The following is an 87,915-nucleotide window of genomic DNA, read 5'->3' as shown; positions in this document are numbered from 1 at the left end:
GGCTGATCGCGCAGTTCCCCGCGCCCCTGGGGAGTTGCACTCACCTGCGCCAAGCGGACCGCTCGCCACGACAGTCGGACCAGGCCGCATCAGGAGCTGCCGGGGCGGGACGTCGGGCGGGTGCGGGTCCGATGTGGCTGATCGCGCAGTTCCCCGCGCCCCTGGGGCGCCAGGACGGACCGTTCGCCGCGTACGGCGGGCAGGGGACGGGGTGGGGGGTGTCCGCCCGCAGCGGCCGGCGTCCGGTACCGAGCACAACTGGAGCAGCCGAGCCGCCGGACCGAGGACGGATACCCCCCACCCCGGCCCCGACCCACCCACAACCCGCACGCGCTTGCGCCGCAGGCATCAGGGGCGCGGGGAACTGCGCAGAACGCCCGCCCCCACCGGCCCGCAGACACACGACAACCAAACCCCGCCCAACCGCCGGAGGCACCGGCATCACGTAGCCGTGAGCGGCTTCGCGATGTCCTCCAGCGACCGCCGCTCCGCCCGCACCGCGAGGAACGCCGCCACCAGACCGGCCGCGCACATCAGACCCGCCCCGATCTGGAAGGCCAGCACCGTGTCGCCGACCTTCCCCGTGCTCGTCAGGTCGGCGAACAGCAGCGGTCCGCTGATGCCGCCCGCGGCCGTACCGAGGGCGTAGAAGAAGGCGATCGACATCGCCCGCGTCTCCATCGGGAACACCTCGGACACCGTGAGGTAGGCGCTCGACGCGCCCGCCGACGCGAAGAACAGCACCGCACACCAGCAGGCCGTCATCGTGTTCGCGCTCAACGACCCCCGGTCGAACAGCCACGCCGTCGCGAACAGCAGCAGTCCCGAGAGCAGGTAGGTGGAGGAGATCATCACCCGCCGCCCGACCGTGTCGAACAGCTTCCCCAGCAGCAGCGGCCCGAAGAAGTTACCGACCGCGATGACCGCGAAGTAGTACCCGGTGTTCCCGGTCGGCACATCGAAGAACGTCGTGAGGATCGCGCCGAACCCGAACGTGATCGCGTTGTAGAGGAAGGCCTGGCCTATGAACAACGAGAACCCCAGCACCGAACGGCGCCGGTAGTCCGAGAACACGGTCCGCGCGATCTCCACGAACGTCACGCTGCGCCGCTGACGGATGGTGATCTCACCCTCGGGCCGCGGCAGGGCGGAGCCCCGTTCCGCCTCCACCTGTTCCTCGATCGACGAGACGATCCGCTCGGCCTCCTCGTCCCGCCCGTGGATCAGCAGCCACCGCGGACTCTCCGGCACATGTCGCCGTACGAGAAGGATCACGAAGGCCAGCACGGCGCCCAGCGCGAACGTCAGCCGCCACCCCACGTCCTTCGCGAAGATGTCCGTGTTCAGCGCGACGATCGACAGCAGCGAACCCCCCACCGCCCCCAGCCAGAAGCTTCCGTTGATCATCAGGTCGACCCGGCCCCGGTACTGCGCCGGGATCAGCTCGTCGATCGCGGAGTTGATCGCCGCGTACTCACCACCGATCCCGAACCCGGTCAGGAACCGGAACAGGAAGAACCACCAGGAGTCGAAGGACACCGCCGTCAGCGCCGTGGCCGCCAGATACACCACCAGGGTGATCATGAACAGCTTCTTGCGGCCCCACTTGTCCGTCAGCCGCCCCCAGAACAGCGCCCCCAGACACGCCCCGGCCACATACAGCGCGGCCGCGATACCGGTGACCTGCCCGGAGGAGATGGACAGTCCGCTGCCGGGCTCCGAGAGCCGGCTCGCGATGTTGCCGACGACCGTGACCTCCAGGCCGTCGAGGATCCACACGGTGCCGAGCCCGATGACGATCGTCCAGTGCCAGCGGGACCAGGGAAGCCGGTCGAGTCTGGCGGGGATGTTGGTCGTCACGGTGCGGCCGGTATCGGCCTGGGCGGTGGTCACGGACGGGCTCCCTCCTCGTCGAGCGACTCACTCGAACGAACCCCACCCGGGTGCCCCCGACCAGCCCGGTTACGCCCCACTTACCACCCGCTCACGCCCCGCTCACGCCCCCAGCGCCCGCGACACCGTATAGATCAACAACCCGGCGAGCGATCCCACGACCGTGCCGTTGATCCGGATGAACTGCAGGTCGCGGCCGATGTTCGCCTCGATCTTGCGCGTCGTGTGCTCGGCGTCCCACCCGGCCACCGTGTCCGTGATCAGGGAGGTGATCTCCCGCCGGTAGGTGGTGACCACGTACACCGCGGCCCCTTCCACCCACCCGTCGACCTTCGCCTGCACCTTCGGGTCGACGGCCATCCGCGCCCCCAGCGACAGCAGCGACGCCCGCACCCGCAGCCGCAGCTCACTGCGCTCGTCCTCGGCGGCGGAGACGATCATCGACCGTACGGCGGTCCAGGCGGACGCGATCAGGTCCTGGACCTCGCCGCGCCCCAGCACCTCGCCCTTGAGCCGCTCGACACGCGCGCGCGTGTCCGTGTCGGACTGGAGGTCGGAGGCGAAGTCCGTCAGGAACCGGTCCAGCGCCCCGCGCGCCGGATGGGACGGCATGTCCCGCATCTCGGTCACGAACCGCAGCAGCTCCTTGTAGACCCGCTCGCCGACCTTCTTGTCGACGAACCGCGGGGTCCAGCCGGGCGCGCCCCCCTGCACCGCGTCCATGACCTGCTCGTCATGGAGCACCAGCCAGTCGTGGGCCCGGGCCACCACCAGGTCGACGACCCGCCGGTGGCCGCCGTCGGCGACGACCTTGTCCAGCATCTTCCCGATGCCGGGCGCGATCTCCTGGGCGTCGGCCCGCCGGGTGATCGCCTCGCCGACCACGGCCTGGACGTCGGAGTCCCGCAGGACGGTCAGGGCGCCCCGGAGCGCGGCCGACAGCTCCGCCGTGACCCGGTCGGCGTGCTCGGGGTCGGCCAGCCAGGTCCCGAGCCGGCTGCCGATCCCCACGGCACGCAGCCGCTGTCGTACGACGTCCTCCGAGAGGAAGTTCTCGCCGACGAACTCGCCGAGCGACACCCCCAGCTGGTCCTTCTTGGTGGGGATGATCGCGGTGTGCGGGATGGGCAGGCCGAGCGGATGGCGGAAGAGGGCGGTGACCGCGAACCAGTCGGCGAGCGCGCCGACCATGCCGGCCTCGGCGGCCGCGGCGACATAGCCGGCCCAGGGACCGGCCCCGGAGTTGAGCGCCCACTTGGCGAGCACGTACACCACCGCCACGAACAGCAGCAGCCCGGTCGCGGTGAGCTTCATCTGCCGCACCCCGCGCTGTTTCTCCTGGTCCGCGGCGCTGAAGGTGTTCATCGCGCGTACGGCCGAAGCGGGGACGGCACGGCTCGCGGACGTCACGGCCCCGTCCCCCCGGGCCTGCTGCTCGGCGTCGGACGGTCCGGCGTCGGACGGTCCCGTTTCCTCAGGTTTCGTGCGTTCCATCCGCTCCACCCGTTCGGTGATCCCTCACACATTGTCCCTTCCTGACGGACTCCCGGAGCAGAACAAGAGTTCCCGGTGCCGGTCCGGACGGGGGACCCGGAGGGGGGTCTTGTCTCTTCTCCCCGGGTTCATGCCTCATCATGGGTTCATCAGATCGGAGCCTCGGGCTCCCATCGCCCTAGGAGAACAACACCGCATGACTCGGCGTCATGGTTACGCCCTGCTCGCCGCGATCGTCGCCGCGATCGTGGCCCTGTCCACCGCTATCTACGTCTCAGTGGCGGCCGACAACGGCACCTCGGACCGGACCTCGCTGTCCGGCTCCGGGCCCGCACGCCCCTCCGCCGCGCCCGCCTCCGCCGGCGTCTGGGTCGGCACCTGGTCCGCCTCGCCGGTCGGCGCCGAGCCTGGCACCGAGACCGAGGGCATGACCGGCCGCTCCGTCCGCAACGTCGTCCACACCAGCGTCGGCGGTACGAGTGCCCGTATCACGCTGTCCAATCTCTACGGCCGGACCGCGCTGACCATCACGCACGCGTCCCTCGCCCTCGCCGCCGGCACGGGAACCCCGGCGGCCGAGGTGGGGACCACGCGGCGGCTCACGTTCGCGGGCAGCACCACGGTCGTCATCCCGGCGGGCGCGCAGGTGCTCAGCGACGCCGTCGCCCTGGCCGTCCCCGCGGGCGGCGACGTCCTCGTCACCACCTACTCCCCCACCCTGTCCGGCCCGGTCACCTACCACCCCACGGCCCGCCAGACGTCGTACGCCGGCCCGGGCGACCTCACCGGGGACGAGACCGGGACGGGGTACACGGAGCAGGTCGACCGCTGGCGGTATCTCACCGCGCTGGACGTGCTCAGCGACGAGGCCGACGGCACGGTGGTCGCCTTCGGCGACTCGCTGACCGACGGCAAGAACTCCACCGTGAACGCGAACGCCCGCTGGCCCGACTACCTGAACCGGCGCCTGCGCACCTCGCTCGCCGCCGGCCGGGATCTGCCCCGCTACAGCGTCGTCAACGCGGGGATCGGCGGCAACCGGGTCCTCGCGGACGCCCGGGGCCGCCGGGAGAACCAGGCCGGCGTCCGCCGCTTCCGGCGGGACGTGCTCGACCGCCCCAACGTCAAGATCGTCGTCATCGACCTCGGCATCAACGACATCCTCCGCACCCCGGGTACCGTCGACCCCGGCAAGGTCCTCACCGGCCTGCGCGACCTCGTCGGCCAGGCCCACGCCCGCGGCATCAAGGTCGTCGGCGGCACGCTGATGCCGGTCGCCCACCGCGCCACCTGGACCGAGGCCCGGGAGGGTGTCCGGCAGACCATCAACGCGGCGATCCGGTCGGGCACGGTCTACGACGCGGTGATCGACTTCGACAGGGCGCTGCGGGATCCGTACGCACCGCGCAGGCTCGCCTCGATGTACGACTCAGGGGACCGAATCCACCCCAATGACCGGGGGTACGAGCGGATGGCGGCTTCCTTCGATCTGGAGTACCTGAAGGGTTCCGCGGCGGCACGTCTTTAGCTGCCGGCCGGGCGGGGGCTGGTCGCGCAGTTCCCCGCGCCCCTGGGTGGGTGCAGTGCATGCATGTCTGGCTGCACCCACCTGTCCCGTACCTGCCCCCGGATCGCTCAGTGCCTCCCCCGTCGCAGCTCACGCGCGGCCTCCCGACGGTCCAGCTTCTCCTGCCGCCGCTCCTCACGGATCCGCTGCCGCTCGGCCCTCGTCACCTTGCGTTCGACGCCGACCCCGCCCCAGAACGCGAACCCGGTCACGACCACCCGGGGAGCGCCCGGCTCCCCCGGGACCCCCTCCTCGTTGTGGTCGAACCCGCCCATGATCCCGATCCCGCGCACCACGACCTCGACCCCCGGCGGCACGACCACCTGCATCCCGCCCATGATCGCGACACAGTTGATCTCGACCTCGCCGGCGGCGAAGTTCGCCTCCCGCAGGTCGATCTCCCCACCGCCCCAGAAGGCGAAGCAGTTGAACCGCCGGGGCACGGTCCACCGCCCCTTGCGCTGGAACCCGGACATCACGGCGACGGCCCACGCGGAGGAGCCCTCGCCGCCGACGATCCGGGACGCCCAACTCCCGTCCGCTTCGGGCCGCTTCAGCATGTCGACCTTGGGGGCGGCCACCTGGCCGACCGGCAGGTCCCGGGTGATCGGCGCGAGTTCCCCGTAGGTCCGCGCCTTGTACGTCGCGTCCAGCCGCTCCTCGAACTCCTCCATGTCGAGCCGCCCCTCCGCGAGGGCGTCCCGCAGGACCTCGGCGACTCGCTCACGATCGGCGTCGGATGCCCGGAGTTCCGGGAGTTCGTCGGTCATGCACAGCAGCCTACGAGCAACCCCTCCCCACGGCTACGACACCGCTTTCTCCGCTTCCCCGGCGTACATTTTCGCGATCACGGCCTCGATGTCCGGCTCCCGCACCGACAGATCGACCAGCGGGTACTCCGCCGCGACCCGGGCCACCAGCGCCGCCGCCGACTCGGACGCCGGGAACGCCAGCCACTGGCGCGGCCCTTCCACCTTCACCACGCGCGCGGGCGCCGCCTCGATCGGCGGCACCTCCCGCTCCAGGTCCACCACCAGGGTGCGCTCGCTCTCGCCCACCTCGTGGAGGCCGGCGAGGGCACCGTCGTACATCAGACGCCCGTGGTCGATGACCATCACACGTTTGCAGAGCTGCTCGATGTCCTGGAGGTCGTGGGTGGTCAGCAGGACCGTCGTGCCGCGCTCGGTGTTCAACTCCCGCAGGAAACCACGCACCTTGGCCTTGGAGATGACGTCGAGTCCGATGGTCGGCTCGTCCAGGTACAGCACCTCGGGGTCGTGCAGCAGTGCCGCCGCGATGTCGCCCCGCATCCGCTGGCCCAGGGACAGCTGGCGTACCGGGACGTCCAACAGGTCGGCCAGTTCGAGGAGTTCGACGCAGCGGTCCAGGTTCTCGCGGTAACGGGCGTCCGGGATGCGGTACATGCGGTGCATCAGCTTGTACGAGTCGATCAGCGGGAGGTCCCACCACAGGGTCGTGCGCTGGCCGAAGACCACGCCGATGCGGTGGGCGAGCTTCGTCCTCTCCCGGGACGGGTCGATGCCGGCCACCCGCAGGCGGCCGCCGCTCGGCGTCAGGATGCCCGTCAGCATCTTGATCGTCGTCGACTTGCCGGCGCCGTTCGGGCCGATGTACCCGACCATCTCGCCGCGCGCCACCGTGAAGGAGATCGAGTCGACCGCCCGTACCTGGCGCCGCTCCCGTTTCAGGAAACCGGTCTTCTTGCGCACGTCGAAGACCTTCTCGACGCGGTCGAGTTCGATGAAGGCGTCCATCGCCATGTCCATCGCCATGTCCACCACTAACTCCCCGTACTCCGATACGACCCGAGCCCCGCCCGCCACGCGAGCCCGGCCAGCGCACAGCACACCACCGCCACCAGCGGTGACGTGAAGGCCGCCCACCGCGGCAGATCCAGCGGGTACGGCCTGCCCAACACATAGGAGGCCGGAACCCAGTTGACGAAGGCGAGGGGCAGCATGAACGTCACCCCGCGCACGAAGTCCTTCCCGAACACCGTCGGCGGGTACTGCAGCAGGGTCGTACCGCCGTACGTGAACGCGTTCTGCACCTCACTCGCGTCCTGCGCGAAGATCTGGAAGGCCGCGCCCGCCACGAACACCGCGCAGAAGATCACCGCGCCACTGACCACCATCACCGGCACCAGCAGCACCTTCGCCGCGCTCCAGTCGACGTCCACCGAGGCCAGCGCCCAGACCAGCACCACCGTGCCCTGGGTGATCCGGCCCAGGCGGCGCACCGCGAAACGGTCCGCGCCGATCTGCGCGAGCACCGGCGCCGGCCGCACCAGCAGGATGTCGAAGGAGCCGTCCCGGATCCGCGAACCCAGCACGTCCATCGAGCCGAGCACCAGGTCGGCGATCCCGAACGCGGTCACCGACAGGCCGTAGAGGAAGGCGATCTCGGGCAACCCCCAGCCGCCCAGCGAGTCGACCTGCGAGAACATCAGCAGGATCCCGACGAAGTCCAGGCCGGTCATCACCAGGTTGGCGCACATCGTGACGACGAAGGAGGTGCGGTAGGTCATGGCGGACCGGATCCACATGCCCGCGATCAGCCAGTAGGCCCGCGCACCCTCGCCCAGGCGGGACGTCTCAACCACCCTGCACCACCACCCGCCGCGTCGCCGCCGACTGCAGCAGCCGCCCCGCCGCCAGCAACACCACGGCCCATGTCGCCTGGAAGGCGTACGCCCCGAGCGGGTCGGTCTCCCCCATCAGCACGTCCGCCGGCATCTGGAGCTGCGCCGCCCACGGCAGCGCCCGCACGATGTCGCCCAGCGCGCCGGGGAAGGCGTTGAGCGGGAACACTATGCCCGAGCAGAAGACGCCCGTGATCATCACGCCCTGCATGATGCCCATGCCGTCCATCAGCCAGAACACGCTCAGCGCCGCGAGATAGCGGATCCCGAAGCTGACCACCATCGCGAGCAGCAGCGCCACGAACAGGGCCGCCCAGGACGTGACGTCGGTGGGCAGCGCCATCGGGAAGAACAGCGCGCCGAAGACGAAGGGGATCACCCCGCGTCCGATCAGCTGGAACAGCGAACGCCCCAAGTCGCTCGCCAGCCACCACAGTTGCAGGTCGGCCGGCCGGTACAGATCCACCGCGATCTCACCCGTGCGGATCCGCTCGATCACGTCCTTCTCCGCGCCGCCGCCCTGGATGGCCAGCGTCGAGTAGAGGCACTGCCCCAGCCACACGTAGGTGACCGCCTGCGCCTGGTCGTAGCCCCCCAGATGGGGCTTCTCGTCCCACAGCGCGAGATACGTGTAGACGAGAATCACACCGAAGACGGTGTTGGTGAACACCCCCGCGAACGTGGCCGCGCGATATGTCGCGTATCGTCGGAATCCCCCTGCCGCGACGGCCGCGTACAACCGCCAGGAACCCACATCCACAGCCCTCCTCGGCCCGCCGGCACCAAAGCGCAGGAGCCTAGTGCGCAGGTGACGGGGCGGGCCACCCATTTTCCGGGCGAGACGCGCGCCATATCCGGGAACGGAACGCGGGGTGCGAGAGTCTTCAACAGGGGACGCAGAAGGCGTACGAGGTCGTACGGGAACGTACGACGCGAAACAGGAGTCCGTGCACGAGATGAGCGACCAGCCGCAGCAGCCGACCGAGGGCTGGGCACCGACAGCCCCACAAGCGGCTGAAGAGCCCGACGGGAAGAAGAAGGCCAAGCGGCCCAGGCGCACCGGCTGGCGACGGCTGATCCCGACCTGGCGCATGGTGCTGGGCACCTTCCTCCTCGGACTGATCGCCCTGGCCGGCCTGTTCTTCCTCGGCTACTCCATGGTCAAGATCCCGCCGGCCAACGCGCTCGCCATGAAGCAGTCCAACGTCTTCCTCTACGCCGACGGCAGCCAGCTCGCCCGCGACGGCGAGGTCAACCGCGAGAACGTCTCCCTCGCACAGATCTCCAAGGCCGCCCAGCACGCCGTACTGGCCGCCGAGGACCGCGACTTCTACTCGGAGTCCGCGATCGACCCGAAGGCCATGCTGCGCGCCGGCTGGAACACCGCCACCGGCAAGGGCAAGCAGTCCGGCTCGACGATCACCCAGCAGTACGTGAAGAACTACTACCTGGCCCAGGAGCAGACCGTCACCCGCAAGGCCCGGGAGTTCTTCATCTCGATCAAGCTGGACCGCACCCAGTCCAAGGACCGGATCCTCGAGGGCTACCTCAACACCAGCTACTTCGGCCGCAACGCCTACGGCATCCAGTCCGCCGCCCAGGCCTACTACGGCGTCGACGCCGACGACCTCGACCCGGCCCACGCCGCCTACCTCGCCGCGCTGGTCAACGCGCCCAGCGAGTACGACGTCGTCGCCCACCCCGGGAACAAGGCGGCGGCCGAGGCCCGCTGGAACTACGTCCTGGACGGCATGGTCAAGAAGGGCTGGCTGGCCCAGTCCGAGCGCACCGGCCTGAAGTTCCCGATGCCCAAGGAGCAGACCGTCTCCACCGGCCTGTCCGGGCAGCGCGGCTACATCGTGCAGGCGATCAAGGACTACCTCACCAGCAACAAGATCGTCACCGCGGAGCAGCTGGAGGCGGGCGGCTACCGCATCACGACCACTCTGGACAAGAGCAAGCAGGACGCCTTCGTGAAGGCCGTCAACGACCAGGTGATGAAGAAGCTCGACAAGAAGAACAACAAGGTCGACAACTACGTCCGCGCCGGCGGCGCCTCCGTCGACCCGAAGACCGGCAAGGTCGTCGCGATGTACGGCGGCATCGACTACGTCAAGCAGTACACGAACGGCGCGACCCGCGGCGACTTCCAGGTCGGCTCCATCTTCAAGCCCATCGTGTTCGCCTCGGCCGTCCAGAACGACTCCGAGACGCAGGACGGCCAGACCATCACCCCGAACACCTACTACGACGGCACCAACAAGCGCCCCGTCGTGGGCTGGAGCGGCGGCAGCTACGCCCCCGAGAACGAGGACCAGGGCTCCTACGGCGAGATCACCGTCCGCGAGGCCACCGACAAGTCCGTCAACTCGGTGTACGCGCAGATGGCCGTCGACGTCGGCTCCGACAAGGTCAAGCAGACCGCGATCGACCTCGGCATCCCCTCCGACACCCCGGACCTGACGGCGTCCCCGTCCATCGCGCTCGGCGTGAACACCGCGAGCGTCCTCGACATGGCGGAGGCCTACGCGACGCTCGCCAACCACGGCCGGCACGGCACGTACACGATGATCGACAAGATCACCAAGGACGGCGCGGAGACCGTGCAGCTGCCCGAGCAGAAGTCGAGCCAGGCCATCAGCCGCGAGGCCGCCGACACCACCACCTCCATCCTCCAGAGCGTCGTCGAGAACGGCACCGCCACCGCCGCCCAGGGCGCCGACCGCCCCGCCGCGGGCAAGACCGGCACCGCCGAGGAGGACACCGCGGCCTGGTTCGCCGGCTACACCCCCGACCTCGCCACGGTCGTCTCCGTCATGGGCCAGGACCCGGTGACCGCCGCCCACAAGTCGCTGTACGGCGCGATGGGCCTGGAGCGCGTCAACGGCGGCGGACCGCCCGCCGAGATCTGGGCGCAGTACACCAAGACCGCCCTCAAGGGGAAGCCGGTCAGCGACTTCGACCTCGAACTCCAGCCGGGCGCCGAGACCCGGGCCCCGAGCAGCCAGGCCCCCGTCGACCCGACCACGGGCGGCCAGGACGGCGGCACCACCGGCGACACCACCGGCGGCCAGGACACCGAGGGCCAGACCCAGGGGCAGACCGAGGGCCAGACCCAGGGACAGACTCAGGGCCAGGACAACGGCGGCACCACCACCGGGGGCGACACGACGACCGGCGGAACCACCGGGGACACCTCCACCGGAGGCGGCACGACGACCGGCGGAACCACCGGGGACACCTCCACCGGAGGCGGCACGACCGACGGCGGCACGACGGGCGACACGACCGGGGGAACCACCGGAGACACGCCGAGCGGCGGGGCGACGACGGAGGGCGCGGGCCTGGTGAGCACGTCCCGATGGGACTGACCGTCCCGCGACACGCCGAAAGGGGCCGGTGACGTCGGTCACCGGCCCCTTTCGGACCGCTGTCTACAGGTACAGGCCCGTCGAGTCCTCGGAACCCTCGAACCGGTCCGCCGCCACGGCGTGCAGATCACGCTCACGCATGAGGACGTAACCGGTGCCGCGCACCTCGACCTCCGCCCGGTCCTCCGGGTCGTACAGCACCCGGTCCCCCGGCTCCACGGTCCGTACGTTCTGCCCCACGGCGACGACCTCGGCCCAGGCCAGCCGGCGCCCGACGGCCGCGGTGGCGGGAATGAGGATGCCGCCGCCCGAGCGACGCTCACCCTCACCGTTCTCCTGCCGCACGAGTACGCGGTCGTGCAGCATCCGGATGGGCAGCTTGTCGTGCGGGGTGTCGTTTCTCTTCGCGCTCACGCCACTGAACCTACCTGTCTTCGGCGCCCGTGTACGCGCCCGGGTCAGCCCTTGCGGCGCCGGGTGCCCAGGGCCAGCAGCCCCACGAGTCCCACGGCGACGAGGGCGACGGGCACGACACGCTCCAGACGAGGAGCCCCCTCCTCGTCCACGAACTGGGCCTTCACGTCCGTGACGGCCTTGTTCACGGCGACGTACGCCCGCCCGAGCGTGTGGTCGATGTTGGAGACGACTTTGGCCTTCGCGTCGCCGACGATCGTCTTCGGGTGCACCCGCACCCCGATCTCGTCGAGCGTCTCGGCCAGCACGTCGCGGCGGCGCTTGATGTCCGCCTCGATCTGCGCCGGGGTTCTGATGTCCGACGGGTCCGCCACGGTAGAGCCTCCGGGGTCGCTTCTGCTTGTCCTGGACAGTCTGTCAGTTCCGCCCGCCACCGCACTGTCAGGACCCCCGGTTACGCTGACCCAATGAGCGAGCGACTCCAGCCCGGGGACGTGGCCCCCGCCTTCACCCTGCCCGACGCCGACGGCAACGACGTGTCCCTGTCGGACCACAAGGGCCGCAAGGTCATCGTCTACTTCTACCCGGCCGCCCTGACCCCCGGCTGCACGAAGCAGGCCTGCGACTTCACCGACAACCTGGAGGTGCTGGCCGGCGCGGGCTACGACGTCATCGGCATCTCCCCGGACAGCCCGGAGAAGCTGGCGAAGTTCCGCGAGAAGGAATCCCTGAAGATCACGCTTCTCGCCGATCCGGAGAAGACCGTGACCGAGGCCTACGCGGCCTACGGCGAGAAGAAGAACTACGGCAAGACCTACATGGGCGTCATCCGCTCCACGATCGTCGTGGACGAGGAGGGCAAGGTCGAACGCGCCCTCTACAACGTCCGCGCGACGGGCCACGTAGCGAAGATCATCAAGGACCTGGGCATCTGAACGAGATCCAGCAGTCAGGAGCCAGGTCGGGCCGCTCGGGCACCGGCCTGCGCTCCTCGGCCCAGGCTCCGGGCGCGAGCTCCTCTGCGACCCGCCGCCAGAACCGCACCGCCCTCCCACGCCCCCGGATGCCGCGCCACCACCTCCCGCACGGCCCACACCCCGACCCCGGCACGCCGCACACCCCGCACGACGAAGAAGCTGTTGAGCACGCGGGTGGGCCCGGTGAGTCCGCGCACGAAAACGAACCCGACGGGCCGATCGCCGAGACCGATCACATACGGCGCCCAGTCGCCGGAGTCAGTGAAAGCAGCCTCCAACCGCTCACTCCGAAAGCTCCCGTCGGGACTCGGCACGCCTCCGACGAAATCGGACATGTCCGCGGCGCCGTACAACAATCCACCAGCTACGCCGATGTGATGCGTGTACTCGGCCTGGACGTCAACGACACGAATCACCGACGGGTGGGGCGAGCGGCTGCTCGACTCGACCTCGACACGAGCCACTTCACACGCAGGGCATGGGGGCGTCCGGAACGTCCAGCGCTCGCACCCACCGCTCACCGAGTTCTCGTTGTACTCCCCGATCACGCGGGCCGGACCAACAGGGCTCAACTCCACGCGAGAATCTGCGATACCTGTGCCCCAACCGTCATGCGCTGACAGAGACCTGGTGCCGACAGAAAGACAGAAGGTCGCTCGCCGTACAGCGGCGGACCCCCGTACACTGGCAGGCGCCCGTCACGCTCGACGACGGGCGCCTGGCGGCCTTGGCGGAACGGCAGACGCCTCGCGTTTAGGGCGCGATGGGAGCAATCCCGTGAGGGTTCGAATCCCTCAGGCCGCACTCACCTTCATTTACAAGGTCCGGATGGCGAATTCCTCGAGCCGGACCTTGCCGGTAAGCACTTCTCACCCCAACAGCTCCCGCACCACCGGCACCAGCGCCCGGAACGCCTCCCCCCGGTGGCTGATCGCGTTCTTCTCCTCCGCAGAGAGCTCCGCACACGTCCGCGTCTCGCCCTCCGGCTGGAGGATCGGGTCGTAGCCGAAGCCGTTCGTGCCGACGGGGGTGTGGCGGAGGACACCCCGCAACTGGCCCTCGACCACCCGCTCCGTGCCGTCCGGCAGGGCCAGGGCCGCCGCGCAGGCGAAGTGGGCGCCCCGGTGTTCGTCGGCGATGTCCGAGAGTTGGGCGAGGAGCAGGTCCAGGTTGGCCTTGTCGTCTCCGTGGGTGCCGGACCAGCGGGCCGAGAAGATGCCGGGGGCGCCGTTGAGGACGTCCACGCAGAGGCCCGAGTCGTCGGCCACGGCGGGCAGTCCCGTCGCCTGGGCCAGGGCGTGGGCCTTGAGGAGGGCGTTCTCCGCGAAGGTGACGCCGGTTTCCTTGACGTCGGGGATGTCGGGGTACGCGTCCGCGCCGACGAGGTCGAACGGCAGACCTGCGTCGGCGAGGATCGCGTGGAGCTCGGTGATTTTGCCGGCGTTGCGGGTGGCGAGGATCAGGCGGGTCATGCCCACCAGTATTACGGCGTGCAGACCTTGGTCAGTTCGCCGGCCGCGTCGGTGATGGGGCTCAGGTCCGGGGTCTCGTCGCCGTTCTTGACGGCCGTACGGACGTTGGTCACGGCCTCGCTGAGGTGGTCGACCGCCTGGTTGACGTCGGTGTTGTCGGTCTTGTCGCCGATCTCGTCGAGGTTCTGGTCGATGGAGGCGAGGGCCTCGTCGATCTGGGTCGGGTCGTTCGACGCGTTCTCCACGGCCTGCTGGAGGTCGGTGACGCTGTCGGCGACGGCCTCGGCGGTCTGGACGCAGTCCAGTGCCTTGCTGACGGCGTCGCAGCCGGTGGTGAGGCCGACCGTGAGTCCTACGGCGGCCACCGCGGCGGCGATGGTGATACGGCGACTACGGCGGCGTCGGCTCGCGGCCATGGATCTGTTCCCTCCCTGTGGCAGGCCTCAGGAGGCCCCCGTTGACTGGCCGGGCGCCCGTTGTGCACAGCGGGCGCCCGTACTCCCGAAGACGCCGGGGCGGTCGGTCGGGTTGCGCGCGCCGGCCACCGTTCTTGGCGGTCCCTTTACCTTTCGAGGACCGTATCGAGCGCCTTGCTCTGCAGGACGGCGAGTTCGGAGCAGCCCAGGACGGCGAGGTCGAGGAGGGAGTTGAGTTCGTCGCGGGCGAAGGGCTCGGCCTCGGCGGTGCCCTGGACCTCGACGAAGCGGCCGTCGCCGGTGCAGACGACGTTCATGTCGGTGTCGGCCTTCACGTCCTCCTCGTAGCGGAGGTCGAGGAGGGGGACGCCTGCGACGATGCCGACGGAGACGGCGCTCACGGTTCCGGTCAGGGGCTGGCGTCCGGCCTTGATCAGTTTCTTGCCCTGGGCCCAGGTGACGGCGTCGGCGAGGGCGACGTAGGCGCCGGTGATCGCGGCGGTGCGAGTGCCGCCGTCGGCCTGGAGGACGTCGCAGTCGAGGACGATGGTGTTCTCGCCGAGTGCCTTGTAGTCGATGACCGCGCGCAGGGAGCGGCCGATGAGGCGGCTGATCTCGTGGGTGCGGCCGCCGATCTTGCCGCGGACGGATTCGCGGTCGCCGCGGGTGTTGGTGGCGCGGGGCAGCATGGAGTATTCGGCGGTCACCCAGCCCTCGCCGCTGCCCTTGCGCCAGCGGGGGACGCCTTCGGTGACGGAGGCGGTGCAGAAGACCTTCGTGTCGCCGAAGGAGACGAGGACGGAGCCCTCGGCGTGCTTGCTCCAGCCGCGTTCGATGGTGACCGGGCGGAGTTGTTCGGGGGTGCGGCCGTCGATTCGAGACATGGCGCCGAGCCTATCGGCACCAGCGCGAAGGGCCCCTCCCGCGGGGGAAAGGGGCCCTTTCAAGTGAACCGGTGGGTCACATCATGTCTTCGATCTCCGCGGCGATCGGGTCGGCGTCGGTGCCGATGACGACCTGGATGGCGGTGCCCATCTTGACGACGCCGTGGGCTCCGGCGGCCTTGAGGGCGGCTTCGTCGACCTTGCCCGCGTCGACGACCTCGGTGCGCAGGCGGGTGATGCAGCCCTCGACCTCTTCGATGTTGTCGATGCCGCCGAGTCCGGCGACGATCTTCTCAGCCTTGGTGGCCATGTCGGTCTCCTCACGCACAGTTGGCCCAACTTCGCGAGCGATTGCGCCGTACGTACCGAAAGATGACGTCACAGCAACCCAATCGTCCGTGACTGGTCTACACCACCTGACAGGCGGTCGCCAACTCATGAGCCGGCCTTCGAGTGCCGAGACCGGGATCTCTCCCGCGCGTCGGCGGTGGCATGCGGCGTTCCAGGGACTGCAGAAGATGGGCCGGAGTCTGCAACTGCCCATCGCCGTACTGCCGGCCGCGGGCATCCTCAACCGGCTCGGCCAGCCGGACGTGTTCGGGGATGACGGTCTTGGCTGGACGAACGTCTCCAAGGTGATGGCGGGTGCGGGCGGGGCGTTGCTCGACGGTCAGCTGGGGCTGCCGCTGCTGTTCTGCGTGGGTGTGGCCATCGGGATGGCGAAGAAGTCGGACGGGTCGACGGCGTTGGCGGCGGTGGCCGGATTCCTCGTCTACTTTTCGGTGCTGAGGCAGTTCCCTGAGGATTGTCCGAGCGGGGCGAAGGCCGTGCAGGGCATCGGGTGCCAGGCGACGGTGGACCACACGGTGGTGGCGTTCACCTACCAGAACCCGGGGGTGTTCGGCGGCATCGTGATGGGGCTGCTGACGGCGTTCTTCTGGCAGCGGTACCACCGCACGAAGCTGGTGGACTGGCTCGGGTTCTTCAACGGGCGCCGGCTCGTGCCGATCATCATGGCGTTCGTGGCGATCGTGTTCGCCGCGTTGTGTCTGTGGGTGTGGCCGCCGATCGGTGACGGGCTGGAGAGCTTCAGCGACTGGCTGAAGGACGCGGGGGCCTGGGGTGCGGGGCTGTTCGGTGTGGCGAACCGGGCGTTGCTGGTGATCGGACTGCACCAGTTCCTGAACGTGCCCATCTGGTTCCAGTTCGGGACGTACACCAAGCCGGACGGGACCGTGGTGCACGGTGACATCAACATGTTCCTGGCGGGTGATCCGAACGCGGGGCAGTTCACCTCGGGGTTCTTCCCGATCATGATGTTCGCGCTGCCGGCGGCGGCGCTGGCGATCACGCACTGCGCGAAGCCGGCGCGGCGCAAGGAGGTCGGCGGCCTGATGCTGTCCGTGGCCCTGACCTCGTTCGTGACGGGCATCACCGAGCCGATCGAGTACTCGTTCCTGTTCGTCGCGCCCCTGCTGTATGCGGTGCACGCGGTGCTGACGGGTGTGTCGATGGCGGTGACGTGGGGTCTGGGCGTCCATGACGGGTTCAGCTTCTCGGCCGGTCTCATCGACTACATCATCAACTGGAACCTGGCGACGAAGCCTTGGGCCATCATCCCGATCGGCCTGTGTTTCGCGGCCCTCTACTACGTGATCTTCCGGTTCGCGATCACGAAGTTCGACCTCAAGACACCGGGCCGGGAGCCGGAGGAGGAGGTCGAGGACGTCACCAAGGTGTAGTCCTCCGGTTGCAGAACTGACGGGTTCCTTATAACGCCCCCATCGTGTACAACAGGTCTACACCACTGAGTGGTGTAGACCACCACCCGATGGAGGAAGCGTTATGAGCACCGCCACCGAGACGGCGGCCCCCGCGAAGAGGCGGGGATCCGGTCTTATCCAGGGCCTGCAGAAGGTCGGCCGCAGCCTGCAGCTCCCGATCGCCGTGTTGCCGGCGGCGGGGCTGCTGCTCCGGTTCGGCCAGCCCGATGTGTTCGGCAAGGACGGCTTCGGCTGGGACAAGGTCGCGTCCGTGTTCGCCACCGCCGGTGGCGCGATCTTCGACAACCTGCCGCTGCTGTTCTGCATCGGTGTCGCGATCGGCTTCGCCAAGAAGTCCGACGGCTCCACCGCGCTGGCCGCCGTGGTCGGTTTCCTGGTGTACAGCAACGTCCTCAAGGCGTTCCCGGTCACCGAGGCGAAGGTCCAGGCCGGCGCGGACATAGCCGCGACCTACAACAACCCTGGTGTCCTCGGCGGCATTCTGATGGGGCTGCTGTCGGCCGTGCTGTGGCAGCGCTTCCACCGCACCAAGCTGGTGGACTGGCTGGGCTTCTTCAACGGCCGCCGCCTGGTGCCGATCATCATGGCCTTCGTCGGCACCCTCATGGGCGTCTTCTTCGGTCTGGTCTGGGAGCCGATCGGTGAGGTCATCTCCAACTTCGGTGAGTGGATGACCGGTCTCGGCGCCTTCGGCGCGGGGCTGTTCGGTCTGATCAACCGCGCGCTGATCCCCATCGGCATGCACCAGTTCGTGAACTCCGTCGCCTGGTTCCAGATCGGCGACTTCAAGAACGCCTCGGGCGCCGTCGTCCACGGCGACCTGACCCGCTTCTTCGCCGGCGACCCGACGGCCGGTCAGTTCATGTCCGGCTTCTTCCCGATCATGATGTTCGGTCTGCCGGCCGCCGCGATCGCGATCGCCCACTCCGCCCGCCCCGAGCGCCGCAAGGCCGTGATGGGCATGATGATCTCGCTCGCGCTGACCTCCTTCGTGACGGGTGTGACCGAGCCGATCGAGTTCTCGTTCATGTTCATCGCGCCGGTGCTCTACGCGATCCACGCGGTCCTGACCGCCATATCCATGGCCGTGACCTGGGCGCTGGGCGTCCACGCGGGCTTCACCTTCTCCGCAGGCGCCATCGACTACGGGCTGAACTGGAACCTGGCCACGAAACCCTGGCTGATCATCCCGATCGGTCTGGTCTTCGGCGCGATCTACTACGCCGTCTTCCGCTTCGCCATCGTCAAGTTCAACCTCCCCACCCCCGGCCGCGAGCCCGAGGAAGAGGTCGAGGACCTCACCAAGGCGTGACAGCAGGCTGACGCACGACGAGGCCCCCGGAGACCTGAACCTCTCCGGGGGCCTTCGTCGTGCCCGAGGTGCTAGATCTCGTACGACTGCCTCGGCGTCGCCAGGGACACCGGGCCGTCGAACACCGCGCGCGCGTCGGCGAGGTTGACCTGGGGGTCGGTCCACGGGGGGATGTGGGTGAGGACAAGGCGGCGGGCGCCTGCCCGGGTCGCGGTCTCACCCGCCTCGCGGCCGTTGAGGTGCAGGTCGGGGATGTTTTCCTTGCCGTGCGTGAAGGCGGCCTCGCACAGGAACAGGTCGGTGTCGCGGGCGAGTTCGGTCAGGGCGGGGCTCAGACCCGTGTCGCCGGAGTAGGTCAGCGAACTGCCGCCGTGCTCGACCCGGATGCCGTACGCCTCGACCGGGTGCGCCACGCGCTCGGTGTGGACCGTGAACGGGCCGATGTCGAAGGTGGACGGCTTGACCGTGTGGAAGTCGAAGACCTCGCTCATGGAGGAGGCGGTGGGGGTGTCGGCGTAGGCCGTGGTCAGACGGTGTTCGGTGCCTTCGGGGCCGTAGACCGGGATGGGGTCGCAGCGGCCGCCGTCGTGGCGGTAGTAGCGCGCGACGAAGTACGCGCACATGTCGATGCAGTGGTCGGCGTGCAGATGGCTGAGGAAGATCGCGTCGAGGTCGTAGAGACCGCAGTGGCGCTGCAACTCGCCAAGGGCACCGTTGCCCATGTCGAGAAGCAGCCGGAAGCCGTCGGCCTCGACGAGGTAGCTCGAGCAGGCCGATTCCGCGGACGGGAACGACCCCGAGCAGCCGACGACGGTGAGCTTCATAAAGCAGAAACCTCCGCTGGCGGGAACTTTTCTGGGAAAGAGACGGGGGTCGTGCGGTGCGTCGAGCGTAAGGCGCAAAACCTCCGGTCGCTCCTCCGCCAAGGGCTGTTGTGGGCGAACTCACCTGTGGTGTCACCGGTTCGGCTGGACCGGAGGCGCGTGGGGAGTGAGAGAGGGATCACGGGTTCAACAGAGGGCGCGCGGGGCAGTTCGCGCGCCGGTAACGTCGTCCTCATGGACACGTCCTGGTGGCTCGCGGTCGCGGCGGTGGTACTGCTCGCGCTGGTCGCGACGCTCGTGGACGGCTGGGGGCGGGGGCGCCGGCCGCGGCGACGTGCGGACCGTACGACTCGGCCGTCCGGGCGTACGACGGGGGTGCGGCCGCGGCCCGCCGAGATCTGGTGGGCACAGGTGCCGTACGAGGACGGGCCGGGGGCCAAGGACCGGCCGTGTCTCGTGCTGGCGGTACGCGGCAAGCGGGCCACGGTCGCGAAGATCACCAGCAAGTACCACGACGAGCGGACCGGGGTGATCCCGTTGCCTCCGGGCTCGGTGGGCGACGCTCAGGGGCGCGCGAGCTTCCTGGAGACGGACGAGCTGCGCCAGGTGCCGGTGGGGGACTTCCGGCGGAGGGCGGGGGTGGTGGACCCGGTCCTGTGGGACCAGGTCCGTCACCTGGCGACCTAGGGCAAGGTCAGGCCCAGAGCTGGCCCTGCAGTGTCTCGATCGCTTCCTCTGTCGTGGCCGCGGTGTAGACGCCGGTGGACAGGTACTTCCAGCCGCCGTCGGCCACGACGAAGACGATGTCGGCGGACTCCCCCGCCTTCAGCGCCTTGTTGCCGACGCCGATCGCCGCGTGCAGGGCGGCGCCGGTGGAGACGCCCGCGAAGATGCCCTCCTGCTGGAGGAGCTCGCGGGTGCGGGTGACCGCGTCGGCGGAACCGACCGAGAAGCGCGTGGTCAGCACCGACGCGTCGTAGAGCTCCGGTACGAAGCCCTCGTCCAGGTTCCTGAGCCCGTACACCAGGTCGTCGTAGCGCGGTTCGGCGGCGACGATCTTCACGTCCGGCTTGTGCTCGCGCAGGTAGCGGCCGACGCCCATCAGGGTGCCGGTGGTGCCGAGGCCGGCGACGAAGTGAGTGACCGAGGGCAGGTCGGCGAGGATCTCCGGGCCGGTGCCCGCGTAGTGGGCGCCCGCGTTGTCGGGGTTGCCGTACTGGTAGAGCATCACCCAGTCGGGGTGCTCGGCGGACAGTTCCTTGGCGACCCGTACGGCGGTGTTGGAGCCGCCCGCGGCGGGGGACGGGATGATCTCGGCGCCCCACATGGCAAGCAGTTCGCGGCGTTCCTGCGAGGTGTTCTCCGGCATTACGCACACCATGCGGTAGCCCTTGAGCTTGGCGGCCATCGCGAGGGAGATGCCGGTGTTGCCGGAGGTGGGCTCCAGGATGGTGCAGCCGGGTGTCAGGCGGCCGTCCTTCTCCGCCTGCTCGATCATGTGCAGGGCGGGACGGTCCTTGACCGAGCCGGTCGGGTTGCGGTCCTCGAGCTTCGCCCAGATGCGCACGTCGGCGGACGGCGAGAGCCGCGGCAGGCGCACCAGAGGGGTGTTGCCCACCGCGGCCAGCGGGGAGTCGTAACGCATCGACGATCAGGCCATGCCGCCGGCCACGGCCGGCAGGATCGTGACGTTGTCGCCGTCGGTGAGCTTGGTGTTGATGCCGTCGAGGAAGCGGACGTCCTCGTCGTTCAGGTAGACGTTGACGAACCGGCGCAGCTCACCGCCGTCCACGATGCGGGCCTGGACGCCCGTATGCCGGGTCTCGAGGTCGGCGAAGAGCTCGGCGAGGGTGTTCCCGTTGCCCTCCACCGCCTTCTGGCCGTCGGTGTAGGTGCGGAGGATGGTCGGGATGCGGACCTCGATGGCCATGGTTGCGGGCTCCTGTCGGGAAGTGTTCTGGTCGGTGGGCGCACGACGACGCGCGCCGCGGCTCACGGCCGTACGGCGGCAGGGAACGTCAACAGATGGCGCTGTTCAGCCTGCACAGGTCGACGTGCAGCCGCGCCACGAGCAGGATGCCCGGCGCCTTCTCGCTCACGTCATTCAGAACCATGGGCTCATCGTATCGATTCCCGGTCAGGGTTCCGGAGTGTGATCTCGCATGCTGGATGATTTCTGGCCGGACTGTGAGATCAGTAGGCCGTTACGACCGTGACCTCCTCCTCCGTGACCTCGCCCTCCACGATCCGGTACGAGCGGAACTGGAAGTCGCCGAGGCCGTCGGTGTCGGCGGTGGAGACCAGGACGTAGTGGGCGCCGGGCTCGTTGGCGTAGGAGATGTCCGTGCGGGACGGGTAGGCCTCGGTCGCGGTGTGGGAGTGGTAGATGACCACCGGCTCCTCGTCGCGGTCGTCCATCTCGCGGTACAGCTTGAGCAGGTCACCGGAGTCGAACTCGTAGAACGTGGGCGACATCGCCGCGTTGAGCATGGGGATGAAGCGCTCGGGGCGGTCGGACCCGGCCGGTCCCGCGACGACTCCGCACGCCTCGTCGGGGTGGTCCTTGCGCGCGTGCGCGACGATCTGGTCGACGAGGGCCTGGGTGATGGTCAGCATGCCGAAAGGATAAGCAGAGGGCCGCTCCGTACCGAGGGTCGGTACGCAGCGGCCCACATGCCGGACGCCCTAGCCGCCGATCTTCTCGAACTCCGGCTTCTGCCGGTCCGCGATCTCGGGGTCGCGGGCCTTCAGGACGGCCCAGCCGATCCCCAGCGCGGCGGCCCATCCGGCCATCACGTACAGACAGACGCGGGACTCGGCGTCGTACGCGATCAGGCAGGTCACGAAGAGCAGGAACACGATCGCGATCCAGCTGCCGACCGAGCCGCCCGGTGCCGGGAAGGACGAGGCGGGCAGGCGGCCTGCCACGACCTCGCGGCGGTAGCGCACATGGCTGACCAGGATCATCAGCCAGGTCCAGATGCCCGCGGCGGTCGCGACCGAGACGACGTATCCGAAGGCCTTCTCCGGCACGACGTAGTTCAGCACCACGCCGATGCCCATGAAGAGCACGGAGACGGTGATGGCCAGCGCCGGGGTGCGGGTGACGGAGAGCTTGTTGAAGGCCTGCGGGGCCTCTCCGCTGTCGGCCAGGGTGCGCAGCATGCGGCCCGTGGAGTACATGCCGGAGTTGCAGGAGGACAGGGCCGCGGTGAGGACGACGAAGTTGACGATGCCGGCGCCGGCCGGGATGCCGATCACGGCGAAGGCCTTCACGAAGGGGCTGACGCCTTTCGCGAACTCGGTCCACTTGACCACGCACAGGATGACGGTGAGGGCGCCGACGTAGAAGAGGCCGATGCGCCAGGGCAGGGTGTTGATCGCCTTGGGGAGGGTCTTCTCGGGGTTCTCGGACTCACCGGCGGTGACGCCGACCAGCTCGACGGCGAGGTAGGCGAACATCACGCCCTGAAGGGTCATCAGGGACGAGCCGACGCCCTTGGGGAAGAAGCCGTCGAAGGCCCAGAGGTTGGAGACCGCGGCGGTGTCGCCGGCCGCGCTGAAGCCGAAGGTCAGGACGCCGAGGCCGATCATGATCATGCCGATGAGGGCGGTGACCTTGATCATCGAGAACCAGAACTCGATCTCGCCGAAGAGCTTCACCGAGATCAGGTTCGCCACGAACAGGACGACCAGGAAGACCAGGGCCGTCACCCATTGCGGGACGGCGGGGAACCAGTAGTTGACGTAGATCGCGGCGGCGGTGAGTTCCGCCATGCCGGTGACGACCCACAGCAGCCAGTACGTCCAGCCGGTGAAGTAGCCGAAGAACGGGCCGAGGAACTCGCGGGAGTACTCCGCGAAGGAGCCCGAGACCGGGCGGTAGAGCAGCAGCTCGCCGAGGGCCCGCATGATGAAGAAGATGATCACGCCGGCGACGGCGTACATCAGGATGAGGCTCGGACCGGCCTTGGCGATGTTCGCCCCGGCGTTGAGGAAGAGGCCGACGCCGATGGCGCCGCCGATCGCGATCATCTGGACCTGGCGGCTGCCGAGTCCGCGCTCGTACCCCTCTTCGGAGGGCTTCTCCGAGCCTGAGCCTGTGCCTTTGTCGACCTGAGCGGAGGTCATGTCTGTGGTGCGCCTTTCTCCATACCGACCCCGGCCTTCGTCGGCCGCGGACCGGATCTCGATCCCCCCGGATTGATGGAGTGGTGCCTGGCCGGCGGTTGCCGGCTCGGTGGCGCACCCGGCCGAACATACGGGTGGTGTTCGCCGGGCGGTCGTGAAGATTTATCACGGCCGCACCAGTGATCACGGGGGCGAAGTGTGGCGCGGGCCACAGGGAGAAGCGGACAAAGAGCACGCACGATGGGCATACACGGCCATCACGGTGACGTGATCGTTATCCGGATTTGAGCGTCCTCTGAGCGAACACAGAACCGTCACATCTCATGGCATAAGGGTGGTCACGAGGGTCTCCTGGAGCCCGCCCAGCCACAGATAGGCCATCACCATCGGCTTACGGGGGTCCTCGTCCGGGAGCCGGTAGAGGAGGTCGGTGTCCTCCTCGTCGGTGATGTCGAGGCGGGAGCCGATCGCGAGCCGCAGGTCGTTGAGGGCGCCGAGCCACTGCTGGGACTCGGCCGTCGACAGCTTGAGGACCGCCCCGCCGTCGCCGCCGGAGTGCAGCGCGTCAAGGGAGCGGACCACCGCGAGGGCGTTCTCGCGCTTGCCGGTGCGCAGGTCGTTCTCGGTGTAGCGGCGGAACTCCGAGGAGTACGCCCGCTGCTCCTCGGCCTGCTCGGCCTGGGGAGTGCCCTCGGGGTCGCTGTAGGCGTCCGGGAAGAGCCGCTTGAGCACCGGGTCGGACGGCGGCTCGCTCGGGCCGTCCGCGAAGAGCTCGGCGAGCGGGTCGTCGGAGGCGTCCTCGGCGGGTCCCGGGCCGATGAGTTCCAGGAGCTGGACGGCCAGCGACCGGATGATGGAGATCTCGACGTCGTCGAGGGCGACGGCCGCGCCGCCGCCGGGGAGCGGTTCGAAGGTTCCTGGCATCAGGGATTGTCGCTACTTCCGGTCCTGCGGACGGGGTCGGGTCATTTCCGGTCCTGCTGGAGGGTGGCCCACAGGCCGTAGCCGTGCATGGCCTGCACGTCGCGTTCCATCTCCTCGCGGGAGCCGCTGGAGACGACCGCCCGGCCCTTGTGGTGGACGTCCATCATCAGCTTGGTGGCCTTGTCCTTCGAGTAGCCGAAGTACGTCTGGAAGACGTAGGTCACATAGCTCATGAGGTTGACCGGGTCGTTGTGGACGATCGTGACCCAGGGGACGTCCGGCTCGGGTACGGCGAAGACCTCTTCCGCCGACTCGGTGCGTTCGATCTCTACGGGAGCGGGTGACGTCACACGGCCCATGCTGCCACGCACCCCACAAATCGTCACACTGACGCGAAGTGGGGTAGCATCCGTTGTTATGAACACAGCGGACCTTGGGCTGCCGGTGGATGTTCCCTCGACGGCACTCTTCACGGACCAGTACGAGCTGACGATGCTGCAGGCCGCGCTGAAGGCGGGTACCGCCGAACGGCGCAGCGTGTTCGAGGTCTTCACCCGGCGGCTGCCCGACGGGCGGCGCTACGGCGTCGTCGCGGGCACCGGCCGGGTCCTGGACGCGGTGGAGAACTTCCGCTTCGACGGGGGCGTCCTCGGCTTCCTGCGCGAGCGCTCCATCGTCGACGAGGAGACCCTGGACTGGCTCGCCTCCTACCGCTTCTCCGGCGACATCTGGGGCTACCCGGAGGGCGAGGTGTACTTCCCGGGCTCGCCGATCATGCGGGTGGAGGGCTCCTTCGCCGAGTGCGTGCTGCTGGAGACCGTGATCCTGTCGATCCTCAACCACGACTCCGCGATAGCCGCGGCCGCCTCCCGGATGTCCTCGGCCGCCGGTGACCGGCCGCTGATCGAGATGGGTGCCCGCCGCACCCACGAGCTGTCCGCCGTGGCCGCCGCCCGCGCCGCCTACGTCGGCGGCTTCGCCACCACCTCCGACCTCGCGGCCGGTTTCCGCTACGGCATCCCGACGGTGGGCACCTCCGCCCACGCCTTCACCCTGCTGCACGACCAGGAGCGGGACGCCTTCCAGGCCCAGGTGGACTCGCTGGGCCGGAACACCACCCTGCTGGTGGACACCTACGACGTCACCGAGGCCGTCCGTACGGCCGTCGAGGTCGCCGGGCCCGAGCTGGGGGCCGTGCGCATCGACTCCGGCGACCTGCTCCTCGTCGCCCACCGGGTGCGGCAGCAGCTGGACGAGCTGGGCGCCAAGGGGTGCCGGATCATCGTCACCTCCGACCTCGACGAGTACGCCATCGCCTCACTGGCCGTGGCCCCGGTGGACGCGTACGGCGTCGGCACCCAGCTGGTCACCGGTTCCGGGCATCCGACCGCCTCGATGGTCTACAAACTGGTCGCGCGCGCCGAGTCCGACGACCCGAAGGCGCCGCTGATCCCGGTCGCGAAGAAGTCGTCCGGGGGCAAGAGCTCGGTCGGCGGCCGCAAGTGGGCGGCCCGGCGGCTGGACGCGGAGGGCATCGCGGAGGCGGAGGTGGTGGGCACCGGGCCCGTCCCGGCGGAGCTCACGGGCCGGCAGCTGCTGGTGGAGCTGGTCAAGGGCGGCGAGGTCGTCGCACGCGAGCCGCTGGACGTCGTACGGGACCGGCATGCCGCCGCCCGGGCCAACCTGCCGCTGTCGGCGACCCAGCTCTCACGCGGGGAGCCGGTCATTCCGACGGAGTATGTCGACGGGCGCACGGGTAGCTAGCGGCTGTCGTCCCGAACGCGCCCGTCCATGCCCCCTCCCGCACGGTCCCCGAAGTCTCTAGGCTCGTAAGTTCACTCTTAGTCGAAGGACACCCACCATGCGCCGCGCCTTGATCGTCGTCGACGTGCAGAACGACTTCTGCGAGGGAGGCAGCCTCGCGGTGGCCGGAGGGGCCGATGTGGCCGCCGCCGTCACCGAGCTGATCGGGCAGGCGGCGGGCTCCGGCTACCAGCACGTGGTGGCCACCCGGGACCACCACATCGCACCCGGCGGCCACTTCGCCGACAACCCCGACTTCGTGCACTCCTGGCCCGCGCACTGCGTCGCCGGGACCGAGGGGGTGGGGTTCCACCCGAACTTCGCGCCGGCCGTCGCCTCCGGCGCGATCGACGCGGTCTTCGACAAGGGGGCGTACGCGGCGGCGTACAGCGGGTTCGAGGGCGCCGACGAGAACGGCGTGACGCTGGCCGACTGGCTGCGGGCCCGGGAGGTCACGGAGGTGGACGTGGTCGGGATCGCCACGGACCACTGCGTACGGGCCACCGCGCTGGACGCGGCCCGGGAGGGCTTCCGCACGCAGGTCCTCCTCGACCTCACCGCGGGAGTCGCCGAGGCGACGACCGAGCGGGCGATCGAGGAGCTGCGGGGGGCGGGCGTGGAGCTTTCCGGGAAGCCGGTCGTCTAGGAACAGGCGCGGCCTCAGGCCGACGCCGCCGGCCTCCTCAGCAGTGACCTGATCGGATGCCACAGCTCCTGGACCAGCTCGGGCCCGCCCAGGACAGCGTTGTCAGGGGCGGTACGCCATATCAGGCCGTCCGGGTGGTGGAGTACGGCCGTGATCTCGTCCGGGGTCGGGGGCGCGCCGTTGCCGCGCAGGTACACCGCGCGCAGGCCCAGGTTGCGCAGCCTGGTCAGGGCGCGCGCCCTGTTCTGGGCGTGGACGAGTACCCGCACGCTGCCGTAGCCGTCGGCGGGCGGACGGGGCAGGTTCAGCGCCACCACCACCCTGCCGTTCGGCAGCTTGCAGAAACCTCCTGCGGCCATGCGGTCATACCCCCGTGTGCGTCGGTGTCAATAAGGAAGCCACAGGACGCACCTAAACACGATCGGCGGCAACCCGCCAGGGGTTGCCGCCGATACGCTTCTGACCTGCGGTTTTACTTCTTCTTGGCCGAAGGTCCGACCTGGAGCGTGATCGTCGAGCCGTTCAGGGGCTCCTTGACGATCTTGATCCGGGTGTCGGTGTCAGTGATGTTGACCCCGGCGAACGGGTTCGACGCGTCGTAGTAGCTCGACGTGCCGTCGTCGAAGACCGGGACGCCCGGCTTGGACTTGATCTTCGTCGGGACATCGGCGTTGTGCAGCGTGATCGAGTCCGTCGGGTACCAGCTGAAGGTGGAGTCGTAGGCCTGGATGCGGTTGCGCATCAGCGTGCCGTCGGACCACTTCAGCGCGGTCGGGTGGGAGTCGACCGGGAGGATCAGACCCGCGCCCGGGTGCTGGCTGGTGTTGTCATCCGCCTGGGAGGTGTCCCACTTCCAGATCAACAGGCCGTTCTGGTAGGCGTAGTGCTCCACCCAGTCCGGACGGGTCTTCGAGAAGCCGTAGTTGTACGGACCGACCTTCAACACCTTGTCGTAGGACACGTATTGGCGGTTCTCGGCGAGGTAGTACTGCGCGTAGTCGTCCGTGATCGAGGCGCCGATGCGCGAGAAGCCGTTCGCGGTCCAGGCGGCGTCCGCCGTCTCGGCGTTGTCGGAGAACAGGGTCGCGCCGTCGGCGGTCACCGTGATCTCGTCGGCCGCGAAGCCCTTCAGGGCGGCCCCGCCGTCGGTCTGGTAGCGGAAGCGCAGCTGGATCTTCTGGCCCGCGTAGGCGTTCAGCGGGAAGGTCAGCTTCTGGTAGGCGTCGACCGAGCCGGTGAGGGCGGGCTTGCCGCTGCCGTCCTTCGGGATGGCGGTGCCGTCGGCCAGGGTGCCGTCGACGGGCGTCCAGTTGGCGCCGTCGGTGGAGACCTCGGTGTAGAGGTAGTCGAAGTCCTGCTCGATGTCCCACCAGCCGTCGAGGGTCAGCGCCGCCGCGGACTTGCCGGTCAGGTCGACCGGGCGGGTCAGGGTGTTGCGCAGGTCGTTGCCGCTGCCGCTCCACCACTGGGTCGCGCCCTGCGCCGGAGCGACCACCGGGGTGGTGACCGTCTTCCGCGGCAGCTGGACCACGAGCGCCTGCGCGTTCTTGGTGTTGTACTCCGCGACGCCCAGCTTGTGGGTCGACCGCTTGCCGGCCGTGGCCACGTCGTAGTCGAGCCAGCCCAGTTGGAGCTTGTCCCAGGCGTTCATGTCGCCGGGCAGGTCACCGATGGAGTCCTTGCCGGTGCCGAGCCAGGAGCCGGAGGACATCAGCGTCCAGAAGCCGGTGGAGTTCTCGCCGCCGCCGGAGGTGTCGTACTCGTCGGGCAGGCCGAGGTCGTGGCCGTACTCGTGGGCGAAGACGCCCAGGCCGCCGTTCTCCGGCTGGATGGTGTAGTCGCCGACCCAGACGCCGGTGTCGCCGATCTGGGTGCCGCCGAGCTTGTTGCCGGCCGGGCCGGTCGCGCCGGAGTCGCTGGCGAAGGCGTACCAGCGGTGGGCCCAGATGGCGTCCTCGCCCTGGGCGCCGCCGCCCGCGGACTCGTCCTCGCCGGCGTGCACGATCTGGAAGTGGTCGATGTAGCCGTCGGGCTCGTTGAAGTTGCCGTCGCCGTCGAAGTCGTAGCGGTCCCACTGGTCGAACTCGGCCAGTTCCGCGCTGATCTCGGCGGCCGTGTCACCGGCGGCCTCGCGCTGGGCGACCCAGGCGTTGACGCCGTCCTGGACCGCGTACCAGGCGCCGGTCGGGGCGTCGTTGGAGCCGTAACGGGCCTCGTTGTAGGGGACCTTGACCCAGTCGGTGACCTCGCCGTCGACCGAGTAGCGGCCCGAGGACTGCTTCTCGTAGTACTTCTTCAGCGACTCGGTCTTCTTGCCGGTGCCGAAGTAGAGGTCCTGGAAGTGCGCCTGGTTGTAGTCCGCCTGCCAGGCCGTGCTGTTGTTCGTCTTGCGGTCCGGCTTGGCGATCTGGTTGTGCAGCGGGCCCACCGTGCCGCCGTAGCGGGGGTCGACCTGGTCGCCGAACTCCACCAGGATGGTGAAGATCTTGTCGGTCTTCTCGCGGCCGAGTTCGACGTACTTGCTGTCGCCCTTGCGGCTCTTGAGCTCGACCACCTTGGAGCCGTCGCGGTTCTTCACCGCGGCGTCGCCGGATATGACCTGGTCGAGCGCCTCCTTTCGCTGCGCCTGCCGGGTCTTGGTCAGCGGGCCGTCGAAGTCGTGCTCCCTGGCCTTCGCCGGCTGCGGGTCCTGCCGGTCGACCGCGGAGGTCCCCGCGGAGTTGTCCGCGGCCTGCGCCACGGCGAACGTGGAGAACGTGGCCGAGGCCGCGGCTATCGCCACGACCGTCGCTGCCGTCCTGAACGTCCAGGATCTGTCAGTCACTTGTACCTCTCCCCTATCAGGCAAGTGACCGGTATTTGACTAAAGTTTGAGGAGAAAAGACAGGTCTTGACTTGGACCCGACAAGTGCATTATTGGGAGTCGGTGTTCGCATTGCGGACGGGTGACGGCGACCCGACGGGCGCGCGCAGCCGTCCACTTGATGGACGCCATGACTCCGTGCGCCCCCTGTGCTCCGGCACTGTTGGTTAGGTCACGCTTACTGTTCGTTCCACTCGGGCACACAGGCGATTAGAGTCGATTGGCGGAACGCCCGGATGTCGGCGGAATGCCAGGCCGACGCCCCCCGTGGACCCCCATATCCGAGGACACGATTGCCATGCCTCGTCCGACCGCCGCACAGATCGCCTACGGTTCGATCACCGTCATCTTCTCGACGCTCGCCATGCTGCTGCTGTCACAGACGAGTTCGGCCGTGGGGACCGCGGTCATCGCGGTCTCGGCGCTCGCCCTCGGCCTGCTGGTCGCCATGACGGTGCCGCAGCCGAAGTCCCGCGTCGTCGCGCTGAGCAGGCCCGTGCAGCGCCCGGCGGAAGAGCCGGTACCTGCCGTGGTCTCCCGCTCCAAGACCGCCGCCTGAACACCGCGTTGCCTGTACCGCGGGCTCCGGTTCGCCCTCCGTGCACCTCAGGTCGAGCCGGGCACGCGGTCGTGCCGCCACGGGTTGCCCCCGGCGAACACACCTGTCTTCACCGACCGGGACCGCGGATACGCCTGGCCTCACCGACCCGGGACGGCCCACGCCTGACCTCACGGACCCAGGCCGCCGATACGCCTGGCCTCACCGACCTGGGACGGGCCACACGCTTGGCCTCACCGACCCCAGGGCCCACACGTCCGGCTCCGCCGACCCCGACCCCGGCCGCGGATACGCCCGGTCTCGCCGACAGGGACGGGCCCAACACGCCTGGCCCCGCCGTCCCCGGGCGGGCCCGCCCACCCGGGTCCGCCAACCCTGGACCGCCATACGCCCGGCTCCACCGACCTGGGACGGCCCACACACCCGGCCTCACTGACTCCCGCCACGGGCCCACACACCCGGCCCCGTGGCCCGGTGACCGGTGACACGACCCTTCACCAACCTCGGACGCGCAGACACGCCCGGCTCCGCCGACCAAGGCAGTCGGTGGACCCGGTACAACCGCCCCCGGACGGCCCGCACACCCGGGTCCACCGACCCTGGGTTCCGATACGCCCGGCCCCACCGACCCGGGACGGGCCCGCACACCTGGCCTCACCGATCCCGGACGGCCCACACGCCCAGCTCTGCCAACCCGGACGGCCAATACGCCTGGTGTCACCGACCCGGGACCGGCCCGCGCTGCCTCACGGACTCCGAACGGGCCCTCACACTCGACCCCGTGACCCCGTGACCCCGTGACCCCGTGACTGGACGATGCGCCCGACCCCGCCGGCCCCGAACGGGCCCTCACACTCGGCCACGTGACCCCGTCGCCGGTCGATACGACGACCGGCCCCGGACGGGCCCACGCCCGAACCCACGACCCCGGGCAGCCGATACAGCCGGCCTCAACAACCCCAAAGGCCCGTACGTCCGACCCCGCCGCCCCCGGACCGCCAGGACACCAGACCCGCCGACCCCGAAACCACAGACCGTGCCCCGGCCACGTCGACCGCGGCCGCTCAGGAGGTCGACCGGGGTCGCTCGGGTCAGTCGGTGCTGACCACCACCGTTTTCGCCGCCTTGTCGTGCAGGCCCTGCTTGTAGGGCTTGTCGAAGTAGCTCCAGCCGCCCGAGATCGCGGTCCAGATGCAGGCGCAACAGAACGCGAACGGGATCCACAGGACGGCCGAGCGGATCAGCGTGGTCTGCACGGAGGGCGTGGAGCCGTTGTCGAGGTTCGCCACCCGCATGCCGAGCCACTTCTTGCCGAGCGTCTGCCCGGACCGGGAGATCAGGACGGTGTCGTAGGCGATGTAGAGCACGGCCGCGAGGAGCGACTGCGCGAGCGACTTGCCGTACTGCATGTCGTCGCCGTTCACGTCGTACTCGCTCACCCCGAAGCCCCAGGTGATCAGCCAGACGACGATGCCCACCAGGATCAGGTCGATGATGCGGGCGAGGGTGCGCCTCCCGCTGGGCGCGAGCGGGGGCATGCCGGCGAGCGGGTCGGTGGGGTAGGAGCCGCCGCCGTACGGGTCACCGCCGGGCGGAGAGCCGCCGTGGGGCGGCGGCGTGCTGTACGGCGATCCCGAGCCCTCGGCGGGCGGGGGCTGCTTCCTGAACGGGTCGTCGTCCGGCGGCTGCCCGCCGGAACCGGGAGGCGGTTCACTGCTCATGGCCCGAGTGGACCGCGAACCCCCCGGCTCCGCATCCGGCGAGCGGCCGTCCGGAGTACCGAATCCCGTACGCCGTTCGTGGGACCCGCTCAGCCCGCCACGAACGTATGCGCCGCCTTGTCGTGCCAGCACTGGCGCCACGGCCGGTCGAACAGGCACCAGGCGACGCCCAGGAGGCCGATGCCGAGCAGGCCGGGGACGCTGTAGACCAGCCAGCGGCGCACGGCCCCGCCGAAGGACGGCGGCTCATGCGCCTCGATGTCCCGCACCTCCAGGCCGAACAGCTTCTTGCCGAGGGTGCGGCCCCACTTGGCGGTGGGCAGCGCCTCGTACAGGACTCCGGCGACGAGGAGTACGGCGACCACGATGCCGAGGTACACCGAGGTGGTGCCGTCCAGCAGCCAGACCGTCACGGTCTCGCCGGAGAGCTTGGCCGCGTCGACCTTCTCGTTGATGTGGTCGGCCGCCTTGGCACCGAGGGGAACCGCGGCCACGGCGGTCACCGCGCCGACGACGAGGGTGTCGAGGAGACGTGCGGCCAGGCGCTTGCCGAGGCCCGCGGGCCTGGCCGAGGCCTGGCGACGGGCGGCCGCCTGGAAGATGTCCTCGACCGGCGGCTTCCAGGGGGCGGGCTGCTCCTCGTCGGGTCCGGCGAGCCGGTGCACCTGCTGGGCCCAGGAGGGCTGACCGCCACCGGGGCCCGGGCTCATGGGAGTTGCGGCGGCCTGGACCCCGGCGGCCTGCTGGGGCACGGCCTGGTGCGGCAGGCCCTGCTGCGGCGCGCCCGGAGGGGCCGTCTGCGGGCCGGGGGCAGGGGCGGCCTGCTGGGGGCCGGAGAGGGCTGTGGCAGCGGCGGAGGCGGGGCCCTGGGGGCCCGCGGCACCGCCCGTCGCGGCACGCTCGGCGGCGGCCTTGCCGGCCCCGAAACCCGGGGCCTCGGGGGCGGGGGGCTGCGCGGTGGGCCCGGAATACGCGGGTCCGGGCGTGCTTCCGTTCTGCGCCCCGGGAGCCGCGTCCTGCTGCGCCGTGCGCGGGGAGAGCGCGCGGAACTTCATCGTGCCGTCGTCGGACTGCTGGGCGGCCGCCGCTCCCGCGGACCCGGCCGTGGGCCTGCGGAAGACCCGTGTGCCGCCGTCCTCGTCCGGCTCGGCGGGCGGGATGGTCGCCGAGCCGTCGGTACGGGCCGCGTGACCGTCCGGCTGCGCCGGGGAGGAGGCGTCGGCGGGCCGCCCCGGACCGGGCACCCGGGGATCGGCGCCCTGCGGAGTCCGCGGTACGCCGGGCTGAGCTCCCTGCGGGCCCTGCTGAGCCCCCTGGTGCGGAATCTGCTGAGACGCCCCCTGCTGAGCCTGCGCGGCCGCCTGCGGGGACCCCCACGACACCCGGCGGTCCTGGTCGCCGCCGAAGCCCGCCTGGTGGGCCCGGTCGGCCGCCCACGCGGACGCGGGTTCGGGGCGGCTGCCGTGCTGGGTGTCGGGGTGCGGGGGTGCTTCTGCCGGGTCCTCGTCGAAGAAGTGCGGGCCGGTCTCCTCCACCTGGGACGGGGACGGCTCGGAGCCCGCGCCGGGCGGCGACGCGAGCGGGTCGCCGGCCGCCGGGGCGGGACGGCTGGTGCCCGGCACCCAGGAGGCACCGTTCCAGTAACGGACATATCCAGGAATGGACGGGTCCGGGTAGTAGCCCTCGCGGGGCCTGTCGTCACCGGGTGCCGGGGTTGGGGCGCTCATGTCCGTCGTCCCGTATCTGCTCGGGGGTCAATGGAGGGGGCTCCACATCTATCAGACCGGCGCAAGACCCACCGCCAGTCCCACCGGACCCACCCCTTTTGAGCACGACCTGAGACCGGCCGTGACACCGGCCGTGATATCGACCGCGGTACCGGCGGAAAAAAGTTCGCCGAACCCGCGTAATGATCCCGCCCCCTCCCCCCTCTCCACTCGTACGGGCCCACCGCGGGACCCGGACGAGAGCCGAGAGTCGAGAGAGGAAGAACGACATGCCCCACACGGTGGTAGAGCGCGAACTGGAGCTCAGACTCATCCTGTCGCCCGAGCGCAGCATCCCGGTCCCGGCCCTGCTGGGCTACCGCAGCGACGACCCCTTCGCCGTCCACGTCACCTTCCACATCGGCTCGGACCATCCCGTCCACTGGACCTTCGCCCGCGAACTCCTCGTGGAGGGGGTGTTCCGCCCGTGCGGGCACGGGGACGTGCGGGTGTGGCCGACGAAGGTCGCGGGGCGCGGTGTCGTGCTGATGGCGCTGAGCTCCCCCGACGGCGACGCCCTCCTGGAGGCCCCGGCCGCGCAGGTGTCGGCCTGGCTGGAGCGCACGCTGAGGGCGGTCCCGCCGGGCTCCGAGGCGGAGCAGCTCGGTATCGACGACGGCCTCGCCGAGCTGCTGGCCCCCACTCCGGCCGACGATCTCTGGCTGCGCGACCCCTGGCCGAGCGACGAGTCTGCGGACGGGGAGTGAGCGCCCGTAGGGGACGTCAGAACAGCTTGCCCGGGTTCAGGATGCCCAGCGGGTCGAAGACCCCCTTCACCGCCCGCTGCATCTCCACCCCCACCGGTCCGATCTCGCGCGCCAGCCACTCCTTCTTCAGGACGCCGACGCCGTGCTCCCCGGTGATCGTGCCGCCGAGCTCCAGGCCGAGGGCCATGATCTCGTCGAAGGACTCGCGGGCGCGCCGGGACTCGTCCGGGTCGGCGGCGTCGAAGCAGACCGTGGGGTGGGTGTTGCCGTCACCCGCGTGGGCGACGACACCGATGGTGAGCCGGTGCTTCTCGGCGATCCGCTCGGTCCCCTCGAGCAGTTCGCCGAGCCGGGAGCGGGGCACGCACACGTCGTCGATCATCGTGGTGCCCTTGACGGCTTCGAGCGCGGTGAGGGAGAGCCTGCGCGCCTGGAGCAGCAGTTCCGACTCGGCCGCGTCCTCCGCCGGGACGACCTGCGTGGCGCCGGCGGCCTCGCACAGGGCGCCGAGGGCGGCGAGGTCGGCGGCCGGGTCCGTGGTGTCGAAGGCCGCGAGGAGCAGGGCCTCGGTGGTCTCCGGGAGTCCCATGTGCGCCAGGTCGTTGACGGCTTTGACGGTCGTACGGTCCATGAGTTCGAGGAGGGACGGCACGTGCCCGCCCTCCATGATCCGGCACACCGCGTCGCAGGCGGCGGTCCCGGAGGAGAACTCGGCGGCCAGCACCAGCTGCTCGGGCGGCTTCGGCCGAAGGCCCAGGACCGCCTGGACGACGATGCCGAGCGAGCCCTCGGAGCCGACGAAGAGACGGGTCAGGTCGTATCCGGCGACCCCCTTGGCCGTACGGCGGCCGGTGGACATGAGCCGCCCGTCGGCGAGGACGACGTCCAGTCCGAGGACGTACTCCGCCGTGACCCCGTACTTGACGCAGCACAGCCCGCCGGACGCGGTGCCGATGTTGCCGCCGATCGTGCACATCTCCCAGCTGGAGGGGTCCGGCGGGTAGTAGAGGCCGAGTTCGTTCACCGCGCGGGACAGGGTCGCGTTGACGACGCCGGGTTCGACGACGGCGATGCGGTCGACCGGGTTGATCTCCAGGATCCGGTCCATCTTCGTCAGGGACAGCACGATGCAGCCGTCGGAGGCGTTGGCCGCGCCCGACAGGCCCGTGCGGGCGCCCTGGGGGACGACCGGGACGCGCAGTTCGGTGGCGATCCGCATGACGTGCTGGACCTGCTCGACCGTGCGCGGCAGGACGACCACGGCGGGGGTGCCGGCCGGGCAGAAGCTCGCCATGTCGTTGGCGTAGGAGACCGTGACGTCCGGGTCGGTGAGAACGGCTTCGGCCGGCAGACCGCTGAGCAGCCGGTCCACCAGGTTGCCGGTGACCGCTGTGTCTTCATCGCGACGGGCTTCGATACGGCTCATGATCACAGCGTCGCACCGGGGGCCATCGGTGTGAACCCCACCAGGGGCAGCCGCCGTATGCCGGGGCGTGGTCGTCCGGCTGACGCACAGTGAGCGCCATGGAGAACCAAGCGACGGAGAACCGGCCGGAGGGGCGGCGGGCGGAGCGGCGGGCCCGGCTGCACGGGCGTCTGGTGATCGCCGCGGTCGCGGGCTGCGCGGTGCTCGGTACGGCGCTGATGCTGCTGCCCCCGCAGCGGACGGTGACCCGCGCTCCCGCCCCCGCCCCGGGGGCCCAGGCGCTGACGGCGGTCGCCGCCGGGGCGCCGGCCGCGCTGCCCGACCTGGCGGCCCTGATCGATGAGCGGGAGGGTCATCTGCGCAGGCATCCGGAGGACGCCGAGTCGTGGGCGGTGCTCGGGACGGCGTACGTCGAGCAGGGGCGGCGGACGGCCGACGCGACGTTCTACGCGAGGGCCGAGGACCGCCTGCGGACGTCCCTGAGGGTGCGCAGGAGCGCGGCGGCCCTCGGTGGTCTGGCGGCCCTCGCGAACGCGCGCCGGGACTTCCGGACCGCGCGGACCTGGGGTGAGGAGGCGCGGCAGCTGGAGCCGAAGCGGTGGACGACGTATCCGGAGCTGATCGACGCGTACACGGGGCTCGGCGACTACAAGGCGGCCCGTGGGGCGCTGGAGCGGCTGACGGAGCTGCGGTCGGGGCCGGCGGTGCGGGCCCGGGCGGCGGCCGTGTACCGGGACCGGGGCTGGCGCGAGGACGCGGCGGCCCAGCTGGCCGACGCGGCGGCGGGGGCGGAGGCACCGGCCGAGCGGGCCGCGTATCTGGAGCGGGCCGGGCAGCTCGCCTGGGAGCGCGGCGACCGTGAGGACGCGCTGCGGCACTTCCAGGAGGCGGTCCGGATCGACCCGGACCAGCGGGCCGCGCAGGCCGGGCAGGGGCGGGCCCTTGCGGCACTGGGCCGCACGACGGAGGCCCTGAACGCCTACCGGATGGCCCTCGCGAAGCAGCCGCTGCCCCAATACGCCCTGGAACTGGGCGAGTTGTACGAGTCACTGGGGCTGGGGCAGGCCGCCCGGGTGCAGTACGACCTGCTGCGGGCGACGGTGGAACGCGCCGCGGCGGGCGGGGCCGACGAGGAGCTGGTGCTCGGGCAGTTCGAGGCGGACCACGGTGACCCGGCGGCTGCCGTACGGCGGTTGCGGGCCGAGTGGCTGCGGCAGCCGGGGATCGCGGTGGCCGACGCGCTGGGGTGGGCGCTGCACCGGGCGGGCCAGGACCGGGAGGCCCTGCGGTACGCGCGGATCGCGACGGACAAGGTGCACGGGGGCGGGGTGCGCAGCGCGCTGTACGCGTACCACCTGGGCATGATCGAGCGGGAGTCGGAGCAGTACGCCCCCGCGCGCCGGCATCTCCAGGAGGCTCTGCGGATCAACCCCTACTTCTCGCCCTCACGGGTGCGGACGGCGCGGCAGGCGTTGGCCGCGCTGGGGGACGTGCCGGAGGAGGGCGTGCCGGTGCTGGACGCGAAGGGGGTCACACCGCGGCCGTACCGATGAGGGCGTTCCTCGTCACCAGTGCCGCCAGCTCCTCCTCCGTGAGCCCTTCCGTGCCCTGCGGCCTGCGGGGCAGGACCATGTAGCGGGTCTCGGCGCTGGAGTCCCACACCGTGATGTCCACGGAGTCGGGAAGGGTGAGGCCGAACTCCCTGAGCACCTCTCTGGGTTCGCGGACCACGCGGGAGCGGTAGGCCTCGGACTTGTACCAGCTGGGGGACGGGCCGAGGAGGCGGAGCGGGTAGCAGGAGCAGAGGGTGCAGACGATGACGTTGTGGAGCGACTCGGTGTTCTCCACGACCCGCAGCCGCTGGAACGAGCCCTCCATGCAGCCGAGTTCCTGAACGGCGGCCGTGCCGTCCGCGAGCAGCCGGGCCCGGTAGGCGTCGTCGGTCCAGGCGCGGGCCACGACCCGCGCCCCGTTCGCCGGCGAGGACTCCGCGAGGAACGCGTCGATCGCCTCGTCCAGCCGTTCGCCGGTGATCAGCCCCTTCTCCTCCAGGAGGGTCTCCAGGCGCCGTACCCGCCGGGCGATCGTGGCGTCGGTGTGGTGGTCACCGCTCGTCATCGGGGTCCTCCTCCAGGTAGCTCTCCCACAGGTCCAGTACGACGTGGTGGTCGCCCTCGCCCCACAGGTCACGGGCCTCGAAGCGGACCGCGTAGATCTGCTCGAGGGGCGCGTCCCCCCACCCCCGCGCGCTGACGTCGGGCAGTTCGTCCGGGCCCTCCGGCTCGACGACCACGCCCCGCTTGCCGCGCGCGTACCGGGGCAGGCGGGTGTGGTGCGGCGGGTCGTGACGGTAGGTGCGGACCCGGGTGCCGGGCGGGAAGCGGTCGGGTGGCGTGTCAGTCATCGAGCTCGCCCGGCCCGATCACGCCCTTGCGTTCGAGCAGGGCGCAGATCGCGGTGAACCAGCGCTCGTAGTACGACGCCGCCAGGTACTCCGCCGGCGGCATCGACTCGATCGCGTCCCGGAACTCGTTCGTGTTGAAGACCCCTTGCGCGCGCAGGGTGTTGAAGAGGCCGACGACGCGTGCCTCCCAGTCCGCGTGGAAGGGCTCGGTGTCGTCGGTGGTGTCGATCGCGCCGAATCCCTGCGTGCCGCCCACGTCGTTGATCCTGGCCATGGGGTCAGCCTACGACCTACCCGGCTAGAGGTTGCCCCGCTTCTCCTGCTCCCGTTCGATGGCCTCGAACAGTGCCTTGAAGTTGCCCTTCCCGAAGCCCATCGAGCCGTGGCGTTCGATGATTTCGAAGAACACGGTCGGCTTGTCCTGGACCGGCTTGGTGAAGATCTGCAGGAGATAGCCGTCCTCGTCGCGGTCGGCGAGGATCTTCAGCTCGCGGAGGGTGTCGACCGGTACCCGGGTGTCGCCGACCCACTCGCCGAGGGTGTCGTAGTAGGAGTCCGGGGTGTCGAGGAACTGGACCCCGGACGCGCGCATGGTCCGCACGGTCTGCACGATGTCGTTGGTGTTGAGCGCGATGTGCTGGACGCCCGCGCCGCCGTAGAACTCCAGGTACTCGTCGATCTGGGACTTCTTCTTGGCGATGGCGGGCTCGTTGATCGGGAACTTCACCTTGAGGGTGCCGTCGGCCACCACCTTCGACATCAGCGCGCTGTACTCGGTGGCGATGTCGTCGCCCACGAACTCCTTCATGTTCGTGAAGCCCATGACCTTGTTGTAGAAGCCGACCCACTCGTTCATCCGGCCGAGCTCGACGTTGCCGACGCAGTGGTCGACGGCCTGGAAGGTGCGGTGGGCGGGGGGTTCGACGATCGGGGCGGCCGCGGCGAACCCGGGCAGGTACGGGCCGTCGTAGCCGGTGCGCTCGACCAGGGTGTGGCGGGTCTCGCCGTAGGTGGCGATCGCGGCGAGGACGACCGTGCCGTGCTCGTCCTTCAGCTCGTACGGCTCGGCCACCGAGCGGGCGCCGTGTTCCACGGCGTAGGCGTACGCGCGACGGACGTCCGGGACCTCGATGGCCAGGTCGATCACGCCGTCGCCGTGCTCGGCCACGTGCTGGGCGAGGAAGTGGCCCCAGGGGGTGGCGGGCTTGATGACGGAGGTGAACACGAAACGGGCGGAGCCGTTCTCCAGCACATAGCTCGCGGTCTCGCGGCTGCCGTTCTCCGGTCCGGAGTAGGCCACCAGCCGCATGCCGAAGGCGGTCGAGTAGTAGTGCGCCGCCTGCTTGGCGTTGCCGACCGCGAAGACGACCGCGTCCATCCCCTTGACCGGGAAGGGGTCGGCCTGCCGTGTGTCGGGAGTGTGGTGTGTGGTCTGCGTCATGCCCGAAGCGTGGCTCCGCTCCGCAAGGTGCGCAATAGTTTGCGTATCCACTGGACAATACGTTCAGCGATACGGCCGTATCGGCGGCCTTTCTGTACAGGATGACCATCGTTGCGGGAGGCTGCCGTGGGGATCGACGAGCTGGACGGGCGGATCATCGTGCTCCTCGCACGGGAGCCGCGGATCGGGGTCCTTGAGATGTCACGGCGGCTGGGGGTGGCCCGGGGGACCGTGCAGGCGCGGCTCGACCGGCTTCAGTCGAACGGAGTCATCCGGGGGTTCGGTCCGCAGGTCGATCCGGCGGCGCTCGGCTACCCGGTGACCGCGTTCGCCACGCTCCAGATCCGGCAGGGTCAAGGGGCCGACGTACGGGCGCACTTGGCGACCGTGCCGGAGGTGCTGGAGCTGCACACCACCACCGGCAGCGGGGACATGCTGTGCCGCCTCGTGGCCCGCTCCAACGCCGATCTCCAACGTGTGATCGACCGGGTTGTCGGTTTCGATGGGATCGTCCGGGCCGCCACCGCGATCGTCATGGAGAACCCCGTTCCGCTGCGGATCATCCCGCTGGTGGAGCAGGCGAGCCTTCAGGAGGCGCACGGGACGTGACGTGACGTGGCCGGCGTGGGAGGAGGCGGTGTGAACTTCTGGGAGTACCTCGGCAACCGCCACCAGCAGCTCCTCGCGGACGCCTGCCAGCACGCGAGCGTCGTCTTCCAGTGCATGGTCGTGGCGACGGTGATCGGGGTGCTGATCGGGGTCGTGACCTGTCGCAGCGCGTGGGCGGGCAGCCTCGCCACGACGGCCACCTCGACGATCCTGACCGTCCCGTCGCTCGCCATGATCGGCCTGCTCGTCCCCCTCGTGGGTCTCGGCGTTCCGCCCACGGTGATCGCCCTGACGCTGTACGGGCTGCTGCCGGTCGTCCGTAACGCGATCGTCGGACTGCGCGGGGTCGACCCGTCCCTGGTGGACGTGGCGACAGGCATCGGGATGTCCCGGGCGATGCGCCTGGTGCGGGTCGAGCTGCCGCTCGCCTGGCCGCCGATCCTGACCGGGATCCGGGTCTCGACGCAGATGCTGATGGGCATCGCGGCGATCGCCGCCTACGCCTCCGGGCCCGGCCTCGGCAACGAGATCTTCCGCGGTATCGCCTCCCTGGGCAGCAGGAACGCGCTCAACCAGGTGCTCGCCGGCACACTCGGGATCATCGTCCTCGCCCTGCTGTTCGACGCCGCGTACGTGCTGATCGGACGGCTGACGATTCCGAGGGGGATCCGTGTCTGAGACGTCCGGCACCTCAGGTGCGTCCATCGAGCTGGCGGGCCTGACCAAGAGGTATCCCGGCAGTCCGCAGCCGGCCGTCGACAACCTCACCCTGAAGATCGAGGCGGGCGAGACGGTCGTCTTCGTGGGGCCGCCCGGCTGCGGTAAGTCGACGACCCTCAAGATGATCAACAGGTTGATCGAGCCGACCGGCGGACGCATCCGGATCAACGGCGAGGACGTGACCGACATCGATCCGGTCAAGCTGCGCCGCAAGGTGGGCTACGCCATCCAGTCGGCGGGGCTCTTCCCGCACATGACGGTCGCGCAGAACATCGCGCTCGTGCCGAGGATGACCGGCTGGGGGAAGGTCCGGATCAAGGACCGTGTGGAGGAGCTGCTCGATCTCGTCGGGCTCGACCCCGGCGAGTTCCACGGCCGCTATCCGCGTCAGCTGTCCGGCGGTCAGCAGCAGCGGGTGGGGGTGGCGAGGGCGCTCGCGGCCGATCCGCCCGTCCTGCTGATGGACGAGCCGTTCGGCGCGGTCGACCCGATCACGCGGGACCATCTCCAGGACGAGCTGATCAGGCTCCAGCGCGAGCTGCACAAGACGATCGTCTTCGTCACCCACGACTTCGACGAGGCGATCAAGCTGGGTGACCGGATCGCCGTTCTGCGCGAACGCTCCCACATCGCCCAGTTCGACACCCCGGAGGCGATCCTGACCAACCCGGCCGACGACTTCGTGTCCGGGTTCGTCGGTGCCGGGGCGGCGCTGAAGCGGCTGAACCTCACCCGCGTACGGGATGTGGAGATCACCGACTATCCGACGGTGACCGTCGACGACCCGCTCCAGGAGATCTTCAGCAGGCTCCGGGGCAGCGGGACGAACGAGATCATGCTGCTCGACACACGCGGACGGCCGTACAAGTGGCTCAGGCGCGGGGACCTCATGCGCGCCAGGGGGTCGCTGGCCCGGGCCGGGACGCCGGTGAGCGACACCGTGACCAGGGACGCGACGCTGCGGGACGCGCTGGAGGCCGTGCTGACCGACAACGCGGGGCGGGTGGCGGTGACCGGGCGGCGCGGGGAGTACACGGGTGTCGTCGACATGGAGACGCTCATGCACTCCGTGCACGACCTCCTGGAGGCCGACCGCCTGGAGGCCGTGGCGCACCAGCACGAGCTGGAGGAGGTCCGGGCCACCCGGACGCACGCCGAGCAGGAGGGCGCCGGCCGAGGGGGGCGGACGGCGTGACGACGTCGGAGATCTCAGCGGTGGGGCAGACCCTGCCCGCCCGTCCCCCGCCGGCCCCACCCAAGAATCGTGTGACCTGGCAGAAGCTGACCTTCCTGCCCGCGTTCCTGGTGGCGGTTCTGCTCGCGACCTGGCTGTGGTTCGCGCGGGCCGACCTGGACCCGCTCTCCGCGAACGCGCTGTCGAACGGGCAGGTGTCCAAGGCGCTGTGGCAGCACGTGAAGCTGACAGTGATCTCGACGTTCTTCGTGATGATCATCGCGATCCCGCTGGGGATCGTGCTGACCCGCGGGGCCTTCCGGAAGGCGAGCCCGGTGGCGATGGCGCTCGCCAACGCCGGCCAGGCGACCCCGGCGATCGGCCTGCTGGCCCTGCTGGTGATCTGGCTGGGCACGGGCACGAAGGCGGCCCTGATCGGCATCATCGCCTACGCCGTCCTGCCGGTCCTGTCGAACACCGTCGCGGGCCTGAAGGCGAACGACCCGACCCTGCTGGAGGCGGCGCGCGGCATCGGCATGTCGTCCCTGGCCGTCCTGTCCCGCGTCGAACTCCCCCTGGCCGTCCCGCTGATCCTCGCGGGCGTCCGCACCGCCCTGGTCCTCAACGTCGGCACGGCGACCCTGGCGACGTTCGGCGGGGGCGGCGGCCTGGGCGTCCTGATCACGACCGGCATCACCAACCAGCGCATGCCCGTCCTGATGCTCGGCTCGATCCTCACGGTGACCCTGGCCCTGCTGGTCGACTGGCTGGCCTCACTGGCCGAAGTGCTGCTGAAGCCACGGGGGTTGGAGGCGGGGACATGAGGCGGGAGCGCGAGTTACAAAGAAGGCGTTGCAAAGGACTCTTTGCATAGCTATCTTTGTACCCATGCCGGAAAAGCCCAACGTACGGAAACTCGACGCCCGTTCACTGCGCGGGCTGGCCCATCCCCTGCGGATGGAACTGCTCAACGCGCTGCGCCGGCGCGGACCCGCCACCGCGTCGATGCTCGCCGAGCGGCTGGGCGAGTCCAGCGGTGCCACCAGCTACCACCTGCGCCAGCTCGCCGAGCACGGCTTCATCACGGACGCTCCGGAGCACGGGAAGGGAAGGGAGCGGTGGTGGAAAGCCGTGGACCAGGGGCTGACCTTCGACACCACCGAGTTCGACGGCGCGGGACCCGAAGTACGCGGGATGGCCGAGATCTACCTGCACGAGATCGCCGCCACCCACTCCCGCGAGATGTCCGGCTGGCTCAGCACCCGGGACCACTGGTCCGCCGAGTGGACCCGCGGTTCCGACATGAGCGACATGACGCTCCAGCTCACACCCGAGCTGGCCACCGAGCTCGTCGACAGGATGCACGCCCTGATCAACGACTACCGCGGCCGGGTCACCGACGAGGACCCCGGCGTGGAGCAAGTACGCATCCACACGCACCTGTTCCCCATCGAGACCGACTGAGAGGCCCCGCCATGCACCCCGAGACCCACCTCGCCCTGCATCACACCCGCGCCGCCGCCCTCCGCGCCGAGGCCGACGCCTACCGCCTCGCCGCGCAGACCAAGCGGCCGTACGACTTCAGGACCCGGCTCGGCTGGACCCTGGTGGAGGTCGGCCTCCGCCTCGCCTCCCCCGGGCCGGCCTTCGCGCACTAGCAGGCGGGGACGGACCCCTTGCCCGACTCCAGCGAGGTCAGCGCGCCCACCGCCCCCTTCAGGGACGTCACCGGGATCAGCCGCAGCCCCTTCGGCAGCTCCGCCTTCGCGTCGGAGCACTCCTCCTCGGGAACCAGGAACACCGTCGCCCCGTCCCGCCTCGCGGCCTGCGTCTTCAGCGCCACGCCGCCCACCGCGCCGACCGTGCCGTCCGCGTCGATCGTGCCCGTCCCGGCGATGACACGGCCGCCCGTGAGGTCGCCCCCGGCGCCGTCGCCGTCGAGCTTGTCGATGATCCCCAGGGTGAACAGCAGCCCCGCGCTCGGGCCTCCGACGTCGGCGAGCTTCAGCGTGACCTTGACCTTGTCGTCGCTGAGCTTGAGGTAGCCGAGGGCCGCCTGGGTCGCCGCGTCCTGGGACTCCTTCATTTGCGCGGTGTTGTGCTTCTCGATCTCCTTGACGCTCTGCCCGCTCGGGTAGACCGCGTCGTGGGGCATGACCGCCTGGTCGGTGCGGAACCAGCTGTCGAAGACATCACCGATCGAGACGTGCGTGTCGGGCCCGGTCGCCTCGATGGTCGTCATCCGCAGCTGCCCGCTCGTCGTACGGGTCTTCGCCCCGGAGACGGTGATCACCGCCGTGCCCTCGTTCTTGCCGAGCACGTTCGCCGTCATCCCGGGCTGCGCCAGCGAGAACGGCAGCGGCGCGAGGAGGGCCGTGGCGACCAGTGCCACGACGGGCAGGGCGCAGACGGCGACGGCCTGGGGGCGCGTGAGGCGTGAGAGCACGGGATCAATCTAACGCGGCGGTCACTTCCGGCCACGAGCCGGTCAGCCCCCGTACAGATCCCGTCTCGCGCGCGTGAAGCGCCGCAGGACGTCCGGCAGCGGTGCGACGCCGATGCCGGGCGTACGGGGTACCGGCAGGTGGCCGTCCACCAGGACGAACGGCTCGGTGATGTCCTCGGCGAAGTAGCGGGCGGACGCCGAGGTGTCGCCGGGGAGGGTGAAGCCGGGCAGGGCGGCCAGGGCGAGGTTCGGGGCGCGGCCGATTCCGGTCTCCAGCATGCCGCCGCACCACACCGGCACGCCGTTCGCGCGAGCCACGTCGTGGATGCGGCGGGCCTCCAGATAGCCGCCCACGCGCGCGGGCTTGACGTTCACGACCCGGCACGCGTCCATCGCGATCGCGGAGGCCGTGTCCCGGGCGTTGTGAAGGGACTCGTCGAGGCAGACCGGGGTGGTGATACGGCTCTGGAGCCGCGCGTGGCCGTACAGGTTGTTCTCGTCCAGCGGCTCCTCGATCAGCAGCAGCCCGAACTCGTCGAGGCGCCGCAGGTGCTCCGCGTCCGCGAGCGAGTACGCCGTGTTGGCGTCGACCTGGAGCGGCAGTGCGGCGCCGAAGCGCTCGCGTACGGCCCGTACCGGCTCGATGTCCCAGCCGGGCTCGATCTTCAGCTTGATCCGGACGTACCCCTCGGCGAGATAGCGCTCGACGTCGTCCAGCAGCTCGGCGACCGACTCCTTGATGCCGACCGACACCCCCGCCGGCACCCGCTCGCGCACCGCGCCCAGATACACCGCCAGCGGCATGCCGTACGACCGCAGCTCGGCGTCCAGGACCGCCGTCTCCAGGGCCGCCTTCGCCAGCTCGTGCCCCTTGATCCCGCTGACGGCGGGCCCGACCAGCGCCGCCGTGAGCGAGGGCAGCGCCGCCGCTCTCGGCACCAGGAAGTCACGCAGCACGAGCTCCGCGCCTGCCACGAACTCCGAGCAGTAACGCGGCTGGGGGTCGGCGGCGAACTCCGACCAGCCCTCTGCGGTGTCCGTGACGACGTGCAGCAGGAAGGTGTCCTTCGTGGTCATCGTGCCGAAGGAGGTCCGGAAGGGCGTGACGAGCGGGATCTCCACATGGACGACTTCGACGCGCTCCAGCCTCATACCGCGGCCTCCCTGGTGAGTGTGTACCAGCCGTCCCGGGACATCCCGGTCGCCCGGAACCCCTGCCCGAACGCCTCCGTGAACACCTCGCGCACGGCCCGCCGCCAGCGCAGCGCGAGCGCCGGGTCGGCGGCCCGCAGCTTGACGGCGTCGTCCGGAACCCGGCACCACACGTGCCGTCCGGCGGGGTCGCGGCGGGCGAGGGTATCCCCGTCGGGGGCGCGGTGGGTGGCGGGCGCGCCCTCGCGGTCACCCGGGTCGTCGTACGACCGGCCGGGCGCCGCCAGGTCCCAGGTCACCGTCAGCCGGTCGCTCTCGTCACCGCCGTTCACACCGTCGCTCATGGGGCCGTAGAAGTCGACGAGGTACTCGGTGCCGACCGCCCCCAGCTTGGCCAGGTTGAAGCGGGCGTTGCGGGCGATGAGCGGGTCGAAGGTCCAGCGCATGGTGCGGGCGCCGAGGCCGAGCGCCCAGGCCCGCTGTGCCTGCTTCACCGCCTGCCCGAGGCCGGGCTCCGCGGCCGCGACCAGCGAGTACACCTCCTGGGAGCCCGGCGGCCCGAACACCGCGACGCAGGCCCCGGCGAGGCGCTCACCGTCGTGGGCCGCGTGCACCGCGCCGCCCGCGTGGACGAGGCTGTGCAGCACCTCGGCCGGGTAGGGCGGGGCCGTGGGCGCGGTCCGCCACACCTCGCCGAAGTACGCGCTGACGGCACCGAGGCCGGCGACGTCGTGGACGGTACGGATGCTCACATCGGTCATGTGCCGAGTCTCCGGCCCGGTCGACCGCGCCGGGTTGTGCGGCCGTACAACACATACGTACGTTTGTTTGCGGATCGGCTAAGACTTTCTCTGGGGGCACCCATGGACGCCTGCACCCTCGGTGACCTCCTGGACGTCGTCGGCGGCACCTCCGTACACCTGCACACCGCCCCCAACGGACTTACCGCCCCGGTCACGCAGGTGCTCCTCCACGACACCCAGGCCCCGCTCCCCCGGGTGCCGGGCGCGCTGCTGCTGGCCGTCGGGGTGCGGGCGGCCGCGGTCGGGCCGTTGGCGAGGGAGGCCGCGGAGGCCGGGATGACCGGCCTGGTGGTCCGGGGCCCGGACGGGCCGACGGCCGAGGCGCAGACGTACGGCGTGGCACTGCTGTCCGTCGCCGAGGACATCGCCTGGCACCAGGCGCACCTGCTGCTCGCCTCGGCGATCGGCGCCCGGCCGGTGCCGTCGACGGGCGGCCACGGCGACCTCTTCGCCCTCGCCGACGCCATCGCGGCAGCGACCGGCGGGGCCACCGCCGTGGAGGACCCGCGCCGGCGGATCCTCGCCTACTCCACCGTCCCCGGCCAGCCGGTCGACGAGGTCCGCCGCCAGGGCATCCTGGGCCTTCAGGTACCGGCGGCCGCGGAGAACAGCGACGAGTACCGGACGCTGTTCGCGGCCGCCGGCCCGGTACGGCTGCCCGCGCTGCGGGACGGGGTCCTGCCGCGCCTCGCGGTCGCCGTCCGGGCCGGCGGGGAGACCCTCGGCTCGGTGTGGGTCGTCGACGACGGCACGCTCGCGGCGGACGCGGAGGAGACCCTCGCCCAGGGGGCGTCGACCGCGGCCCTGCTGCTCCTGCGGGCGCGGGCGGCACAGGAGCTGGCCCGGCACCAGAGCAGTGACCTGCTGCGGCGGGTCCTGGACGGCACGGCGGACGCGGCAACCTCCGCTGTGGGACTGGGAGTCGCGGGTCCGGTGCGGGTGGCGGCCTTCGTCCTGGACACGGCCGGCCTTCCGGACGCCGAACAGACCGGACTGCGGCTGCTGGACGTCGTACGGCTGCAGTGCGAGGCGCGGTACGGGCGGCAGGCGTGTGTGCTGCTCGACGGGGTGGTGTACGCGTTGCTGCCCGCCCCCGGGGTGCGCCACAAGCGGCTGGCGGAGGACATCGTGGCCCGGGCCGGGCAAGCGCTCAGGGTGCCGGTGCGGGCGGGGCTGGGCGAGGTGGTGGCGGGGCTCGGGGAGGCGGCCGGGTCGCGGGCGGACGCCGATCTGGTGCTGCGGGTGCTCGGACCCGCGCTGCCGGTGGCGACGGTCGACGAGGTGCGGCCGCGGGTGACGCTGCTGCGGCTGACCGAAGTACTCGCCGGGCGGCGGGAGTTGGAGGCGGGCTCCTGGCGGCGGGTACTGTCGTACGACAGTGAGCACGGGACCGACCACGCCCGCACGCTGGTCTGCTGGTTCGACGCGGGCGGCGACATGGCGCGGGCGGCGAGGCAGCTCGCCGTGCACCCGAACACCTGCCGCTACCGGCTGAAGCAGGTGCGGCAGCACCTCGGCATCGACCTGGACGATCCCGACGAACGGCTGGTGCTGTGGCTGCAGTTGCGGCTGCTGGCAGGGCTCGGTCCTGGCACGGCTGACGGCTGACGGCTGAGGACGCGGGCAAGCCGACCTGCGGCGACCGAGGGTGCAGCGCGTGGACCTGCCGGACCGCGGCGCCCGCCGGTTCAGCGCAGCGGGCCTGTTCCAACCGCAGCGACCGAGGGTGCAGCACGCGGGCCTGCCGGCCGACGGGTACCGCACCCACCCAGGGGCGCGGGGCGGTATCGATCTGCGGCTACCGCCGCGCGGGCGCGACCAGCCCCCACCGGACCCGCAGCCGACGACGAAGCCACACCGCACCGCACCGCACCACACCGCTCAGCTCAGCGCAGCGCCTCCGCGACCTCCCGTGCCGCGTCCACCACCCGCGGCCCCACCCGCTCCGGCACCGCGTCCGCCAGCATCACGACCCCGACACTGCCCTCGACCCCGGTGACCCCGAGCAGCGGAGCGGCCGCCCCACTCGCCCCGGCCTCCAGCTCCCCGTGCGTCAGCAGGTAACCCGGCTCCCCGAACCCCTGCTGCCGAGCCGCGAGAATCGCCCGCCCCGCGGCCCCGCGGTCCAGCGGATGCCGGAACCCGGCCCGGTAGGCCACGTGATAATCCGTCCACGTGGGCTCCACGACGGCCACGGCCAGCGCGTCCGACCCGTCCACCAGGGTGAGGTGTGCCGTCGCCCCGATGTCCTCCGCGAGCGAGCGCAGCGCGGGCAGCGCGGCCTCCCGTACCAGCGGATGCACCTGCTGTCCGAGCCGCAGCACCCCGAGCCCCACCCGGGCCCGGCCACCGAGATCACGCCGTACGAGGGCGTGCTGCTCCAGCGTGGCCAACAACCGGTACACCACGGTCCGGTTCACGCCCAGTTTGTTGGAAAGCTCGGTGACGGTGAGCCCGTGGTCCGTGTCGGCCAGGAGCTTGAGGACACGCAGTCCCCGGTCAAGCGTCTGAGAGGTCTCCGCGGTCACGACGCCCACTCCTCCAAGTGGTGAGGTCGGCAGCCCCTCGCGGCGGATGCGTCACCGAGTCCCGTCGGTGACGCGCTTCAGAGGCCGCCGATCGGCCGGCGGCCCGGTCTCTTTCCGGGCCGCGTCGCTTCACGGCTGCGCTCCGCGGCGGCGCTGCCACGGGGCGTGTGCGTAGCGGGACAGTAGCGAAGGGGGTTCGCTCAGCGGAAGCCTCCGTCCAGAATCCGGGCAGCGGCCGGTTCGGACCACTCCGTTTGTCCTGATACGTACGGTCCGTGGCCGCGGTACGACCGGCGCACCGTGTCACCGCATCCGGGTGGCCCACTCCTGCACCTTGGCGATCCGCTGCCGCAGCTGCCCGGCCGTGGCCTCGGCGCTCGGCGGTCCGCCGCACACCCGGCGCAGCTCGGTGTGGATCACGCCGTGGGGCTTGCCGCTCTGGTGGACGTAGGCACTCACCATCGTGTTGAGCTGCTTGCGCAGCTCCATCATCTCCTTGTGCGAGACGACGGGCCGCCGCTCGGCGGGCAGCTCGAGCAGGTCCGCCTCGGAGTCCGGCTTCTTGCGGCTGTGCGCGATCTGCCGGGCCTGCCTCTTCTGCAGCAGCAGCTGCACCTGATCCGGCTCCAGCAGCCCGGGAATCCCGAGGTAGTCCTGCTCCTCCTCGCTTCCCGGGTGCGCCTGCATGCCGAACTCGGCACCGTCGTACAGCACCCGGTCGAAGACGGCCTCGGACTCCAGCGCCTCGAAGGCGAACTGCTCCTGCTCGCCGGTGTCCTCGTCCTCCTCCTTGTTCGCCTCCTCCATCTCCTTCTCGGACTCGGCGTACGGGTCCTCCTCGCCCTCCTTCTTCGGCTTGTCGAGGGCGTGGTCCCGTTCCACCTCCATCTCGTTGGCGAAGGTCAGGAGGTCCGGCACGGTCGGGAGGAAGACGGAGGCGGTCTCGCCGCGCCGCCGGGACCGTACGAAACGGCCGACCGCCTGGGCGAAGAACAGCGGGGTGGAGATGGTGGTGGCGTACACCCCCACCGCCAGCCGGGGGACGTCGACGCCCTCGGACACCATGCGGACGGCGACCATCCACCGGTCGTTGCTCGCGCTGAAGTCGTCGATCCTCTTCGAGGCGCCGGTGTCGTCGGACAGGACCAGGGTCGCCTTGTTGCCCGTGATCTCGCGGATCAGCTTGGCGTACGCGCGCGCGGAGTCCTGGTCGGAGGCGATGACGAGGGCACCGGCGTCCGGGATGGCCTTCCTGACCTCGGTGAGCCGCTGGTCGGCGGCGCGCAGGACGCTCGGCATCCACTCGCCGCGCGGGTCGAGCGCCGTACGCCAGGCCTGCGAGATGGCGTCCTTGGTCATGGGTTCGCCGAGCCGGGCGGCGATCTCGTCACCGGCCTTGGTCCGCCACCGCATCTGCCCGCTGTAGGACAGGAAGATGACGGGCCGCACGACATGGTCGGCCAGCGCATTGCCGTACCCGTAGGTGTAGTCGGCGGCCGACCGCCGGATGCCGTCGTTGCCCTCCTCGTACGTGACGAAGGGGATCGGGTTGGTGTCCGACCGGAAGGGCGTACCGGTGAGCGCGAGCCGGCGGGTGGCGGGCTCGAAGGCCTCCAGGCACGCCTCGCCCCAGGACTTGGAGTCACCGGCGTGATGGATCTCGTCGAGGATGACGAGGGTCTTGCGCTGCTCGACGCGGTTGCGGTGCAGCATGGGCCGTACGCCGACACCCGCGTAGGTGACGGCGACCCCGTGATAGTCCTTGCCGAGCGGCCCGGCGCTGTACTCGGGATCCAGCTTGATCCCGATCCGCGCCGCCGCCTCGGCCCACTGCTTCTTCAGATGCTCGGTCGGCGCGACGACCGTCACCTGCTGCACGACATGGTGGTGCAGCAGCCAGGAGGCGAGGGTGAGGGCGAAGGTCGTCTTGCCCGCGCCGGGGGTCGCGACGGCCAGGAAGTCACGCGGCTGCTCCTGGACGTACTTGTCCAACGCCCCTTGCTGCCAGGCACGCAGCTTGCTGGCGGTACCCCAGGGGGCCCTGCCGGGGAAGGCGGGGGAAAGGTGGTGCGAGGAGGCGGCGGTGGTAGTCACGGTCTCCGTACGGGGTCGAGCGGCTCGGTGGCGTCTTCGGCGGTGTCTTCAGCTGTGTATGACGACCGGGTCACCTTACCGGCGGCCCGGTCGGGTCAACGCGCGGACGGGGCCGGGGCGGGGGTGGGTGGGACCGAGGTCACATCACCGCTCGGTCAGGTCTCGTAGCACCTCCGAGATGGCCTTGACTTCGTCCATGCTGCCGGTCGCCACGGCGATGACGAGCCGCTCGGCCGCGTCGACGTCAGGGCGCAGCTGAACATCGTTCATCGCCAGGAACACGACACAGGACACCCAGGCCGTGCGCTTGTTCCCGTCGATGAAGGGGTGGTTGATCGCCAGTGACTGCAGCAGCGCCGCCGCCTTGTCGAACAGGTCGGTGTACGCCTCCTGCCCGAACATCGAGGCGGAGGGGCGATGCACCGCCGACTCCAGAAGGCCCGCGTCACGAACGACGACGTCCTGGTCATCGACAGCGTGCTGGGCGATGGCCAGGACGTCCTCGGCGGACAGATAGACACATGTCACTTGAGCCGCTCCAGCAACTCGGCCCACTTGACGGTCTGCTCCTTGGCGGCCTTGCGGACCAGAGCCTCATGCGCCGTCCTGGCCAGGTAGTCGTCCACGGCCCTCAGCAGTATGGCGTGCATGCTGGTGCCCTCCTCCTCGGCGCGCAGCTTCAGTGCTTCGGTCTGGTCGTCACGAAGACGCAGGTTCATGGCCATACCAGAACGGTATCACTCGCTGGTGTCAAAGTGGTACCACTCATGGGCGCGGTGTCCGCAATCGCGTCGTCACCCACGCCCCTACGAGCGCCACCCCCGCCATCGGCAGGAACACCGCGACGAAAGCCAGCGGATGCTGTGCGCCGGACGCCCCGCTCACCGTATGGCTCACCGTCCCGCCCCCCAGCGCCGCGAAGGCCGCCCCGCCCGCCGCCAGCAGAACGGCGTTCGACAGACCGTCGGAGATCTGGAGGGCGGCGGAGTTGGTCCCGGCCTCCTCCGGGGCGGACAGCTGCAGCAGGAGCACACTGCTGGAGGAGATCACCAGCCCCATCCCGAAGCAGCCGAAGCCCCAGGCCACGGCGACGGTCCAGACCGGCACGGAGTCGATCAGCACACTCGGCGCGCCGGCGATCGCGGCCGCGACCAGCACCATCCCGACGGTCATCAGCCGTTCCCGGTACGGCTCCACCCGCGCCCGCGACTGCACCCACGACCCCAGCGCCCACGTGACGCCACCCGCCGCGAGCGAGAACCCGGCCAGCGTCGGCGACAGCCCCCGCTGGGTGACCAGCATCAACGGCACGAAGGACTCGGCGGCGACGAAGGACCCCGCGGCGACCCCGCGCAACAGCACGACGGAGGGCAGCCCCCGCGCCGCCCGGTACGTGCCGCGCGGGAGCAGTCCGAGCACGGCCGGCACCAGCAGGGCCACGCCCGCGAGGCCGGGGAGCAGGGAGAGGGGACGCAGGTCCTGGGCGGCGTACTGGAGGAGCCCGGCGCCGAGGGAGATCCCGAGGGCGAGCCGGATGCGGCGCCGGTCGAAGGACGCCTGCCCGTCGCTGTCGCCGACCGGCCCGGACGCCCGTCGCCGTATCTGCGGAAGGGCCAGCACCAGCGGAAAGACCACCAGTACCGGAATCCCGACGAACACCCACCGCCACCCGAGGTGCTCGGTCACCGCCCCGGCCGCGAGCGGCCCCACGATCGACGGCACCACCCAGCCCGCCGCGAACGCCGCCATGATCGCGGGCCGCAGCCGCTCCGGATAGGCCCGTCCGACGACGACGTACAGCGCCACGATGACCAGCCCTCCCCCGAACCCCTGCACGGCCCGCCCGAGAATGAACAGCCACATCGCGCCGGCGGTCCCGGACAGCAGCAACCCGGCGGCGAACGCGGCGATCCCACCGCTCAACGGTCCCAGCGGCCCCCGCCGATCCGCCCACTGCCCGGCCAGGACCATCCCGAAGAGGCTGGTGGTGAAGTACCCGGAGAACGCGAACGCGTACAGCGCGACCCCGTCCAACTCCCGCGCGGCAACCGGCATGGCGGTCCCCACGGCGGTCGCCTCGAACGCGATGAGCAGCACGACGGACACGATGCCGATACTCAGCGCCCGGTACGAACGCCCCAGTACCCCCTCCCCCACCTCGCTGACGGACAGGACCTCAGGTTCGTCGGTGACACCGGCGTCACGCGGTTCCAGCACAGCCATGCCCGCCAGAGTAAGGGCCACAGCCCCTGTTGACCCCTGTCGAAAGCACGCCCCGCCCTGAGACCTTGGTCGTACGACCACGACCTGTCCCGTCCCGTTCATGAACGGCGTGTGGCAGTCCCGTTGCAGCCCCCGGGGTTCCCTTGAACCACCTCCCGCATCCCCCTACGGTCAAGTCACCGGGTAACCCCGGCCGTGTGCCCGAGTGGCTCGGGGACTCGCCTGCGCCGCATCCATCAGCGAGCTCCGCTCGCGGGGAGTTACGCGGGTCCGATCCCCGCCACGGCAGGGAGACACGACCGAGCCCGGTGACTGGCCGTGTGCCCGAGTGGCTCAGGGACTCGCCTGCAAAGCGAGTTACGCGGGTTCGATTCCCGCCACGGCCTCAACTGTTTGGCCAGGGGAAACAGAAGGGCGGCACCTCTCGGGGTGCCGCCCTTCTGGCCATCCGTCTCGCTTACCGTCTCAGTCGGCCTTGACCCGCGCCGGTGATCAAATGGCTGCCGGTCCCTTTCTCCGGTACGAGGCCCGGGCCTGACTGCTCGACGGGGGCGGGGAGCCACTGCGGCCGCCGCGCGGGAGAGCGGGTGGTGGCGGCCACGGCGGGCGTGTCGAAAAGGCCGCGCTGTCCGCAGCCTCCCCGACCAGGACCTCGGTGATGCCGGCCGGCTGGCTGGCTGGCTGGCTGGCTGACCAGCGCCTCCACCCGCCCACCGGCTGCATCACCCCCACCGCCAAGGAGGTGACCGCCACCCGTCGCCGCTACGCCCTCGCCGACACTCTCGACTTCGTCCACGATCGCGCAGCCGTCGGGCAGCCCCCACAGCACCACCTCTCGGCGACCCTGCACCGCGCGGTCGGTCAGAGCACCCCGCCCGCCTCGTCCTGGAACAGCTCCGTCCAGTAGTGCCAGTCCGCGTCCGTCGTCGTGCCCGTCGGGTCGATGGTGGACAGGGCGCGGATCATCGTCTTGGCGACCTGGACGTACAGCGTGTTCGTCAGCTCGTGGGCGAGTGACTCGTCTATCCGGCGCTCCCGGTGCAGCAGCCAGAGGGTGAAGGCGAGGGTGGAGATGTCGGTGTTCAGGGGGTGGAGCGTTCCTTCGCGCTCGCTCCAGTTCAGGACCGCGCCCGTCGCGCCGTCGACGACCAGGGTGTTGTCCTCGATCAGGTGGCCGAGGACGATCAGGTGGTCGGCGCGGGGCGGGAGGATGGCCGGCGTGTCGGCCCGGTGCTCCGCGAGGGTCGGGAGTGAGGCGTCCGGGTCGGTGTGGAAGAGGACGCCGTCCTCGGGCAGGCCCGCCTCCGCCAGGAAGCGGCGGGTCGGGGCGTGCGTCAGCGTGGACGGGAAGTCGATGTCCTCGAAGCGGGCGACCCGGTTCCGGCCGAACTCGTGGTCCAGGAGGCGCGGCGGGAGGTCCAGGGCCAGGCCGGAGTCCGTGCCCGGGCCCGCCACCAGGGCCAGGGGGCGGATCAAAGCCGCGATCTTCCAGAACGTCGGCACCTCGCCGCCCGTGCCCTCCTCGAACACCGTCAGCAGCTGGCGCGTCGCGTCCTCCACCGCCGTAGGGCCGAAGCGGCCGGCGTAGGCGGCGAACTGGCCGCGCACCTCGGTCAGTTCGTCCGTCGCCGTAGCGAAGCGGACCAGGGTGGGGAGCGACGGGGCCAGGGGCGTGCGGTCCATCAGGTCGGGGCGGGCGTGGAAGAACGCCGTCGTCGAGACCTCGCCGGTGACTCCGTCGAGCAGGACCGACTCCGTCTCCCTGCCGTGCAGGTCCGTGAGCCCGCCTATGACCAGCTGGCCGCGCAGCTCCTCGCTGAGCCGTCCGGCCAGGTCGGCCGTCGAGTCCGCCACCGTCCGCAGGCCTTCCCTGCGCAGCTCCTCGAAGGTGAACAGGTCGCTGTCGCCGGGCAGTCCGGGGCCGCTGAGCCAGCGCCGGGTCGACACATGTGAGATGTACGGCTGCAGTTCGTCCTCGGTCAGTCTGATCGCCGCTACGGCGGCATCGGTCGTGCTCATGGCTCCCCCGTGTGCTTCGTACGCAGTCCCCTGGCCGGGCACGGCACGGCGAACCCGTCGGGCCTGCGCTCGTCCCCCACTGCTCGAAACACTACGCGCCACCACTGACAACGCCCCCGTACCAAGGAGACGTCAGAGCACCCGCGCGCGTTCCCGCCCCGCGAGAATCGCCTCCACCGTCCGAGCCGGGGTCAGCGCGGAGGTGTCCAGCCACAGGCCGATCGGCGGGGTCGACTCCCGCAGCGCCTCGTCCAGCGCGGACACCGTCCAGGCGGGCCCGTAACCCGTCTTCGTCCGGCCCGCTTCCCGGGCCGCCACCGTCCCGGCGTCCGGCGCCAGGACGACGACGTGCAGCGGCCGGGTCCGGACCAGCCCGACGTACGCCGTCAGGTCCTCGCCCAGCACCACGTCCTGTACGACGGCCGTGAACCCGGCCTCGGCGTACGCGTCCGCAGTCGCCGCCGACAACCGGTAGCGCAGGCGCAGTTGGGCGGAGGCCTCGTCCGAGGCCCCGGGGGCGTACTCCTCACGTCCCGACACGATCATCCGCCGGAACACGTCCCCGCGGACATGCGCCGCCCGCGGCAGACGCTCCGCCAGCGCCTGCGCGACCGTCGACTTCCCGGCCGCCATCACACCGGTGACCAGCACGACTCCGCGCATCATGCGAAGTACACGCCGCCCACCACGACCACGATCGCCGCCACCACGAACAGCAGGATCCACAGCGCCAACTTGCCCAGCCCGGGCGGCGGTTCGTACGCGCGGGGCTCCTGGCCGGGAGCGCTCACCGGTCCGTCACGACCGCGGCCTGCGGGCGAATCGGCAGCCGGTTGACGGGACGGCCCGTGGCGGCGCGTACGGCGGAGGCGACGGCCGCCGGTGACGTGACCACCGGCACCGCGCTGGCCGCCTTCGCGCCGAACGGGGCGACCACGTCCCGCTCCTCGACGAGCTTGACGATCCGGATCTCCGGCGCGTCCAGGGCCGTCGGCAGCGCGTACCCGGTGAGGTCCGGGTGGCGGATCACCCCGCGCGCGCTGCGCAGGTTCTCCGTGAGCGCTATCCCGACGCCCTGGGTGACGCCCGCTTCGATACGGGCCTCCAGCTGGGCGGGGTTGAGGATCCGGCCGACGTCCTGGGCGAGCGCCAGCTCGACCACGCGGACCGAGCCGAGTTCGATGTCGACGTCGACCACCGCGCGGATCGCGCAGAACGCCATGCCGACGAAGGCGTCGCCCTGGCCGATCTCGTTGAGGGGCTCGGTCGGGTGCGGGCGGCACTGGGCCGTGGCCCACAGTTCCTTGCCGTCCATGGCCTCGGTGACGGTCGTCGACAGGACGCCGTCGTACGAGGTGATCTTGCCGTCGGTGATCTGGAGCAGCTCGGTGGACATGCCGAACTTGTGCGCCAAAGGCTGGAGGAGCTGGGTGCGGACCATCTTGGCCGCGCGTTCGACCGCGCCGCCCGAGACCCAGGTGTGGCGGCCGCGCGCGCCCGGGCCGGCCGGAGGCTGGTCGGTGTCGACGGGGGCCACGTGGACCTCGTCGATGCCGAGCGTCTCCTGGACGATCTGGCGGGCCAGCGTGGTGAAGCCCTGGCCGGTCTCGACGGCCGCGCAGAGCACGGTCGCGACGCCGTCCTGCACCCGTACGGTCGCCGTGGAGACCTCGTCCGCGCCCTCCGCGCCGAGCATGTGCACCATGCCGAGGCCGTAGCCGACGCCCCGGCGGATGGCGCCCGGTTCGCCCGCGCCCTCGGGACCGCCGGGCAGCAGCCACTCGTCCTCGGGGGTGTCCTTGGGGAGCGTGGGCAGCGGGAAGTCCCGCACGGCCTGGAGCAGTTCGGCGACGGGGGCCGGGCAGGTGACCGTCTGGCCGGTCGGGAGTACGTCCCCGGTGGCGAGGGCGTTGCGCAGGCGCAGTTCCGCCGGGTCGACGCCCAGCTTCTTGGCCAGCTTGTCCATCTGCGCCTCGTAGGCGGCGCACACCTGCATCGCGCCCTCGCCGCGGACATGGCCGGAGGGCGGGTTGTTGGTGCGGACGGCCCAGCCCTCGATGAAGGCGTTCGGGACGACGTACGGCCCGCAGGCGAAGCCCACGGCGGCGGCCAGGACCTCCGAGGAGGTGTCGGCGTAGGCGCCCGCGTCGAGCAGGATCTGCGCCTCGACCTTGACCAACCTACCCTCGGCGTCGGCGTGGTGGCGGTATCTCAGCAGCGTCGGGTGGCGGTGGACGTGGCCGAGGAAGGACTCCTCGCGCGTGGCCGTCAGCTTGACCGGGCAGCCGGTCTTCAGCGCGAGCAGGCCGAGCGGGAGCTGGAAGCCCTGGTCCTCGCGGTCGGCGGTGGCACCGGGGACGCCGGTGACGACGACCTTGACGCGCTCGGGTTCGAGGCCGTAGCAGGCGGCGGCCGTGTCGCGGTCGGCGTGCGGGTCGGTGGAGGCGAGGTAGAGCTCGACGCCGCCGTCGGGGCGGGGCACGGCGAGGCCGGCCTCGGCACCGATGGGGGCGGGGTCCTGGCGGCCGATGCGGTACTGGCCCTCGACGACGATCTCGCCGGTCGCGGAGGGGTCGCCGTGCTGGAGCGGGATGTGCCGGACCAGGTTGCCGTCGGGGTGCAGCGGCTCGGCCTCGAAGGACTGCTCCGGGTCGGTGACCGGGTCGAGCACCTCGTACTCGACGATGACGGCGGCCGCGGCCATGCGCGCGGTGTCGGGGTGGTCGGCGGCGACGGCCGCGATGGGCTCGCCGTGGTGGCGGACGACCTCGGAGGCGAAGACGGGGCGGTCGGCCCTGCCGCGGCCGTGCACCGGGCTGCCGGGCACGTCCTCGTGGGTGACGACCGCGCGGACTCCGGGCATCTCGCGCGCGTGGGAGGTGTCGATGGACACGATGCGCGCGTGTGCGTGCGGGGAGCGCAGGACGGCCGCCCACAGCAGGCCCTCGGCCCACAGGTCGGCCGCGTACGGGAAGGTGCCCTCGGTCTTCGCGCGCGCGTCGGCGGCCGGCAGTGAGACGCCGATGCCGTGCGGAATCGGCTCGGGGGCGGGTGCTGCTGCCTCCGCGTCGGTGGTCGCGGTGGCGGCTTCGTTGCTCACGCCTGGCCTCCGTCCTGTCCCTGTCCGTACGCCTGCTCATGCGGTCCGGCGGCGTTCGGGAACCCCGGGGAGTCGAACGCCGACGGGTGGACGCTGCCCCCTCCGGGGCCTGCCTGGTGCGGAATACGTGCCCCGTCGCCGTCCGTCTCAGCGTCGTCCGTCGCCTGGGCCTCCCGCTCGGCGACGACCTCCTTGACGGCGTCGACGACCCCCCGGTAGCCGGAGCAGCGGCAGAGGTTGCCGCACAGCGCCTGGCGGGTCTCCAGCTCGGTGGGCGCGGGGTTGCCCTCCAGCAGGTCGTGCACGGTCATCGCCATGCCGGGCACGCAGAAGCCGCACTGCACGGCGCCGCACCGGGCGAGCGCCCGCTGCACGTCGGAGGGCCGGCCGTCCTCGGCGAGGCCCTCGACGGTACGGACCTCGCTGCCGGCGGCGGTGACGGCGGGCACCAGGCAGGAGGCGACGAGCCGTCCGTCGACCTGGACGTTGCACGCCCCGCACTCGCCCTGCGAGCAGCCGTCCTTGGCGCCGGCGAGTCCGAGCCGCTCGCGCAGCACGTAGAGCAGCGACTCGCCGATCCAGGCGTCGGTGACGGGTCGGTCGACGCCGTTGACGCGCAGGACGTAGGCGGCGAGGGGGTGTTCCTCGCCGGGGTGTGCGGGGGCCTTATCGTCCGGGTTCTCGTCGGGGTCGGCGGCGTGCTCCTCGGTGGCCTCGGGCGACGGTTCGCCGTCACCTTCGGCCGGAGCGTGCTCGGCACCGGGCTCGGCGGGGCCGTCAGCGGCTTCTGCGGCCTCTTCGGCGCCCTCGGGGACCCGGAGGGCCGCCGGTGCCTCACCGGGGCCGGGCGAGGGCTGTGAGGCGGCTGCGGAGGGGCTGTCCGGGTAGGCCTCGGCGGGCTCGTGGGGCTGGGCCGTGTCGTGCGGCTCGGCGAGAGCGATGCCGCGACCGTCGCTGTGCGGGGAGTCGGGGGACGTCTCGTCCGTCAGGGCGTGCGCGTCACCGTGCCGCTCGTCGACCTCGCCGCTCGGTGCCTCGACCGCGGGCACATGCGCGTGGCCGTCGCCGAGCGGACCGGTGGGACCGTCGCCGGCCGGACCACCGTGACCGTCGTCGAAACCGCCGTGTCCGTCGCCGTGCGGCACGTGCGCGTGCCGCTCCCCGGCCGGTGCGCCGTGCTCGGGCCCCGCTCCCGGACCGTCCTGGGGCTGGTCCCCCCACGGCTGTGGCGGCTGGGTCGCCCAGGGCGCGGCCGCACCGCCCGGCAGGGTCGCCGGAGGGGTGCCGCCCCACTGCTCGACCAGGGACGACGTGGTGAACTCGCCCGATTCGTCCGGGAGGTCGCCGCCGGCCACGGGGATCGACCACTGGCCGGTGACGTCGTGGCCCGGCGCGGGCGCGGTGTCCTCGACGTGCCACTGCTGGGTGGTCGCGGGGTTGTACGTGAACTGCCCGGTCTGGCCCTGCGGCAGGGTGCTCGGGTCGGGCCACTGCGCGCCCTCGGCCGGCACGGCCCAGCTGCCCGTGCCCGCCGGGTCGGTCCCGCCGCCCGCCGCGGCCGTTATCTGCGGCGGGACGTATCCGTGCCCGGGCGCGGCGAGCGGGCTGTCGGCGGAGGCCAGGAGGGCGTCGATGCCGCCTTCGGGGAGTTTCACGAAGGCGGTCGCGCCGTCGTCGTAATCACCCTGAGGGAGTGGGTCCCAGCGGCCGGCGGCCCGGGGCGTGCCCTCTCCGTGCTGGTCGTCGGTCAAGACAGTGCCCTCCCCAGTGCTCGTCGGGCCAGCGCGGCGACGGTGCGCCGCAGGTGCAGTACTGCGGGCGGATGCTGCGGCACGGAGCCGTCCGGGGCCGGTGCCGGGTCGGGGATGCAGGCCGCGGCGACGTACTCGCCGAAGGCCTCCCGCGCCTCCGGGACGATCGCGCGGTTGTTGTCCCAGTCGATGAGCCGGGCCACCCACTGCTCGGCGTCCAGGGGCCGCAGCGGCATCGGCGCTATGGCACCGACGGCGCACCTGACCCCGCGCCGGGCCGGGTCGAGGACCAGCGCGACGGAGGCCATCGCGCGGCCCGGGCCGGTGCGTCCGGTGACCTTGAGGAAGACCTGCGGGGCGTGCAGCAGCGGCACGCGCACGTAGCCGATGAGTTCGCCGGCGCGCAGCATCTCCATGCCGGCCAGCAGGTGCGAGACCGGCATCTCCCGGCGGGCACCGTCCGGGCCCGCGATGATCAGCGTGGCTTCGAGGGCGGCGAGGACGGGCAGCGCGTCGCCCGTGGGGGCCGCCGAGGCGATGTTGCCGCCCAGGGTGCCCGCGTTGCGGATCTGCGGCGGACCCGCGGCGCGGGCGGCGGCCGCGAGGGCGGGAATGAGGGCGGCGAAGTCGGGGCGGCCCATACGCGCGTGCGTGAGTCCCGCGCCGAGCAGGGCGTGCCCGTCCTGGTACTGCCAGCCGCGGATCTCGCTGATCCGACCGAGGCCGACGAGAGCGGCGGGCCTGAGCTGCCCGGAGTTGACGGCGGCCATGAGGTCGGTGCCGCCGGCGACGGGCACGGCTGCGGGCATGGCGGTGAGGGCCGCCACGGCCTCGTCCAGTGTCGTGGGCAGCGTGACGGCCTGCGCCGCCTGCGGTGTGTGCGTGGTCAAACCGGCTGCCCCTTCCCGCTGCCCCACCTGGTCCTGCTGGTCCTGCCTGCTTGCTGCCGTACGGTACGTGCTGAGAGGCCGGACGTGGCAACTCTGGCACATCTTCGCAACACGCGAAGACAGGGGTCCGCTAGGAGGCGTTCGGCGGCATTCGCCCACCCCATCAGGGAGATGGTCCGTTTTCGTACGGGATCGTCCGCACATGGCGATTGACACTCTTCGGTGACTCCTGGGGCCTTTTCCCCTATCTGTTCGGGGGAGCCCCCTCGATGGGCCGGCCGAGCACTCCGGGCCGCTGCTGCCACGGCAGCGGTCCCGTGGGTGGCCGGTAGCCGACGCCCAGGGCGTCGAGCAGTCCGTAGTGCGCGGCCATCCGCCGCTCGAAGCCGGCGAAGTCCCGTTCCGCGGGGGCGGGCAGGGCACTCCAGGCCACCTCCGCGAAGGCGACGAGCCGTGGGAACGCCTGGTAGTCCACGCGCGCGTGATCCTCCATCACCTCGGTCCACAGGTTGGCCTGCGTGCCCAGGACATGCGCGGCCTCCTCCGAAGTCAGCTGCGGCGGAACGGGTTCGAAGCGGTACACGTCCTCCAGGGTGCGGACGTACGCGATCGGCACCGGCTCGTCCTCCCCGGCGTCCTGGCGGTAGTCCAGGTACACATGCTGCTCCGGGCACATCACGACGTCGTGGCCCGAGCGGGCGGCGGCGATCCCGCCCTGGTAGCCGCGCCACGAGGAGACGGCCGCGCCTTCGGCGAGCCCGCCCTCCAGGATCTCGTCCCAGCCGATGAGCCGGCGCCCGCGCGCGGTCAGCCATGTGTCGAAGTGGCCGATGAACCACGACTGGAGTGCGTCCTCGTCGGCGAGACCGAGTTCCTTGATGCGGGCCTGTGCGGTGGGCGACCGCCGCCACTGGTCCTTGAGGCATTCGTCACCGCCGACATGAATGAACTCCGAGGGGAACAGCTCCAGGAGTTCCTCGAACACCCCCTCGTAGAAGCGCAGGGTGTTGTCAGTGGGGGCGAGTACGTTTTCGGAGATGCCCCAGCTGTCCCAGACCCTGAGGGAGGACGTGTCGATGACGTCGGTGTTGCCGAGTTCCGGGTACGCGGCGATGGCCGCCTGCGAGTGTCCGGGTACGTCGATTTCGGGGACGACGGTGATATGCCGCTCGGCGGCGTAGGCGACGATCTCCCGGATGTCGTCCTGGGTGTAGAAGCCACCGTGCGGCTTCTCCTCCCACAGCGGTGAGGCCCGGTGGCCGAATTTGGTACGCGCCCGCCATGAGCCCACCTCGGTCAGCCGGGGGTATCTCTTGATCTCGATCCGCCAGCCCTGGTCGTCCGTCAGGTGGAAGTGGAAGACGTTGAGTTTGTGCGCGGCCATCAGGTCGAGGTAGCGCAGGACCCCCTCCTTGGGCATGAAGTGCCGGGCCACGTCGAGCATGAGGCCGCGCCAGCGGAAGCGCGGGGCGTCCTGGACCGTGAGGTGCGGCACGGCCCAGGTGCGGTCGCCGCCGACGGGGGCCTTGCGATAGGCGTCGGGGCCGAGGAGTTGACGAAGCGTCTGGGCGCCCCAGAAGACCCCGGCCGCGCTGCCGCCCTCGATGAGGACGCCGGTCTCGTCGCTGACGAGGCGGTACTCCTCCGGGCCGAGCCCAGGGTCGAGTCGGAGCCCGATGCCGTCGCCCTCGGTGTCCTCGGGTTCGCGGGCCTCGTGCAGCGGCAGCCCGGTGGCCTGCCACAGGACGCCGCGCAGCCAGCGGCCGGTGCCCTCCGTGCCGGTACCGGCGTGGACCTGGGAGCGGGCCGTCAGCCGCACCTCGCCGGAACCGGCGACGACATCACGCGCCGCGGGAATCAGTTCAGCCATGTCAGTCCTTGACCGCTCCGCCCAGTCCCGAGACCAGGCGTCGCTGTACGAGTACGAAGAACACCAGCACCGGAATCGTCATCACCGTCGAGGCGGCCATGACGCCGCCCCAGTCCGGCTCATCCGGCTTGTAGAAGACCAGCAGGGCCATCGGCAGCGTCGACTGCGAAGTGTCGCTGATGATGAACGACTTGGCGAAGAGGAAATCGTTCCAGGCCGAGATGAAGGAGAACACGCTCGTGGCCACCAGGCCGGGGAGGACGAGCGGGAAGAGAATCTGCCACAGGAATCGCGCGCGGCTCGCCCCGTCGATGTACGCGGCCTCCTCCAAAGCCTCCGGTACGGCCTTCACGAACCCCCTGAGCATCCAGATCGCGAAGGGCAGCGAGAACGCGATGTGGGGCAGGACGAGCGAGCCCAGGGTGTTCAGCAGACCGAAGTCCCGCATCTGGAAGAACAAGGGGATGGTGAGGGCCTCCACGGGCACCATCTGAGCCACCAGAAACATGATCAACAAAGTGGTCCGGAAGCGGAAGCGGAATCGTGTCACCGCGGTCGCCGCGAGAAACGCGATCAGCGCCGAGGCGATCACGACACTGCACGCGACGACAAGGCTGTTGACGAAATACCGACCGAAATCCTGCTGCCCGAACACGCGCCGGAAGGAATCCAGTGAGGGCGCGAGCGTCCAGGGCCGGGGCTCGCTCGACTCGATCTCTCCGGCCGGCTTGAAGGCGCTGAGCACCATCCAGTAGAGGGGGAAGGCGACCACCAGGGCGATGAGCAACGCCGAGGCCTCCGCGGCCAGCCGCCAAGGACGCCGAAGAAGATTCACAGTTCCTCCCCCTGGCGGCGGAGCAGCCGCAGGTACCCGAGCGTGACGGCGAGCAGGATCAGCAGCATCACGACGCCGATCGCCGAGCCGAGGCTGTACTGCGAGGAGGCGAACGCCTGCTGGTAGGCGTAGACGTTCAGGACGAGGTTCTGGCCCGCGATGCCGCCGCCGTTCGTCATGACGTAGATCTGGGTGAAGACCTTGAAGTCCCAGATGACCGACTGGATGGTGACGACGGTCAGGATCGGCCGCAGCATCGGCGCGAGGACCGACCGCCAGATCCGCCACTGCGAGGCCCCGTCCAGCGCGGCGGCCTCCAGCACCTCGGCCGGGACGGCCCGGATCCCGGCGTAGACCGTGACCATCACGAACGGGAAGGAGCACCAGACGACTTCGAGCAGGACGAGGAGGAAGGCGCTGAGCCGCCCGTACGTCCAGGAGTGGTCGCCGAGCCCCAGCAGCCGGTTCACCGGGCCGAAGTCGGGGTCGAAGAGGAACAGCCAGACCGTCGACCCGGTCACCGCCGGAGTCGCCCAGGCCCCGAGCGCGGCCAGCATCAACGCCAGCCGTGGCACGGCACGCACGCGCGTGAGCAGCACGGCCAGCGCGCACCCCACGGCGAGCGTCGAGACGACACAGCCCGCCGCGAACAGCACGGTGGCCAGCAGCACCTGCCAGAACTGCGGGTCGGAGAAGAGTGCCGAGTAGTTCCCGAACCCCTGGAAGGTGGCCGGCTCACCGCCGCTGACCTGGGCCTGGGTGTACTGGAAGAAGGAGATCAGGCCGAGTTGCCAGACGGGGTAGACGAGCAGCCCGCCGATGACGACGAGAGCGGGGGCGAGATACAGCCAGGGAGCCCAGGTGGCGCGGTTGGTCACCGAGGTCACCCGGCGGAGCCGAACGCGTCGTTCATCTTCCTGGCGGCTTCCCCGGAGGCCGCCGCCACGCTCTTCCTGCCGCTGATGACCTCCTGGAACATCGTCGGCAGCACCAGCGAGGAGTCGATCTGCGACCACGCGGGCGAGGCGGGCACGAACTTCGTCCCGGCCGCGAGGGTCTGCGCGAACGGCTTGACGTACGGCTGCTCGGCCGCGACCTGCTGCCGGATGTCCGCGAAGGTCGGCAGGAAACCCATCGCGTCGAACATCGAGGCCTGCGTCCTCTTCGACGTGAGCTGTTCCATCAGCTGGACGGCCAGGGTCCGGTGCGAGGTGCTCTTCAGGACCCCGATGTTGTTGCCACCGGCGAACGCGGGAGCGATCGACCCCGCGGAGACCCCGGGCAGCGGTACGACCGCGTACGTGCCCTTGACCTTCCCGGCCTCCACAGCCGTATGACTGAAGTCGCCGCCGATCGCCATCCCGGCCTTGCCGGCGGCGAACGCGGTGATCGTGTCGTTGCCGCCCATGCCGGCGCACTTGGCGGCGGGGCAGTTGTCGTCGGTGAAGAGGGAGGTGTACTCCTTGATGCCCTTCTGCGCGGCCGCACCGGAGATCGCCGAGGCGTACGAGCCTCCCTTGCCGGTGGCGAGTTCGCCGCCGTTCGCCCAGATGAAGGGCAGCGCGCCGTACGTGTAGGCGCCGCCGACGACGAGGCCGTACAACTCGGGTCTGGCGGCTCGGATCTTGCGCGCGGTGGTGGCCAGCTCGGCCATGGTCTTCGGGACTTCCAGGCCGAGTTCCTTGAAGACGTCGGTCCGGTAGTACAGGGCGCGGACGCCGACGTAGAAGGGCGAGCCGTACACCTTCCCGTCCACGGTGACCGACGTCCTCGCCGTGGGGTCGGTGTCCTTGGCCTCGCTCCAGTCGGCGAACTCCCTGGTGACGTCGAGGAGTCCGCCGTCCTTCACATAGCCGGCGGTGTCGGTGTTGCCGTACTCCATCAGGTCGGGCGCGGAGGACGGGTCGTTGAAGGCGGCCTTGACGCGCTGGGCGCGGGTCTCGACCGGGATGTACTCGACGTCGACCTCGGTGCCCTTGTGGGCCTTCTCGTAGGCGGCGACGACGGAGTCGACGACCTTCTCCTTCGGCTTGTTGCCGACCTCCTGGAAGAGCCAGACACGCAGGGTGCCGGTCTTCTCGTCCTTGTCGGAGGAGGAGTTGGAGGAGGTCTGGGGCGCGCAGGCCGTGACGACGAGGGCGGTCAGGAGCAGGGCGGGGAGGCGGGGGGAGAGCTTCATGGAGTTGATCCTCCGGACGTGCGTTGCAACATATGCAATGACGGTTTCGCTCAACGCAACGGAGGTTATGGCGTGCGGGAACACGCCCACAAGAGGTCTCAACCAATCCGTGACACGCAAAAGGCCCCCGGGGCGCGCTGTACGCACCCCAGGGGCCCTGTGAAGTTCAGCCGGGCGGCCTGCCTACTTGTCGCCGCCCTTGTCGTCGTCCCCGGAACCCATGGACTCGTAGATCTCCTTGCACATGGGGCACACGGGGTACTTCTTGGGATCGCGGCCGGGCACCCACACCTTGCCGCACAGCGCCACGACGGGGGTCCCGTCGAGGGCGCTCGCCATGATCTTGTCCTTCTGGACGTAGTGGGCGAAGCGCTCGTGGTCGCCGTCGCCGTGGGACACCTGCGGCGTCGGCTCTACGAGGGTCCCCGTACCAGTCCCGCGCTCGGGCTCAAGAGTGCTCATAAATGCCAAGGGTACTGAAGGTCACACCCTTCAGTTGAGCGAAGGGTCGTCGGGGTAGGTGGCCACCATCGCGAGTTCGTTGCGCTGGCGGCGCAGGACCTCCCGCCAGAGTCTCTCCGGGGACGGGGAGGAGACGTCACCGGGTTCCGACTCGACGACGTACCAGGCACCCTCCACCAGCTCCTCCTCCAGCTGGCCGGGGCCCCAGCCGGCGTAACCGGCGAAGATGCGCAGGCTGCCGAGGGCCGAGGCGAGCAGCTCCGGCGGGGTCTCCAGGTCGACCAGGCCGATCGCGCCGTGCACTCTGCGCCAGCCCAGCGGAGCCCCGTCGACGGCCCCGCCGCCCGGGATGACGGCGACCCCCAGGGCCGAGTCCAGCGAGACCGGGCCGCCCTGGAAGACGACACCGGGTTCACCCGCGAGGTCGGCCCAGCCCTCCAGGATGTCGCCGACGTCCACCGGGGTGGGGCGGTTGAGGACCACGCCGAGCGAGCCCTTCTCGTCGTGGTCGAGAAGCAGCACCACCGCGCGGTCGAAGTTCGGGTCCGCCAGGGCGGGCGTTGCCACGAGCAACCGCCCTGTGAGCGAGGACACCTCGGTCATGCCAGACATGATCCCGCATCTTCCCTCCGCGTGGGGAGCCAATGCCTGTTCGGAAGGGGATGCAGCTCAGAGCGCACCAGTGCGCCCCACGCGCACGCTCGCGCCGGTGACCGCATGTGCCTGACAGGGGACGGCACGTGTTGTGACAGAGCTATGACGTGTCTGGGCGGCACTTGGGCTTACAGAAGGGGGGTGGGCGGCCATTACCCTTGTCCCTTCTGGCCCCTGCCCGACTCATCGGAACGCGAGATACATGACCGTCAACGGCTCTGACGACGTACTGCTTGTCCACGGCGGAACCCCGCTGGAGGGCGAGATCCGTGTCCGCGGTGCGAAGAACCTCGTACCGAAGGCCATGGTCGCCGCCCTGCTGGGCAGCGAGCCGAGTCGACTGCGCAACGTTCCGGACATCCGTGACGTGCGCGTCGTACGCGGTCTGCTGCAACTGCACGGGGTGACGGTCCGTCCGGGTGAGGAACCGGGCGAGCTGGTGATGGACCCGACGCACGTCGAGAGCGCCAACGTCGCTGACATCGATGCCCACGCGGGTTCGTCACGGATCCCCATCCTCCTGTGCGGTCCGCTGCTGCACCGGCTGGGACACGCCTTCATCCCCGGCCTCGGCGGCTGCGACATCGGCGGCCGGCCCATCGACTTCCACTTCGAGGTGCTGCGGCAGTTCGGCGCGACGATCGAGAAGCGCGCGGACGGGCAGTTCCTGGAGGCGCCGCGACGGCTGCGCGGCACGAAGATCCGGCTGCCGTACCCGTCCGTCGGCGCGACCGAGCAGGTGCTGCTCACGGCCGTCCTCGCCGAGGGTGTCACCGAGCTCTCGAACGCCGCCGTGGAGCCGGAGATCGAGGACCTCATCTGCGTCCTGCAGAAGATGGGCGCCATCATCGCGATGGACACCGACCGGACCATCCGCGTCACGGGCGTGGACCGGCTGAGCGGCTACAACCACCGCGCGCTGCCGGACCGCCTGGAGGCCGCCTCCTGGGCGTCCGCGGCGCTGGCGACCGAGGGCAACATCTACGTCCACGGCGCCCAGCAGCGCTCGATGATGACGTTCCTGAACACCTACCGGAAGGTGGGCGGTGCCTTCGAGATCGACGACCAGGGCATCCGGTTCTGGCACCCCGGCGGCCAGTTGAAGTCCATCGCGCTGGAGACGGACGTGCACCCGGGCTTCCAGACGGACTGGCAGCAGCCGCTGGTGGTCGCGCTCACCCAGGCCACGGGTCTGTCGATCATCCACGAGACGGTCTACGAGTCCCGCCTCGGATTCACCTCCGCGTTGAACCAGATGGGTGCTCACATCCAGCTGTACCGCGAGTGCCTGGGCGGCTCGAACTGCCGTTTCGGGCAGCGCAACTTCCTGCACTCGGCGGTCGTGTCGGGCCCCACCAAGCTCCAGGGCGCCGACCTGGTCATCCCCGACCTCCGCGGCGGCTTCTCGTACCTGATCGCGGCGCTGGCGGCCCAGGGCACCTCCCGGGTCCACGGCATCGACCTCATCAACCGCGGCTACGAGAACTTCATGGAGAAGCTCGTGGAGCTCGGCGCGAAGGTAGAACTGCCGGGCAAGGCACTCGGCTAGCCCCAGCCTCGTCGCGCCGCTGCAGAGGGACTCCGCCCCCGGCTGGGGGTCCGGGGGTCATCCCCCGGGCAGGCACAGCATGGAGAAGCTCGTGGAGCTCGGCGCGAAGGTGGAACTGCCGGGCAAGGCGCTCGGGTAACCGCAGCAGTCGTACGAACGCCGATGGGGCGGTCACCCGAGTCCGGGTGACCGCCCCATCGGCGTAGTGCTGTGCGCCCCTCAGGGGCGCGGGGAACTGCGCGACCAGCCACGGCGGTACCGTCAGCCGTGGGACGGTCCGCAGTCACCCGGCGCTCACAGCGGAGCGCTTACTTGCCCTTGGCGGCTTCCTTGAGCTTGGAGCCCGCCGAGACCTTGACGCTGTAACCGGCGGGGATCTGGATCGGGTCACCGGTCTGCGGGTTGCGCGCGGTGCGAGCGGCACGGTGGGTGCGCTCGAAGGTCAGGAAGCCGGGGATGGTGACCTTCTCGTCGCCCTTGGCGACGATCTCGCCGACGGTCTCGGCGAACGCGGCCAGAACGGCGTCGGCGTCCTTGCGGGTCACCTCGGCGCGGTCGGCCAGCGCGGCCACCAGCTCACTGCGGTTCATGTTGTTACTCCCGTGTTCTTCTTGCCGTTGGGGTGTGCCACGCGGCGGGGCCGCACACGAGGCACAGCGAAGCCGATGCGCTCGCGCCCAGGGACGCATCCTGCCCCTACCTGCTGCGGGAAAGCCAATCCGGCACCCGTAGGACTCGTATGAACACCCTAGGGGGTCACACGAACAGAGGCCTGGGCGTGGCGCCACCCTAGAGGGTGTCGCGAAGCGCCCGGTTTCGCGACGCGCCGGGCCGGAGAACCGCCGTGGCAATCCTCACAGCCGAACAAACATACGACAACCACTGTAGACGCGGCCCGGGAGATCCGGACGAGGACCCCTACGCCGTCGCGCCCGCGGCCTTCGCCGCGTCCCGCACCGCACCCGCGACCGCGCCCGCGACCTTGTCGTTGAAGACGCTCGGGATGATGTAGTTCGGGTTCAGCTCGTCCTCGGTGACGACGTCCGCGAGGGCCTTCGCGGCCGCGAGCATCATCTCCGTGTTGACCGTGCGGGACTGGGCGTCCAGCAGACCGCGGAAGACACCCGGGAAGACCAGCACGTTGTTGATCTGGTTCGGGAAGTCGGAGCGGCCGGTGGCCACGACGGCCGCCGTCTGACGGGCGATCGCCGGGTCGACCTCGGGGTCGGGATTCGCGAGCGCGAACACGATCGCGTCCTCGGCCATGGCGGCCACGTCGGCGCCGTCCAGGACGTTGGGGGCCGAGACGCCGATGAAGACGTCGGCGCCGCGGACGGCCTCCTTCAACGTCCCGGTCAGGTTCTCGGGGTTGGTGTTGTCGGCGATCCAGCGCAGCGCCGAGCCGGGAGCGGCGTCGACGAGGTCCTCGCGGCCGGCGTGCACGACACCGTGGATGTCGGCGACGACGGCGTTCTTGACGCCGGCGGCGATCAGCAGCTTGAGGATGGCCGTACCGGCCGCGCCGGCACCGGACATGACGACCCGGATGTTCTCGATCGCCTTGCCGGCGACGCGCAGCGCGTTCGTCAGGGCGGCGAGGACGACGATCGCGGTGCCGTGCTGGTCGTCGTGGAAGACGGGGATGTCGAGGGCCTCGCGCAGCCGGGCCTCGATCTCGAAGCAACGGGGCGCGGAGATGTCCTCGAGGTTGATGCCGGCGAACCCGGGGGCGATCGCCTTGACGATCTCGACGATCGCGTCGGTGTCCTGGGTGTCCAGGCACAGCGGCCAGGCGTCGATGCCGGCGAACCGCTTGAAGAGGGCCGCCTTGCCCTCCATGACCGGGAGGGCGGCCTTGGGACCGATGTTGCCCAGGCCCAGCACGGCCGAGCCGTCCGTCACGACCGCAACGGAGTTGCGCTTGATGGTGAGGCGGCGGGCGTCCTCGGGGTTCTCGGCGATCGCCATGCACACGCGGGCCACGCCCGGGGTGTAGATCATCGAGAGGTCGTCACGGTTGCGGATGGGGTGCTTGGACGCCATCTCGATCTTGCCGCCGAGGTGCATCAGGAACGTACGGTCGGAGACCTTGCCGAGGGTGACGCCCTCGATGCCGCGCAGCTGCTGGACGATCTCGTCGGCGTGCGCGGTGGAGGACGCGGCGATGGTGACGTCGATGCGGAGCTTCTCGTGGCCGGACGCGGTCACGTCGAGGCCGGTCACCGAGCCTCCGTGGGACTCCACGGCCGTGGTGATCTGGGAGACCGCGGTTCCGCTCGCGGGCACCTCCAGACGGACCGTAATCGAGTAGGAGACGCTGGGCGCCGTTGCCATGGCCGACTTCCTCTGCTTTCACCTGGTGACGCTGATGCCGTCCGATGGTCGCACCTACTGATGAGTAGGCGTTAGCCACACTGAATTGCGGACGTTTTGTTCACGGGCGCGTTCACGCGAAAGAGGCCCACGTCACATGGACGTGGGCCTCTCATCAAGTCAATGACACCGACCCGCCATGCTCGCCTCGCGGCAAGTGGTCGCTCGTGGCGACGAAGGTTGGGCCCGGGGGCTTGGATCGGGCCGGTGTCACGTCCAGGCTAACAAACGGATCCCGAAAGACCATTCCCGTGCGGAGAGTTCAATCTCTCAGCAGATCCGGCACACCCTCCCCGTCCGGCTGGTCCCGCTCCGCCGAGACGACCGTGAGCTGCTGGGTGGCCCGGGTGAGGGCGACGTAGAGCACCCGCAGACCGGCCGGTGACTCGTCGGCGATCTCGGCCGGGGAGACGACGACCGTCGCGTCGTACTCCAGGCCCTTGGCCTCCAGGCTGCCGAGCGCCACCACCTGGTCGCCGAGTCCGGTGAGCCAGCGGGCGGCTTCCTCGCGGCGGTTCATGGCGACCACGACGCCGACGGTGCCGTCGACGAGGCCGAGGAGCCGGGCTGCCTCCTCGCGGACGGTCTCACCGAGCGACTTGCGCACGACGGTGAAGCGGGGCTCGACGCCGGTGGACCGTACGGCCGAGGGGGACGTGGCGCCGGGCATGGCGAGGGCCAGCACCTTGGCCGCGAGGTCGGCGATCTCGGAGGGGTTGCGGTAGTTCACGGTGAGCTGGAAGCGGCGCCTCGGGCGGCTGCCGAGGGCCTCGTCGCGGGCCTCGGCGGCCTCGTCGGGGTCCGACCAGGAGGACTGGGCGGGATCCCCCACGACCGTCCAGGTGGCGTGCCGGCCACGGCGGCCGACCATGCGCCACTGCATGGGCGTGAGGTCCTGGGCCTCGTCGACGATGACGTGGGCGTACTCGACGCGCTCCTGGGCGAGCCGCTCGGCCCGCTCGCGCTGCGACTCCTCGCGGACCGGCATCAGCTCCTCCAGGCCGGTGAGCTGGTCGAGCGGGTCCAGCTCACGCCGCTTCCTCGGGCGGGCCGGGGCGCCGAGGACCGCCTGGAGCTCGTCGAGCATGGCGATGTCGTGCACGGTCAGACCGTCGCGCCTGAGCGAGCGGGCGACCCTGCGGACCTCGCCGGGGTTGAGGATCCGGCGGGCCCAACGGCCCAGGCGCCGCTCGTCGGCCATGGCGGCGAGGACGGCCTTCGGGGTGAGCTCCGGCCACCAGGCGTCGAGGAACTCGATGAAGCTGTCCTCGGAGGTGATGTCCTCGTCGAACGACGACCGCAGCTCGGCGGCCAGCTCCGGATCGGAGTGCCGGGTGCCCGCCCCGGACCGCGCCCACAGCGCGTCCAGCAGGAGCTTGCGGGCCCGGGGCCGCAGCAGGTTGACGGGCGCGGTGCCGCTGAGTGCGTTGCGGCGGACACGTTCCAGTTCATCCGCCTCCAGCTCCAGACGCCGCCCGAAGGCGACGACGCGCAGGCGCGTGGGGGGTCCGGCCGGGGGCTGCGGGGCTACGGCGGTGGCGGCGCCGCTCCCGCCACCGGCACCGGCACCCTCGTCCAGGTCACCGAAGTCGCCGAAGGAGAGTTGCCCGGAGTCGGACCGGCCGGAACCTGCTGCCCTTCCGCGCCCGGCGGCGGCGGCCGTACCGCCGGCGCCCAGTTCCAGCACTCCCCGCGCCGCCTTCCGCAGCACCTTCAGCATCCGGTACGAGCCCTTGGCACGGGCCACCGCCGGGGAGTCGTACAGGGTGGCCTCGACACCGTCGACCAGGGAGCCGATCGCGCGGATGGCGACCTGGCCCTCCTCGCCGAGAGAAGGCAGGACGCCCTCGGTGTACGCGACCAGCAGAGGCGTGGGCGAGACGATGAGGATGCCGCCCGCGTACCGGCGGCGGTCCTGGTAAAGGAGGTACGCGGCGCGGTGCAGGGCCACGGCGGTCTTGCCGGTGCCGGGCCCGCCCTCGACGTAGGTCACGGACGCAGCGGGAGCACGGATGACCATGTCCTGCTCGGCCTGGATGGAGGCGACGATGTCCCGCATGGTGTGGCTGCGGGCCTGGCCGAGCGCGGCCATCAGGGCGCCGTCGCCGATGACGGGCAGCTCGTGGCCGTCGAGGGAGGCCTTGAGCTCGGGGCGCATGAGGTCGTCCTCGACGCCGAGGACCTTGCGGCCCTTGGAGCGGATGACCCGGCGCCGTACGACACGCCCGGGATCCACCGGAGTGGACCTGTAGAAGGGCGCGGCGGCCGGGGCCCGCCAGTCGATGACGAGCGGCGCGTACTCGGAGTCCAGGACCCCGATCCGGCCGATGTGCAGGGTCTCCGCGATGTCGGCGGTGCTGTCCTCGCGGACGGCTCCCTCGGCGGGTTCCACGGCGGTGTAGGCGCCGTCGGGCCCCTTCTTGCCGTCCTTGCCGGGGAGCAGGTCGATCCGGCCGAACAGGAAGTCCTCGAACTCGTTGTTGAGCCGGTTGAGGTGGACGCCGGCCCGGAAGACCTGGGCGTCCCGCTCGGCGAGCGCGCCGGGCGTGCCGACCTGGCCACGCTTGGCGGCGTCGTTCATCAGGAACTCCGCCTCGTGGATCTTCTCCTCGAGGCGCCGGTAGACCCGGTCCAGATGTTCCTGTTCGACGCTGATCTCACGGTCCCGAATCGAGTCCTGAACCGAGCCGACCGCAGATGGTTGAGCCTGAGCGGCCACCGGGCCCCCTTCTGACGTGCTGGGCAGCCGTCAACCGTACGCGAAGGGGGCCCCGGCGGGAAGTTACGCGTCGACCTCGACGAGCTTCTTGCCGTCGGAGGTGACGACCTCGAAGTGGTTGATGTCGTTCTGGGCCGGTGCGACCGCGCCGCCGATGTAGAGAGGCTGCTTGGACTCCGGAGTCTTGCCGTCCGGGATGCCGTAGCCCCACTTGCCGACGGACCAGGTGGAGGCCGTCCAGCGCTCGCCGTTGTCGGTGACGGCGATGAGGGAGCACTTGATGTCTCCCTTGACGCCCTTGAGCTCCAGGCCGAGCGAGGTGCCCCAGTTCTTCTCCTGCATGGCGACGGTCGCGCTGACGCCGGTCGAGGAGTCGGTCGCGGACACCTTGTCGCTCATGGACTCGAAGAGTTCCTTCGCGGTGCTCGCGAGGACCCTCGGCTGCTCGCTGTTGCCGCCGCCGGAGTCTCCGCCGCCGGCCGCCATCGCGGCGAACGGCCCGCCGATGATCAACGCGCCCGCGGCCGCGACCATGTAGAAGCTGCGGCGCCGCTTCTGCGCACGGCGCTCGGCGACCTCGTCCACGAGCTTGTTCACGATCCGCGGACTGGGCTTGGCGGACAGCGACTCCCCGATCGCGGGGGTGCCGGAGCCCGGCAGGTCCGCGAGGGCGGCGAGCATCGGCTCCATGCCGGCGAGTTCGTCGAGCTGCTGGGCGCACCATTCGCAGGTCGCGAGATGAGCCTCGAAGGCGGTCGCCTCGGCGTCGTCGAGGATCCCGAGGGCGTAGGCGCCGACGGTCTCGTGCTCGTTCGGCACCGGAGATCCCATCATGGAGCCAGACATACCCGAACCACCTGTGCCGAATCCCTGGTTACCCCCGTAAACACCCATCACGCTGTCACCCCCCGCTCCTCCAGTGCGAGCTTCATCGACCGCAGGGCGTAGAAGACCCGCGAGCGGACTGTTCCGCTGGGGATGCCCAGTGTCTCGGCCGCCTCGTTGACGGTACGCCCCTTGAAATACGTCTCGACGAGCACCTCCCGGTGGGCCGGGGTCAGGTCGTCGAGCGCATCGGACAACGTCATCAACCACAGCGCCTTGTCGATCTCGTCCTCCGCGGGGATGACCTCCAGCGGCGACGGATCGACCTCCTGCGGCCGGGCCTGCCGGCTGCGGTGGCCGTCGATGACGATGCGCCGGGCGACCGTCACCAGCCAGGGGCGTACCGAACCGGTCGCTCGATTGAGCTGTCCGGCGTTCTTCCAGGCACGGATGAGCGTCTCCTGCACCACGTCCTCGGCTCTCTGGCGGTCACCCGCAACCAACCGGAGGACATACGCAAGGAGAGGCCCGGCGTGCTCTCTGTACAGGGCACGCATCAGCTCCTCATCAGGTTCCGAGGGCTGGGACATGCGATGTCGGGCCCTCGATCCACGTTCATTGGCCACGACAGAATCCTTGCGCACGCCCACCTCCGATGTCCGGGGGATCCCCCAGTCGGTCGCTCGTGGAGGGGTACGGACGCGGGGGGTCGGGTGTTCAAAGGGCGACGACAGTTTTCTTCTGAGTGACGTGACGAGACAGGACATGCGCGCACATTCCCGCCGCGCGATCTTTACATTTCCACCACACAGGCAAGATCACGACTACGGCCCGTGAGGTTGAGCGAGTAAACGAGATGTAATCGAAATCACTTCGACTGCCGCTCCACAGAAGGGACATAACGACCAGTCAGGCGCGCGAGAGCGCCGCGCGCCGACGATGCCGGGCCACCCTTTCCCGGTTCCCGCACACCTCACTGGAGCACCAACGCCTCCTGCGCCCCCGTGACGTATCCAGGTACACGATGGGGCAGTTGTCCCCTTCGCACTCTCTGATCCCGGCCCGCGCGACGGGGTCCGTCAGCAGTCCCACGGCGTCCCTGGCGATGGCCCCGAGCAGTGCCGCGCACTCGGCCGGACCGTCCAACTCACGCACCAGCGTGCCGTTCTCGTCCGGTACCGCGCGCGGGGCGGGGGGCGCGGCGCGGGCAACCTCGTTGACGTGGGCGAGCGCGAGGTCGTAGCCAGGACCGGGGGCACCCCGCACCAACTGTCCGATACGTCCCCGCAGTTCGCGGAAGCCGACGAGCCAGGAGGGGTCCGCGTGCGTCAGGTCCGTCCCCTCCGGCACCAGTCCCGAACCGACGATCCAGGCGCCGAGCACCTCCGTCGAGTCGAGGCGTTCCTCGGGGTGGGTGGTCGCGAGGAGGTCGAGACAGATCCGTCCGGCGTCGAACCGCAGCTCGTACGCGACCGTGGCCGTACCCAGTGCCATGTGCCTGTCACCGCCTTGGGGTGCCCCGGTCGTTGAGGGCCGGTGAGGTGCTTCGAGGCTGTGCGGGGCTGTTCCGGGGCTCCCTCTAACAGTGCCTTCCCGCCCTCGCCGCCGGAACCCCTCGTACCGGGAGCGGTGCCTGGACGGGCACGTAGGCCGGTGCCTGGACGGGCACGTATGCGGGTGCGCGTCTCGGCCATGTCGGCGCGCGGGCCGGCGCCCTTGACTGGGCACATGACACAGAGCAGCAGGAGCAGCCGACTCGTCCTGGGCGCGGCCACGGTCGCCACGGGCCTGATCGCCGGGGCCTTCTACGTCTTCGCGTGCGCCGTGATGCCGGCCCTGGCCCGCAGCGACGACCGCGTCTACGTCGAGGTGATGCGCGACATCAACGAGGTCATCCAGAACCCGGTGTTCTTCCTGAGCTTCCTGGGCGCCCCGGCGCTCACAGCGGTGGCGGCCTGGCAGGCGCGGGGCCGGGACGATCGCCGGTGGGTCTGGGCGGCGCTCGCGACCTCCGCCCTGGCCTTCCTGGTCACCGTCGTCTTCAACGTCCCGCTCAACGACGGCCTCATGAAGAACGGCGACCCCGGCGCCCTGCGCGAGGAGTTCGAGGGCCCGTGGGTCGCCTGGAACGTGGTGCGGACGGTGTTGCTGACGGTGACGCTGGGACTCCTGCTGAAGGCCGCGGCCAGTCGTGCCGCCAGGGGGACCAGCTGGACGCCCGCCGACTGAGCGCTCGCCGGCTAGACGTCCGCGTACTTGGCGTCGGCGGCCGGGTCGAGTGCCAGCCGGTACCCCCGCTTCACCACCGTCTGGATCAGCTTCGGGGCGCCGAGGGCCGTGCGGAGGCGAGCCATCGCCGTCTCCACCGCGTGTTCGTCACGGCCCGCGCCCGGCAGCGCCCGCAGCAGCTCCGCCCGCGACACCACCCACCCCGGCCGCCGCGACAGCGCCCGCAGCAACGACATCCCCGCCGGCGGCACCGGCCGCAGCAGCCCGTCGACCAGGACCGCGTGGCCCCGGATCTCCACCCGGTGGCCGGCGATGGGCAACGACCGGGCCCGACCGGGAAGTTCCTGGCACAGCAACTGCACGAGCGGCCCGAGCCGGAAACGCTCGGGCGAGACCGTGTCCACCCCCCGTGCCTGCAAGGGCAGCGCGGTCACCGGGCCGACACACGCCGGCAGCACATCGTGGTTGAGCGCGGCGAGCAGCTCCGGCAGCAGACTCCGGTCCTCGGCGCGCGACAGCAGCGAGGCCGCGGCGGGAGCACTGGTGAAGGTGAGCGCGTCCAGCCCCCGCGAGACAGCCGCGTCCAGCAGCCGGTCCATCGGCGCGAGGTCCTCCGGCGGCATCCACCGGTACACCGGCACCCCCACGACCTCCGCTCCCGCGGCTCGCAGAGCCTCCACGAACCCGGGCAACGGCTCGCCGTGCAGCTGGATGGCGACCCGGCGTCCCTCGACGCCCTCCTCCAGCAGCCGGTCCAGTACCTCGGCCATGGACTCGGACGAAGGCGACCAGTCCTCCGTCAGCCCGGCGGCCCGAATGGACCCCTTGACCTTCGGCCCGCGCGCGAGGAGTTCCACCTCGCGCAGCCGGTCGAGGAGCACCTCACCGAGCCCCCACCCTTCGGCGGCCTCGACCCACCCCCGGAACCCGATGGCCGTGGTGGCCACCACCACGTCCGGCGCCACGTCGATCAGGTCCTTCGTCGCCGCCAGCAGCTCGCTGTCGTCGGAGAGGGGCACGATCCGCAGGGCGGGCGCGTGCAGGACCGCGGCCCCGCGGCGCTGGAGCAGCGCACCGAGTTCGTCTGCCCGGCGCGCGGCCGTGACTCCCACGGTGAACCCCGCGAGGGGGCCGTGTTGCTCTGTTGCCTGCTGTTCGTCGTACATGGCTCTCGTCCCGCACTCGAGTCGTCGTACACAGTCGTACGTCGTCGTCCCTACATGCCGACCGAGCCTGTCAACGGCTCGTGACAGGCTCGGTTCCGGTTCATGTCGCCAGTGTTACGTCACACCTCGGCGTAGCTGAGCTGCGGCTTCGCCTCTGTGGCGGTCGAGGCCTGGCCCTGGGCTGCCGTACGGCGAAGGTATACGGCCCAGGTGACCAGGAAGCAGGCCGCGTAGAAGGCGAGGAAGGCGACGAACGCGCCGGTGCCGGAGCCATAGGAGAGGAAGGACTGCCGGAAGGCGAGGTTGATGCCGACGCCGCCGAGCGCGCCGACCGCGCCGATCAGGCCCATGGAGGCACCGGAGAGACGGCGGCCGTGGGCGGCGGCCTCTTCCCCTTCGAGCCCCTTGGCCAGGGCCTTCGTGTGGAAGATGCCGGGGATCATCTTGAAGGTCGAGCCGTTGCCGAGGCCGCTGAGGACGAACAGCACCACGAACGCGACGGTGAACAGTCCGAGCGACTTCTCCATGCTGGCCGCGATGAGGACGGCGGTCGCGGCGGCCATCCCGACGTAGTTCCACAGCGTGATCTTCGCGCCGCCGTACTTGTCGGCCAGCGCGCCGCCCACCGGACGGATCAGCGAGCCGAGCAGCGGGCCGATGAAGGTGACGTACGCGGCCTCCAGCGGGGTCCGGCCGAACTGGTTCGTCAGCACCTGGCCGAAGGCGAAGCTGTAGCCGATGAACGAGCCGAACGTGCCGATGTAGAGGAAGGACATGATCCAGGTGTGGCCGTCCCTCGCGGCGTCCTTCGCGGCCCCGGTGTCGTTCTTCACGTTCTCGATGTTGTCCATGAAGAGCGCGGCGAGGACGGCGGCGACGAGGATCAGCGGGATGTAGATCCCGAGCAGCACCCGGGGTCCGCCGCTGGCGCCGATGATCGCGAGCGCGGCCAGCTGGATGACCGGGACGCCGATGTTGCCGCCACCGGCGTTGAGCCCGAGGGCCCACCCCTTCTTACGGAGGGGGAAGAAGGCGTTGATGTTGGTCATGGACGAGGCGAAGTTGCCGCCGCCGATACCGGCCAGCAGACCCACCAGCAGGAAGGTGTTGAACGAGGTCCCCGGCTTCATCACGGTGAACGCGGCGATGGTGGGGATGAGGAGGAGGCTGGCCGAGATGATCGTCCAGTTCCGCCCGCCGAAGATGGCGACGGCGAAGGTGTAGGGGACGCGTACGACGGCGCCGACGAGCGTGACCATCGACGTCAGCAGGAACTTGTCGGCCGGCGTCAGCCCGTACTCCGGGCCCATGAAGAGCACCAGCACGGACCACAGGGTCCAGATCGAGAACCCGATGTGCTCGGAGAGCACGGAGAAGAGCAGGTTCCGCTTGGCGATCTTCTCGCCGGTCTCCTTCCAGAAGGTCTCGTCCTCCGGATCCCACTGCTGGATCCAGCGGCTGCCCCTGCTCGGGGGTGCGGGGGCTGTGCTAGGGGCTGTCATGACGCCTCCACGGTGCGACGGGGCTCAGTTCCTGCTACGAGTGACTGGTCCCGAAGGTAGGGAGGACGCGTTTCCTGCCTGTGTTTCGTCGGGTGACCGGAAAGGAACTTTGCTCTCACCCCGAGGGCGGGCGGGATGAGAGGTCGTGGGTGCTTTGTGTTACGAGAAGCTCCGCTTCACCGTTCACCGTCCTGGGAGCCGTCGTACTCCTCGAGGATCCGCAGCCCGAGATCGGACTCCCGGTCCAGGGCCCATCGTCGCAGCTCACAGATGTCGTCGGGGCTGAGCCCGCACGCGGCGAACTCCTCTTCACCGACCCGTACGACACTCTCCAGGCGGTCACGCAGATCGCACGGGTCGAACTCACCCAGCTGCTCGAGCTCGATCACGGGCAGGCGGTAGAGCAGGTCGATGATCGGGACGGTCACCGGCTTGTCCCAGCGGGCCAGGTGGCCCGGGAGCGCCTGCCCGGACCCACCCACCTCGCACCACAGCAGCGTCCCCGCCTCCCGGTCGAGCAGCCCGTCCCGAGCGGCCGCCCACCCCACAAATCGGCGGACTCCCGCAAAAGGAACAGCCCACGCCCTCCGACCTCACCCACCAAGGCGAGCGGTACACGGTCGTCGGGAGGCCGGGCGAAGGGAGCGAGGAACTCGCCGCTACCCGCTACTCCAGATTTCGCTCTGCTCAGCCGAGACACCTGGAGCCTCGAACGGGTCAGTCCCACCGAGCAAGGCGCTGGCCCGCTGACACAGCACGAGCCCAGTGACCTCTCTGGACCGGAGAGCCAGGGCGAGACTCCGCTCACCCCACACATCGGCAAGCCCAGAGATCTCAAGAATCTCGCGAGCTTCGCCCGTGCCGGCGAGAGTGATTTCCATCGACTCGAACCGGGTGGCCATCTTCATAGCGCTCACGCCCTCGAAGAGCAGATCCAGGCAGGCGCTGTCCACCTCGTCAGGAACCGCCCTGAGCAGCAACTGGGAGTGGCCGACCCCATACCGCCAGACTCTGAACGTACGCCCGGAGCTGAACGCGACCATGCCACTGGACGTCTCATGTGAACGGGCTGTCAACGACACTCCCCCTCGAGTTCCACCTCGGCAGGCGCCTCAGTGCACCGTCAGCCCGTCTTATCCCCTGGCCCACGCCGCAGGAACCCACGGCCCAGCCCGTCAGACCTCATGCCCGACCGCAACCCGCGCCTTCCCGTTCCCCCGCTTCACCCCGTTCGGCCACACCCTCGGCCGCCTCTTCGCCGCCAGGTCCTCGATCCACCCGAACGCCAGAATCGCCACCCCGATCAGCGGCCACACCAGGAAGAACATCCACAGCGTGTCCGTCGAGTCGAGCGCGGCGACCGCGCGGTCGCTCTGCATGAAGGGGAGGCGGTAGGCGAGGTCGATGATGGGGACCGTGGCCATGATGAGCAGGTTGTGCCAGAGGTAGATGGTGACGGCACGGTTGTTGGAGAGGGTGACCAGTTTGTCCCAGCGGGCGAGGCGGCCCGGGAGCTCCTGCCAGGACGGGGAGTACTGGAGCAGGATGACCACGAAACCGAAGGACCAGGCCGCCTGGGCGAGCGGGATGTCGTTCAGGTCCCAGCCCTCGGGGCCCAGATGTCCGGAGGCCCACCACAGGGCGAAGGACATCACCAGGACCGATCCGGAGACGGCGAGATAGCGCGGGACCTTCGCCAGCACTCCCTCGTGGTGCGCGAAACCGAGGACCCAGCAGCTGCCGTAGACCGCGAAGTCGGTGACCGCGTTTCCGAGTTCGCCGGGGATCGTGACGACTCCCGTGCCGACCACGGCCGTCAGGGCCAGCGGTGCGAGCAGGGTCGCCCACGGCACCCTGCGGAACGCCCACAGCAGCAGCGGGGAGGCCAGCACGAACCACAGGTACGCGCGGAGGTACCACAGCGGGCCCACCGCCTGGTCCGCCCACGTGCTCTCCAGCAGGTCCTTCGGGAAGCCGACCTCCCAGGGGTACGGCGGCGCCCCGATCGGGACGACGTAGTTGACCAGCTCCAGCAGGCCCCACGTGCCGCTGTGGTCCGGGTCCTCCGAGAGCCTCCAGCCGCCTACGAACATCAACGGCAGCACCACCGCGCTGAACGCCCAGAGGGGAGGCAGGAGTCGGCGTACCCGGCCCCTGATCACGCTCAGGGCCGGGCGGTTCAGTGAACGTGCCATCAGCGAGCCCGCCAGTGCGAACATCACGCCCATCGACGGGAACAGCACGGTCAGCCACGCCCAGCCGAACAGGTGGTAGAGGACCACGCGCACGAGGGCGAGGGAGCGAAGGAGGTCCAGGTAGCGGTCCCGGCCGGGCGCCCTGGGCGGCGCGGCGGCCACCTCCCGCTGCTCCCGCTGCCCCGCCGTGTACTCCTGCGTCATCCGACCGGCCTCCGCTCGTCGCTCTCACTGCGTGTCCGCTGCCGCGGCACCGATCCGCCCGGTGCCTCGACGACTCCCGTGCGGCGCAGTTTCTGCCAGCGCAGGCGGCCTCCGGTGAGGGCCGTGATCCAGGACTGGAGCAGTACGACGTACATGAGCTGGCGGTAGAGGATCTGCTGCAACGGCAGCGAGATCAGGTGGGTCATGCGTTCCCGGTCGAGGCGGAACGCGTAGGCGGCGCAGACCAGTTGGATCGCGAGGACGCCCAGCCAGGCCACGATCGTCTTCTGGGTCGGGCCGAACACGACGCCGTAGAGGAGGAACACGTCGATCAGGGGGGCCAACAGCGGGGCCACCACCATGAAGAGGGACACCAGCGGCAGGCCGACCCGGCCGAAGCGGCCCGACGGGCCCCGTTCCACCAGCGCGCGCCGGTGCTTCCAGATCGCCTGCATGGTGCCGTACGACCAACGGTAGCGCTGGGACCAGAGCTGTTGCACCGACTCCGGTGCCTCCGTCCAGGCGCGCGCCTTCTCGGCGTAGACCACGCGCCAGCCGTCCCGGTGCATGGCCATCGTGATGTCGGTGTCCTCGGCGAGCGTGTCGTCGCTCATGCCGCCGACGCGTTCCAGGGCGGAGCGGCGGAACGCCCCCACCGCGCCCGGGATCGTCGGCATGCAGCGCAGGACGTCGTACATCCGGCGGTCGAGGTTGAAGCCCATCACGTACTCGATGTGCTGCCAGGCGCCGATCAGCGAGTCCCGGTTGCCGACCTTGGCGTTGCCCGCGACGGCTCCGACACGCGGGTCACCGAAGGGCTGGACCAACTCCCGTACGGTGGACGGCTCGAAGACCGTGTCGCCGTCCATCATCACGATGATGTCGTGACGGGCGTTCGCCAGACCGCGGTTGAGGGCGGCCGGCTTGCCCGCGTTGAGCTGGCGGACCACCCGGACGTTCGGCAGGCCCATCGCCTCGACGATCCGCGCGGTGCCGTCGCTCGAACCGTCGTCGATGACGAGCACCTCGATGGGATGCTCGCTCGCCATCAGTGAACGGACGGTGTTCTCGATGCACTTGGCCTCGTTGTACGCGGGGACCAGCACCGACACCGGCCGGGTGACCGGCTCTCCCCAACGGAAGTCCTTTCGGCGCACCCGGCGGGCGTGGATGCCCGAGAGCAGCAGCATGAGGACGAAGCGGCCGATGACCAGGGAGCCGATGATCGAGAGTCCGACGACGAGGACGTCGGTGATGTGCTCGGAGGCCTGGACCAGGAAGATCCACGCCTTGCCCTTCCACAGTTCGGGTCCGGTGACGGCGGTGTGCGCGGTGGGCGCGTCGAGGGCCTCGGTGAGGTTGTCGAACTCGTAGCCCTTGTCCTTCATGTCGGGCAGGAACCGGTCGAGCGCCTGGACCGTCTGGTGGCGGTCGCCGCCGGAGTCGTGCATCAGCACGATCGCGCCCTTGCCGTTCTTCGGCGTGGCGTTGCGGATGATCTGGTGGACGCCGGGCTTCTGCCAGTCCTCGCTGTCGGTGTTGTTGACGACCGTGATGTAGCCGCGGGTGCCGATGTACTCGGTGACCGGCCAGGACTTGTTGTCCATGGCGTCGGCGAAGGAGGAGTACGGCGGGCGGAAGAGCGAGGTGCGGATACCGGCCGCGCCGGCGAGCGCGAGCTGGTTCTGGGAGAGCTCCCAGTCGATGCGCTTCTTCGACTGGAAGGACAGGTCGGGGTGGTTGAAGGTGTGCAGCCCGATCTCGTGGCCCTCGTCGACCATGCGCCTGACCAGGTCCGGGTAACGGGAGGCCATGGTGCCGGTGACGAAGAAGACCGCGTGCGCGTGGTGCTTCTTCAGGACGTCCAGGACCTTGGGGGTCCAGGTCGGGTCGGGGCCGTCGTCGAAGGTGAGGACGAGCCGGCGGTCGGGCATTTTCAGGCTGGTGGCGCGGCCGCTGCGGGTGTCGATCACCGGGCCGCCGTCGAGGATCTTCTCCGGCACCTTGTCGGTGGAGGCCTCGGACCGGATGCGGTGGTCGGCGAGGATCTCGCTGTGGACGTAGCCGCGCAGCATCAGCATCGCCATGAGGGCGACGAGGACGAGCACGGGCAGCAGCAGGCGCATGGGCAGGCGACGGCGCCTGGAGCCGTCGGGGGCTCCTGGTGCGGCCCCCGGGCGGCGGGTACGGGATGCCATCAGAGGATGTTCTCCGGGGACGGGGAGGAGAGCGGGGCGTCGGAGGGCACCGGAGCGGAGGTGCCGGGTGCCGTTGGCCGGGACGTCTCCGACGCGATGGGCGAGGGGGCGGCCGGGCCGTCGGCGACCGTGCCGGGTCCGGCGCTGTCACCGCCCGTGGTCTGGGTCGGGGCGACCGAGGGCTCGGGGCTGGTGGTGACGGGCGGGCTGACCGACGGGCTGGGCGGCGGGGTGACCGACTGCGTCGGCTGCGTCGACGGATCGGCGCTGACCGACGGGTTGCCGCCCGGCTGGGTGGCGGTGGCCGACGGATCGGCGGACGCCCCCGTCCTGCCCGGACGCACAGTGGCACCGGGCGCGGTGCCGCTGGCCCCGGGAACCGGTGTCGCCCCGCCGCTGACCGTCGGGGTGGTCCCCGGGATCACCCCCGCGCCGACGGACGGCTCGGCGGACTCGGCCGGCAGCGGGCTGGTGTCGACCTTGCCGGCCGGGGCGTCGTCCTTCGGGCCGGTCATGGGGAGCCAGGGCGCGTTGGAGTTGCCGGACAGCAGGGTGACGACGATGACGACGGCGTAGACCGCGCAGGCCAGACCGACGGCGATGCCGATCCGGCGGAAGCGTCGGCTGCGCCGGCCCGACTCGTCGACGAACACCGGGCCGTCGGAACCCTCGGATCCGCCGTCGCCACCCGGGCGGCCCTCGATACGGCCCTCGATACGGTCGTCGCCGTTCAGGCCGATCGCGTCGAGCTGGACGGTCACCTCGTGCGGGTCGTGGGTGCCACCGGCACCACCGGCACCGCTGCCGGACTCGTCCCACGGGTCTCGTACGACGGCTTTGCGGCCGGCCGGCTCGGGAAGGTCCCGGCCGCGGTTCGCTCTCGGGGCCCCGGGGAAGTCTGCCCTGCCGCCGTCGGCCAAGGCTCCGGTTCCATCGGAGGCAAGGGCTCCGGTTCCGCTGGAGGCGAGGGATCCGGTGCCGCCGGCTTCTCCGGCTGCTTCGGTTTCCCTGATCTCTCCGGTTTCCGGAAAAGCCTGGGTGGTGCCCCCAGTCGTCACTGTGTCCTGGCCCCCTGATGCCACCTCGGGCCATTCCAGTTGGGCGTCTTCTCGCCACTTTTTCACGCGCACGCACATCCCCCCACGGGCTGATCTGGGCGCGCTTTCGACCTTGAGCACACGTCGGCCGAACCGGGCCCCCACCCGGTCCGAGCGCCCCCTTTACCACACCGTGCTCAGGCCACGAATGTAGCGCACACGAAGCAGGTGTGTTTGCCACGTGTCATTTGTGGATGTTCATATCGGCCTCATCGGTGGCTGGAATCCATCCATCGGAGGGCCGACGAAGCCAGTCATGTTCGACGGACAGTTCGATTGCGGCGCGCCGGAGGGCGTCGAACGCGGGATGCGCCAGACCCCTGCGCCACACCAACGACACGGGTGACAGCGGCACCGGGTCGACCAGCGGACGCAGCACGGTGGCGGGCATGGCCGGAAAATCCACGACCGCGAGAATCGGGTTCCGGATCTTCGCCATGATCCGCTGGAACTCCTCGTCGCCGACCGCGAGCGGGGCCGGCGGGGCGATCTCGATGCCCCGTCCTTCGAACAGCCGACGAGCGAGATCGGTCCATTCCGGAGTGCGCGGATTTCCGGCCCCCGCGTACACGGTCTCGCCCTCCAGGGCAGCGAGCGGCACCCGCTCCAGCAAGGCCAGCCGGTGGCCCTCGGGCAGGACGACGGCCATGGGCTCGTACCGCACGGGCTGGTGGCCCAGGGCCGCCCGCAGCGCCGGGTCCAGACCGGCGAACCGGCCGAAGGACGCGTCGAGACGACCGGCCAGCAGCTCCCCCGCCGCGCCCGTCAGCCCGCTCTCGTAGCGGGCCATCAGCTCCTGGTCGGGGGCGAGTTCCCGGGCCCGCAGCAGCACGGCGCGGGCGGTGGCCTGGTCGGGGTAGTTCAGGTCCACGAGCAGGGGGCGGGCCTGCGCGAAGGCGGCGAGCAGTTCGTCCTGGGCGTCCAGGGCCCGGCGGGCGTACGGCACCAGCCGCTCGCCGTCGACGGTCAGTGTCACCTGCCGGGTGGTGCGCACGAACAGCTCCGCGCCCAACTCCCGCTCCAGCCGCCGTACATCGCGACTGAGCGCCTGCTGGGCGACGTAGAGCCGGGCCGCCGCGCGGGTGAAGTGGAGCTCGTCGGCGACCGCGAGGAAGGCGCGCAGGAGACGGGGGTCGAGGTGAGGGGAGCGGGGGCCGGGGCTCGGGCTGGGCGCGGACATCGGGCGAACTTACAACACAGGTGCGTGAATCGGTACGGAGAAGGTGTTGGACCCCTTGATCGTCTCCGCGCGACGGTAAGGGCATGCCGCAACCGAACCGAACGATGGCCACCACGACCGCCGACGCGCTCGTCATCGTCGACTTCAGCCCACGGGGCCCACGCGGCCCACGAAGCCGGCACGCCTCGCGCTCCCCGCGTCGCCGCCGCACCCCCGGCCCCTACCGCCGTCTTCTCGCCACCCCAGGAGCCCGCGCGTTCACGATCGGGAACCTTCTCGCCCGGCTTCCCATGGGCATGTTCAGCGTCAGCGCGGTCGTCATGATCGCCGGGACGCGTGGCTCGTACGCCCTCGCCGGCGCCGTCACCGCGGCCGGTCTCGCGGCCACGGCGGTCGTCGCCCCGTGGACCGCGCGGCTCGTCGACCGACATGGACAAGCCAAGATCGCCGTACCGGCCACGGTGCTCGCCGCCCTGGGTTCGCTGGCGCTGCTGCTGTGCGTCCGCCTCGGCGCCCCGGCGTGGACGCTCTTCGTCTCGTACGCCGCGACCGCCACGACCCCCAATCTCGGCGGGATGTCCCGCGCCCGCTGGGCCCATCTCCTCGACGGCGACGAGAGGTCGCTGCATGTGGCGAACTCCTTCGAGCAGGCCGTGGACGAGGCGTGCTTCATGCTGGGGCCGGTCCTCGCGGCCTTCCTGTGCACGGCGTTCTTCCCGGAGGCGGGCACGCTGACGGGGGTGGCGCTGTTGGTGACGGGCGTGCTGGTGTTCACGGCACAGCGTTCTACGGAGCCGCCGGTGGGCGGGCGCGGTCTCTCGAAGGCGCCCTTCCGCGCACCCGGCGTGCCTCCGCTCCTCGCCGTCTGCCTCGCCATGGGTGCGGTGTTCGGCTCCATGGAGGTCGTCACCATCGACTTCGCCGACGCGCAGGGACACCGCTCGGCGGCCGGGATCGTGCTCGCGCTCCAGGCGGCCGGTTCGTGCGCGGCGGGGCTGGTCTACGGCGCGACGCACCGGACCGGCACGGGGTCCGCGGAGGACCGTTACGTGTGGTGCATAGCCGCCATGACGGCTCTGCTGACGCTCCCCCTGCTGACCGCCTCCCTCACCGGCTCCCTGCTCGCGCTGGCCCCCGCGCTGCTGATCGCCGGGATGGCGACCGCCCCGACGATGGTCACCGGGATGACCCTGATCCAGCGGCGCACCCCGCCCGGCCGCCTCAACGAGGGCATGACCCTCGCGGTGACCGGCCTGCTCGGCGGAATCGCCTGCGGGAGCGCGGCCGGCGGCTGGACGGTGGAACACGTGTCGCCGTCGGCGGGCTACGGCATCCCGGTCACGGCGGCCGCGGCGGCACTGATGATCGCGCTGACGCGCACGAGACCAACGAGAGCACGGCCCTCACTGTGACCGGCCCGCCCGGCAGGATCGTTCTGCGGAAGCCCGGGCGACAGCTTGAAGGTTGGGCACACCGCCCCCGGCCGGGGGCGGCCCCGATGCTCGCACCCACCTGCACGAGACCAACGAGACCACGCCCCTCACTGCGACCGGCCCGCCCGGCAGGATCGTTCTGCGGAAGCCCGGGCGACAGCTTGAAGGTTGGACACGCCTCCCCCGGCCGGGGGCGGCCCCGATGCTCGCACCCACCTGCACGAGACCAACGAGACCACGCCCCTCACTGCGACCGGCCCGCCCGGCAGGATCGT

Annotated in this window: 85 protein-coding genes, 2 tRNA genes and 1 pseudogene; 24 read left to right on the top strand and 64 right to left on the bottom strand. The window is 70.5% G+C overall.

Annotated elements, in window-relative coordinates; genetic code table 11:
• Window positions 1-441: 441 nt before the first annotated feature.
• Complete coding sequence (locus ABZT02_RS27780) at window positions 442-1,893, bottom strand: MFS transporter (RefSeq protein ID WP_356021902.1); 1,452 nt, start codon at window positions 1,891-1,893, stop codon at window positions 442-444.
• 102 nt (window positions 1,894-1,995) lie between these two features.
• The gene (locus ABZT02_RS27775; RefSeq protein WP_356021900.1) at window positions 1,996-3,387 is read right to left on the bottom strand and encodes a DUF445 domain-containing protein; all 1,392 of its coding nucleotides are present in this window, start codon (window positions 3,385-3,387) and stop codon (window positions 1,996-1,998) included.
• A gap of 196 nt (window positions 3,388-3,583) precedes the next feature.
• Here ABZT02_RS27775 and ABZT02_RS27770 point away from each other — a divergent pair, with 196 nt between their 5' ends.
• Window positions 3,584-4,915, top strand: coding sequence for an SGNH/GDSL hydrolase family protein (locus ABZT02_RS27770; protein ID WP_356021898.1), 1,332 nt, complete (start codon window positions 3,584-3,586; stop codon window positions 4,913-4,915).
• A gap of 107 nt (window positions 4,916-5,022) precedes the next feature.
• Here ABZT02_RS27770 and ABZT02_RS27765 read toward each other — a convergent pair whose 3' ends face one another.
• Genes ABZT02_RS27765 through ABZT02_RS27750 form a run of 4 tightly spaced genes read right to left on the bottom strand, consistent with a single transcriptional unit; the run spans window position 5,023 to window position 8,370 of the window.
• Window positions 5,023-5,724, bottom strand: a complete 702-nt coding sequence (locus tag ABZT02_RS27765) for a DUF1707 domain-containing protein (RefSeq protein WP_356021896.1) — start codon at window positions 5,722-5,724, stop codon at window positions 5,023-5,025.
• Between the two features lie 33 nt (window positions 5,725-5,757).
• A complete protein-coding gene (locus ABZT02_RS27760; RefSeq protein WP_356022100.1) occupies window positions 5,758-6,747 on the bottom strand; it encodes an ATP-binding cassette domain-containing protein in 990 nt (329 codons plus the stop codon).
• 8 nt (window positions 6,748-6,755) lie between these two features.
• Entirely contained in the window at window positions 6,756-7,577 is an 822-nt protein-coding gene (locus ABZT02_RS27755; RefSeq protein ID WP_356021894.1) for an ABC transporter permease, read from the bottom strand.
• Window positions 7,570-8,370, bottom strand: coding sequence for an ABC-2 family transporter protein (locus tag ABZT02_RS27750; protein ID WP_356022097.1), 801 nt, complete (start codon window positions 8,368-8,370; stop codon window positions 7,570-7,572). Before ABZT02_RS27750 ends, ABZT02_RS27755 begins: the two co-directional genes overlap by 8 nt.
• Before the next feature lie 202 nt (window positions 8,371-8,572).
• Between ABZT02_RS27750 and ABZT02_RS27745 the strand changes: the two genes are divergently transcribed.
• Window positions 8,573-10,987: a transglycosylase domain-containing protein gene (locus tag ABZT02_RS27745; protein WP_356021892.1), complete on the top strand. Its 2,415-nt coding sequence runs from the start codon at window positions 8,573-8,575 to the stop codon at window positions 10,985-10,987.
• 63 nt (window positions 10,988-11,050) lie between these two features.
• On the opposite strand, the gene ABZT02_RS27740 is transcribed toward ABZT02_RS27745, so the two are convergent.
• Together ABZT02_RS27740 and ABZT02_RS27735 are read right to left on the bottom strand one after the other, a co-directional pair.
• Window positions 11,051-11,401, bottom strand: coding sequence for a co-chaperone GroES (locus ABZT02_RS27740; RefSeq protein ID WP_123761009.1), 351 nt, complete (start codon window positions 11,399-11,401; stop codon window positions 11,051-11,053).
• 44 nt (window positions 11,402-11,445) lie between these two features.
• Window positions 11,446-11,775 (bottom strand): DUF3618 domain-containing protein, encoded by a 330-nt coding sequence (locus tag ABZT02_RS27735; RefSeq protein WP_356021887.1) that lies wholly within the window; start codon window positions 11,773-11,775, stop codon window positions 11,446-11,448.
• A gap of 93 nt (window positions 11,776-11,868) precedes the next feature.
• On the opposite strand from ABZT02_RS27735, the gene bcp reads away from it, so the two are divergent.
• A complete protein-coding gene (gene bcp, locus ABZT02_RS27730; protein WP_356021885.1) occupies window positions 11,869-12,336 on the top strand; it encodes a thioredoxin-dependent thiol peroxidase in 468 nt (155 codons plus the stop codon).
• Here bcp and ABZT02_RS27725 read toward each other — a convergent pair.
• A pseudogene (locus tag ABZT02_RS27725) lies at window positions 12,317-12,713 on the bottom strand (GNAT family N-acetyltransferase). The gene bcp and the pseudogene ABZT02_RS27725 sit on opposite strands and share 20 nt — an antisense overlap.
• A gap of 386 nt (window positions 12,714-13,099) precedes the next feature.
• Between ABZT02_RS27725 and ABZT02_RS27720 the strand changes: the two are divergent.
• A tRNA-Leu gene (locus ABZT02_RS27720) sits at window positions 13,100-13,182 on the top strand.
• A gap of 65 nt (window positions 13,183-13,247) precedes the next feature.
• Here ABZT02_RS27720 and rdgB read toward each other — a convergent pair.
• The 4 genes from rdgB to ABZT02_RS27700 form a co-directional block, all read right to left on the bottom strand.
• Window positions 13,248-13,850, bottom strand: coding sequence for an RdgB/HAM1 family non-canonical purine NTP pyrophosphatase (rdgB, locus tag ABZT02_RS27715; RefSeq protein WP_356021883.1), 603 nt, complete (start codon window positions 13,848-13,850; stop codon window positions 13,248-13,250).
• A gap of 11 nt (window positions 13,851-13,861) precedes the next feature.
• Window positions 13,862-14,266: a hypothetical protein gene (locus ABZT02_RS27710; RefSeq protein ID WP_356021881.1), complete on the bottom strand. Its 405-nt coding sequence runs from the start codon at window positions 14,264-14,266 to the stop codon at window positions 13,862-13,864.
• A 146-nt stretch (window positions 14,267-14,412) separates the two neighbouring features.
• Window positions 14,413-15,150 carry a ribonuclease PH gene (gene rph, locus ABZT02_RS27705; protein ID WP_356021879.1) on the bottom strand — a complete coding sequence of 246 codons (738 nt, stop codon included), beginning with the start codon at window positions 15,148-15,150 and terminating at the stop codon, window positions 14,413-14,415.
• Window positions 15,151-15,226: 76 nt separating this feature from the next.
• Window positions 15,227-15,460, bottom strand: coding sequence for a PTS glucose/sucrose transporter subunit IIB (locus ABZT02_RS27700; protein WP_030666975.1), 234 nt, complete (start codon window positions 15,458-15,460; stop codon window positions 15,227-15,229).
• Between the two features lie 127 nt (window positions 15,461-15,587).
• Between ABZT02_RS27700 and ABZT02_RS27695 the strand changes: the two genes are divergently transcribed.
• Together ABZT02_RS27695 and ABZT02_RS27690 are read left to right on the top strand one after the other, a co-directional pair.
• Window positions 15,588-16,892 (top strand): PTS transporter subunit EIIC, encoded by a 1,305-nt coding sequence (locus ABZT02_RS27695; RefSeq protein WP_356021876.1) that lies wholly within the window; start codon window positions 15,588-15,590, stop codon window positions 16,890-16,892.
• 103 nt (window positions 16,893-16,995) lie between these two features.
• Window positions 16,996-18,246, top strand: a complete 1,251-nt coding sequence (locus tag ABZT02_RS27690; RefSeq protein ID WP_356021874.1) for a PTS transporter subunit EIIC — start codon at window positions 16,996-16,998, stop codon at window positions 18,244-18,246.
• A gap of 71 nt (window positions 18,247-18,317) precedes the next feature.
• On the opposite strand, the gene ABZT02_RS27685 is transcribed toward ABZT02_RS27690, so the two are convergent.
• Window positions 18,318-19,070 (bottom strand): MBL fold metallo-hydrolase, encoded by a 753-nt coding sequence (locus tag ABZT02_RS27685; protein ID WP_356021872.1) that lies wholly within the window; start codon window positions 19,068-19,070, stop codon window positions 18,318-18,320.
• A gap of 234 nt (window positions 19,071-19,304) precedes the next feature.
• Here ABZT02_RS27685 and ABZT02_RS27680 point away from each other — a divergent pair, with 234 nt between their 5' ends.
• Window positions 19,305-19,757, top strand: a complete 453-nt coding sequence (locus tag ABZT02_RS27680) for a type II toxin-antitoxin system PemK/MazF family toxin (protein ID WP_356021870.1) — start codon at window positions 19,305-19,307, stop codon at window positions 19,755-19,757.
• Window positions 19,758-19,764: 7 nt separating this feature from the next.
• Here the strand turns inward: ABZT02_RS27680 and ABZT02_RS27675 are convergent, their stop codons facing one another.
• From ABZT02_RS27675 to clpS, 7 genes are all read right to left on the bottom strand, one after another.
• Window positions 19,765-20,715, bottom strand: coding sequence for a cysteine synthase (locus ABZT02_RS27675; protein ID WP_356021868.1), 951 nt, complete (start codon window positions 20,713-20,715; stop codon window positions 19,765-19,767).
• A 6-nt stretch (window positions 20,716-20,721) separates the two neighbouring features.
• Window positions 20,722-21,000 carry a MoaD/ThiS family protein gene (locus tag ABZT02_RS27670; protein WP_352391178.1) on the bottom strand — a complete coding sequence of 93 codons (279 nt, stop codon included), beginning with the start codon at window positions 20,998-21,000 and terminating at the stop codon, window positions 20,722-20,724.
• Window positions 21,001-21,088: 88 nt separating this feature from the next.
• A complete protein-coding gene (locus tag ABZT02_RS27665; RefSeq protein WP_356021866.1) occupies window positions 21,089-21,184 on the bottom strand; it encodes a putative leader peptide in 96 nt (31 codons plus the stop codon).
• A 79-nt stretch (window positions 21,185-21,263) separates the two neighbouring features.
• Window positions 21,264-21,686, bottom strand: coding sequence for a M67 family metallopeptidase (locus tag ABZT02_RS27660; RefSeq protein WP_356021864.1), 423 nt, complete (start codon window positions 21,684-21,686; stop codon window positions 21,264-21,266).
• Window positions 21,687-21,755: 69 nt separating this feature from the next.
• The gene (locus ABZT02_RS27655; protein WP_356021862.1) at window positions 21,756-23,201 is read right to left on the bottom strand and encodes an amino acid permease; all 1,446 of its coding nucleotides are present in this window, start codon (window positions 23,199-23,201) and stop codon (window positions 21,756-21,758) included.
• Between the two features lie 321 nt (window positions 23,202-23,522).
• The gene (locus tag ABZT02_RS27650; protein ID WP_020121183.1) at window positions 23,523-24,125 is read right to left on the bottom strand and encodes a DUF2017 domain-containing protein; all 603 of its coding nucleotides are present in this window, start codon (window positions 24,123-24,125) and stop codon (window positions 23,523-23,525) included.
• A gap of 41 nt (window positions 24,126-24,166) precedes the next feature.
• Window positions 24,167-24,484, bottom strand: a complete 318-nt coding sequence (gene clpS / locus ABZT02_RS27645; RefSeq protein ID WP_020138980.1) for an ATP-dependent Clp protease adapter ClpS — start codon at window positions 24,482-24,484, stop codon at window positions 24,167-24,169.
• A gap of 58 nt (window positions 24,485-24,542) precedes the next feature.
• Between clpS and ABZT02_RS27640 the strand changes: the two genes are divergently transcribed.
• Both ABZT02_RS27640 and ABZT02_RS27635 read left to right on the top strand, forming a co-directional pair.
• On the top strand, window positions 24,543-25,889 hold the full coding sequence (locus ABZT02_RS27640; protein WP_356021860.1) for a nicotinate phosphoribosyltransferase: 1,347 nt from the start codon (window positions 24,543-24,545) through the stop codon (window positions 25,887-25,889).
• 97 nt (window positions 25,890-25,986) lie between these two features.
• Complete coding sequence (locus tag ABZT02_RS27635; protein ID WP_356021858.1) at window positions 25,987-26,574, top strand: isochorismatase family protein; 588 nt, start codon at window positions 25,987-25,989, stop codon at window positions 26,572-26,574.
• A gap of 14 nt (window positions 26,575-26,588) precedes the next feature.
• Here ABZT02_RS27635 and ABZT02_RS27630 read toward each other — a convergent pair whose 3' ends face one another.
• The gene (locus ABZT02_RS27630) at window positions 26,589-26,933 is read right to left on the bottom strand and encodes a hypothetical protein (RefSeq protein WP_356021855.1); all 345 of its coding nucleotides are present in this window, start codon (window positions 26,931-26,933) and stop codon (window positions 26,589-26,591) included.
• A gap of 113 nt (window positions 26,934-27,046) precedes the next feature.
• Complete coding sequence (locus ABZT02_RS27625; RefSeq protein ID WP_356021853.1) at window positions 27,047-29,398, bottom strand: immune inhibitor A domain-containing protein; 2,352 nt, start codon at window positions 29,396-29,398, stop codon at window positions 27,047-27,049.
• 337 nt (window positions 29,399-29,735) lie between these two features.
• Here ABZT02_RS27625 and ABZT02_RS27620 point away from each other — a divergent pair, with 337 nt between their 5' ends.
• Window positions 29,736-29,996, top strand: a complete 261-nt coding sequence (locus tag ABZT02_RS27620; RefSeq protein ID WP_356021851.1) for a hypothetical protein — start codon at window positions 29,736-29,738, stop codon at window positions 29,994-29,996.
• A gap of 1,091 nt (window positions 29,997-31,087) precedes the next feature.
• On the opposite strand, the gene ABZT02_RS27615 is transcribed toward ABZT02_RS27620, so the two are convergent.
• Both ABZT02_RS27615 and ABZT02_RS27610 read right to left on the bottom strand, forming a co-directional pair.
• Window positions 31,088-31,717, bottom strand: coding sequence for an RDD family protein (locus ABZT02_RS27615; protein WP_356021849.1), 630 nt, complete (start codon window positions 31,715-31,717; stop codon window positions 31,088-31,090).
• A gap of 89 nt (window positions 31,718-31,806) precedes the next feature.
• Window positions 31,807-33,444, bottom strand: coding sequence for an RDD family protein (locus ABZT02_RS27610; RefSeq protein ID WP_356021847.1), 1,638 nt, complete (start codon window positions 33,442-33,444; stop codon window positions 31,807-31,809).
• Window positions 33,445-33,713: 269 nt separating this feature from the next.
• Between ABZT02_RS27610 and ABZT02_RS27605 the strand changes: the two genes are divergently transcribed.
• The gene (locus ABZT02_RS27605) at window positions 33,714-34,190 is read left to right on the top strand and encodes an SsgA family sporulation/cell division regulator (protein WP_356021845.1); all 477 of its coding nucleotides are present in this window, start codon (window positions 33,714-33,716) and stop codon (window positions 34,188-34,190) included.
• Window positions 34,191-34,206: 16 nt separating this feature from the next.
• Here the strand turns inward: ABZT02_RS27605 and ABZT02_RS27600 are convergent, their stop codons facing one another.
• Window positions 34,207-35,622 carry an FAD-linked oxidase C-terminal domain-containing protein gene (locus tag ABZT02_RS27600; protein ID WP_356021843.1) on the bottom strand — a complete coding sequence of 472 codons (1,416 nt, stop codon included), beginning with the start codon at window positions 35,620-35,622 and terminating at the stop codon, window positions 34,207-34,209.
• Window positions 35,623-35,714: 92 nt separating this feature from the next.
• Between ABZT02_RS27600 and ABZT02_RS27595 the strand changes: the two genes are divergently transcribed.
• Window positions 35,715-37,169 carry a tetratricopeptide repeat protein gene (locus tag ABZT02_RS27595; RefSeq protein WP_356021841.1) on the top strand — a complete coding sequence of 485 codons (1,455 nt, stop codon included), beginning with the start codon at window positions 35,715-35,717 and terminating at the stop codon, window positions 37,167-37,169.
• Here the strand turns inward: ABZT02_RS27595 and nthA are convergent.
• The 4 genes from nthA to hppD are packed head-to-tail and all read right to left on the bottom strand — an operon-like array spanning window position 37,147 to window position 39,461.
• A complete protein-coding gene (nthA, locus tag ABZT02_RS27590) occupies window positions 37,147-37,734 on the bottom strand; it encodes a nitrile hydratase subunit alpha (protein ID WP_356021839.1) in 588 nt (195 codons plus the stop codon). The two genes, ABZT02_RS27595 and nthA, sit on opposite strands and share 23 nt — an antisense overlap.
• On the bottom strand, window positions 37,721-38,020 hold the full coding sequence (locus ABZT02_RS27585) for an SH3-like domain-containing protein (RefSeq protein WP_356021837.1): 300 nt from the start codon (window positions 38,018-38,020) through the stop codon (window positions 37,721-37,723). Before ABZT02_RS27585 ends, nthA begins: the two co-directional genes overlap by 14 nt.
• Entirely contained in the window at window positions 38,013-38,294 is a 282-nt protein-coding gene (locus ABZT02_RS27580) for a hypothetical protein (RefSeq protein WP_356021836.1), read from the bottom strand. Before ABZT02_RS27580 ends, ABZT02_RS27585 begins: the two co-directional genes overlap by 8 nt.
• A gap of 24 nt (window positions 38,295-38,318) precedes the next feature.
• Window positions 38,319-39,461: a 4-hydroxyphenylpyruvate dioxygenase gene (gene hppD / locus ABZT02_RS27575; protein ID WP_356021834.1), complete on the bottom strand. Its 1,143-nt coding sequence runs from the start codon at window positions 39,459-39,461 to the stop codon at window positions 38,319-38,321.
• 126 nt (window positions 39,462-39,587) lie between these two features.
• Between hppD and ABZT02_RS27570 the strand changes: the two genes are divergently transcribed.
• From ABZT02_RS27570 to ABZT02_RS27545, 6 genes are all read left to right on the top strand, one after another.
• Window positions 39,588-40,070, top strand: a complete 483-nt coding sequence (locus ABZT02_RS27570) for an Lrp/AsnC family transcriptional regulator (protein ID WP_355748329.1) — start codon at window positions 39,588-39,590, stop codon at window positions 40,068-40,070.
• Between the two features lie 30 nt (window positions 40,071-40,100).
• Window positions 40,101-40,748 (top strand): ABC transporter permease, encoded by a 648-nt coding sequence (locus ABZT02_RS27565; RefSeq protein ID WP_356021833.1) that lies wholly within the window; start codon window positions 40,101-40,103, stop codon window positions 40,746-40,748.
• Window positions 40,741-41,985, top strand: coding sequence for a betaine/proline/choline family ABC transporter ATP-binding protein (locus tag ABZT02_RS27560; protein ID WP_356021831.1), 1,245 nt, complete (start codon window positions 40,741-40,743; stop codon window positions 41,983-41,985). Before ABZT02_RS27565 ends, ABZT02_RS27560 begins: the two co-directional genes overlap by 8 nt.
• Window positions 41,986-41,996: 11 nt before the next feature.
• Window positions 41,997-42,788, top strand: a complete 792-nt coding sequence (locus ABZT02_RS27555) for an ABC transporter permease (protein WP_356022094.1) — start codon at window positions 41,997-41,999, stop codon at window positions 42,786-42,788.
• A gap of 64 nt (window positions 42,789-42,852) precedes the next feature.
• Window positions 42,853-43,428: a helix-turn-helix domain-containing protein gene (locus tag ABZT02_RS27550; protein ID WP_356021829.1), complete on the top strand. Its 576-nt coding sequence runs from the start codon at window positions 42,853-42,855 to the stop codon at window positions 43,426-43,428.
• A gap of 11 nt (window positions 43,429-43,439) precedes the next feature.
• On the top strand, window positions 43,440-43,622 hold the full coding sequence (locus tag ABZT02_RS27545; protein WP_356021827.1) for a hypothetical protein: 183 nt from the start codon (window positions 43,440-43,442) through the stop codon (window positions 43,620-43,622).
• On the opposite strand, the gene ABZT02_RS27540 is transcribed toward ABZT02_RS27545, so the two are convergent.
• From ABZT02_RS27540 to ABZT02_RS27530, 3 genes are read right to left on the bottom strand one after another with little or no spacing between them, the layout of a single operon-like run.
• Complete coding sequence (locus tag ABZT02_RS27540) at window positions 43,619-44,410, bottom strand: S16 family serine protease (RefSeq protein ID WP_356021825.1); 792 nt, start codon at window positions 44,408-44,410, stop codon at window positions 43,619-43,621. The two genes, ABZT02_RS27545 and ABZT02_RS27540, sit on opposite strands and share 4 nt — an antisense overlap.
• 42 nt (window positions 44,411-44,452) lie before the next feature.
• The gene (gene menC, locus ABZT02_RS27535; protein WP_356021823.1) at window positions 44,453-45,562 is read right to left on the bottom strand and encodes an o-succinylbenzoate synthase; all 1,110 of its coding nucleotides are present in this window, start codon (window positions 45,560-45,562) and stop codon (window positions 44,453-44,455) included.
• The gene (locus tag ABZT02_RS27530) at window positions 45,559-46,323 is read right to left on the bottom strand and encodes a chorismate synthase (RefSeq protein ID WP_356021821.1); all 765 of its coding nucleotides are present in this window, start codon (window positions 46,321-46,323) and stop codon (window positions 45,559-45,561) included. The genes menC and ABZT02_RS27530 overlap by 4 nt, the downstream gene beginning before the upstream one ends.
• Window positions 46,324-46,425: 102 nt before the next feature.
• Here ABZT02_RS27530 and ABZT02_RS27525 point away from each other — a divergent pair, with 102 nt between their 5' ends.
• Window positions 46,426-47,973 (top strand): helix-turn-helix domain-containing protein, encoded by a 1,548-nt coding sequence (locus ABZT02_RS27525; protein ID WP_356021819.1) that lies wholly within the window; start codon window positions 46,426-46,428, stop codon window positions 47,971-47,973.
• A gap of 278 nt (window positions 47,974-48,251) precedes the next feature.
• On the opposite strand, the gene ABZT02_RS27520 is transcribed toward ABZT02_RS27525, so the two are convergent.
• The 5 genes from ABZT02_RS27520 to ABZT02_RS27500 all read right to left on the bottom strand — a co-directional run bounded on the left by ABZT02_RS27520 (window position 48,252) and on the right by ABZT02_RS27500 (window position 53,210).
• A complete protein-coding gene (locus ABZT02_RS27520) occupies window positions 48,252-48,893 on the bottom strand; it encodes a helix-turn-helix domain-containing protein (RefSeq protein WP_356021817.1) in 642 nt (213 codons plus the stop codon).
• Between the two features lie 303 nt (window positions 48,894-49,196).
• Window positions 49,197-50,987 (bottom strand): DEAD/DEAH box helicase, encoded by a 1,791-nt coding sequence (locus ABZT02_RS27515; RefSeq protein ID WP_356021815.1) that lies wholly within the window; start codon window positions 50,985-50,987, stop codon window positions 49,197-49,199.
• A 144-nt stretch (window positions 50,988-51,131) separates the two neighbouring features.
• Complete coding sequence (locus ABZT02_RS27510) at window positions 51,132-51,515, bottom strand: type II toxin-antitoxin system death-on-curing family toxin (RefSeq protein WP_356021813.1); 384 nt, start codon at window positions 51,513-51,515, stop codon at window positions 51,132-51,134.
• Window positions 51,512-51,712 (bottom strand): ribbon-helix-helix protein, CopG family, encoded by a 201-nt coding sequence (locus ABZT02_RS27505; RefSeq protein WP_037710693.1) that lies wholly within the window; start codon window positions 51,710-51,712, stop codon window positions 51,512-51,514. Before ABZT02_RS27505 ends, ABZT02_RS27510 begins: the two co-directional genes overlap by 4 nt.
• Window positions 51,713-51,752: 40 nt before the next feature.
• On the bottom strand, window positions 51,753-53,210 hold the full coding sequence (locus ABZT02_RS27500) for an MFS transporter (protein WP_356021810.1): 1,458 nt from the start codon (window positions 53,208-53,210) through the stop codon (window positions 51,753-51,755).
• 314 nt (window positions 53,211-53,524) lie between these two features.
• Between ABZT02_RS27500 and ABZT02_RS27495 the strand changes: the two genes are divergently transcribed.
• Window positions 53,525-53,596: transfer RNA gene (locus ABZT02_RS27495), tRNA-Cys, on the top strand.
• Window positions 53,597-53,868: 272 nt separating this feature from the next.
• Window positions 53,869-54,117, top strand: a complete 249-nt coding sequence (locus ABZT02_RS27490; RefSeq protein WP_356021808.1) for a heme-binding beta-barrel domain-containing protein — start codon at window positions 53,869-53,871, stop codon at window positions 54,115-54,117.
• Here the strand turns inward: ABZT02_RS27490 and ABZT02_RS27485 are convergent.
• The 12 genes from ABZT02_RS27485 to ABZT02_RS27430 all read right to left on the bottom strand — a co-directional run bounded on the left by ABZT02_RS27485 (window position 54,072) and on the right by ABZT02_RS27430 (window position 66,919).
• Window positions 54,072-55,229 carry an SUKH-4 family immunity protein gene (locus ABZT02_RS27485; RefSeq protein ID WP_356021806.1) on the bottom strand — a complete coding sequence of 386 codons (1,158 nt, stop codon included), beginning with the start codon at window positions 55,227-55,229 and terminating at the stop codon, window positions 54,072-54,074. The genes ABZT02_RS27490 and ABZT02_RS27485 overlap by 46 nt on opposite strands.
• Window positions 55,230-55,361: 132 nt before the next feature.
• Window positions 55,362-55,892 (bottom strand): AAA family ATPase, encoded by a 531-nt coding sequence (locus tag ABZT02_RS27480; RefSeq protein ID WP_356021804.1) that lies wholly within the window; start codon window positions 55,890-55,892, stop codon window positions 55,362-55,364.
• Window positions 55,892-56,020, bottom strand: a complete 129-nt coding sequence (locus ABZT02_RS27475; RefSeq protein ID WP_356021802.1) for a hypothetical protein — start codon at window positions 56,018-56,020, stop codon at window positions 55,892-55,894. Before ABZT02_RS27475 ends, ABZT02_RS27480 begins: the two co-directional genes overlap by 1 nt.
• On the bottom strand, window positions 56,017-58,329 hold the full coding sequence (locus ABZT02_RS27470; protein WP_356021800.1) for a molybdopterin cofactor-binding domain-containing protein: 2,313 nt from the start codon (window positions 58,327-58,329) through the stop codon (window positions 56,017-56,019). Before ABZT02_RS27470 ends, ABZT02_RS27475 begins: the two co-directional genes overlap by 4 nt.
• Window positions 58,326-60,080 (bottom strand): 2Fe-2S iron-sulfur cluster-binding protein, encoded by a 1,755-nt coding sequence (locus ABZT02_RS27465; protein WP_356021798.1) that lies wholly within the window; start codon window positions 60,078-60,080, stop codon window positions 58,326-58,328. Before ABZT02_RS27465 ends, ABZT02_RS27470 begins: the two co-directional genes overlap by 4 nt.
• Window positions 60,077-60,970 (bottom strand): FAD binding domain-containing protein, encoded by an 894-nt coding sequence (locus ABZT02_RS27460; protein ID WP_356021796.1) that lies wholly within the window; start codon window positions 60,968-60,970, stop codon window positions 60,077-60,079. The genes ABZT02_RS27465 and ABZT02_RS27460 overlap by 4 nt, the downstream gene beginning before the upstream one ends.
• 244 nt (window positions 60,971-61,214) lie before the next feature.
• Window positions 61,215-62,840 (bottom strand): beta-N-acetylhexosaminidase, encoded by a 1,626-nt coding sequence (locus ABZT02_RS27455; RefSeq protein ID WP_356021794.1) that lies wholly within the window; start codon window positions 62,838-62,840, stop codon window positions 61,215-61,217.
• A gap of 1 nt (window position 62,841) precedes the next feature.
• A complete protein-coding gene (locus ABZT02_RS27450; protein ID WP_356021792.1) occupies window positions 62,842-63,675 on the bottom strand; it encodes a carbohydrate ABC transporter permease in 834 nt (277 codons plus the stop codon).
• On the bottom strand, window positions 63,672-64,562 hold the full coding sequence (locus tag ABZT02_RS27445) for a sugar ABC transporter permease (RefSeq protein WP_356021790.1): 891 nt from the start codon (window positions 64,560-64,562) through the stop codon (window positions 63,672-63,674). The genes ABZT02_RS27450 and ABZT02_RS27445 overlap by 4 nt, the downstream gene beginning before the upstream one ends.
• The gene (locus ABZT02_RS27440; protein ID WP_356021788.1) at window positions 64,559-65,854 is read right to left on the bottom strand and encodes an extracellular solute-binding protein; all 1,296 of its coding nucleotides are present in this window, start codon (window positions 65,852-65,854) and stop codon (window positions 64,559-64,561) included. The genes ABZT02_RS27445 and ABZT02_RS27440 overlap by 4 nt, the downstream gene beginning before the upstream one ends.
• A gap of 183 nt (window positions 65,855-66,037) precedes the next feature.
• Complete coding sequence (locus ABZT02_RS27435; protein ID WP_057610823.1) at window positions 66,038-66,316, bottom strand: DUF3039 domain-containing protein; 279 nt, start codon at window positions 66,314-66,316, stop codon at window positions 66,038-66,040.
• Between the two features lie 30 nt (window positions 66,317-66,346).
• A complete protein-coding gene (locus tag ABZT02_RS27430; RefSeq protein ID WP_356022092.1) occupies window positions 66,347-66,919 on the bottom strand; it encodes a YqgE/AlgH family protein in 573 nt (190 codons plus the stop codon).
• Between the two features lie 253 nt (window positions 66,920-67,172).
• Here ABZT02_RS27430 and murA point away from each other — a divergent pair, with 253 nt between their 5' ends.
• A complete protein-coding gene (murA, locus tag ABZT02_RS27425; RefSeq protein WP_007382398.1) occupies window positions 67,173-68,519 on the top strand; it encodes a UDP-N-acetylglucosamine 1-carboxyvinyltransferase in 1,347 nt (448 codons plus the stop codon).
• 308 nt (window positions 68,520-68,827) lie between these two features.
• Here the strand turns inward: murA and ABZT02_RS27420 are convergent, their stop codons facing one another.
• From ABZT02_RS27420 to ABZT02_RS27395, 6 genes are all read right to left on the bottom strand, one after another.
• Window positions 68,828-69,109, bottom strand: a complete 282-nt coding sequence (locus tag ABZT02_RS27420; protein WP_007382399.1) for an HU family DNA-binding protein — start codon at window positions 69,107-69,109, stop codon at window positions 68,828-68,830.
• Between the two features lie 328 nt (window positions 69,110-69,437).
• Window positions 69,438-70,853, bottom strand: a complete 1,416-nt coding sequence (locus tag ABZT02_RS27415; RefSeq protein WP_356021785.1) for an NAD-dependent malic enzyme — start codon at window positions 70,851-70,853, stop codon at window positions 69,438-69,440.
• A 301-nt stretch (window positions 70,854-71,154) separates the two neighbouring features.
• Entirely contained in the window at window positions 71,155-73,611 is a 2,457-nt protein-coding gene (locus ABZT02_RS27410; RefSeq protein WP_356021783.1) for a UvrD-helicase domain-containing protein, read from the bottom strand.
• Window positions 73,612-73,674: 63 nt separating this feature from the next.
• Window positions 73,675-74,457 carry a zf-HC2 domain-containing protein gene (locus tag ABZT02_RS27405; RefSeq protein WP_356021781.1) on the bottom strand — a complete coding sequence of 261 codons (783 nt, stop codon included), beginning with the start codon at window positions 74,455-74,457 and terminating at the stop codon, window positions 73,675-73,677.
• A gap of 47 nt (window positions 74,458-74,504) precedes the next feature.
• A complete protein-coding gene (locus tag ABZT02_RS27400; protein WP_010039908.1) occupies window positions 74,505-75,026 on the bottom strand; it encodes a sigma-70 family RNA polymerase sigma factor in 522 nt (173 codons plus the stop codon).
• Between the two features lie 319 nt (window positions 75,027-75,345).
• Window positions 75,346-75,930 (bottom strand): ABATE domain-containing protein, encoded by a 585-nt coding sequence (locus tag ABZT02_RS27395; protein ID WP_356021779.1) that lies wholly within the window; start codon window positions 75,928-75,930, stop codon window positions 75,346-75,348.
• 234 nt (window positions 75,931-76,164) lie between these two features.
• On the opposite strand from ABZT02_RS27395, the gene ABZT02_RS27390 reads away from it, so the two are divergent.
• Window positions 76,165-76,665 carry an anthrone oxygenase family protein gene (locus tag ABZT02_RS27390; RefSeq protein ID WP_356021777.1) on the top strand — a complete coding sequence of 167 codons (501 nt, stop codon included), beginning with the start codon at window positions 76,165-76,167 and terminating at the stop codon, window positions 76,663-76,665.
• Window positions 76,666-76,676: 11 nt separating this feature from the next.
• Here ABZT02_RS27390 and ABZT02_RS27385 read toward each other — a convergent pair whose 3' ends face one another.
• The 8 genes from ABZT02_RS27385 to ABZT02_RS27350 all read right to left on the bottom strand — a co-directional run bounded on the left by ABZT02_RS27385 (window position 76,677) and on the right by ABZT02_RS27350 (window position 86,207).
• Window positions 76,677-77,831: a uroporphyrinogen-III synthase gene (locus ABZT02_RS27385; protein WP_356021775.1), complete on the bottom strand. Its 1,155-nt coding sequence runs from the start codon at window positions 77,829-77,831 to the stop codon at window positions 76,677-76,679.
• 119 nt (window positions 77,832-77,950) lie between these two features.
• Window positions 77,951-79,333, bottom strand: coding sequence for a nitrate/nitrite transporter (locus ABZT02_RS27380; protein ID WP_356021773.1), 1,383 nt, complete (start codon window positions 79,331-79,333; stop codon window positions 77,951-77,953).
• Between the two features lie 176 nt (window positions 79,334-79,509).
• Window positions 79,510-79,881, bottom strand: a complete 372-nt coding sequence (locus ABZT02_RS27375) for a hypothetical protein (protein WP_356021771.1) — start codon at window positions 79,879-79,881, stop codon at window positions 79,510-79,512.
• Between the two features lie 111 nt (window positions 79,882-79,992).
• Window positions 79,993-80,376, bottom strand: coding sequence for a hypothetical protein (locus ABZT02_RS27370; protein WP_356021769.1), 384 nt, complete (start codon window positions 80,374-80,376; stop codon window positions 79,993-79,995).
• 132 nt (window positions 80,377-80,508) lie between these two features.
• Window positions 80,509-81,732: an acyltransferase gene (locus ABZT02_RS27365; protein WP_356021767.1), complete on the bottom strand. Its 1,224-nt coding sequence runs from the start codon at window positions 81,730-81,732 to the stop codon at window positions 80,509-80,511.
• Entirely contained in the window at window positions 81,729-83,930 is a 2,202-nt protein-coding gene (locus ABZT02_RS27360; protein ID WP_356021765.1) for a glycosyltransferase, read from the bottom strand. Before ABZT02_RS27360 ends, ABZT02_RS27365 begins: the two co-directional genes overlap by 4 nt.
• Complete coding sequence (locus tag ABZT02_RS27355; protein ID WP_356021763.1) at window positions 83,930-84,850, bottom strand: hypothetical protein; 921 nt, start codon at window positions 84,848-84,850, stop codon at window positions 83,930-83,932. The genes ABZT02_RS27360 and ABZT02_RS27355 overlap by 1 nt, the downstream gene beginning before the upstream one ends.
• A gap of 361 nt (window positions 84,851-85,211) precedes the next feature.
• On the bottom strand, window positions 85,212-86,207 hold the full coding sequence (locus ABZT02_RS27350; RefSeq protein WP_356021761.1) for a LysR family transcriptional regulator: 996 nt from the start codon (window positions 86,205-86,207) through the stop codon (window positions 85,212-85,214).
• 83 nt (window positions 86,208-86,290) lie between these two features.
• Between ABZT02_RS27350 and ABZT02_RS27345 the strand changes: the two genes are divergently transcribed.
• The gene (locus tag ABZT02_RS27345) at window positions 86,291-87,619 is read left to right on the top strand and encodes an MFS transporter (RefSeq protein WP_356021759.1); all 1,329 of its coding nucleotides are present in this window, start codon (window positions 86,291-86,293) and stop codon (window positions 87,617-87,619) included.
• Window positions 87,620-87,915 lie beyond the last annotated feature (296 nt).

Source organism: Streptomyces sp. NPDC005402 (assembly GCF_040606575.1).
GTDB lineage: Bacteria > Actinomycetota > Actinomycetes > Streptomycetales > Streptomycetaceae > Streptomyces.
This window is presented reverse-complemented; position numbering and strand designations above follow the sequence as displayed.

Bases quoted from the DNA above. Each gene is read 5' to 3' on its own strand.
- ABZT02_RS27490 (WP_356021808.1), top strand. From the start codon at position 53,869: ATGCCGGCCGGCTGGCTGGCTGGCTGGCTGGCTGACCAGCGCCTCCAC.
- ABZT02_RS27360 (WP_356021765.1), bottom strand. From the start codon at position 83,930: ATGGCATCCCGTACCCGCCGCCCGGGGGCCGCACCAGGAGCCCCCGAC.
- ABZT02_RS27585 (WP_356021837.1), bottom strand. From the start codon at position 38,020: ATGACTGACACGCCACCCGACCGCTTCCCGCCCGGCACCCGGGTCCGC.
- ABZT02_RS27770 (WP_356021898.1), top strand. From the start codon at position 3,584: ATGACTCGGCGTCATGGTTACGCCCTGCTCGCCGCGATCGTCGCCGCG.
- ABZT02_RS27380 (WP_356021773.1), bottom strand. From the start codon at position 79,333: ATGACAGCCCCTAGCACAGCCCCCGCACCCCCGAGCAGGGGCAGCCGC.
- clpS (WP_020138980.1), bottom strand. From the start codon at position 24,484: ATGGGCCGTGTGACGTCACCCGCTCCCGTAGAGATCGAACGCACCGAG.
- ABZT02_RS27395 (WP_356021779.1), bottom strand. From the start codon at position 75,930: ATGGCACTGGGTACGGCCACGGTCGCGTACGAGCTGCGGTTCGACGCC.
- ABZT02_RS27775 (WP_356021900.1), bottom strand. From the start codon at position 3,387: ATGGAACGCACGAAACCTGAGGAAACGGGACCGTCCGACGCCGGACCG.
- ABZT02_RS27615 (WP_356021849.1), bottom strand. From the start codon at position 31,717: ATGAGCAGTGAACCGCCTCCCGGTTCCGGCGGGCAGCCGCCGGACGAC.
- ABZT02_RS27610 (WP_356021847.1), bottom strand. From the start codon at position 33,444: ATGAGCGCCCCAACCCCGGCACCCGGTGACGACAGGCCCCGCGAGGGC.
- ABZT02_RS27530 (WP_356021821.1), bottom strand. From the start codon at position 46,323: ATGACCGATGTGAGCATCCGTACCGTCCACGACGTCGCCGGCCTCGGT.
- murA (WP_007382398.1), top strand. From the start codon at position 67,173: ATGACCGTCAACGGCTCTGACGACGTACTGCTTGTCCACGGCGGAACC.
- ABZT02_RS27415 (WP_356021785.1), bottom strand. From the start codon at position 70,853: ATGGCAACGGCGCCCAGCGTCTCCTACTCGATTACGGTCCGTCTGGAG.
- rph (WP_356021879.1), bottom strand. From the start codon at position 15,150: ATGTCTCGAATCGACGGCCGCACCCCCGAACAACTCCGCCCGGTCACC.
- ABZT02_RS27430 (WP_356022092.1), bottom strand. From the start codon at position 66,919: ATGACCGAGGTGTCCTCGCTCACAGGGCGGTTGCTCGTGGCAACGCCC.
- ABZT02_RS27405 (WP_356021781.1), bottom strand. From the start codon at position 74,457: ATGTCTGGCTCCATGATGGGATCTCCGGTGCCGAACGAGCACGAGACC.
- ABZT02_RS27550 (WP_356021829.1), top strand. From the start codon at position 42,853: ATGCCGGAAAAGCCCAACGTACGGAAACTCGACGCCCGTTCACTGCGC.
- ABZT02_RS27605 (WP_356021845.1), top strand. From the start codon at position 33,714: ATGCCCCACACGGTGGTAGAGCGCGAACTGGAGCTCAGACTCATCCTG.
- ABZT02_RS27745 (WP_356021892.1), top strand. From the start codon at position 8,573: ATGAGCGACCAGCCGCAGCAGCCGACCGAGGGCTGGGCACCGACAGCC.
- ABZT02_RS27685 (WP_356021872.1), bottom strand. From the start codon at position 19,070: ATGAAGCTCACCGTCGTCGGCTGCTCGGGGTCGTTCCCGTCCGCGGAA.
- rdgB (WP_356021883.1), bottom strand. From the start codon at position 13,850: ATGACCCGCCTGATCCTCGCCACCCGCAACGCCGGCAAAATCACCGAG.
- ABZT02_RS27765 (WP_356021896.1), bottom strand. From the start codon at position 5,724: ATGACCGACGAACTCCCGGAACTCCGGGCATCCGACGCCGATCGTGAG.
- ABZT02_RS27480 (WP_356021804.1), bottom strand. From the start codon at position 55,892: ATGCGCGGAGTCGTGCTGGTCACCGGTGTGATGGCGGCCGGGAAGTCG.
- ABZT02_RS27595 (WP_356021841.1), top strand. From the start codon at position 35,715: ATGGAGAACCAAGCGACGGAGAACCGGCCGGAGGGGCGGCGGGCGGAG.
- ABZT02_RS27345 (WP_356021759.1), top strand. From the start codon at position 86,291: ATGCCGCAACCGAACCGAACGATGGCCACCACGACCGCCGACGCGCTC.
- ABZT02_RS27365 (WP_356021767.1), bottom strand. From the start codon at position 81,732: ATGACGCAGGAGTACACGGCGGGGCAGCGGGAGCAGCGGGAGGTGGCC.
- ABZT02_RS27655 (WP_356021862.1), bottom strand. From the start codon at position 23,201: ATGACCTCCGCTCAGGTCGACAAAGGCACAGGCTCAGGCTCGGAGAAG.
- hppD (WP_356021834.1), bottom strand. From the start codon at position 39,461: ATGACGCAGACCACACACCACACTCCCGACACACGGCAGGCCGACCCC.
- ABZT02_RS27680 (WP_356021870.1), top strand. From the start codon at position 19,305: ATGGACACGTCCTGGTGGCTCGCGGTCGCGGCGGTGGTACTGCTCGCG.
- ABZT02_RS27435 (WP_057610823.1), bottom strand. From the start codon at position 66,316: ATGAGCACTCTTGAGCCCGAGCGCGGGACTGGTACGGGGACCCTCGTA.
- menC (WP_356021823.1), bottom strand. From the start codon at position 45,562: ATGAGGCTGGAGCGCGTCGAAGTCGTCCATGTGGAGATCCCGCTCGTC.
- ABZT02_RS27485 (WP_356021806.1), bottom strand. From the start codon at position 55,229: ATGAGCACGACCGATGCCGCCGTAGCGGCGATCAGACTGACCGAGGAC.
- nthA (WP_356021839.1), bottom strand. From the start codon at position 37,734: ATGACGAGCGGTGACCACCACACCGACGCCACGATCGCCCGGCGGGTA.
- ABZT02_RS27390 (WP_356021777.1), top strand. From the start codon at position 76,165: ATGACACAGAGCAGCAGGAGCAGCCGACTCGTCCTGGGCGCGGCCACG.
- ABZT02_RS27695 (WP_356021876.1), top strand. From the start codon at position 15,588: ATGAGCCGGCCTTCGAGTGCCGAGACCGGGATCTCTCCCGCGCGTCGG.
- ABZT02_RS27650 (WP_020121183.1), bottom strand. From the start codon at position 24,125: ATGCCAGGAACCTTCGAACCGCTCCCCGGCGGCGGCGCGGCCGTCGCC.
- ABZT02_RS27400 (WP_010039908.1), bottom strand. From the start codon at position 75,026: ATGTCCCAGCCCTCGGAACCTGATGAGGAGCTGATGCGTGCCCTGTAC.
- ABZT02_RS27420 (WP_007382399.1), bottom strand. From the start codon at position 69,109: ATGAACCGCAGTGAGCTGGTGGCCGCGCTGGCCGACCGCGCCGAGGTG.
- ABZT02_RS27670 (WP_352391178.1), bottom strand. From the start codon at position 21,000: ATGGCCATCGAGGTCCGCATCCCGACCATCCTCCGCACCTACACCGAC.
- bcp (WP_356021885.1), top strand. From the start codon at position 11,869: ATGAGCGAGCGACTCCAGCCCGGGGACGTGGCCCCCGCCTTCACCCTG.
- ABZT02_RS27500 (WP_356021810.1), bottom strand. From the start codon at position 53,210: ATGGCTGTGCTGGAACCGCGTGACGCCGGTGTCACCGACGAACCTGAG.
- ABZT02_RS27690 (WP_356021874.1), top strand. From the start codon at position 16,996: ATGAGCACCGCCACCGAGACGGCGGCCCCCGCGAAGAGGCGGGGATCC.
- ABZT02_RS27760 (WP_356022100.1), bottom strand. From the start codon at position 6,747: ATGGCGATGGACATGGCGATGGACGCCTTCATCGAACTCGACCGCGTC.
- ABZT02_RS27700 (WP_030666975.1), bottom strand. From the start codon at position 15,460: ATGGCCACCAAGGCTGAGAAGATCGTCGCCGGACTCGGCGGCATCGAC.
- ABZT02_RS27370 (WP_356021769.1), bottom strand. From the start codon at position 80,376: ATGGTCGCGTTCAGCTCCGGGCGTACGTTCAGAGTCTGGCGGTATGGG.
- ABZT02_RS27385 (WP_356021775.1), bottom strand. From the start codon at position 77,831: ATGTACGACGAACAGCAGGCAACAGAGCAACACGGCCCCCTCGCGGGG.
- ABZT02_RS27640 (WP_356021860.1), top strand. From the start codon at position 24,543: ATGAACACAGCGGACCTTGGGCTGCCGGTGGATGTTCCCTCGACGGCA.
- ABZT02_RS27710 (WP_356021881.1), bottom strand. From the start codon at position 14,266: ATGGCCGCGAGCCGACGCCGCCGTAGTCGCCGTATCACCATCGCCGCC.
- ABZT02_RS27525 (WP_356021819.1), top strand. From the start codon at position 46,426: ATGGACGCCTGCACCCTCGGTGACCTCCTGGACGTCGTCGGCGGCACC.
- ABZT02_RS27580 (WP_356021836.1), bottom strand. From the start codon at position 38,294: ATGGCCAGGATCAACGACGTGGGCGGCACGCAGGGATTCGGCGCGATC.
- ABZT02_RS27505 (WP_037710693.1), bottom strand. From the start codon at position 51,712: ATGGCCATGAACCTGCGTCTTCGTGACGACCAGACCGAAGCACTGAAG.
- ABZT02_RS27545 (WP_356021827.1), top strand. From the start codon at position 43,440: ATGCACCCCGAGACCCACCTCGCCCTGCATCACACCCGCGCCGCCGCC.
- ABZT02_RS27620 (WP_356021851.1), top strand. From the start codon at position 29,736: ATGCCTCGTCCGACCGCCGCACAGATCGCCTACGGTTCGATCACCGTC.
- ABZT02_RS27675 (WP_356021868.1), bottom strand. From the start codon at position 20,715: ATGCGTTACGACTCCCCGCTGGCCGCGGTGGGCAACACCCCTCTGGTG.
- ABZT02_RS27630 (WP_356021855.1), bottom strand. From the start codon at position 26,933: ATGGCCGCAGGAGGTTTCTGCAAGCTGCCGAACGGCAGGGTGGTGGTG.
- ABZT02_RS27440 (WP_356021788.1), bottom strand. From the start codon at position 65,854: ATGAAGCTCTCCCCCCGCCTCCCCGCCCTGCTCCTGACCGCCCTCGTC.
- ABZT02_RS27665 (WP_356021866.1), bottom strand. From the start codon at position 21,184: ATGGTTCTGAATGACGTGAGCGAGAAGGCGCCGGGCATCCTGCTCGTG.
- ABZT02_RS27635 (WP_356021858.1), top strand. From the start codon at position 25,987: ATGCGCCGCGCCTTGATCGTCGTCGACGTGCAGAACGACTTCTGCGAG.
- ABZT02_RS27660 (WP_356021864.1), bottom strand. From the start codon at position 21,686: ATGCTGACCATCACCCAGGCCCTCGTCGACCAGATCGTCGCGCACGCG.
- ABZT02_RS27455 (WP_356021794.1), bottom strand. From the start codon at position 62,840: ATGGCTGAACTGATTCCCGCGGCGCGTGATGTCGTCGCCGGTTCCGGC.
- ABZT02_RS27350 (WP_356021761.1), bottom strand. From the start codon at position 86,207: ATGTCCGCGCCCAGCCCGAGCCCCGGCCCCCGCTCCCCTCACCTCGAC.